92 protein-coding genes and 2 tRNA genes (2 of these 94 cut by a window edge) are annotated in these 115343 nt (G+C 45.2%); 55 read left to right on the top strand and 39 right to left on the bottom strand.

Features of this window, described 5'->3' with window-relative positions; genetic code table 11:
- The 7 genes from zapD to nadC all read right to left on the bottom strand — a co-directional run.
- Nucleotides 1-554 carry the 5' portion of a cell division protein ZapD gene (gene zapD / locus ITG12_RS14055; protein WP_038870479.1) on the bottom strand. Its footprint begins 187 nt before the window's first position, so the window shows 554 of its 741 coding nt (coding positions 1-554); it begins with the start codon at nt 552-554; its stop codon lies off the left edge, out of view.
- A 27-nt stretch (nt 555-581) separates the two neighbouring features.
- Nucleotides 582-1196 (bottom strand): dephospho-CoA kinase, encoded by a 615-nt coding sequence (gene coaE, locus ITG12_RS14060; RefSeq protein WP_038870481.1) that lies wholly within the window; start codon nt 1194-1196, stop codon nt 582-584.
- Nucleotides 1197-2066: an A24 family peptidase gene (locus ITG12_RS14065; protein WP_038870483.1), complete on the bottom strand. Its 870-nt coding sequence runs from the start codon at nt 2064-2066 to the stop codon at nt 1197-1199.
- 71 nt (nt 2067-2137) lie between these two features.
- A complete protein-coding gene (locus ITG12_RS14070) occupies nt 2138-3361 on the bottom strand; it encodes a type II secretion system F family protein (protein WP_038878900.1) in 1224 nt (407 codons plus the stop codon).
- Between the two features lie 31 nt (nt 3362-3392).
- A complete protein-coding gene (pilB, locus tag ITG12_RS14075) occupies nt 3393-5078 on the bottom strand; it encodes a type IV-A pilus assembly ATPase PilB (RefSeq protein WP_038878901.1) in 1686 nt (561 codons plus the stop codon).
- Nucleotides 5078-5482: a prepilin-type N-terminal cleavage/methylation domain-containing protein gene (locus tag ITG12_RS14080; protein WP_038878904.1), complete on the bottom strand. Its 405-nt coding sequence runs from the start codon at nt 5480-5482 to the stop codon at nt 5078-5080. The genes pilB and ITG12_RS14080 overlap by 1 nt, the downstream gene beginning before the upstream one ends.
- A 264-nt stretch (nt 5483-5746) precedes the next feature.
- Nucleotides 5747-6634, bottom strand: a complete 888-nt coding sequence (nadC, locus tag ITG12_RS14085) for a carboxylating nicotinate-nucleotide diphosphorylase (protein ID WP_038878907.1) — start codon at nt 6632-6634, stop codon at nt 5747-5749.
- Nucleotides 6635-6726: 92 nt separating this feature from the next.
- Here nadC and ampD point away from each other — a divergent pair, with 92 nt between their 5' ends.
- From ampD to lpdA, 5 genes are all read left to right on the top strand, one after another.
- A complete protein-coding gene (gene ampD, locus ITG12_RS14090) occupies nt 6727-7278 on the top strand; it encodes a 1,6-anhydro-N-acetylmuramyl-L-alanine amidase AmpD (protein WP_038870491.1) in 552 nt (183 codons plus the stop codon).
- A 403-nt stretch (nt 7279-7681) separates the two neighbouring features.
- Nucleotides 7682-8449: a pyruvate dehydrogenase complex transcriptional repressor PdhR gene (gene pdhR / locus ITG12_RS14095; RefSeq protein ID WP_038870493.1), complete on the top strand. Its 768-nt coding sequence runs from the start codon at nt 7682-7684 to the stop codon at nt 8447-8449.
- 55 nt (nt 8450-8504) lie between these two features.
- A complete protein-coding gene (gene aceE, locus ITG12_RS14100; protein ID WP_038870495.1) occupies nt 8505-11168 on the top strand; it encodes a pyruvate dehydrogenase (acetyl-transferring), homodimeric type in 2664 nt (887 codons plus the stop codon).
- Between the two features lie 30 nt (nt 11169-11198).
- Nucleotides 11199-13112, top strand: coding sequence for a pyruvate dehydrogenase complex dihydrolipoyllysine-residue acetyltransferase (gene aceF / locus ITG12_RS14105; protein WP_038878909.1), 1914 nt, complete (start codon nt 11199-11201; stop codon nt 13110-13112).
- A gap of 243 nt (nt 13113-13355) precedes the next feature.
- The gene (gene lpdA, locus ITG12_RS14110) at nt 13356-14786 is read left to right on the top strand and encodes a dihydrolipoyl dehydrogenase (RefSeq protein WP_038878912.1); all 1431 of its coding nucleotides are present in this window, start codon (nt 13356-13358) and stop codon (nt 14784-14786) included.
- A 291-nt stretch (nt 14787-15077) separates the two neighbouring features.
- Here lpdA and opaR read toward each other — a convergent pair whose 3' ends face one another.
- Entirely contained in the window at nt 15078-15695 is a 618-nt protein-coding gene (opaR, locus tag ITG12_RS14115; protein WP_038870500.1) for a transcriptional regulator OpaR, read from the bottom strand.
- Between the two features lie 320 nt (nt 15696-16015).
- Here opaR and hpt point away from each other — a divergent pair, with 320 nt between their 5' ends.
- The gene (gene hpt / locus ITG12_RS14120; RefSeq protein WP_038870502.1) at nt 16016-16546 is read left to right on the top strand and encodes a hypoxanthine phosphoribosyltransferase; all 531 of its coding nucleotides are present in this window, start codon (nt 16016-16018) and stop codon (nt 16544-16546) included.
- Nucleotides 16547-16633: 87 nt separating this feature from the next.
- Here the strand turns inward: hpt and can are convergent, their stop codons facing one another.
- A complete protein-coding gene (gene can / locus ITG12_RS14125; RefSeq protein WP_038870504.1) occupies nt 16634-17305 on the bottom strand; it encodes a carbonate dehydratase in 672 nt (223 codons plus the stop codon).
- A 281-nt stretch (nt 17306-17586) separates the two neighbouring features.
- Between can and ITG12_RS14130 the strand changes: the two genes are divergently transcribed.
- From ITG12_RS14130 to ITG12_RS14145, 4 genes are all read left to right on the top strand, one after another.
- Nucleotides 17587-19257: a SulP family inorganic anion transporter gene (locus ITG12_RS14130; protein ID WP_038870506.1), complete on the top strand. Its 1671-nt coding sequence runs from the start codon at nt 17587-17589 to the stop codon at nt 19255-19257.
- Nucleotides 19258-19510: 253 nt separating this feature from the next.
- Nucleotides 19511-20428 (top strand): ABC transporter ATP-binding protein, encoded by a 918-nt coding sequence (locus tag ITG12_RS14135; RefSeq protein ID WP_038879226.1) that lies wholly within the window; start codon nt 19511-19513, stop codon nt 20426-20428.
- Nucleotides 20428-21198 carry an ABC transporter permease gene (locus tag ITG12_RS14140; protein ID WP_038870509.1) on the top strand — a complete coding sequence of 257 codons (771 nt, stop codon included), beginning with the start codon at nt 20428-20430 and terminating at the stop codon, nt 21196-21198. Before ITG12_RS14135 ends, ITG12_RS14140 begins: the two co-directional genes overlap by 1 nt.
- A gap of 143 nt (nt 21199-21341) precedes the next feature.
- Nucleotides 21342-22271 carry a Kdo(2)-lipid IV(A) acyltransferase gene (locus ITG12_RS14145; protein ID WP_038878915.1) on the top strand — a complete coding sequence of 310 codons (930 nt, stop codon included), beginning with the start codon at nt 21342-21344 and terminating at the stop codon, nt 22269-22271.
- Nucleotides 22272-22325: 54 nt separating this feature from the next.
- Here ITG12_RS14145 and panC read toward each other — a convergent pair whose 3' ends face one another.
- From panC to sfsA, 7 genes are all read right to left on the bottom strand, one after another.
- Nucleotides 22326-23228, bottom strand: coding sequence for a pantoate--beta-alanine ligase (gene panC, locus ITG12_RS14150; protein WP_248873155.1), 903 nt, complete (start codon nt 23226-23228; stop codon nt 22326-22328).
- An 11-nt stretch (nt 23229-23239) separates the two neighbouring features.
- On the bottom strand, nt 23240-24034 hold the full coding sequence (panB, locus tag ITG12_RS14155) for a 3-methyl-2-oxobutanoate hydroxymethyltransferase (RefSeq protein WP_038878919.1): 795 nt from the start codon (nt 24032-24034) through the stop codon (nt 23240-23242).
- A gap of 24 nt (nt 24035-24058) precedes the next feature.
- On the bottom strand, nt 24059-24544 hold the full coding sequence (gene folK / locus ITG12_RS14160; protein ID WP_038870514.1) for a 2-amino-4-hydroxy-6-hydroxymethyldihydropteridine diphosphokinase: 486 nt from the start codon (nt 24542-24544) through the stop codon (nt 24059-24061).
- The gene (gene pcnB, locus ITG12_RS14165) at nt 24541-25908 is read right to left on the bottom strand and encodes a polynucleotide adenylyltransferase PcnB (protein ID WP_038870516.1); all 1368 of its coding nucleotides are present in this window, start codon (nt 25906-25908) and stop codon (nt 24541-24543) included. Before pcnB ends, folK begins: the two co-directional genes overlap by 4 nt.
- 101 nt (nt 25909-26009) lie before the next feature.
- A complete protein-coding gene (gluQRS, locus tag ITG12_RS14170; RefSeq protein ID WP_038878922.1) occupies nt 26010-26873 on the bottom strand; it encodes a tRNA glutamyl-Q(34) synthetase GluQRS in 864 nt (287 codons plus the stop codon).
- An 88-nt stretch (nt 26874-26961) separates the two neighbouring features.
- On the bottom strand, nt 26962-27408 hold the full coding sequence (gene dksA, locus ITG12_RS14175) for an RNA polymerase-binding protein DksA (protein ID WP_010450149.1): 447 nt from the start codon (nt 27406-27408) through the stop codon (nt 26962-26964).
- Nucleotides 27409-27544: 136 nt separating this feature from the next.
- A complete protein-coding gene (gene sfsA / locus ITG12_RS14180) occupies nt 27545-28261 on the bottom strand; it encodes a DNA/RNA nuclease SfsA (protein ID WP_038870521.1) in 717 nt (238 codons plus the stop codon).
- Between the two features lie 67 nt (nt 28262-28328).
- Between sfsA and hrpB the strand changes: the two genes are divergently transcribed.
- From hrpB to ITG12_RS14230, 10 genes are all read left to right on the top strand, one after another.
- Nucleotides 28329-30797, top strand: a complete 2469-nt coding sequence (gene hrpB, locus ITG12_RS14185) for an ATP-dependent helicase HrpB (RefSeq protein WP_248873156.1) — start codon at nt 28329-28331, stop codon at nt 30795-30797.
- On the top strand, nt 30790-33180 hold the full coding sequence (gene mrcB / locus ITG12_RS14190) for a penicillin-binding protein 1B (RefSeq protein ID WP_038878924.1): 2391 nt from the start codon (nt 30790-30792) through the stop codon (nt 33178-33180). Before hrpB ends, mrcB begins: the two co-directional genes overlap by 8 nt.
- An 87-nt stretch (nt 33181-33267) precedes the next feature.
- On the top strand, nt 33268-35583 hold the full coding sequence (locus tag ITG12_RS14195; RefSeq protein WP_104027196.1) for a patatin-like phospholipase family protein: 2316 nt from the start codon (nt 33268-33270) through the stop codon (nt 35581-35583).
- Between the two features lie 269 nt (nt 35584-35852).
- The gene (acnB, locus tag ITG12_RS14200; protein WP_038870528.1) at nt 35853-38441 is read left to right on the top strand and encodes a bifunctional aconitate hydratase 2/2-methylisocitrate dehydratase; all 2589 of its coding nucleotides are present in this window, start codon (nt 35853-35855) and stop codon (nt 38439-38441) included.
- Between the two features lie 319 nt (nt 38442-38760).
- A complete protein-coding gene (locus ITG12_RS14205) occupies nt 38761-39129 on the top strand; it encodes a YacL family protein (RefSeq protein WP_038865812.1) in 369 nt (122 codons plus the stop codon).
- Between the two features lie 188 nt (nt 39130-39317).
- A complete protein-coding gene (locus ITG12_RS14210; protein ID WP_005439398.1) occupies nt 39318-39656 on the top strand; it encodes a P-II family nitrogen regulator in 339 nt (112 codons plus the stop codon).
- A gap of 25 nt (nt 39657-39681) precedes the next feature.
- Nucleotides 39682-40911 carry an ammonium transporter gene (locus ITG12_RS14215; protein WP_038865815.1) on the top strand — a complete coding sequence of 410 codons (1230 nt, stop codon included), beginning with the start codon at nt 39682-39684 and terminating at the stop codon, nt 40909-40911.
- 151 nt (nt 40912-41062) lie between these two features.
- Nucleotides 41063-42076: a Fe(3+) ABC transporter substrate-binding protein gene (locus ITG12_RS14220; protein ID WP_038878931.1), complete on the top strand. Its 1014-nt coding sequence runs from the start codon at nt 41063-41065 to the stop codon at nt 42074-42076.
- A gap of 99 nt (nt 42077-42175) precedes the next feature.
- Nucleotides 42176-43801, top strand: a complete 1626-nt coding sequence (locus tag ITG12_RS14225) for an iron ABC transporter permease (protein WP_248873157.1) — start codon at nt 42176-42178, stop codon at nt 43799-43801.
- The gene (locus tag ITG12_RS14230; RefSeq protein WP_038878935.1) at nt 43801-44832 is read left to right on the top strand and encodes an ABC transporter ATP-binding protein; all 1032 of its coding nucleotides are present in this window, start codon (nt 43801-43803) and stop codon (nt 44830-44832) included. The genes ITG12_RS14225 and ITG12_RS14230 overlap by 1 nt, the downstream gene beginning before the upstream one ends.
- A gap of 93 nt (nt 44833-44925) precedes the next feature.
- Here the strand turns inward: ITG12_RS14230 and ITG12_RS14235 are convergent, their stop codons facing one another.
- The 14 genes from ITG12_RS14235 to hemL form a co-directional block, all read right to left on the bottom strand.
- Complete coding sequence (locus tag ITG12_RS14235; RefSeq protein WP_038878937.1) at nt 44926-46338, bottom strand: phosphoglucomutase/phosphomannomutase family protein; 1413 nt, start codon at nt 46336-46338, stop codon at nt 44926-44928.
- A 126-nt stretch (nt 46339-46464) separates the two neighbouring features.
- Nucleotides 46465-48873 carry a N,N'-diacetylchitobiose phosphorylase gene (locus ITG12_RS14240; RefSeq protein WP_038878940.1) on the bottom strand — a complete coding sequence of 803 codons (2409 nt, stop codon included), beginning with the start codon at nt 48871-48873 and terminating at the stop codon, nt 46465-46467.
- An 84-nt stretch (nt 48874-48957) separates the two neighbouring features.
- Entirely contained in the window at nt 48958-50877 is a 1920-nt protein-coding gene (locus ITG12_RS14245; protein WP_038878942.1) for a family 20 glycosylhydrolase, read from the bottom strand.
- A gap of 8 nt (nt 50878-50885) precedes the next feature.
- Nucleotides 50886-51776 (bottom strand): N-acetylglucosamine kinase, encoded by an 891-nt coding sequence (locus ITG12_RS14250; protein ID WP_038878943.1) that lies wholly within the window; start codon nt 51774-51776, stop codon nt 50886-50888.
- A 2-nt stretch (nt 51777-51778) separates the two neighbouring features.
- Nucleotides 51779-53518, bottom strand: coding sequence for a glycoside hydrolase family 9 protein (locus ITG12_RS14255; protein WP_038878945.1), 1740 nt, complete (start codon nt 53516-53518; stop codon nt 51779-51781).
- A 72-nt stretch (nt 53519-53590) separates the two neighbouring features.
- Nucleotides 53591-54586: an ABC transporter ATP-binding protein gene (locus tag ITG12_RS14260; protein ID WP_038878947.1), complete on the bottom strand. Its 996-nt coding sequence runs from the start codon at nt 54584-54586 to the stop codon at nt 53591-53593.
- A 49-nt stretch (nt 54587-54635) separates the two neighbouring features.
- Entirely contained in the window at nt 54636-55619 is a 984-nt protein-coding gene (locus ITG12_RS14265; RefSeq protein ID WP_005386550.1) for an ABC transporter ATP-binding protein, read from the bottom strand.
- Nucleotides 55620-55621: 2 nt separating this feature from the next.
- Nucleotides 55622-56647: an ABC transporter permease gene (locus ITG12_RS14270; protein ID WP_038878949.1), complete on the bottom strand. Its 1026-nt coding sequence runs from the start codon at nt 56645-56647 to the stop codon at nt 55622-55624.
- Nucleotides 56648-56649: 2 nt separating this feature from the next.
- Nucleotides 56650-57636, bottom strand: coding sequence for an ABC transporter permease (locus tag ITG12_RS14275; RefSeq protein ID WP_038865841.1), 987 nt, complete (start codon nt 57634-57636; stop codon nt 56650-56652).
- Nucleotides 57637-57806: 170 nt separating this feature from the next.
- Nucleotides 57807-59489, bottom strand: a complete 1683-nt coding sequence (locus ITG12_RS14280) for an ABC transporter substrate-binding protein (RefSeq protein ID WP_038865843.1) — start codon at nt 59487-59489, stop codon at nt 57807-57809.
- 817 nt (nt 59490-60306) lie between these two features.
- Nucleotides 60307-63693 (bottom strand): response regulator, encoded by a 3387-nt coding sequence (locus ITG12_RS14285; protein ID WP_038878951.1) that lies wholly within the window; start codon nt 63691-63693, stop codon nt 60307-60309.
- 229 nt (nt 63694-63922) lie between these two features.
- Nucleotides 63923-64948 (bottom strand): 16S rRNA (guanine(1207)-N(2))-methyltransferase RsmC, encoded by a 1026-nt coding sequence (gene rsmC / locus ITG12_RS14290; protein WP_038878952.1) that lies wholly within the window; start codon nt 64946-64948, stop codon nt 63923-63925.
- A 76-nt stretch (nt 64949-65024) separates the two neighbouring features.
- Nucleotides 65025-66110 (bottom strand): AI-2E family transporter, encoded by a 1086-nt coding sequence (locus tag ITG12_RS14295; protein ID WP_038865847.1) that lies wholly within the window; start codon nt 66108-66110, stop codon nt 65025-65027.
- 359 nt (nt 66111-66469) lie between these two features.
- Nucleotides 66470-67765, bottom strand: a complete 1296-nt coding sequence (hemL, locus tag ITG12_RS14300; RefSeq protein WP_038865849.1) for a glutamate-1-semialdehyde 2,1-aminomutase — start codon at nt 67763-67765, stop codon at nt 66470-66472.
- Between the two features lie 246 nt (nt 67766-68011).
- Here hemL and erpA point away from each other — a divergent pair, with 246 nt between their 5' ends.
- The 3 genes from erpA (at nt 68012) to ITG12_RS14315 (ending at nt 72727) form a co-directional block, all read left to right on the top strand.
- On the top strand, nt 68012-68353 hold the full coding sequence (erpA, locus tag ITG12_RS14305) for an iron-sulfur cluster insertion protein ErpA (RefSeq protein ID WP_005439421.1): 342 nt from the start codon (nt 68012-68014) through the stop codon (nt 68351-68353).
- Between the two features lie 114 nt (nt 68354-68467).
- Nucleotides 68468-69583, top strand: coding sequence for an efflux RND transporter periplasmic adaptor subunit (locus ITG12_RS14310; protein ID WP_038878953.1), 1116 nt, complete (start codon nt 68468-68470; stop codon nt 69581-69583).
- A 9-nt stretch (nt 69584-69592) separates the two neighbouring features.
- Nucleotides 69593-72727: an efflux RND transporter permease subunit gene (locus ITG12_RS14315; protein WP_038878954.1), complete on the top strand. Its 3135-nt coding sequence runs from the start codon at nt 69593-69595 to the stop codon at nt 72725-72727.
- Between the two features lie 42 nt (nt 72728-72769).
- On the opposite strand, the gene ITG12_RS14320 is transcribed toward ITG12_RS14315, so the two are convergent.
- Nucleotides 72770-74059: a peptidoglycan DD-metalloendopeptidase family protein gene (locus ITG12_RS14320; protein WP_042603158.1), complete on the bottom strand. Its 1290-nt coding sequence runs from the start codon at nt 74057-74059 to the stop codon at nt 72770-72772.
- A 130-nt stretch (nt 74060-74189) separates the two neighbouring features.
- Between ITG12_RS14320 and tyrS the strand changes: the two genes are divergently transcribed.
- Nucleotides 74190-75377, top strand: a complete 1188-nt coding sequence (gene tyrS, locus ITG12_RS14325; RefSeq protein WP_038865855.1) for a tyrosine--tRNA ligase — start codon at nt 74190-74192, stop codon at nt 75375-75377.
- A gap of 421 nt (nt 75378-75798) precedes the next feature.
- On the top strand, nt 75799-76644 hold the full coding sequence (locus ITG12_RS14330) for a magnesium transporter (protein ID WP_038878956.1): 846 nt from the start codon (nt 75799-75801) through the stop codon (nt 76642-76644).
- Here the strand turns inward: ITG12_RS14330 and dacB are convergent.
- Together dacB and ITG12_RS14340 are read right to left on the bottom strand one after the other, a co-directional pair.
- Nucleotides 76623-78047 (bottom strand): serine-type D-Ala-D-Ala carboxypeptidase, encoded by a 1425-nt coding sequence (dacB, locus tag ITG12_RS14335; RefSeq protein WP_038878957.1) that lies wholly within the window; start codon nt 78045-78047, stop codon nt 76623-76625. The genes ITG12_RS14330 and dacB overlap by 22 nt on opposite strands.
- A gap of 117 nt (nt 78048-78164) precedes the next feature.
- A complete protein-coding gene (locus tag ITG12_RS14340; RefSeq protein ID WP_038865862.1) occupies nt 78165-79169 on the bottom strand; it encodes a porin in 1005 nt (334 codons plus the stop codon).
- A 535-nt stretch (nt 79170-79704) separates the two neighbouring features.
- Between ITG12_RS14340 and greA the strand changes: the two genes are divergently transcribed.
- Complete coding sequence (greA, locus tag ITG12_RS14345) at nt 79705-80178, top strand: transcription elongation factor GreA (RefSeq protein ID WP_038865864.1); 474 nt, start codon at nt 79705-79707, stop codon at nt 80176-80178.
- Between the two features lie 79 nt (nt 80179-80257).
- Here the strand turns inward: greA and yhbY are convergent, their stop codons facing one another.
- Nucleotides 80258-80554 (bottom strand): ribosome assembly RNA-binding protein YhbY, encoded by a 297-nt coding sequence (yhbY, locus tag ITG12_RS14350; protein WP_005380066.1) that lies wholly within the window; start codon nt 80552-80554, stop codon nt 80258-80260.
- 138 nt (nt 80555-80692) lie between these two features.
- Here yhbY and rlmE point away from each other — a divergent pair, with 138 nt between their 5' ends.
- From rlmE to vmrA, 17 genes are all read left to right on the top strand, one after another.
- A complete protein-coding gene (rlmE, locus tag ITG12_RS14355) occupies nt 80693-81322 on the top strand; it encodes a 23S rRNA (uridine(2552)-2'-O)-methyltransferase RlmE (protein ID WP_038878958.1) in 630 nt (209 codons plus the stop codon).
- A gap of 108 nt (nt 81323-81430) precedes the next feature.
- Complete coding sequence (gene ftsH, locus ITG12_RS14360) at nt 81431-83410, top strand: ATP-dependent zinc metalloprotease FtsH (protein ID WP_038865868.1); 1980 nt, start codon at nt 81431-81433, stop codon at nt 83408-83410.
- 69 nt (nt 83411-83479) lie between these two features.
- Nucleotides 83480-84310: a dihydropteroate synthase gene (gene folP, locus ITG12_RS14365; protein ID WP_038878960.1), complete on the top strand. Its 831-nt coding sequence runs from the start codon at nt 83480-83482 to the stop codon at nt 84308-84310.
- 19 nt (nt 84311-84329) lie between these two features.
- Nucleotides 84330-85670: a phosphoglucosamine mutase gene (glmM, locus tag ITG12_RS14370; protein ID WP_038878962.1), complete on the top strand. Its 1341-nt coding sequence runs from the start codon at nt 84330-84332 to the stop codon at nt 85668-85670.
- Between the two features lie 223 nt (nt 85671-85893).
- Nucleotides 85894-86232, top strand: coding sequence for a preprotein translocase subunit SecG (secG, locus tag ITG12_RS14375; protein ID WP_010649836.1), 339 nt, complete (start codon nt 85894-85896; stop codon nt 86230-86232).
- Between the two features lie 17 nt (nt 86233-86249).
- Nucleotides 86250-86333 (top strand) — tRNA-Leu (locus ITG12_RS14380).
- A gap of 56 nt (nt 86334-86389) precedes the next feature.
- Nucleotides 86390-86466 (top strand) — tRNA-Met (locus ITG12_RS14385).
- Nucleotides 86467-86693: 227 nt separating this feature from the next.
- Entirely contained in the window at nt 86694-87149 is a 456-nt protein-coding gene (gene rimP, locus ITG12_RS14390) for a ribosome maturation factor RimP (RefSeq protein ID WP_038865875.1), read from the top strand.
- Between the two features lie 36 nt (nt 87150-87185).
- Complete coding sequence (gene nusA, locus ITG12_RS14395) at nt 87186-88673, top strand: transcription termination factor NusA (RefSeq protein WP_038865878.1); 1488 nt, start codon at nt 87186-87188, stop codon at nt 88671-88673.
- A 21-nt stretch (nt 88674-88694) separates the two neighbouring features.
- Nucleotides 88695-91379, top strand: coding sequence for a translation initiation factor IF-2 (gene infB / locus ITG12_RS14400; RefSeq protein ID WP_038865880.1), 2685 nt, complete (start codon nt 88695-88697; stop codon nt 91377-91379).
- A gap of 109 nt (nt 91380-91488) precedes the next feature.
- A complete protein-coding gene (rbfA, locus tag ITG12_RS14405; RefSeq protein WP_005449148.1) occupies nt 91489-91896 on the top strand; it encodes a 30S ribosome-binding factor RbfA in 408 nt (135 codons plus the stop codon).
- Nucleotides 91896-92840, top strand: coding sequence for a tRNA pseudouridine(55) synthase TruB (gene truB / locus ITG12_RS14410; protein ID WP_038878964.1), 945 nt, complete (start codon nt 91896-91898; stop codon nt 92838-92840). The genes rbfA and truB overlap by 1 nt, the downstream gene beginning before the upstream one ends.
- A gap of 150 nt (nt 92841-92990) precedes the next feature.
- Nucleotides 92991-93260: a 30S ribosomal protein S15 gene (rpsO, locus tag ITG12_RS14415; RefSeq protein ID WP_005380094.1), complete on the top strand. Its 270-nt coding sequence runs from the start codon at nt 92991-92993 to the stop codon at nt 93258-93260.
- A gap of 319 nt (nt 93261-93579) precedes the next feature.
- Nucleotides 93580-95712 carry a polyribonucleotide nucleotidyltransferase gene (pnp, locus tag ITG12_RS14420; protein WP_038865885.1) on the top strand — a complete coding sequence of 711 codons (2133 nt, stop codon included), beginning with the start codon at nt 93580-93582 and terminating at the stop codon, nt 95710-95712.
- Between the two features lie 184 nt (nt 95713-95896).
- Complete coding sequence (gene nlpI / locus ITG12_RS14425; protein WP_038878965.1) at nt 95897-96820, top strand: lipoprotein NlpI; 924 nt, start codon at nt 95897-95899, stop codon at nt 96818-96820.
- A 97-nt stretch (nt 96821-96917) separates the two neighbouring features.
- A complete protein-coding gene (locus ITG12_RS14430; protein WP_038865889.1) occupies nt 96918-97331 on the top strand; it encodes a MarR family transcriptional regulator in 414 nt (137 codons plus the stop codon).
- Nucleotides 97332-97388: 57 nt separating this feature from the next.
- Nucleotides 97389-98735 (top strand): sodium-coupled multidrug efflux MATE transporter VmrA, encoded by a 1347-nt coding sequence (gene vmrA / locus ITG12_RS14435; RefSeq protein WP_248873158.1) that lies wholly within the window; start codon nt 97389-97391, stop codon nt 98733-98735.
- A gap of 71 nt (nt 98736-98806) precedes the next feature.
- Here the strand turns inward: vmrA and ITG12_RS14440 are convergent, their stop codons facing one another.
- The 3 genes from ITG12_RS14440 to ITG12_RS14450 all read right to left on the bottom strand — a co-directional run bounded on the left by ITG12_RS14440 (nt 98807) and on the right by ITG12_RS14450 (nt 102908).
- On the bottom strand, nt 98807-99685 hold the full coding sequence (locus tag ITG12_RS14440; protein WP_038866052.1) for a U32 family peptidase: 879 nt from the start codon (nt 99683-99685) through the stop codon (nt 98807-98809).
- 20 nt (nt 99686-99705) lie between these two features.
- On the bottom strand, nt 99706-100719 hold the full coding sequence (locus ITG12_RS14445; protein WP_038878968.1) for a peptidase U32 family protein: 1014 nt from the start codon (nt 100717-100719) through the stop codon (nt 99706-99708).
- 149 nt (nt 100720-100868) lie between these two features.
- Nucleotides 100869-102908 carry an EAL domain-containing protein gene (locus ITG12_RS14450; protein WP_038865896.1) on the bottom strand — a complete coding sequence of 680 codons (2040 nt, stop codon included), beginning with the start codon at nt 102906-102908 and terminating at the stop codon, nt 100869-100871.
- A gap of 266 nt (nt 102909-103174) precedes the next feature.
- Between ITG12_RS14450 and ITG12_RS14455 the strand changes: the two genes are divergently transcribed.
- The gene (locus tag ITG12_RS14455; RefSeq protein ID WP_005431915.1) at nt 103175-103702 is read left to right on the top strand and encodes an SCP2 domain-containing protein; all 528 of its coding nucleotides are present in this window, start codon (nt 103175-103177) and stop codon (nt 103700-103702) included.
- The gene (locus ITG12_RS14460) at nt 103686-104189 is read left to right on the top strand and encodes an N-acetyltransferase (RefSeq protein WP_038878970.1); all 504 of its coding nucleotides are present in this window, start codon (nt 103686-103688) and stop codon (nt 104187-104189) included. The genes ITG12_RS14455 and ITG12_RS14460 overlap by 17 nt, the downstream gene beginning before the upstream one ends.
- Nucleotides 104190-104275: 86 nt before the next feature.
- Here the strand turns inward: ITG12_RS14460 and ITG12_RS14465 are convergent, their stop codons facing one another.
- Complete coding sequence (locus tag ITG12_RS14465) at nt 104276-104728, bottom strand: hypothetical protein (RefSeq protein ID WP_038865900.1); 453 nt, start codon at nt 104726-104728, stop codon at nt 104276-104278.
- Nucleotides 104729-104791: 63 nt separating this feature from the next.
- Between ITG12_RS14465 and ITG12_RS14470 the strand changes: the two genes are divergently transcribed.
- The 10 genes from ITG12_RS14470 (at nt 104792) to deoD (ending at nt 115026) form a co-directional block, all read left to right on the top strand.
- Nucleotides 104792-105190 (top strand): DNA polymerase III subunit psi, encoded by a 399-nt coding sequence (locus ITG12_RS14470; protein WP_038878972.1) that lies wholly within the window; start codon nt 104792-104794, stop codon nt 105188-105190.
- A 12-nt stretch (nt 105191-105202) separates the two neighbouring features.
- The gene (gene rimI, locus ITG12_RS14475) at nt 105203-105658 is read left to right on the top strand and encodes a ribosomal protein S18-alanine N-acetyltransferase (protein ID WP_038878974.1); all 456 of its coding nucleotides are present in this window, start codon (nt 105203-105205) and stop codon (nt 105656-105658) included.
- A gap of 303 nt (nt 105659-105961) precedes the next feature.
- The gene (prfC, locus tag ITG12_RS14480) at nt 105962-107551 is read left to right on the top strand and encodes a peptide chain release factor 3 (RefSeq protein ID WP_038865904.1); all 1590 of its coding nucleotides are present in this window, start codon (nt 105962-105964) and stop codon (nt 107549-107551) included.
- A 120-nt stretch (nt 107552-107671) separates the two neighbouring features.
- Nucleotides 107672-107839: a DUF5363 family protein gene (locus tag ITG12_RS14485; RefSeq protein WP_158001440.1), complete on the top strand. Its 168-nt coding sequence runs from the start codon at nt 107672-107674 to the stop codon at nt 107837-107839.
- Complete coding sequence (locus tag ITG12_RS14490; protein ID WP_038878976.1) at nt 107826-108599, top strand: TatD family hydrolase; 774 nt, start codon at nt 107826-107828, stop codon at nt 108597-108599. Before ITG12_RS14485 ends, ITG12_RS14490 begins: the two co-directional genes overlap by 14 nt.
- 204 nt (nt 108600-108803) lie before the next feature.
- Entirely contained in the window at nt 108804-110087 is a 1284-nt protein-coding gene (locus ITG12_RS14495) for a NupC/NupG family nucleoside CNT transporter (RefSeq protein ID WP_038865906.1), read from the top strand.
- Nucleotides 110088-110667: 580 nt separating this feature from the next.
- Complete coding sequence (gene deoC, locus ITG12_RS14500; RefSeq protein ID WP_038865907.1) at nt 110668-111444, top strand: deoxyribose-phosphate aldolase; 777 nt, start codon at nt 110668-110670, stop codon at nt 111442-111444.
- A 99-nt stretch (nt 111445-111543) separates the two neighbouring features.
- Nucleotides 111544-112872, top strand: a complete 1329-nt coding sequence (deoA, locus tag ITG12_RS14505; RefSeq protein ID WP_038865909.1) for a thymidine phosphorylase — start codon at nt 111544-111546, stop codon at nt 112870-112872.
- Between the two features lie 68 nt (nt 112873-112940).
- Nucleotides 112941-114161: a phosphopentomutase gene (locus tag ITG12_RS14510; RefSeq protein ID WP_038878980.1), complete on the top strand. Its 1221-nt coding sequence runs from the start codon at nt 112941-112943 to the stop codon at nt 114159-114161.
- Between the two features lie 145 nt (nt 114162-114306).
- Nucleotides 114307-115026: a purine-nucleoside phosphorylase gene (deoD, locus tag ITG12_RS14515; RefSeq protein WP_038865914.1), complete on the top strand. Its 720-nt coding sequence runs from the start codon at nt 114307-114309 to the stop codon at nt 115024-115026.
- Nucleotides 115027-115116: 90 nt separating this feature from the next.
- On the opposite strand, the gene ITG12_RS14520 is transcribed toward deoD, so the two are convergent.
- A protein-coding gene (locus ITG12_RS14520) for a YtjB family periplasmic protein (protein WP_038878983.1) crosses the window boundary here: on the bottom strand, nt 115117-115343 show its 3' end. The gene runs 379 nt beyond the window's last position; the window shows 227 of its 606 coding nt (coding positions 380-606); the start codon falls outside the window, past its right edge; it ends in the stop codon at nt 115117-115119.

Below are 115343 nucleotides of genomic sequence, written 5' to 3' on the forward strand. Positions count from 1 at the left end.
GCGATTTGTGCTTTGAAGTGGCCTGTTTCGCGAGTCAGTTTTAGCCATAAAGCGAGTGCATCGGACAACGGCTTTAAGCTCTCTTGCCATTGGGCTGCATCGTGCTTTTTGCGTTCGATAGGAAGGTGTAACCAATAATGCAAGGCTGGCAAATCAAAACAGCAAGAACCACCAGGAAGATTAAAGCGCTGGCGAATTGAGCTTAAAAAACGATCTTCTTTCAACGCTTGGCCGAAACGTTCAGCAGTCATCAGTTGGCTATGAACCACATCGATCTCTTTTAGTAGCTCACTTAACGCTTGCTGATCGACGCCTTCAACGTTCAGCCAATTTCGGTAGGCTAAACGTTGTTTCTCAAGATCTTTTGCCAACTCACTTTTCAATTGAATCTGCTCAAAGATTTCAACCATGTCGAAAAGCGCACGGAAGAACAACTGATATTGGTGATTATCGGCAAAACCAGAGGCTAGGTGAGCCTGACGCAGCAAAGACTCAACTCTCAGATAGATGCGAGTTTTCTCATTTAACGGATGTTCAAATTTGTGCGTGGTCATCGACATAAGCCTTGGTGAGTTTCATTCCTATTTTCGCAGATTTTTCTTACACATGGCTAGGTACTTTTCGTGTAAATCTGTGATTTGAAGCAAAAGATCAGGGTCGTTTGGGTTATTTCTCACCACATCATTCGCAATCGCGAGTCTTTGCGCTTGTGTTGCTTGTGAGGCTAAGATCGCACGAGCTTGATCTTCACTTACATTATCACGTTTTACCGTTCTTGCGATTTGAGTTTCCGGTTCAACATCAACCACAAGGACTCGATCACACAGGCTATCAAGCTTGTTTTCGATTAAGAGCGGAACAACCAGTAGCGCATACTCGGACTCCACTTGCTCTAAATCTTCGATCATTTTTTCGCGGATCATCGGATGTAGTAGGGCGTTTAGCCACGCTTTCTCGTCCGGATTAGAGAAAATTTGCTCTCTTAATTTTGCTCTATCAAGTGTCTGATCATCGCGAACAATATCCGCACCAAAGTGTTCAACGATGGCATTAAGTCCGGGAGTTCCCGGCTCAACAACTTCGCGAGCCACGATATCAGCATCGACAATATCAATTTTGAACTGCTGTTTGAATAAGTTTGCAACGGTGGTTTTACCGCTTGCAATGCCGCCTGTTAGGCCAATAACAAAAGCCATTTACACTCCTAGAATCGACGTGAAGTACCAGTTCAGAATCTGGTTACCCCAAATAAGGCTCACCCAACCTGCAATCGCAAGGTAAGGGCCAAAGGGGAACGCTTTTTCGATACCCTGTTTTTGTAAACGCAGTTGTATCAGGCCGAAAATAACGCCCACAACCGACGACAGTAAAATGATCATCGGCAGTGATTGCCAGCCTAACCATGCACCAAGGGCAGCAAGCAGTTTGAAGTCACCATAGCCCATGCCCTCTTTGCCAGTCAGAAGCTTAAATACCCAGTAAACACTCCAAAGACACAAGTAACCAGCCATCGCGCCAATGATGGCGTCTTGCAGGTTAACAGGACTAACGCCAGACAATGCAAGTGCAATACCTGCCCACATTAATGGCAGCGTTAGTTGGTCTGGTAGCAACATAGTATCGAGGTCGATAAACGTGGCGGCAATCAATACAAAGGTAAAGAAAACCAGCGCAACAGTGAAGTAACTAAAACCGAAGTGAAACGCGATAAAACCCGAACCAAAAGCAGTAAGCAATTCGATGAGAGGGTAGCGAGCACTAATCGAGGATTTACAGTTATGGCATTTTCCTTTCAGAAGCAGCCAGCTAATGACAGGAATGTTGTCACGAATGCGGATCGGCGTTCCGCACTGTTGGCAGGAAGAACGAGGGACACTTAAGGTCAGTGTTTCCTTCGGTGCTTCAATTTTGTATTCAGGGAATGATTCAGCGCACTCGCGTCGCCATTCTAGTTCCATGATCTTGGGTAAGCGGTAAATAACCACGTTGAGGAAACTACCCACGATCAAACCAAAAATTGTGGCAAATACAACGAATAGCCATGGGTAGTACTGGAATACTTCCATATCTGTCTCTTGAACGATGAATCAAATAGCAAAGTGCTGTTTTGATGGGATTAATTTGCTAAAGCAACATTCTATCCCAATACGCTCATTAAGTTAAAGATTGGTAAGTACATTGCTGTGACCAATCCGCCAACGACGACCCCAAGAAAAACAATGATCAACGGCTCTAAAATTTTACTCAGATTGTCGACGGTGTTATCCACTTCAAACTCATAGATCGCGGCAATTTTGTTGAGCATATCGTCTAAACGTCCGGATTCTTCACCGATCATTACCATTTGCAGCACCAATTCTGGGAATACGTTGCAATTGCGCATTGCGATGTACATTGGCATACCCGCTGCGGTATCTCGGTAGACCTCTTCGATGGCAAGTTGATAATGCATATTACCGGATGTTTTAGAGGTGGTTTTTAAGCTTGTCAAAATGGGGATACCGGCGGTAAAACTGGTTGCAAGAGTACGGCTGAATTTCGCAATCGCCGCTTTGGATAAGACGGGGCCGAGTATAGGAAATCTTAAGCTCGATCGAGCCAACAATAATCGGAAAGAATCCGAACGTTTAGCCATGATACGGGAGGAAATAAATAAGCTTAATGCACTGAGCCCAATAAAAGGCCCCCAATTTTGTGTCCATGCCGAAAGATTTAAGACCATTTGAGTAAATGCAGGCAGGTCGGCGCCAAAGCCAACAAACATCTTTTCGAACTCAGGTATCACTTTGGTGAGCATGAGGTAGGAGACCCCTAGCGCGACCAAAACTACCATCGCCGGATAGATGAGTGCTTTGATAACTTTTGCTTTCAATTGTTCGCTTTTTTCTCGGTAAGTCGCCAGACGTTCAAATACCTGAGGTAAGTTACCTGACTGCTCACCGGTTGCGATTAAATCAGTATAGAGTGGGTCAAAATGCGTGCTGGCGGTGCGCATGGCTTTGGACATTGGCGTACCTGCTTCTACTGCTCGTGTTACGCTCATCAGTATTGATTTCATCTCAGCTTTTCTATGGTTTTCTGAGACAAGCTTCAGAGCTTGAACGATGGGAACGCCGGTCATTAACATGGTAGCGATTTGACGGGTAAATACCGTAATGTCTTTGCCTTTGACTTGATGACTCAGTTTCGTGATAAAAGAAATACTGCCTTTCTTAAGCTTCTTAATTTTAATGTGTTGAGCATCCAGGCGTTCTCGCACTTCAATTTCTGTCATGGCTAACACTTGTCCGGAGGTTTTCTTCCCTGAGCTGTTCGTGCCTTTCCAGCGGAAACTTTTAAGTTGTGGGGCGTTAGTTTTCATAGAGTCGATGATTGCCTAATAAACGTAAAGATCAGAAGTAGAGAACGCGTTGCAATTCGCTAAAGCTGGTGATGCCTTGTTTGAGTTTTTCTATACCGGACATTTGTAAGGTGTGCATGCCGTTTTTGATAGCAAGTTTTTCTAATTCATGAACGGATGCGCCTTTGATTAGTGCTTCGGAAAGCGTCTCGTCAAAGCGCATCACTTCATAAATGCCGGTTCGACCAGAATAACCTTGGGTACATTCGTTACAGCCATCTGGGTTCGCTTGAAAGATGTTTTCCGTGGAGTGGATGCCAATATGTTGCAGTTGTGCATTCGGCTCTTGAGGTTGTTTGCACTGAGGGCATAGCTTTCTTGCCAAGCGTTGAGCGATGATCAAGCTCAATGATGAAGCAAGGTTAAAGCTCTCAACCCCCATATTGGATAAGCGAATCACGGTTTCAGCGGCAGAGTTGGTGTGCAGAGTAGACAGAACTAAGTGGCCAGTTTGTGAGGCTTTAATAGCGATTTCTGCCGTGTCTAGATCGCGGATCTCACCCACCATGACCACATCAGGATCCTGACGTAAGAAAGAACGAAGTGCTTCAGAAAAACCAAAGCCAATTTTGGGCTGGACTTGCACTTGGTTGATGCCAGGCAGGTTAATTTCAACGGGGTCTTCCGCTGTAGAGATATTGATCTCTGTTTTGTTTAGAAGACTTAAGCCTGTATAGAGCGAGACGGTTTTGCCACTTCCCGTCGGGCCTGTCATTAAAATCATGCCTTGTGGCCGTTTTAGCGCATCCAGATAAAGTTGCTTCTGCTCATCGCTGTAACCCAAGCGGTCAATATTTAGTGAGGCGGAGCTGCTGTCGAGCAAACGCAGTACTATTTTTTCGCCGAATAGCGTTGGTAGTGTCGATACGCGCATATCAATTGCAGTATCTTGGTTTAGCTTAAGCTTGATACGACCATCTTGCGGTAAGCGTCGCTCGGCGATATCGAGTTTGGATAAGATTTTAATACGCGCCGATAAACGGCGACTTAAATGACTCGGTGGTTGTTGGCTTTCAACGAGAATACCATCACAACGTAAGCGCACGCGATACATGTTTTCGTAGGGTTCAAAGTGAATATCCGAAGCGCCTTTACGCACGGCATCCAACAAAATCTGATTAATGTAACGACTGACAGGTGCTTCGTCTTGGCTGAGGTCTTCGATGTTGTCGATTTCATCTGCACCAATATCAACCAGACCTGCCAGTTCATCTTGGTTGATCTCTTTTAATCCGGACTTTTCTTGTCCTAGTGCTCGACCATATAAGCGCCTAATTGCCGCACTGAGTTCACGAAAATCCGCAAGAACAAGCTCAACCTGTAGTCCTGTCGCAAAACGAAAGTCATCTTCAGCCTGAAGATTAGTCGGATCAGCCACCGCCAATATCAAAGTAGAAGAACTGCGATTAAGTGGCAGAGCATTATGGCGAGTGATCAGATCACGTAAGCCCAGCGTTTGGCATAACGAAGCGTATTCGTATTGATTGAGAGAGGTGCAAGAAAGCCCAAAAACAGAGCTTAGGTGCTCCGTCAATTCATGAGATTGGAAAAAACCAGAATTGAGCAAAGCCTCCGGCATTGAAATGCCAGAAGCTTTAGCTTGCTCAAGTAACGATTCTTCTTGGGAGAAGGTTAGTATTCCCGCTTGACGAAGAACCGTTGAGAGGTTGGTTAGCACTATTTACAGCCAGTTACTAAGTCTGCAGCGTCACCTGTAGCATCACAGATCCAACCAGCATTCGCGTCTCTAGTTATTGTAATTTTAGCGCCACTAATGTTTGTTAATGACAACTCAATTTGTCCTGCTTTTGGTGCAAGTGTCCCCAAACTTGTTGAGCCAGAGGATATTCCCAAGTCTCCTAAGTTAGTCGAGGTTGTGATATCCCCATTTTCTTGGTAGTAAAGCTCTGCTGGTGTAATTAAAGACTTCATTGTTGCAACGGCAGATGCGACTTCGCTTTTCTTTACATAATCTTTATATGCAGGGATAGCTACAGCTGACAAAACACCAATAATTGCTACCACAATCATCAATTCAATCAGCGTAAAACCTTGCTGCTTCTTCTGTTTATTCGTTTTCATTTTGTTTCCTTAAGAGAAATTTAGTTAATGCTTATGCATGGAGCAGAAGAGTAAAAAGAGTAGAAACAAGTGGAAACTAGCAAGGGGATGCCTTCCGAGTGAGGTAAAAATCTTTAGGTTGAAGTTGCATATTGCATGCAAGGTTTTGCGAGGGGTGTTATTTTTTTAGTGGATAAAAATAAAGAGCCTTGCGGCCCTCTATTTAGTGAATCAGATTACAACATGCTGACTTTTCGGAAGTTAATATTGTTGTCGGTACTCTATTTACTTAAAGCGCATCGAAAGGTCCATCGCTTTTAGGTGCTTAGTCAAAGCACCCACCGAGATGTAATCTACGCCAGTTTCTGCGTATTCAGCGATGGTTTCTAAGGTTACATTACCTGAGTTTTCTAATGCCGCACGACCTGCGTTGATGTCTACCGCTTCACGCATCATGTCGGTAGTGAAGTTGTCTAGCATGATGATGTCGGCACCTGCTTCAATTGCTTCATTTAGCTCATCCAAGCTTTCGGTTTCTACTTCAACTGGTTTACCAGGGTTCAACTCTTTTGCTGTCGTGATCGCTTGAGTAATACCACCACAAGCAATGATGTGGTTTTCTTTAATTAGGTAAGCATCGAATACACCAATACGATGGTTGAAACCGCCACCACAAGCTACTGCGTATTTAAGCGCGCTACGTAAACCTGGAATCGTTTTACGTGTATCTAATAGACGGCACTCTGTATGAGCAACTTTTTCTGCGTACTCAGCGGTAATGGTCGCGCAACCTGAAAGGGTTTGAATAAAGTTCATTGCGTTGCGCTCGCCAGTGAGCAAATCACGAGCAGGGCCAGTCAATGTACACAGTGTCTGATTTGGTTCTACCTTGTCACCATCTTTGACATGCCATTCGATGGTCACTTTGCTACCCAGTTGTTTGAATACTTCATCTGCCCACGCTTGGCCACAAAACACACCGTGTTCACGAGTGATGATGGTTGCAGTGTTAATCGCGTCAGCTGGGATAAGCGATGCGGTGATGTCTTTATCGACATCCAATGTACCACCTAGATCTTCTTTTAGGGTATCGGCTACAGCGCGAGTGATTTCTAATGGAAGTTGTTGCTTAAGATATTCTAGGCGTTCTTGGCTGTTGTGTGTGTTCTTCATCGCAAATCTAGTCTTGAAAGGGAGATGGCAACGAATGATACTCTCCGGTGTCAATAATTTCAGCAGTTAATTTGCAAAGTAGAGAGGTTGATATGTGCCTAAAAATCGAGAATGGTTGGTTGACGCAAGCGAAGCATGTCCCTTCGCCATTTTTTGATGCTCGTTCAGACAAAGAAGATATCTCTCTGCTGGTGGTGCACAACATCAGCTTGCCTCCGGGTCAATTTGGTGGATGTTATATAGAGGACTTTTTTACCGGTAATCTTGACCCCAATGCCCATCCATTTTTTGAAGTAATTCACAAAATGGGCGTTTCGGCACATTGTTTAATTAAGCGTGATGGCGAGATTGTTCAGTTTGTTTCTTTTTTAGACAGAGCTTGGCATGCCGGACAATCTAGCTTCGCTGGCCGTGAACGTTGTAATGACTATTCAATTGGTATTGAGTTGGAAGGCACCGAGTTTGTTGCGTACACAGAAGAGCAATATCAATCACTTACTGCATTGACCCAATCCGTTATGCATTCCTACCCAAAAATTACCTTGCCGAGAATTACGGGGCATCAGTATATCGCTCCCTTGAGAAAAGCCGATCCTGGGCTAAGCTTTGACTGGGCCAAGTTCAGACAACAAGTACAAAGTTAACTTGTAGCAAAAGTGTAAATTCAAAAAACAGAAATAAATAAGGCATACACTCAGGTATGCCTTTTTTTGATACAAGAAATATGAAGGCTTGTTAAAAGTTAACGACATTTTGGGGCGTTAAAACGGTTCGTGACGAAAAAATGACCCGGTTTTTTTGTCATTTTTGTTTTTGTTGATCAAATTTACTGGCACGAAGACTTCCCATCTGTTTTGTTTATGTAATTGGTCATACCAATTTTATTGCTGTTTTAATGGTCGATTGTTATCAAAGTGTTGGTTGTAAGTCCGTTCTATGATTTAGGTCAACTTTTGGCTGGACAGTCACGTTTTAATTATGTTAATTTCTGCACCAACTTAAAATTGGTATTACCAATTACCTGCAAGAGTAGAAGAACAATAAATTATGGCTTATCAAAGGATTCGTCAGCCAAAACTCTCTGATGTTATTGAACAAGAGTTAGAAAGGTTGATTGTGGAAGGAACACTCTCTCCGGGGCAGCAATTGCCACCAGAGCGCGAACTCGCAAAGCAGTTCGATGTGTCTCGTCCATCTGTCCGTGAAGCCATTCAGCGTTTGGAAGCGAAACGTCTGCTTACTCGTCGTCAAGGCGGTGGCACATTCGTAAGTGAAAACATCTGGAAGAGTTTCTCAGACCCTTTGCTGAATTTGTTATCTACCCACTCAGAGACGCAATTGGACTTGCTTGAATCGCGCCATGCGATGGAAGGCATTTCAGCGTACTTTGCAGCATTACGTGGTACCGATGAAGATTTTGCTCGTATTCAGGCATGCTTGAATCAAATCAGCGAAGAGCAAAAGGGCGGCAACGTTGAAGCAGAAGCGGCAGCAGTAATGCAATTTTTGATTGCATTAACCGAAGCAGCGCATAACGTCGTTCTCCTTCATATTGTTCGTAGCCTTGCGCCTTTGCTTGAGCAGAATGTTCTACAGAATCTAAAGCTCTTACATCGCCGCGATGAAGTGGTCGATAAAGTAAGTAAACACAGAGCTAATATCGTGGATGCGATTGTTTCTGGTCAGCCTGAAAAGGCGCGTGAAATGTCTCACTCACATTTAGCTTATATCGAAGAAACATTGTTGGATTTGACTCGAGAAGAGTCTCGACGAGAGCGTTCTCTGCGTCGAATTCAGCAAGGTAACGATTCTTAATACAAGAACCGCTTACTTAAATAAGTAGATCCAACCAACAGAAGGATAGATCGCCATGTCTGACATGAAGCATGACGTAGATGCACTGGAAACTCAAGATTGGCTACAAGCCCTTGAATCAGTTGTTCGTGAAGAAGGTGTAGAACGTGCACAGTTTCTACTAGAAACCGTTCTAGAAAAAGCACGTCTAGACGGCGTTGATATGCCAACTGGCATCAACACAAACTACATCAACACTATTCCAGCAGCACAAGAACCAGCTTACCCTGGTGATGTAACTCTTGAGCGTCGTATTCGTTCGATTATTCGCTGGAACGCAATCATGATCGTATTGCGTGCTTCTAAGAAAGACCTAGACCTTGGTGGTCACATGGCTTCTTACCAGTCAGCAGCAGCATTCTACGAAGTTTGTTTCAACCACTTCTTCCGTGCTCCAAACGAGACGGACGGTGGCGATCTAGTTTACTACCAAGGCCACATCTCACCGGGCATCTACTCTCGTGCGTTCGTTGAAGGCCGTCTAACTGAAGAGCAGCTAGACAACTTCCGTCAAGAAGTAGACGGTAAAGGTGTACCTTCATACCCACACCCTAAGTTGATGCCTGAGTTCTGGCAATTCCCAACAGTATCTATGGGTCTAGGTCCAATCTCTGCTATTTACCAAGCACGTTTCCTTAAGTACCTGAACGGCCGTGGCCTTAAAGATACTTCTGCTCAACGTGTATACGCTTTCCTAGGCGACGGTGAGATGGATGAGCCAGAATCACGTGGTGCAATTTCTTTCGCTGCGCGTGAGAAGCTAGACAACCTATGTTTCCTAATCAACTGTAACCTTCAGCGTCTAGATGGCCCTGTAATGGGTAACGGTAAGATCATTCAAGAACTTGAAGGTCTATTCAAAGGCGCAGGTTGGAACGTAGTTAAAGTTATCTGGGGTAACAACTGGGATGCACTACTAGCTAAAGATACGACTGGTAAGCTACTACAGCTTATGAACGAAACGATCGATGGCGACTACCAAACATTCAAATCTAAAGATGGCGCATACGTACGTGAGCACTTCTTTGGTAAGTACCCTGAGACTGCTGCACTAGTTGCAGACATGACTGATGACCAAATCTTCGAACTGAAGCGTGGTGGTCACGATTCTTCTAAACTGTTTGCTGCATTCAACAATGCAAAAGAGACAGGTGGTAAGCCAACGGTAATCCTAGCTAAGACTGTTAAAGGTTACGGCATGGGTGAAGCGGCTGAAGGTAAGAACATCGCTCACGGTGTTAAGAAGATGGACATGACTCACGTACAATACCTACGTGATCGTCTAGGTCTACAAGACATCCTTTCTGATGAGAAAGTAGCTGAACTGCCTTACCTAAAACTGGAAGAAGGTTCTGCTGAGTACGAATACCTACATGCTCGTCGTAAAGCACTGAAAGGTTACACGCCACAGCGTCTACCTAAGTTCACACAAGAGTTCAAAGTACCAGAGCTAGAAGAGTTTGCTCCTCTACTTGGTGCTCAGAAGCGTGAAATCTCAACGACTATGGCTTACGTACGTACGTTGAACATCCTGCTTAAAGACAAGAACATCGGTAAGAACATCGTTCCTATCATCTGTGATGAAGCGCGTACGTTCGGTATGGAAGGTCTATTCCGTCAAGTGGGTATCTACAACCCAGACGGTCAAGAATACACACCTGAAGATAAAGGCATCGTTTCTTACTACAAAGAAGCAACGTCAGGTCAAGTTCTTCAAGAAGGTATCAACGAACTAGGTTCAATGGCATCTTGGGTTGCTGCTGCTACTTCTTACAGCACAAACGATCTGCCAATGATCCCGTTCTACATCTACTACTCAATGTTCGGTTTCCAACGTATTGGTGACATGGCATGGCTAGCAGGTGACCAACAAGCTCGTGGCTTCCTACTAGGTGCTACAGCTGGTCGTACAACACTGAACGGTGAAGGTCTACAGCACGAAGATGGTCACTCGCACATTCAAGCGAACACTATCCCGAACTGTATCTCTTACGACCCAACATTCGCTTACGAGCTAGCAGTAATCATGCAAGATGGTATCCGTCGTATGTACGGTCCTGAGCAAGAAAACATTTACTACTACCTAACAGTAATGAATGAAAACTACGCAATGCCAGCAATGCCAGAAGGCGCTGAAGAAGGCATCCGTAAAGGTATTTACAAGCTTGAGTCTCACGAAGGTGCTAAGGGTAAAGTTCAGCTAATGAGCTCTGGTACTATCATGAACGAAGTACGTAAAGCAGCGACTATCCTAAGTGAAGAGTACGGCGTAGCATCTGACGTGTTCTCTGTAACTTCATTCAACGAGCTAACTCGTGATGGTCAAAATGCAGAGCGTTACAACATGCTTCACCCAGAAGCTGAAGCGAAAGTACCTTACATCACTACTGTTCTTGGTAACGAACCAGCAATCGCTGCGACGGATTACATGAAGAACTACGCTGAGCAAGTGCGTGCGTTCATGCCAACTGAGTCATACAAAGTTCTTGGTACTGACGGCTTCGGTCGTTCAGACAGCCGTGAGAACCTACGTCGTCACTTCGAAGTTAACGCGGGCTACGTAGTAGTTGCTGCACTAACTGAACTAGCGAAACGTGGTGATGTTGAGAAGTCTGTTGTTGCTGAAGCAATTGCTAAGTTCAACATCGACACTGAAAAAACAAACCCACTTTACGCTTAATACAGCGCTTAACTAGAAGGTAAATAAGCAATGGCAATCGAAATTAATGTACCTGACATCGGTGCGGATGAGGTTGAAGTTACTGAGATTCTTGTAAGCGTTGGCGACAAGGTTGAAGAAGAACAGTCTCTGATCACTGTTGAAGGCGACAAAGCTTCTATGGAAGTTCCAGCGTCTCAAGCAGGTATTGTAAAAGAAATCAAAGTTGCAGAAGGCGATTCAGTAACAACTGGTTCTCTTATCATGATTTTCGAAGCCGAGGGTGCAGCTGACGCTGCACCTGCTCCTGCGGCAGAAGCGGCTCCAGCAGCAGCTCCAGCTCCAGCAGCAGCGGCAGCAGAACTAAAAGAAGTTCACGTTCCTGATATCGGTGGCGACGAAGTAGAAGTTACTGAGATCATGGTTAAAGTGGGCGATGCAGTAGAAGAAGAGCAATCACTTCTAACTGTAGAAGGCGACAAAGCTTCTATGGAAGTACCAGCACCATTTGCAGGTACGGTTAAAGAGATCAAGATTGCTGAAGGCGATTCAGTAACAACTGGCTCTCTTGTGATGGTATTTGAGGTAGCTGGCTCAGGCGCAGCGGCTCCAGCTCCTGCAGCGGTTGAAGCGCCAGCAGCACCTGCGGCGGCTCCTGCGGTAGCAGCGGACAAAGAAGTTAACGTTCCAGATATCGGCGGTGACGAAGTAGAAGTTACTGAGATCATGGTTAAAGTTGGCGATACAGTAGAAGAAGAGCAATCTCTAATTACTGTAGAAGGCGACAAAGCTTCTATGGAAGTACCTGCACCATTCGCAGGTACAGTTAAAGAGATCAAGATTGCTGAAGGCGATTCAGTAACGACTGGCTCTCTAATCATGACTTTCGTTGTGGCCGGCACCCCGGTTGAAGGCGCAGCACCTGCTCCTGCTCAAGCGGCGGCACCTGTAGCTGCAGCTCCTGCGGCAGCATCTGCTCCAGCAGTAAAAGCTGAAGCTCCTGCAGCAAATGATTTCCAAGAGAACGGTGACTACGCACACGCATCTCCAGTTGTTCGTCGTCTAGCTCGTGAATTTGGCGTTAACCTATCTAAGGTTAAAGGTACTGGTCGTAAGAGCCGTATCCTGAAAGAAGACGTTCAAGCTTACGTTAAAGATGCGCTTAAGCGTCTTGAGTCTGGCGCAGGTGCAGCAGCATCTGGTAAAGGCGACGGCGCTGCACTTGGTCTACTTCCTTGGCCAAAAGTTGACTTCAGCAAGTTCGGCGAAACTGAAGTTCAGAAGCTTTCTAAGATCAAGAAGATCTCTGGTGCAAACCTACACCGTAACTGGGTAATGATCCCTCACGTTACACAGTGGGATAACGCAGACATCACTGAGCTAGAAGCATTCCGTAAAGAACAGAACGCAATCGAAGCGAAGAAAGACACTGGTATGAAGATCACTCCTCTTGTGTTCATCATGAAAGCGGTAGCGAAAGCACTAGAAGCATTCCCAGCGTTTAACTCTTCACTTTCTGAAGATGGCGAAAGCATCATTCTTAAGAAGTACGTGAACGTAGGTATCGCAGTCGATACGCCAAACGGCCTTGTTGTTCCTGTATTTAAAGACGTGAACAAGAAAGGCATCTACGAGCTATCTGAAGAATTGATGGTAGTATCGAAGAAAGCACGTGCTGGTAAGCTAACTGCAGCTGATATGCAAGGCGGTTGTTTCACAATCTCTAGCCTTGGCGGTATCGGCGGTACAGCGTTTACACCAATCGTAAACGCGCCAGAAGTTGGTATCCTAGGTGTATCTAAATCTGAAATGAAGCCAGTGTGGAACGGTAAAGAGTTCGAACCACGTCTACAGCTTCCACTGTCTCTATCATACGACCACCGTGTGATCGATGGTGCGGAAGGTGCACGCTTCATTACTTTCTTAAACGGTGCACTATCAGACATTCGTCGTCTAGTACTGTAATTGAGAAAGTAATAGTTAAGGTGACTTTCGGGTCACCTTAATTCTTTATATAAAAGACTATTTTTAGACGACAATTTCTTCCATCGTTCAGAAACTGAAAGATGAATTGTTGTCTAGCTCACAGGCTAACTTAAAGCTGCTTTCACACTGTTAACATCTCTGTAAAATATTGACCGTTTGAAAGCCTAATAATTTAAGAACATCTACTCAGCCTGTTAGGGATAATGACTACAAGAGGTCACAATGAGCAAAGAAATTAAAGCCCAAGTTGTTGTACTTGGTTCTGGTCCTGCTGGTTACTCAGCTGCATTCCGTTGTGCGGATTTAGGTCTAGAAACAGTACTAGTTGAACGTTACAGCACTCTTGGCGGTGTATGTCTAAACGTTGGTTGTATTCCATCTAAAGCACTTCTTCACGTTTCAAAAGTTATCGAAGAAGCGAAAGCGATGGCTGAGCACGGTGTTGTGTTTGGCGAACCACAAACAGACATCAGCAAAATCCGTATCTGGAAAGAGAAAGTTGTAAACCAACTGACAGGTGGTCTTAGCGGTATGGCTAAGATGCGTAACGTAACGGTTGTTAACGGTTTCGGTAAGTTCACTGGTCCTAACAGCATCCTAGTTGAAGGCGAAGGTGAAGCAACAACAGTTAACTTCGACAACGCAATCATCGCTGCGGGTTCTCGTCCAATCAAACTGCCATTCATCCCTCATGAAGACCCACGTATTTGGGATTCAACGGATGCGCTAGAGCTGAAAGAAGTACCAGAAAAACTGCTTATCATGGGCGGTGGTATCATCGGTCTAGAAATGGGTACGGTTTACCACTCTCTAGGTTCTAAAGTAGATGTAGTAGAGATGTTTGACCAAGTTATCCCAGCGGCGGATAAAGACATCGTTAAAGTCTTCACTAAGCGTATTAAAGACAAGTTCAAGCTAATGCTTGAGACTAAAGTAACCGCAGTTGAAGCGAAAGAAGACGGTATCTACGTTTCAATGGAAGGCAAAAAAGCGCCAGCAGAAGCTGAGCGTTACGATGCAGTTCTTGTGGCTATCGGTCGTGTACCAAACGGTGCACTTATCGATGCTGAAAAAGCAGGTATTGAAGTGGACGAGCGCGGCTTTATCAACGTTGATAAGCAAATGCGTACTAACGTTCCTCACATCCACGCGATCGGTGACGTTGTTGGTCAACCAATGCTTGCTCACAAAGGTGTGCATGAAGGCCACGTAGCCGCAGAAGTTATCTCTGGTAAGAAGCACTACTTCGATCCTAAAGTTATTCCTTCAATCGCTTACACTGAGCCAGAAGTGGCATGGGTTGGTAAGACTGAGAAAGAAGCGAAATCAGAAGGCATCAACTACGAAGTGGCGACATTCCCATGGGCAGCATCAGGTCGTGCAATCGCGTCTGACTGTGCAGACGGTATGACTAAGCTAATCTTCGATAAAGAAACTCACCGCGTAATCGGTGGTGCTATCGTTGGTACTAACGGTGGTGAACTACTTGGTGAAATCGGCCTAGCGATCGAGATGGGTTGTGATGCGGAAGATATCGCACTTACTATCCACGCTCACCCAACTCTACACGAGTCTGTGGGTCTAGCTGCTGAAGTATTTGAAGGTTCAATCACTGACCTGCCAAACAAAAAAGCAGTTAAAAAGAAAAAATAATTTTTCTTGAATGCTGAATGATAAAAACCGCTGATTCGTCAGCGGTTTTTTTGTGCGCGGAGCTTGAGAGGCGAGAACGGGCTGTTCTATGTAACGCTGCGCTTCGAGAGTCGCGAACGCTTCGCTCTAAAAATCGAGAGGTGTTCGTTGGAAGGTTAATCGAAGGCAATTGTATCTAAACCGAGTTGGCAGAGTTTGTTCCCAGAAAGACAAAATATTTCCCGTTTCCCGAAAACGAAAAAAGGCCAATACCTAAGTATCAGCCTTTGCTTTTTTAAGCCTAATTATTTTTTAGTGATGTTCACGGTTGTAGATGCATAGCATATCTAAATATGCGCTTACTAGGTTCGTTAGCTCTGCTTCGCTCTTAGAGCGGTTTGCTTGAACGAAAATAGAGTAACAAATACCGTGGAACAGATTCGCCAAGTGTTCCGGTTCATGTTGGTCACAAACTTCCCCACGTTCAATTGCTTTAATGAACATGTTTTGCACCAACAGTTGGTTAGTGCGGTTAGTTGTCACGAACAATGGCCATACTTCATCACGTGTTGATGCGCTCCATTCGAACCATACTTTTAGCCAGTGGCAATCTTGGCTAACAAGTTCGATCATTGCGTTTGTGATGTTGGCGATGTTTTCACGTGCGTGAAGGTCTAAGTCGATGTTATCCGATAGGAAGTTTGAGAACTGACGTACAACGTGGTTCAGTACTTCATCAACCAAATCTTCACGAGTTGGGAAGTAATTAAATACTGTTGCAACAGAAACTTGTGCAATCTCAGCAATGTCTGCGTGACCACCACGGCCAATGCCGCGACGAGCAAACACTTCAAGAGCGATTTCCATTAGTTGCTGTTTACGTTTTAAAGGGGAAAGCCTAGTGCGAGGTCTCTTAGCTATTGAGTCCATATTCTTTTCCTTGCCATTGAGTTGATATTATTTGGGGGTAACCCCCTAATTGATTATTTTAATAGTTGCTTAAAGCATTGATGAGTGTAATGGTGCATATGTGCAAGGTCAACATCTGATGCCCAATTTATAGACAGTAATGTCATTATTGATGATTCATTCAACTAGATAAATCCGAAAACTAAGACTTTCATCCAAGAATTCAATGGAATGGGATGCGACTTTCCACCTACTGAGTGGGGTGTTACACTACACGCCGCAAGATAAGGTGATCGTTTGCGTACGACCAACCTCAACCCACAAAGAAAATTGAGCACAGTATGAAACATACAATAGAAGTGATGATTTCTGAGCAAGAAGTTCAGGATCGAATTCGTGAATTAGGTAAGCAAATTACAGAACATTACCAAGGCAGTGAAGATCTGGTATTGGTTGGTTTGCTACGTGGTTCATTTGTATTTATGGCTGACTTAGCACGTGCTATCGAACTGACTCACCAAGTCGATTTTATGACCGCTTCTAGCTACGGTAACACGATGGAAAGCTCACGTGATGTACGTATCTTGAAAGACCTTGATGACGACATTAAAGGCAAAGATGTACTGATCGTAGAAGACATCATTGATACAGGTAACACGTTAAACAAAATCAGTGAAATCCTGTCTCTACGTGAACCAAAATCTATCGCTATCTGTACGCTGCTTGATAAGCCATCTCGCCGTGAAGTAGAAGTTCCGGTTGATTGGGCTGGTTTCTCTATTCCAGATGAGTTTGTTGTTGGTGTTGGTATTGATTACGCTCAGAAATATCGTCACCTACCATTTATTGGTAAAGTGGTTCCGCAGGAATAATTTCTGTCGCCAGTTTTAGAATTAAAAAAAACGCCCATCTGAAATGGGCGTTTTTTATTTATCTTGTTGACGATTTATTTGTGACGATTAATCACGACATAACAATTTGTTGTCATCGTTAAGAATGGTCGAGAGCGCTTTTTGGTAAGACGCTTCCACGGTCTCTTTTGAATTTGAACGAATACCTAAGTACTCAAGACGACCATCTTCAATGCCGTACACCACTCCATGAATTTCAACATCCTGACCGCGTTCCCATGCGTTTTGCATGATGGTTGAGTTACCCAAGTTATATACTTGCTCGGCTACGTTGATTTCACCTAGTTTATCGGCGCGATCGTCAAGAGGCATTTGGTCAAGGTAAGCGCGGTGCTTAAAGTAAAGGTCACGGATGTGAAGTAACCAGTTGTTGATAAGGCCGAGTTGAGGGTTATCAATTGCGGCATTCACGCCACCACAACCATAATGACCACAAACGATGATGTGCTTTACTTTGAGTACGTCAACGGCGTATTGCACGACAGAGAGGCAGTTTAGGTCGGTGTGGATGACCTGGTTAGCAACGTTTCGGTGAACAAATAACTCGCCTGAGAAAAGTCCCGTTAGTCGCTCTGCTGGAACGCGACTGTCTGAACAACCAATCCAAAGAAAGTCTGGTTTCTGACCTTCCGCTAGTTTTGCGAAATATTCTGGACGATCAGATTTTATTTCTTCTGACCATTTCGAGTTATTTTCGAATAATTGTTTAATTTCCGGCATCTGACATCTACTTCCCTAAAATTAAAAAAACCAACCACTCCCTAGTGCTTACTAAGCGATCAGCGCTGTAACTATACACAATGTTACAATTTCGATCCCGTTAAATATTCATTCAAGATGACTCATCTGACTAGTTCTTGCTGTGAAAATCATAAAATATGCAGCCATCATTCAGTAAGCAAATAAGCCCAATTTGGTCGTGGCTTTTTTTCGTTTATTTCTTTAGCGAAATATTTGTTAGATTGATGGCATTTTGTCTTTTTAATGCAGGGAGCAAATTCGTGTTCGGTAGTCGCTTTAAGGATATCAACCTCAAAGGGGATCTGTTTGGTGGTGTCACAACGGCCATCATTTCACTTCCTCTCGCATTAGCATTTGGTGTGGCTTCAGGAGCTGGTGCAGAAGCTGGTTTATGGGGCGCGATCATGGTGGGGTTATTTGCTTCACTGTTTGGTGGTTCCAATACACTTATTTCTGAGCCAACCGGTCCCATGACGGTGATCATGACAGCGGTATTAACCAGTATGATGGCCAAATACCCAGAAACGGGCATGGCCATGACCTTTACCGTGGTGATGATGGCGGGCGCGTTCCAAATTGTGCTCGGTACATTAAAGCTTGGTAAATACGTAACGTTAATGCCATACAGTGTTATCTCCGGCTTTATGTCGGGTATTGGTGTTATTCTCATTATCTTGCAGTTGTCGCCTTTACTTGGCCATGCTGCGCCATCTGGCGGTGTGATAGGGACACTATCGGCTCTGCCAGATACGATTTCTAATCTTAAGTTCAGCGAACTGTTTTTAGGTTTGTTGACGTTGGGTATTTTGTTCTTCTTCCCTAAGCAATATCGCAGATACGTGCCAGCGCAGCTGGTGGCTCTTGTGGCGGTAACGTTACTTTCTGTCCTTGTCTTTGATGCCGATGATATTCGCCGAATTGGTGAAATCCCAGCAGGTTTACCTTCTTTGGTGGTGCCACATATCGATCCTGCGATGTTTACCGAAATGGTCATCGATGCATTGGTATTGGGTACGTTAGGTTGTATTGATACCTTATTGACAGCGGTTATTGGTGACTCACTCACGCGTAAAGAGCATGATTCAGACAAGGAACTGCGTGGCCAAGGTTTGGCGAACATGATTTCTGGGCTGTTTGGCGCTCTGCCAGGTGCGGGGGCGACGATGGGAACGGTGACCAACATCCAAGTTGGCGCTCGCTCACCGTTATCCGGTGTGATTCGTGCGCTGATTCTCGCGCTGGTGGTGTTGGTCGCTAGCGGTTTGACTGAACCCATTCCGATGGCTGTATTAGCCGGTATTGCGGTTTATGTTGGCTTTAATATTCTGGATTGGAGCTTTATCCAACGTGCCCATAAGGTGAGCTTTCCGGGGATGGCGGTCATGTATGGCGTCATGCTGCTGACAGTATTTGTCGATTTGATTGTGGCTGTAGGGCTAGGGGTATTTATTTCTAATATCATCATCATTGAACGCTTGAGTCGTGAGCAAGCACGCCAAGTTAAAGCCATCAGTGATGCTGATGAAGACGATGTACCACTGACCGATAGCGAAAGAGGCTTGTTGGACAGAGCTAATGGTAAAGTGTTGTTCTTCTATCTGTCCGGTCCGATGATCTTTAGTGTTTCTAAAGCGATCTCTCGTCAACACTCGAGCATTTCTGACTATGAAGTCATGATCCTCGACTTAACAGATGTCCCTATGATTGATGTGACGGTCGGCTTGGCTTTGGAAAACGCCATTAAAGATGCTTTAGACGCGAACTGTGAAGTGTACTTGTTGTGTCCTAACCAACGTACTCGTGAGCAACTAGAGAAATTCCATGTGATTGATTTAGTGCCGGATGCGAATACATACAAGTTCCGCTATGAAGCGCTCAATGCGGCTATCAGGCATGTTGAAACTGATGAGCATCAAATGCTGACGCTTTAATCAACAGTCTCTTTTAACTAAGCGCTGCTGGGGTTCTGGGAGCGCTTTTTTATTGTTTTTAGATTGAGTGATTAAGAATCATAAAAGATAGGTATTTCTAATTTTATAGAAAGGTTTATTTGTATTCATCGTTATTCAACGATAAACTAATTCAACTTTAGTGCAATACCGATAGTCGGTTATGACGCCGACAGCAGTTTCCCCATTTGGTATTGGCATTCACGATTCATCAACAGATGGCAAGTATTACGCAATGTACGCATTAGAAATTGAACAGCTTCGCAAGACCTATGCGGGCGGATTTGAAGCGTTGAAGGGCATCAGCTTACAAGTAAAGAAAGGTGACTTTTACGCACTTCTTGGGCCGAATGGGGCTGGTAAATCAACCACCATTGGCATTATCTCTTCTTTAGTCAACAAGACATCTGGCACCACCAAGGTGTTTGGGTATGACATTGATACACATCTTGAATTGGCGAAGCAAAACCTAGGTTTGGTTCCTCAAGAATTCAACTTCAACCAATTTGAAACTGTTGAACAGATTGTCATGCAGCAAGCGGGTTATTATGGGGTTTCAAAAGCGCTAGCTAAAGAGCGTGCGGAAAAGTACCTGACCAAACTCGACTTATGGGAGAAACGTAAGGAACGTGCGCGTAACTTGTCTGGTGGTATGAAGCGTCGTTTGATGATTGCGCGAGCTCTAATGCACGAGCCTCAATTGCTGATCCTTGATGAACCAACTGCAGGGGTGGATATTGAACTGCGTCGTTCAATGTGGGACTTCTTAAAGGAGATCAACCAAGAGCAGGGCATTACCATCATATTGACTACGCATTACTTGGAAGAAGCAGAAATGCTGTGTCGTAATATCGGTATCATTAACAAAGGTGAACTGATTGAAAATACGACCATGAAGGCGTTGTTGGGTAAATTGACGGTAGAAACTTTTATCCTAGATATTGAGTTCGACGGTGAAGTGCCAGCACTTCAAGGGGTAAGTAGCCAATCGATGGTCAATGGTTCATTGGAAATCGAATTAGATAAGAGCCAAGGGTTGAACTCGGTGTTTAACCAATTATCTGATCTAGGCGTAAAAGTGCTGTCTATGCGCAACAAAGCGAACCGTTTGGAAGAGCTGTTTGTCAGTATCGTACGTGGAGGTAACCAATAATGTACCAATTGTATTGGACGGCTTTTTGTAGCCTAGTTACAAAAGAAGTGAACCGTTTTACGCGTATTTGGGTGCAAACTTTGGTACCACCTGCGATTACGATGACGTTGTATTTCATTATTTTCGGTAACTTGATTGGCTCTCGCATCGGTGACATGAACGGCTTTAGTTATATGGAATACATTGTTCCGGGTTTGATCATGATGTCGGTGATCACGAACTCATACTCGAATGTGGCTTCCTCTTTCTTTAGTTCCAAATTCCAAAGAAACATCGAGGAATTGTTAGTGGCGCCAGTGCCGAACTACATCATCATTCTCGGCTTTGTGATGGGCGGCGTCGTACGTGGCCTATTAGTCGGAACGATTGTCACGTTTGTTTCGCTCTTCTTTGTTGATTTGCAAGTCGATCACTGGGGCATCATCATTGCGACCGTCTTTATGACGTCAGTGGTATTTTCACTTGGTGGCTTAATTAATGCGGTTTATGCGAAAACGTTTGATGATATCTCGATTATCCCTACGTTCGTTCTGACTCCGCTGACTTATCTTGGCGGTGTGTTTTACTCCATCAGTCTATTACCTGAATTTTGGCAAGGGGTGTCTAAGCTGAATCCAATCGTCTACATGGTGAACGCTTTCCGTTATGGTTTCCTTGGTGTGTCTGATGTGGGTATCGTTACGTCGTTTAGCGTATTGATCGTCTTTGTGGTTGCGCTCTACGCTGTGGCTCACTATCTAGTGACTAAGGGGATTGGGTTAAGAAGTTAACCTTAACAACACATTCAAAGGGCAGCCATGAGAGCTGCCCTTTCTTAATGCACACCAATACATTCCCATACAATTTTTCGACTTTTAACATGCTAGGTTTGATTCATTTGTTGTAAATGCATTTGCTGTAAATGAGTGAAGCCATGAATATTGTCCCCTCTCCATCTTTCTCTTTTAAATTGCTTGTTCCTAAATATTGGTCTGTTTGGTTCGCCTTTGGTCTGTTGGCGCTGATTGTCAATCTGCTTCCATACTCAGCCTTACGTTTGTTAGGTAGGGGCATTGGTTCGCTTGCGATGCTGGCCATGAAGCGCCGTAAAGGCATTGCAAAGCAAAATTTAAAACTCTGCTTTCCCGAATACAGCGCTCAAGAATGCGATGAACTGGTAAAGACAAACTTTAAATACACAGGGATGGCGCTGATCGAGACCGGAATGGCTTGGTTTTGGCCTGAGTGGCGAGTGAAGCGTCTAGCCAAAGTGGTTGGAAAAGAGCGTTTACTGGAACAAGAGAAAAATGGGCGTGGTGTACTGGTGGTTTGCAGTCATCACCTAAATTTGGAAATGACGGCGCGTATTTTTAGTCAATTTGCCAAAGGCTATGGTGTTTATCGACCGAATTCAAACCCTGTTTATGAGTTTGTTCAGCATCGAGGACGCACGCGTTGCGGCCATCAAATGATTGATCGGAAAGACGTTAAATCAATGCTTAAAGTGCTGAAAAACGGTCAGCGACTGTGGTATTTACCTGACCATGATTACGGAGTTAAAAATTCGGTCTTCGCCCCGTTTTTCGCTGTTGAGCAAGCCGCGAGTACTGCAGGATCGAGTGTGCTTATTGATGCGACAAAATGTGCAGTGATGTCAGGGGTTACGGTCAGTGAACATTCTCACTACACGCTCTATATTGGTGAAGATCTCAGTGGACGTTTCGAGCGCCGTAATCCAGTCAAAGCGGCAAGTATCTTAAATCAAGAACTTGAAGGCATGATAAGAAGAGACGTGCCAGCTTGGATGTGGCTGCATAAGCGGTTTAAAACTCGTCCGGAAGGTTTGAGTGGCGTTTATGCGTAAGAGGGATACAAAAAAGGTCGGCTTAGTGCTGACCTTTTTATTTGCGAATTTCGTTTATTCAGCGTTTGCTGAATTCGCTTCGCTAGATTCTTCTTCTTTAGCTTCTACCGCCATATCAACAGTTTGGTTGTCGATGAGGCGTGCTTTACCTAAGAAGGCAGACATCAGGATCACGGCTTGAGTGGTCTCTGTTGTGATTGCTTGAAGTGTGCGAGCATCACGAATGAAGATTTCATCTGGCTGCAAACCGGCAGCGCGTAATTGATCATTCGCATCTTCAATCACTGAAGCGTAATCGTCACGACCACCACGCATCGCGCTACTGATCCAGCGCATAGTACGTGCTAAAACAGGTGCGCGTTGACGCTCATCAATCGTTAGCAGGCCATTGCGAGAGCTCATTGCAAGGCCGTCCATTTCACGAACGGTTGCGACACCTACGATTTCGATGTCCATTGCTAGATCATCAACCATCTTACGAATAACAGCAAGCTGTTGGAAATCTTTCTCACCAAAGCAAGCTACATCAGGTTGAACGATGTTGAATAACTTATTTACGATAGTCGTCACGCCACGGAAATGGCCCGGACGAGAAGCGCCTTCAAGAATCGTAGAAAGCCTAGGCACATCGACAAAAGTCTGTTTATCTAAGCCTTCAGGGTAAATGGTCTCTGGTGTCGGTGTGAATACCAACTCGACGCCTTCGCCGCTTAGCTTGCTAAGATCTTCTTCAAGTGTACGAGGGTAGTTATTTAAATCGTCTGCACGTTCAAACTGCATCGGGTTGACAAAGATGCTTACCACAACGACATCGGCGTACTCGCGTGCTTTACGAACCAGTGTTAGATGGCCTTCGTGTAGGTTGCCCATGGTTGGGACAAACGCAACTTTACGACCTTCACGTTTGAACGTCTTGATCTGTTCACGAATGGCTGAGATTTCTGCAAAAGTGTGCATGCATTTATCCTCTAGGCAATAGTATGAGCGTCGTCTGGGAACACTGCGCTTTCAACGTCTTCCATGTATTTTGCCACAGCTGTACGCATATCGCCTGTTTCAGCAAGGAAGTTTTTTGAGAACTTTGGCATGTAGTTCGCCGAAATTCCGAACATATCGTGCATAACTAGGATTTGACCGTCCGTTACGTTACCTGCACCGATGCCAATTACTGGTACATCAAGTACTTGAGTAATACGAGCTGCCAATTCAGCTGGAACACACTCGAGTAAAACAATTTGAGCGCCGGCTTCTTGCAGTGCTAATGCATCTTTTACCATACGATCGGCTTTTTCTTGATCGCGACCTTGCACTTTGTAACCACCAAAGATGTTTACAGATTGTGGTGTTAGGCCCAAGTGTGCACAGACTGGTACCGCGCGTTCCGTTAGCATTTTTACGGTATCTACTAACCAGTCGCCGCCTTCAATTTTTACCATATTTGCGCCAGCACGCATGAGTACTGCTGCGTTCTCACACGCTTGCTCTGGCGTTGCGTAGCTCATGAATGGCATATCAGCCATCAAAAGACAATTCGGGCTACCAGCGCGTACACAGCGAGTGTGATAAGCAATATCTTCAACAGTAACAGGTAACGTGTCAGTCTTACCTTGCAGAACCATGCCTAGAGAGTCACCTACCAGTAAAACTGGCATTTCTTGGCTTTCGAAAAGTTGGGCAAAGCTTGCATCGTATGCAGTTGAAGTAGCAAATTTACGACCTTCTTGCTTCCACTTAATCAGGTCGTTAATGGTCATTTTTTTCATTGTTTTATCCTCACTAGGAGTTGGCTATGACTGCCAAATATTGAGGCCGTTGCGATCTACTTTTTCAAGTAGTGACGACACCTCGATCCCGTCTGGGAGTTGTAAACTTGGTGCAATTTCCGCAAGAGGGTAGAGTACGAACTCGCGCTCTCTCATTCCATAATGTGGAACTGTCAGTCTTTCGGAATCAATCACCTCATTGCCGTATAACACGATGTCGAGATCCAAGGTTCTTGGTCCCCAACGCTCGTCTTTACGGACACGCCCTTGCTCTTGCTCTATTGCTTGGGTGCAATCGAGCAGTTCAAGTGGCGTCAAATTGGTTTTAATTGCCACAACCGCATTGATGTAATCCGGCTGGTTTTGCGGACCCATTGGTGTGCTGCTGTATAGCGAAGAAGCTTGAATAAACTCTGTTTTAGGCAGGGTCTTCAGTGCTTCAATCGCTAATTTAGCTTGGCTGACGGGATCAGCCAAGTTACTGCCTACCGCAATGTACGCTGTGATCATGAGTTTGGTTTACTCTTTTTCTTGCGATAGGTTTTACGACGTCGTTGGCCTGTTTTTGGTGCTTGGCCATCTAGGTCTGCAGCCATGGCTTGGCGCATTTCTCGGCCAGCATTTTGGAAAGTTTCCCACCACTTAGCAAGCTTCTGAGTGTCGCCGCCTTCAATTTCACCGCGCATTTCAAGAAAATCAAAGCCAGCTCTAAATTTATTGAGCTCCATCAGGCGGAAAGCACGTTTACCATTGCGACGTGGAAGACGTAATTGCAGCTGCCAAATCTCGCGTATGGTCGCGGTATGACGGCGCGGAATGGCGATTGAACGTACTTGGTCATCAAGAATGATGTTGCTTGCTTCCATGATGGCATCGTAATGGCACAGATTACGCTGTTCCATGAGTTTGTCTGCCATTGCACACAGTGGGTACCACAGCATTGCAGCAAACATAAAGGCAGGGTTAATACGCTTACCTTCTTCGATGCGCATATCGGTTGAATCTAACACTAAATCAAGCATTTGCTCAGTGTGAGATTCATAATCTTCAGTGAAGTGCTCTGAAATTGCAGGGAACAACTGTTGGAATAAGTTGTATTCACGCAATAAATGGTAGGTTTCTAGCCCATACCCAGACTGAAGCAGTTTCAGTGATTCCTCGAACAGACGTGCCGATGGAATATCACGTAGTAGTGGTGCCATCTCTTCGATTGGTGCCGCGGTATCTTCTTCGATATCGAAGTCCAATTTCACCGCAAAGCGAACTGCACGCAGCATACGTACTGGGTCTTCGCGGTAACGGGTTTCTGGGTCACCAATCAGGCGAATAAGGCGATCTTCTAGATCTTCAATACCACGCGCATAATCGTGAATTGAGTAGTCTGCGATGTTGTAGTACATCGAGTTAATCGTGAAGTCGCGACGTTCGGCATCTTCATCTACGGTGCCGTATACGTTGTCGCGAAGTAGCATCCCTTCTTTCGATTGCTGGGAGATACTTTTGTTCTGTTGCTCTTGGTGGTGACCACGGAACGTTGCAACTTCGATGATGTCTCGACCAAACATAATGTGTGCGAGACGGAAGCGACGACCGATCAAACGGCAGTTTCTAAATAACTGTTTGATCTGCTCTGGTGTCGCGTTCGTTGCAATATCAAAGTCTTTTGGTTTTTGTCCAAGCAGTAAGTCTCGAACCCCGCCACCTACAAGATAAGCATCGAAACCGGCACCGTTCAGTCGGTATAGCACTTTCAGTGCATTGTCACTGATATGCTTACGCGAGATGTTGTGCTCTTCACGAGTAATTACATTAAGAGCGAGTTCTGGGATCATGGCAGATTCGCTTGGTGTATAGTCGTTTGTATTCATGTGCATCTGGCAATAACTGGGTTTAATCCAATCTTGCTTTGGTTAGTTTCTACGCCTCGAGGGCCAATTTTGCGGCTAATGATAGCCTACGCAGTGCCATTTGAGAATCACGGTGTGATCTCGATCTCTGCTGGAAGCTGTTCTAAGTGCCAATTTTCGCAACCCCAACGCAGTATTTCTTCAAGGTTTGCGCCTTTTACATCGTCAGGTATATCAAAGCCTAAAAATGTCATGGCATGCAGCAGAGCTGGCTTCGGATTGTCGACATCAATAGCCGTCGCATGGTTTTGTTTTGACAGCTTATTACCGTTTGAATCCATCGCTAACGGTAAGTGTAAATAGCTTACTTCTGGTTGCCCAAGTATTTGGTATAAGCTGATTTGACGACCTGTGGGCTCAATTAAATCCGCACCACGAACGACTTCGGTAACCCCTTGGTCGATGTCATCTAATACTACCGCAAGATTATAGGCAAATAATCCATCTCGACGCTTAATAATGAAATCTTCATTTACTAGAGCTTCTGGAATCGTCATGGTGCCTTGTTTCTTATCGAGAAAATCAGCGATAGGTTTGGTCATTTTTAGGCGAATCGCGCCTTCTTTCAAGCCTTTATCTCGACATGTTCCCGGATAATAGCCGCCGTGTTCTTTAATTTGCTTGCGAGTACATTGGCAATAATAAGCGTCGCCATTCTTTAACCAAGCATCGATTTGTGTTTGGTATAAGTGATGACGTTCGCTTTGGTATACGACGTTGCCGTCCCAGTGCAAATGGTAAGCGCGTAGTGCACTTAGAATCTCGTCAGAAGCTCCCGGCATTTCTCTGGGTGGATCAAGGTCTTCGATACGTACCAACCAATCTCCGTGATTGGCTTTCGCTTGAAAGTAGCTGCCGAGCGCAGCTACTAACGATCCAAAATGTAATGGCCCAGAAGGGGATGGTGCGAATCGACCTACATAGCGTGTCATGCGTGTATCTCGAAATTATTCTAATAAAGCTAAGCCAAAACAAAAAGGGAGCCTGAGCTCCCTTTCAATAATCATCATGCTTGGTTGATTAACCTTGCATTTGTTTCTCTTTGATCTCTGCAAGTGTTTTACAGTCGATACAAAGGTCTGCGGTTGGACGCGCTTCAAGGCGACGAACACCAATTTCAACACCACATGATTCACAGAAGCCGAAATCTTCTTCAGTGATTTTATCTAGTGTTTTTTCGATCTTCTTGATCAGGCGACGCTCACGGTCACGGTTACGCAGTTCTAAGCTGAACTCTTCCTCTTGAGAAGCACGGTCAACTGGATCTGGGAAGTTTGCTGCTTCGTCCTGCATATGGTGTACAGTGCGATCGACTTCTTCCCTGAGCTGATTACGCCAAGCTGTTAAGATTTTCGTAAAGTGTTCAACCTGTTCTGGTGACATGTACTCTTCACCAGGCTTTTCCTGATATGGCTCCACACCGGCAATGGCTAGGATGCCTATCGTTTTCTTCTTTGATTCTGGCATACAGCATCTCCTACTTACACCTAGTCAACTGCTTTGCAGTCAATTTAAGGCGGGTATCTATAGCAAAAAGAGGCGGTGCAGGCAATTACTGAATTGCAAACTTATCGTCATTGTGAAGATGACATCATTTTTTCTCTTAATTGATAAATTCAATAGCAGAGATTAGCTTGACTTCAGTATTGCTCAGTTCAGCTTTGTAGCAGAGAACTTCCACTCCAGCGTCTTGTGCTTGTTTTAGTAAAGTTGAATATTTCGCGTCTATATGGTGCGCCGCAGATACTTTTTCAATACCTGAATGTAAAACAGTGAATAAAAGTATGGCTCTACTTCCAGTTTGTGCCATTTCTGTGAGCTCTCGCAGGTGCTTTTGTCCTCGAGTAGTCACGGCATCAGGGAAATAGCCTTGGCCGGATGCGCTTTCTTCATCCAACAGCGTGACGCTTTTCACTTCTATATAACACTTTGATTTGTCACTTGCGCTGAGCAAGATATCAATTCGACTATTTTCATTGCCATATTTCACTTCAGTTTGAAGTTTGTCATACCCACACAGTTCTGAAATGACATTATTTTCAATTGCTTCTACGGCAAGTTGGTTAGCTCGAGCGGTGTTAATACAGATTTTATGGCCCTGTTGTGTTTCACTGAGCTCCCAACTATTGGGATATTTGCGCTTAGGGTTATCAGAAGTGGAGTACCAAACTTTGTTGCCTGGTGTGGCGCAGCCTGTCATTGCACCAGTATTGGCACAGTGGATAGTGCGAACTTCGCCGTTATCCAATTCGATATCGGCAAGAAAGCGTTTGTAGCGTTTGAGCAGAGTCGCTGACTCTAGAGTAGGTTCGAAATGCATTTTGCTTCTTTAGGGGGGACTGTTTTTATGTACAATGTTGCCAACATTACAACACAAGGTATTTCCTTTGTCACAATTGCCGATTGAAGCCGTGATGCCGCAATTACTTGCTGCGGTTAATCATCAACATCAAGTGATCTTAAAAGCTGCGCCGGGTGCCGGTAAGTCGACATTCTTTCCTCTAAAGCTTCTTCAAAGCCAAACCGTCACGGGCAAAATCATCATGCTAGAACCAAGACGTTTAGCGGCTCGTAATATTGCGCGTTATCTAGCACAGCAGTTGGGGGAACAAGTTGGAGATCGAGTTGGTTATCGTGTACGTGGTGAGACGAAGGTAAGTAAAAATACGCAACTTGAAATTGTAACGGAAGGGATCATGACTCGGATGATCCAAAATGACCCAGAGTTAGATGGCATCGACCTGCTGATCTTTGATGAGTTTCATGAGCGAAGTATTCATGCTGATACGGCATTGGCCTTTAGTTTAGAGGTTCAAGAAGCGTTGAGAGACGACCTCAAGCTGGTAGTGATGTCAGCTACGCTTGACCAAGATGCCTTACAAAGCTTGTTGCCAGAGGCTGAATATATTGAGTCTGAAGGGCGAAGTTTTGAGGTGGAAACACGTTATTTACCTCTGGGTACAAATGATCATTTGCCCACATCAATGGCAAGGACGATTGAAAGTCTAATTCAGAAAGAAACAGGGTCGTTGCTCGCTTTTCTGCCCGGCGTTGGGGCAATTAAGCAGGTCGCGGAACGTCTGTCACATCTTCCTAATTCTGTGGAAGTTTGCCCTTTATATGGTCAATTGAGCTTTGCCGAGCAACAAAAAGCCATTGCTCCCGCTTCTGGAGGTAAACGCAAAGTCGTGCTCGCGACTAACATTGCTGAAACTTCTTTGACCATTGAAGGCATTCGATTGGTCGTCGATTCTGGATTAGAACGTGTGGCGCGTTTTGATTTGAAGAATGGACTTACGCGCTTGGAGCAAGTGCGAGTGGCACAATCGTCTGCGATTCAACGTGCTGGTCGTGCAGGGCGTATTGAAGAGGGCATTTGCGTCCGATTGTATTCGGAAAGCCAATTCAAGCAGCAACCGCAAGTTCCCCAACCAGAAATCCTGCACTCAGATTTAGCAAGCTTGGTCATGGAACTATCATTCTGGGGAGCAGGGGATATCGCAGAACTTAAATGGTTGAATATTCCTTCTTCAGCATCGCTTGCTCAGGCTAAACAGCTGTTGATTTCTTTAGGGTTACTTACCGAGCAAGGCCAACTCACTTCTGCAGGTAAAACGGCCCACGCTCTTGGTGTAGAGCCGCGCTCAGCAGCAATGCTGATTCAAGCACAGCAGTGCAGTGAAAAAATGCTAAATACCGCTTTGGCTGCGGTCGCCCTAATTGAAGAGCCCGAGCGCAATGTGACTAACATCGCGCATAGCCTACATCGCTGGGTAAGTGGTACACATGCAAAGAAAGCTATATTGCACAAGCGATCTCAAGCGCTGGCGCACAAACTGGATACAGTATTCAGCCTACCTGATGTTGATGAGCGAGTGCTAGCGTTAGTATTGAGCTTAGCTTTCCCCGATCGCATTGCGCAGCAGCGTGTTAACCAATATGGTCGTTTTACTTTGTCGAACGGGCATGGTGCTGAGTGTCGACCAGAAGAGACACTCGGTGGTTGTGATTACTTAGTTGCGATTGATTTGATGCGCTCGCATTCTAACTCAAGCCAAATTAACCTAGCTTGTGACTTAGATATCAACGCATTACAAGAAACGTTCGAGCACCTTTTCACGACGGCTGAGCTGGTTGATTGGGATGAGAAAAAAGGCCGTTTGATTGCCGAACGCCAAATCAAACTTGGTCAACTGGTGATTAAGCGTGAAGCCTTGCCGAGTCCGGGTAAAGAAAAAATGACACAAGCTTTACTCACTTATGTCCGCCGTCAGGGCTTACAGAGTCTAAACTGGACGTCGGCAGCGGAAAATTTGTTAGAACGTATTCGCTGCGCAGTGGAATGGTTACCTGAGCAAGCTTGGCCAAGTTTTGATGAGACCAGTTTGCTTAATGGCCTAGAAGAGTGGCTAGAGCCGTACATGAGCACGGTTTCATCGGCGAAAAATTTGGCGAAAGTGAACCTAGTGGAAGCGTTGAACGCTCGATTAGGTTGGCCGTTGAATCAACAGATTGATGAGTGGTTGCCAGAAGATTATCGCTTACCAACAGGTTCGAAAAAGCGCATTCGTTACCAATTTGGTCATGAGCCTGTGCTGTCAGTGCGTATGCAAGAAGTGTTTGGAGAGAGCACTTCTCCAACGGTGGCACAAGGTCGCAAGCGATTGGTGTTAGAGTTACTTTCTCCAGCACAACGGCCTCTTCAGGTGACAACGGATTTAGCTGCCTTTTGGGCAGGAAGCTACAAAGAAGTGCAAAAAGAGATGAAAGGCCGATATCCAAAACACGTTTGGCCTGATGATCCTGCCACTCATGTAGCGACAACAAAAACAAAAAGACAATTGAATAATGACTGATACAAAAAAGCCCGGTGCAAAAAGAGCACCAGCGAAGAAAACAACGTCAAGTAAAACGACTGCCACTAAGAAAAGCGGTGCGAAGCGACCGAGAAAACCGCCATCGAAGAAGCCAAGTAATGGCAAGCGGTCTTGGCTTAAAATCATTTGGTCATTCAGTTGGAAGGCGGGTATTGCGTTGGCCGCAGTATTGCTTTTCGTCGGGATTTATTTAGATAGTGTGGTGAAAGATCGTTTCGATGGGCAGTTATTTGATTTGCCAACGGTCGTGTACGCTCGCATTCTCAATTTGAATCCGGGTGAAAACATAACCATCAAAGAAATGCGTAACGAGCTAGATGTTTTGAATTACCGTAAGGTTAGTCAACCGCGTTATCCTGGCGAATACTCTTCCTCTTCCACTCGTATTGAGCTCATCCGTCGTCCTTTTGAATTTGCTGATGGCCCTGAGCCTGATCGTCACGTGATGTTGCATTTCTCAAGCAGCGGCTTAACGCGCATTCAATCTCTCGAATCAAAAGGAGATTTAGGTTACTTGCGTATTGAACCTAAGATGTTGGGTATGCTGGAGAAAGATCAAAACGAACAACGATTGTTCCTACGTCGTGATCAATTCCCTGAAATTCTTGTCGATGCACTTCTTGCGACCGAAGATCGTGATTTCTACCAGCATGATGGAGTCTCTCCTTTGGCGATTGGTCGTGCACTTGTTGCCAACATCAAGGCAGGCCGTACCGTACAAGGTGGCAGTACGCTGACCCAGCAGTTAGCAAAAAACTTATTCTTAACTCGTGATAAAACGTTATGGCGTAAAGTTCGTGAAGCGTATATCGCACTGATTTTGGATTATCGATACAGCAAAGATCGAATTCTTGAGGCTTACCTCAACGAAGTTTATCTCGGTCAAAGTGGCGGGGATGCGATTCATGGCTTTGCTTTGGCATCACGATACTACTTTGGACAACCAATCCAGGAGCTTCGTATCGACCAACTTGCGATGCTGGTGGGTATGGTTAAAGGGCCATCTTACTACAATCCAATTCGTTACCCTGAGCGCACGAAAACACGTCGTGATCTAGTTTTACGCCTCTTGATGCAACAAGACATGCTGACTTCTGAACAGTATGAACAAGCAGTCAATCGTCCGTTAGATACGCAAAGTAAACCTCGTATAGCAAGCCGTCAGCCCGCTTATTTCCAGCAACTGAATATTGAGCTGAAAGAAAAAGTGGGTGATAACTTCAAAGCTGAAACGGGGTTACGTTTGTTTACGTCTCTCGATCCTGTTTCGCAAAGTAAGCTAGAACAAGCGATTGCGAAAAAGGTACCTGAGTTGGCTAAGCGAGCAGGTAAAGAACTTGAAGCTGCAGCAGTTGCGGTTGACCGTCATAGTGGCGAGATTCGTGCCATGGTTGGTGGTAAGCGTGTCGGCTACGAGGGCTTTAACCGAGCATTGAATGCGAGTCGTCCAATTGGTTCGTTAGTGAAGCCTGCAATTTACTTGACGGCATTAGAGCAACCAGAGAAATACAACCTCGCTACCACGCTTCACGATACGCCGTTAAGTTTGAAAGGCAGTAAGGGTAGCGTTTGGTCACCACGTAATTTCGACCGTAAATTCCGTGGTGATGTGCCTCTATACCTAGCGCTAGCGAAATCTCTTAATGTGCCAACCGTTCGTTTGGGGATGGAACTCGGTATTCCTGAGGTTTCTGATACGCTAGAACGTCTCGGCGTTGATAAAAATGAGATCCGCCCAGTGCCTTCTATGTTCTTAGGTTCTTTCTCTCTGACGCCATTTGAAGTCGCACAGATGTACCAGACGGTAACAAACTCGGGTAAACGCGCGAAACTGTCAGCATTGCGTTCGGTTATCGATATGGATGGTAATGTGATTTATCAATCACTGCCTCGTTCAGCTCAGGCTGTTGATCAGCAAGCGGCATGGCTAACTACATACGCAATGAAGCAAGGTGTTGCACAAGGAACTGGCCGTTTCTTACAAAGCCAATTCTCATGGGCGGCGTTAGCAGGTAAAACGGGCACCAGTAATGATAGCCGTGATAGTTGGTTTGTCGGTGTTGATGGCCGGGAAGTGACAACCGTTTGGCTGGGGCGCGATGATAATAAATCTACCAAGTTGACGGGTTCAAGCGGTGCTCTGCGTGTTTACGCCGAATATTTGCAGCAACGTATCCCTGAGCGACTGGAATTGCCATGGCCAAAAGAAGTGACGACATTGGGTTTCCAAAAAGCGGCGAATGGTGCGTTGGAACTGAACTGTCGTAGCGAATATAAGTTGCCAGTGTGGGATAAAACAGGCCAAATAAAACAGCAGTGCGAGAAAAAATCGAACTGGTTGAATAATTTATTTGATTGGTAAGGCTACCAAAAACGCTATCACTGACTTGTTTCATTGGTCGATTCTTAGTAAAAGTAGTTGATCAATATTCAGTAAAGGAAGATGTGAATGTTCAAAAAGATGTCCAATAGCCCGTTAGTGCATGGTTTTGCGCTTTGGGTCTGCTCCTTTTTGATTGCCACACCTTCCTTTGCTAAACATCTCGAAGAGGACGGCTCTCGTCCTAAAATTGCGGTGGTTCTCGCTGGTGGTGGTGCGAAAGGCGCTGCGCATATTGGTGTGCTTAAAGCTCTTGAAGAGATGAACATTCCCGTTGATATCATTACCGGTACAAGCATGGGCGCTTATGTCGGAGGTTTGTACGCGACGGGTATGAGTGCTGATGAAATTGAGAGTTTTATCTACAGCGTGGATTGGAACAGCGGTTACCGAGATCGCGTTGATCGCAGCCAACGTCGCGTTCGCGACAAAGAATACGAAGACCGCTACCAAATAACGACAGATCTTGGTCTGAGGTTTGGTGAGGTGCGTTCCCCAACTGGTGTTGTGCAAGGGCAGAACATGTTGCGCATTCTGCGCGAAACGACGGGCAATCTAGGACGCTTTGACTCTTTTGACCAACTTGCTATCCCTTATCGTTCTGTCGCGACTGACATCGTCGAGCTTGATGAAGTCGTGCTCGATAACGGTTACTTAGTTGATGCGATGATGGCGAGCATGTCGGTACCGGGCGCGCTTCCTCCATACGAGCTCAACGGTCATATGCTGGTGGATGGTGGCGTTGTCAATAACATGCCTGTCGACGTAGCGCGCGCGATGGGAGCGGATATAGTCATTGCGGTCGACATCAGTACAGATTATAAAAACAAAGAAGACTTCACCGGCTTGTTTGCGGTTGCGGATCAGTTGTCGAATTATTTGGTGCGTCGTAGCACTCAAGAGCAAGCGGAAACTCTGAAAGATGATGATGTTTACATTCGTCCAGATGTTGGGCAAATGGAAACCGTAGAATTTGAAAAGATGCCGAGTGCATTTCAAGCTGGCTACGACATCACTAAAAAACTTAAACCCAAGCTTGAATCCTTGAGTGTCTCTAACGCGGAATACCAGAAATATATCGAGCACAAACAAGACGTTCGTAAAGGATTAGAATATGGTGATGAGCGGGTTGTTGATCAAATTGTTATTGTCAATAACACCCACTACAGTGATGTCTTACTGACCAACCGACTCGAGCTTGATACTGGTCGTCCTCTCAAAACGGCTGAAATCGAAAAAGCAGTCGAAAATCTTTATGCCTTAGATCGCTTTGAACTGATTACTTACCATTTCGAAGAGATTGAAGGTGTTAACCTACTTGTCTTTGAAGTGAATGAGAAGTCTTGGGGACCAAACTACCTGAACTTCCGCTTTTTCTTAGAAGATGACTTTAATACTGACAGCCAATATGGCATTGGTATCTCGTCGAACTTTACTAATCTAAATTCACATGGTGCCGAGCTAACGCTGAATGTTGACATGGGTACGGATAAGTTGATTGAAGCCGAGCTTTATTCACCGGTATTGTCGAGTCAGGAGTTGTTTGTTTCGGGTAAATTGAATTACAACAACGAAAACCGAAACTGGCCTTTTAGTGATTTAGAAAACCCAGATATAGGTTCGGTTTACGATTTTCTTCCCGTCTCGTATACCGAGTTCATAACGGAACTTGCTGCGGGTGTACAACCGACGTTATGGCAAGAGTTCCGTGTTGGTGGGCGTTATACCAAAGGGCAAATAGAGGCCTCAACGCTCGCATCTGCCGGGACTTTTGATTACGAGCGTTTGGGGGTGTTTGCTAACTACCGTCTAGATACCTTAGACGACTTTGCTTTTCCCACGCATGGTATGTTGATTGATTTGGATTACCTGGTGTCTCATGACAAGAGCCCTGAGGATTTTCGTCAAACCAATACTAATGGTGATATCGAAGATACTGTGTATGAGATCACGGCACGTTTCAAAGGCGCAGTGACGCACAGTCGTCATACTTTAGTCGGACAGGCGGAATACAGCTTTGTAGAAAGCAAAAACTCCTCGATCCCGTTAGACCCACGTGAACTTGGTGGTTTCTTGAATCTATCTGGTATTCCACGTAATAGCCTGATTGGGCAGAACTTATTCTATACCAGCTTGGTGTATCGTTATAAATGGATGGATAACGACTTCGGGCTGTTTGAAGCGCCAGTGTACCTAGGCGCATCACTTGAACACGGTGGTGTTTGGTCAGATAACGATCTGAAGCTTAATGAAGCGCCACTGTATAATGCCGCATCGATTTTCTTTGGTGTTGATTCACCAGTAGGACCAATCATGTTGGCATACGGTCGTACAGAGCAAGATTTAGATGCTGTGTACCTGATCGTTGGAACATCATTTAAATAACCGGGAAAAGGACAGCAATATCTCCGCATATTTAGCCAAAATAAACAGGACTTTAGTCGTAAGTTGCTATGTTGGTCAAAATGATGAGATTTTAATTTAAGGTTAAATTTGCTATCCTTTCGCCCACAGTTTGGCCTCTGCGGCGCTGTTTCTCAATCAAGAATTGAATGAAAACAAGGGCAATGGAGAGCCAAGTTTCCAAGGATGTTCACTCCTTTACTTTTAAAAACAGTAATAAGAAGGAGGAACCGCAATGAGAGGAAAAAGTCGTGCTTGAAGCCTACCGTAAACACGTCGAAGAGCGTGCTGCCGAAGGAGTTGTTCCTAAACCGCTAGACGCAGAACAAGTTGCTGGACTTGTTGAACTTCTGAAAAATCCCCCGCAAGGTGAAGAAGCCTTTATTCTTGACCTGCTAGAGAACCGTATCCCACCGGGCGTAGACGAAGCGGCTTATGTTAAAGCTGGCTTTTTGACTGCGGTTGCTAAAGGCGAAGTATCGTCTCCACTTGTTAGCCGTGAAAAGGCAGCAGAATTACTAGGTACGATGCAAGGTGGTTATAACATCGCTCCGCTCGTCGAGTTTTTAGATGATGATGTTCTTGCGGCTATCGCAGCAAAAGCACTGTCTCATACCCTGTTAATGTTTGATGCTTTCTATGATGTTGAAGAAAAAGCGAAAGCGGGCAACACGTTCGCTCAACAAGTCCTTCAATCTTGGGCGGAAGCCGAGTGGTTTACAACGAAAGAGAAAGTAGCGGAAAAAATCACGGTTAAAGTCTTTAAGGTAACCGGTGAAACTAACACCGATGACCTGTCTCCAGCTCCAGATGCTTGGTCTCGTCCAGATATTCCAGTACACGCGAAAGCGATGCTTAAGATGGAACGTGATGGCATCAACCCGGATCAACCTGGCAGCGTTGGTCCAATCAACCAAATTGAAGAACTGCAAAAAGACGGTATTCCACTAGCATACGTAGGTGATGTTGTTGGTACGGGTTCTTCGCGTAAATCAGCGACCAACTCAGTATTATGGTTTATGGGCGAAGATATCCCATTTGTACCAAACAAGCGTACTGGTGGTATCTGTCTAGGCGGTAAGATTGCGCCTATCTTCTACAATACGATGGAAGATTCAGGAGCGTTACCAATTGAACTAAACGTACAAGACATGAATATGGGCGATGTGATCGACATTTACCCGTACGAAGGTGTGGTTCGTAAAGAAGGTTCTGAGATCTCAAGCTTTGAACTGAGTAAAGTGCTGCTTGATGAGGTACGTGCTGGTGGTCGTATTCCATTGATCATCGGTCGTGGTCTAACGAGCCGTGCTCGAGTAGCTCTTGGTCTTGAAGAGACAGATTTGTTTGCTAAACCCGTTGATCCAACTGCTTCTGACAAAGGTTATACATTAGCTCAGAAGATGGTCGGTAAAGCATGTGGCGTAGAAGGTGTGCGTGCTGGTCAATATTGTGAGCCTAAGATGACAACGGTAGGTTCTCAGGATACGACAGGCCCTATGACGCGTGATGAGCTAAAAGATCTTGCGTGTCTTGGTTTCTCAGCGGATCTCGTGATGCAGTCATTCTGTCATACGTCAGCATATCCGAAACCAGTCGACGTGAACACGCACCACACACTACCTGATTTCATTATGAACCGTGGCGGTGTATCGCTTCGTCCAGGCGATGGTGTTATCCACTCATGGCTGAACCGTATGCTTCTGCCAGATACTGTTGGTACTGGTGGTGATTCGCATACTCGTTTCCCTCTGGGTATTTCATTCCCAGCAGGTTCTGGTCTAGTGGCATTTGCAGCAGCAACAGGCGTTATGCCTCTTGATATGCCTGAATCAATCTTGGTTCGTTTTAAAGGTGAGATGCAGCCAGGTATCACGCTACGTGATCTTGTACACGCCATTCCTCTATACGGTATCAAGCAAGGCCTGTTAACAGTAGAGAAAGCGGGTAAGATCAACGAATTCTCAGGCCGTGTCCTAGAAATTGAAGGTGTTGAACACCTGTCTGTGGAACAAGCATTTGAACTTTCAGATGCATCGGCAGAGCGCTCAGCAGCGGGTTGTACTGTGAAGCTTTCTCAAGAGTCGATTGATGAATACCTAAACTCGAACATCACTATGCTTAAATGGATGATTTCGGAAGGTTACGGTGACCGTCGTACAATCGAACGTCGTATTACTGCGATGGAAGAGTGGTTAGCAAACCCAGAGTTGATGGAAGCAGATTCAGACGCTGAATACGCACATGTGATTGAAATCGATCTAGCGGAAATCAACGAACCAATTCTTTGTGCACCTAACGATCCAGATGATGCGCGTCTTCTGTCTGACGTTCAGGGTACTCAGATTGATGAAGTATTTATCGGTTCTTGTATGACGAACATTGGTCACTTCCGTGCAGCAGGTAAATTGCTCGACAAGTTTAACGGCCAGCTTGATACTCGTTTATGGGTAGCACCACCAACCAAGATGGACCGTGACCAACTAACTGAAGAAGGTTACTACGGTATTTATGGCCGTGCCGGCGTTCGTATTGAAACGCCAGGGTGCTCGCTATGTATGGGTAACCAGGCTCGTGTTGCGGATAAAGCAACGGTAATGTCGACGTCTACTCGTAACTTCCCGAATCGTCTAGGTACTGGTGCGAACGTTTATCTATCCTCGGCTGAACTTGCTGCGGTTGGTGCGATTCTAGGTAAGATTCCAACTAAGGAAGAATACCTGTCTTACATGGACCAGATTGATGCGACAGCAGCAGACACATACCGCTACTTGAATTTCCACAAGATGGAACAGTACACCAAGAAAGCAGATGATGTGATCTTCCAAGAGCCTGCATAATCTTAGCAAGTTTTGTTAATACTTGAATAAGCGCTCACCGATTGGTGGGCGCTTTTTTTGTGGAACGCTGCGCTTCGAAAAGAGAGAATGCTTCGCTCTAGGAATCGGGAAGTAAGCGCTGGAATATTAAAGATAAACGTGTGAGCTCAAAACACGTTGATAGTCTTTGTCCCTCAAAAGATAAAATGAAACCGTCTCTCGTCTCTCGTCTCTCGTCTCTCGTCTCTCGTCTCTCGTCTCTCGTCTCTCGTCTCTCGCTTCTCCCATCCAATATCTCCCTGTATACTCCGCACCAAATTGATACGAAAAGGCGATCACGATGGAATTTGAATTCATCCGCAACACATTGATGGGCGAATACTATGTCAAATGCAGCATGGGGCATGAGATTGTGGGTCGTTGGTTGCAAGAAGAAATAGGCAAAGACCCAGCAAAAATTGCTCAGGTAGAAGCTTTAATTAATCAGGCATTTTCTTCGCCATCTCAAGAGCATAGATTAACCGGTGCAGAGATCAGTTTGATGATCCACGGTGATGAGGTTCTAGTGCAAGAAAACGCGCTGGGCCATGAGTATGAAGTGGAAATGGAAAGCGAGTTTGATTTCTACGATGCAGAGAGTACAGCCAGCTGTGGTATAGAAGATTTTTGTGCCTTGATAGAGCAATGGAAAGACTTTTTGAACATTTAATGCACAGTTTTGGGTAGTCTAATTAGGATTGCCTTATATTTGTGAAAAGGGTGCACCGATATGGTGCGCCCTTTTTGTTTATAAGTTTGTTAATTTCACTAATTCTATAAAAATCAATGGGATAAAAAGTTGGCACGCCGCTTGGATTAATATGAATGTTTCAGGATGAAAGCTGCGGAGAAGATTCAATGAAAATCATTAATGCCATTATAAAACCTTTTAAGTTAGACGATGTACGCGAAGCATTGGCTGATGTCGGTATTGAAGGGATGACAGTATCAGAGGTTAAAGGTTTTGGTCGTCAGAAAGGCCACACGGAGCTATACCGTGGCGCCGAGTATCAAGTCGACTTTCTACCAAAAGTAAAACTAGAAATCGCTACCCATGCAGACAATGTGGAGCGCGTGGTAGAAGCCATCACTAAAGCGGCGCAAACCGGCAAGATTGGTGACGGTAAGATTTTTGTCTACGACTTAAACCAAGCGGTGCGTATACGTACTGGCGAAATGGACGCAGAAGCACTTTAAGAATTCAAGGGATTGGAGAACTATCATGGAATTAACAACAACGGTAACTGAATTACGTTACGCACTCGACACCTTTTTCTTCCTTATTTCCGGTGCGTTGGTCATGTGGATGGCAGCAGGTTTTGCCATGCTAGAAGCGGGCTTAGTTCGCTCTAAAAACACAACAGAAATTCTAACTAAAAACATCTGTCTTTACGCGATCGCTTGTACCATGTTCCTATTGGTTGGCTACAACATTATGTATGTCGATAACGGTGAAGGCGGTTGGTTACCATCATTTGGTGCACTAATTGGCACACAAGGTGAAGGTGCTGACCACTCTCTAGAGTCGGACTTCTTCTTCCAAGTCGTATTTGTAGCAACAGCAATGTCAGTGGTTTCTGGCGCGGTTGCAGAGCGTATGAAGCTTTGGTCTTTCCTAATTTTCTCAGCGGTACTGACTGCATTTATTTACCCAATGGAAGGTTACTGGACTTGGGGTGGTGGCTTCCTATCAGAAGCAGGCTTTAGTGACTTTGCGGGCTCAGGTATCGTACACATGGCGGGTGCTTCAGCAGCATTAGCTGGCGTACTATTACTGGGTGCACGTAAAGGTAAATACGGTAAAAATGGCGAAATCTACCCAATCCCAGGTTCAAACATGCCTCTTGCTACATTGGGTACGTTTATCCTTTGGTTCGGTTGGTTCGGTTTCAACGGCGGTTCTCAACTTATGGTTTCGGATTTTGAGAACGCGACTGCAGTTGGTCAAATTTTCCTAAACACCAACGCTGCAGCTGCAGCAGGTGCAATTGCCGCACTATTTGTATGTAAAACAACTTGGGGTAAAGCAGACCTAACGATGATTTTGAACGGTGCGTTAGCTGGTCTTGTTGCTATCACGGCTGACCCTCTATCACCATCACCGCTTTATGCTGTGGCGATTGGTGCGGTATCAGGCGCGCTAGTAGTATTCAGCATCATCGGTTTGGATAAGATTAAGATTGATGATCCAGTAGGTGCTATCTCAGTTCACGGTGTGTGTGGTTTCTTCGGCCTAATGGTTGTGCCACTGAGCAACGGTGATGCAACGTTTGGTGCACAGCTTCTAGGTGCGGCAGTTATCTTTGCTTGGGTATTTGGTGCAAGCCTAGTGGTATGGGCAATCCTGAAAGCGACAGTCGGTATCCGCGTATCGGAAGACGAAGAGTTAGAAGGTATGGATATGCACGACTGTGGTGTTGGTGCTTACCCAGAATTCGTGACTGTGAAATAACACTCACAATGTAATAAATAGTTACAAACTTAACATTAAAAAACCTGCTCCAATGAGCAGGTTTTTTTATTGATTAATTGTTTTCTTATTGAACATGCATATAATAACGCAACTGATAAACGTTATCATTAGCATGGTAAAGGATTAAACAATGAAAAAACTGCTAACTCTTTCAGCGATTACTTGCGCTACTCTGGCTCCAACGGCAATGGCTGCTGAAGAAGTGAACGTGTACTCTTACCGTCAACCTTTCCTAGTTGAACCTATGTTCAACGAGTTCACTAAAGAAACTGGCATTAAAGTAAACGTGAAGTTTGCGAAAAAAGGTCTAGCAGAGAAGTTGGCTCAAGAAGGCGAATACAGCCCAGCTGACGTAATCCTTACCACAGATATCAGCCGTCTAGCTGAACTGACAAACAAAGGTCTGGTTCAAAAGGTAGACAGCAAAATCATCGAAGAAAACGTACCAGCACAGTACCAAGACAAAGAAAACGAGTGGTTTGCTCTGACTCTACGTACTCGTAACGTTTACTCTTCACGTGACCGTGTTGGCAAACTAGGTGACGACTTCAACTACGCTGACCTAGCAAAGCCTGAGTTCAAAGGCAAAATCTGTACTCGTAGCGGTAAGCACCCTTACAACGTATCTCTAGTGTCTTCTATGATCGCTCACCACGGTGAAGCTGAGACTAAAGAGTGGCTAGAAGGCGTAAAAGCGAACCTAGCTCGTAAGCCTCAAGGTAACGACCGTGCTCAAGTTAAAGCAATCAAAGAAGGTCTATGTGACGTTTCTCTAGGTAACAGCTACTACCTAGGTAAGATGGTTAACGACAAAGAGCAAAAAGCTTGGGCAGACGCGGTATACATCAACTTCCCTAACCAAGAGACAACAGGTACGCACGTGAACATCTCTGGTATGGCGATGGCGAAGTTCTCTCCAAACAAAGACAACGCTGTGAAGCTTATGGAGTTCCTAACGGGTGACAAAGCGCAGCAAATGTACGCAGAAGTAAACTACGAGTACCCAGTGAAGGAAGGTGTTAAGCGTTCTGAGCTTGTGGAATCTTGGGGTGACTACAAAGCAGATACGATTTCTCTAGATGATATTGCTTCTCACCATGAAGCAGCAATCAAGCTACTAGATGAAGTGAAATTTGACCTTTAATTCCATGTGGGGGTATAACTGTACCCCCATTTAATTAAAGGATATGAGATGTATTTGCAGCTGCATTTGTATTTCATACAGCCTTGCAGTATTTAGGCAATGAAGAATAAACATTCTCTATGGAAAACCAGTAGTGGGGCTATCACCTTGTTACTGGTTTTGCCGATCTTAGCGATCTTCTATACCGCCATTGGCGAAACGGATGACCTGTTCACACACTTGATGTCGACGGTCATGCCTACCTACATCTATAACACCGTAGTTTTGACTGCTGGTGTGATGCTCCTTTCTTTGATTCTCGGTATTCCAAGTGCTTGGTTTATGGCGATGTGTAATCTACCAACCGAGAAATGGTTACAGTGGGCCTTAGTTCTACCACTTGCGATGCCGGGTTATATCATTGGTTACATTTTTACGGACTGGTTCGATTTTGCTGGGCCAATTCAAATCTTCTTACGTGATATAACGGGATGGGGCCCAGGTGAGTATTGGTTCCCTGATATTCGGACCTTAGGTGGTGCGACCTTCGTTCTTTCTCTTGTTCTTTACCCATACGTTTACTTGCTTTGTCGTGCTGCATTTATGGAGCAGAACGTTTCCCTACTGCAGAGTGCTCGCTTGTTAAAATGTTCCCCTTGGGAAAGTTTTTGGCGTATCTCTTTACCGCTTGTAAGACCCTCTATCGCTGTTGGTTTGTCTCTGGTCGCGATGGAAACCATCGGTGACTTCGGAACCGTCAGCTATTTTGCTGTGAACACGCTTACTACGGCGGTTTACGATACTTGGCTTGGGTATTCGAACCTCAATGCAGCCGCGAAAATCTCAGCAATGATGTTGATGATTGTAGTGTTGTTATTGAGTGCAGAGCGCTACAGCCGCCGTAAGCAGAAGCTGTTCCAAAGCCAGTTTAATAGCCATGAAGATTTCCGTTATGAGCTACGAGGTTGGCGAAAGTGGGGCGCATTAATTTGGTGTTGGGGCTTGGTGGCAATCGCGTTTATCTTCCCATTGCTACAGTTAATTGATTACGCCATCACTTACTTTGCACAAAGTTGGACGCCGGAGTTTCGTGAATACGCATGGAACAGTTTGGTGGTGTCAGTCGTGGCTGCAATCATTGGTGTTGCGATTGCGTTGACTGTGAACTTCAGTCAACGCGTAAATGGCGGCCGCTCTAGCTTGGCGTTTATGCGTTTGTCTTCGTTGGGCTATGCCGTCCCTGGTACGGTACTGGCTATCGGTGTGATGGTTGCTGTGTTGTTTATGGATCACCGTGTTAACGATATTGCGAAAGCGATGGAATGGGGTAGACCTGGGCTTATTTTCTCTGGTTCTATGTTTGCGCTGATTTTCGCGATGGTGGTACGTTTCTCGGCTGTTGCAATTGGCAGTGTGGAAAGTAACTTAAATAAGATCTCTCCATCGTTGGATATGGCTTCCCGTACCATGGGCTGTACGCCAAATACCATGCTTTGGCGAGTGCATTTCCCGTTGGTTAAACGTGGTGCCCTAATTGCTGGTTTGTTGGTGTTTATTGAGTCAATGAAAGAGCTCAATGCTGCATTACTATTACGACCATTTAACTTTGAAACCTTAGCGACGTATGTATACAACTTCGCTTCGGATGAGCATTTAGAGCTTGCCGCACTTCCGGCTGTATTACTGGTTCTCGTTGGGTTGATCCCGCTTGTTGTTGTTAACCGTTCACTGGAGCAAAGTCACTGATGAGCTGCGCATTATCGATTAAAAACCTAACTTGTCAGTATGACGACCAGACTGTCCTTGAATCACTTTCTCTCGAAGTTGAGCAAGGTGAGATTGTCTGCCTACTTGGCGCGAGTGGCTGCGGTAAGACAACGCTTTTGAAAGCGATTGCTGGCCTGCTTCCTTTGAGTTCAGGTCAAATGAGTTTGAACTGTCTTACGATTGATGACGGTAAAAACTGGCTACCACCAGAGCAGCGTAATATCGGTATGATCTTCCAAGATTACGCTTTGTTCCCGCACCTGACAGTCGCTGAGAACATTGCTTTTGGTTTGAAGAACGAATCGGCGCAGCAAAAGCTGATGAAAGTCGAAGAGATGCTCAGCTTGATTCACCTTAAAGGTTACGGTGACCGTTATCCTCACCAACTTTCTGGCGGCCAACAGCAACGTGTGGCGATTGCTCGTTCATTGGCTTACAAACCAGACCTTCTGTTGTTGGATGAACCGTTTTCCAATATTGATACCCAAGTTCGTCATGAACTGATCCGTGAGATCCGTAAAATCTTCAAAGAACAGGGGGTTACCGCGATTTTTGTCACCCATAGCCGTGAAGAAGCTTTTGCTTTTGCCGATAAGATGGCAGTGATGAACCATGGTGTGATTGAGCAGTACGGCACGGCATCTGAACTTTACTACCAGCCTTCGAGCAAATTTGTTGCGGACTTCTTAGGTGGTGGTAGCTACCTTGTTGCGAAGAGAATTTCCGACAATGAATATCAAACCCACCTAGGTGTGGTGGAAGCCAATGCTCAGCAGGAAATCCAAGTAGATGATGAGTGTGCATTACTGCTTCGTCCTCAACATGTTCAAATTACTGCGGATGAAGAGAGTGCAATCAAAGTACTTGAACAGCACTTTATGGGGGATCACTGTCGCTACGTGATAGATGTCAATGGTGACCGACTGTTGGCTACTTCAGCTCAGGCGTTGAATGTCGGGGATAGTGTGATAGTAAAAGTTGAAACCCAAGGTGTATTAGCTTTCGCGTAATGTTTACATCTATAAAATAAAAAGGCCCGGCGCTGATGCCGGGCAAGTGTTCTTCACCTATAGGATTGTGCTCAAAGCGAGCACAAGGTTCAGTTATAAAGACAAGAAGTCCTTAAACTGTTGAAGAACACGTTCTGCAGTGTCCTTATCTTGCATTTCTGCAAAAATTCGTAGTAGTGGCTCAGTACCTGAGAAGCGAGCAATAATCCAACCGCCGTTCTTGAAGTACACTTTCGCACCGTCTTCGTAGCTGACTTTCTCGATCTCAAATTCAAACTCAGGCAACTGCTTCTCAACATAAATCTTGTTGAATAGCACTTCTTTTTGCGCAGGTTTGAACTTGCAATCGCCTTCTGCCATGTAGGCATATCCGTATTTGCCGTAGATTTCATCCAGTAACTCAGACAGTTTCTTACCAGTGACTGAAATCATTTCTACTAATAGGCTTGATGCAAATACACCATCTTTGCCTTTAATATGGCCACGAATAGTTAAGCCGCCAGAGCTTTCACCGCCAATTAGTGAGTCGTCAGCTTCCATTTGAGAGCTGATGTGCTTAAAGCCTACAGGTACTTCAAAGCACTTCTCACCGTGGTCTTCCGCAACTTTGTCTAACAAGTGTGTTGTTGCGATATTACGCACTACTGAACCGGTCCAACCTTTGTATTCGAGCAAGTAGTAGTAAAGCAGTAGTAGCACTTCATTCGGGTGAATAAAGTTGCCTTTCTCGTCGATAATACCAAGACGGTCCGCATCACCATCGGTACCAATACCGATGTCATAGCCTTCTTGCTCGACAAGGTGCATCAAGCGGTAAAGGGTTGCTGCACTTGGTGATGGCATTAAGCCGCCAAAGTCAGGGTTCTTACCGTCGTTGATTACGTCTACTTCACAGCGGCCATTAATCAATACGGTTTGCAGCGCATTTTTAGCAACACCAAACATCGGGTCGACCAAAACGCGAAGGTTCGCTTTTTTGATGGCTTCAATGTCGATAAAGTCGATGATCGAATCGACGAACTCGTTCATCGGGTTAATAATATCAATCAGTTTGTCTTGTACTGCCTGATCAAAATCGACGCTTTTCACATCTTGTGCTGTAAGCGTTGCGATTTGAGACTCAATTTTTTCTGTGATGATTTCATCGGCATCACGCCCACCTTCGATGAAGACTTTGATGCCGTTATAATCCGCAGGGTTGTGTGAGGCTGTAATACACGCAGAGTATGCACAGCCCATCTCTTTTGCTTTAAACATCACGATAGGCGTCGGCACGAACTTATCGATAAAGCTAACTACGATGCCATTTGCCGCCAAAACTTCAGCAAACCAGCGACCAGCTTTATCAGAAAGAAAACGGCGGTCATAACCGATAATAAAGCCGCGATCAGCAACGGACTCAGCGTTGGTAATGTTTGCGACTGCTTGAGCAACCAAACGTACATTATCTTTAGTGAACTCCTCACCGATAAATGCACGCCAGCCGCCTGTACCAAATTTGATCATGATTCGATCCTCGATAAGAGCGGCGTCCCACCGCTTCTTAAATCTTTGCTAGCGAACCGATGCACTTATCGAATTCAAGTGCATCGGATAAATCAAAAGGGGAGAAGCTCTCCCCCAAAGAGATGATTAACCTAGAGTAACGATAACTTCGTTTACTGAACCTTCCGCTTGAACTGGTACAGAGGCACCATTTACTGCTTCACCGTTCACAGTAATCGACTTAACGCCTTTGCTTACTGAGTCTGGGTTAACGACTTTGATGTTGTACGTTGCACCTAGCCATTGGCGAGTCACTTCGAAACCTGGCCAGTTCGTTGGGATACATGGATCGATAGTCAGACCATCAAAGCCTGTTCGCACACCAAGGATAAAGTTGGTAACTGCGAAGTATGCCCAGCCAGATGTACCTGTTAACCATGGGTGGTTTGCACGACCGTGGTCTTGGTGGTCACGACCCATGATGAACTGCACGTATGAGTAAGGTTCTGCAATACGTTTTTCGATGATGTCGTTTTGGTTGTATGGGTTAAGTGCATCGTAGAATTTCATTGCACGATCACCACGACCCAGTTTCGCTTCAGCTACCCAAGCCCATGGGTTTGGATGCGAGAAGATTGCACCGTTCTCTTTTACGCCTTGGTAAACACGAGTCACGAAACCGATGTCATCGTTCGGCGTTGCAAATGATGGTGAGTTTAGATGCAGGCCGTACTCAGAGAACAGGTTCTCATCGACTGCGTCCATCGCTTTTTCACCGCGCTCTTGAGAAACCGCACCAGAAAGTACAGCAAGCGTGTTTGACTCGAGGTGCACTCGGCCTTCCGCTTGTTGCGCTGTACCGATCTTGTCACCATTCTTCGTCAGACCACGGATGTACCAACCGCCTTCGTCGTCCCAAAGATGTGTTTCACACGCTTCACGTACGTTTGCCGCCATTTCCGTGTATTTCTCAACATCCGTTTCTTTGCCTAGGTATTTCGCTAGGTCGATAAACTCTTGCAATGCCCAGAAGTGAAGGAACGATACCATTGAAGATTCGCCACCACCGAGGTTCAGACAGTCGTTCCAGTCTGCGCGCAGACCTTTACAGATACCCGTTTGACCGACGTATTCAGCCGAGAAGTCTAGTGCTGCTTTCATATGGTCATAAACGCTTGCATCGCCGCCATCTGCGTAAGGGATCACCTCGTCGAAGAAGCTGTGCTCACCCGTTTCCATCACGTACTTACAGATGGTTGGAACTAGCCATAGGTGATCATCTGAACACGTGTCTTCGATGCCGTGGATCTTGTCTTCATCAGAAGGCGTTGGAACGACGGTTGGAGATTTAGATGGCTTAACATCAGCTTTCTCAGGATCGAACCAGTCTGGATCGAACAGGTGCAGACCGTAACCTGCTTTCACTTGGCCACGAAGTAGGTCAACAAGACGCTTGCGGGTCATTGCTGGGTTGGCGTGAGGAACAGAAATCGCATCTTGCGCTGTATCGCGGTAGCCAAGACCAGTACGACCACCCACTTCGATGAACGAAGCAAAGCGAGACCACACCACACAAGTTTCTGCTTGGTATAGGGTCCAAGCGTTGATCATGGTATCTAGACCTTCGTTTGGTGATTTCACTTGGAATTTATTACAACGCTCATCCCAGTGTGCTTTGATGCCCGCAAATGCATTGTCTACTTCAGCGAGATCTTGGTATTTAGCGCGAAGGCGGTCGCCATTGCCTTTACCGATACCTAGAATGTATGCGAAACGAACTTCTTCACCTGGTTGGATAGTAAATTGCTTGTGTAGAGAGCCACAGTGGTTGTAACACGTTTGTGCGGTGTTAAAACATTTACCTTGTTCTACTGCTAGCGGGTTTGCTTCGTCGCGGTATAGACCTAGGAAGCTGTCACGTTGGCCGTCGTATGAATCTGGGTCAAACGTTGAAGCTAGGTAGTAGAAACCTTCGAAATCGTTGGTGTTATAGTACAAGTCGTATTCAATCACACCTTCATTGTAAGACGTGCCTGCAGAGTACAGAGACATCTGGTGGTTTTGGTTGTCTGATTGAATATGGCTGAACGAAAATTCTACAAACGAGAATGCACTGATTGTGCGCGGCTTGTCTGAAGTGTTCTTGATAACCACATCCCAAACTTCAGCGTCTTCGCCTTTTGGTACGAATAGGGTTTTCGTTGCTGTAATACCGTTGTATTCACATTTGAACTTAGAGTAAGACAAGCCATGGCGAACTTCGTAGTTTGCTTCGTCTAGGCTTTTCGCAACTGGTTGCCAAGAGATTGACCAGTAATCACCTGTCTCATCATCACGTAAGTAAACGTAGTGCCCAGGACGATCGAATGTCGCGTTTGGACGGAATTTAGTAACACGGTTGTATTCTGGAGAGTTATAGAACGAGTAGCCGCCTGCGTTGTGCGAGATAACGGTACAGAACTTCTCAGTACCGAGGTAGTTAGTCCATGGCGCTGGTACGTCAGGGCGAGTGATGACGTATTCGCGATTCTCGTTATCGAAATAGCCGTATTTCATTTGTGTATTTCCTTTTTACAATACTGCGTTTGCAGTCAAATTTAATAATTCTTTAAGCAAGATGTATTGTCATCTAGCTTGGTATTACTTCCACGGTTTACGGTAATTCACTCCCTGCAAATCAAGCAGAGGAAGGTGCCCTTTCAAACGTGATAAATAGTCGGTCCAATCGCGGTGTTGTTTTTCAGTCCAACATGCTTCTGCCATGGCTGTTAAGCGAGGGAAAATCATGTAGTCCATACGCGATGGGTTGTTGATGATTTCGCACCACAAGGCAGTTTGAATGCCCCAAATGCGCTTTCTGATTGGGTCATCAGCAGGGACTTCTGCTAATGGCTCATAGTTGTATGCTTTCTCTAATGGCAATGGGTTTGCCCAGTCAACACCTGGCTCTTCTGGTGCATAGTCTTGGGTCATGTCGAGGTAGGTGGTTTGTGCTGGTTGCAGCACTACATCAAAACCTTGGCGAGCGCAGTTCAATGCAGCTTCTTCGCTTAGCCATGAGTAGATCACTGTATCTTTACTCACTTTGTTGCCGTGTTGGGCTTCTTCCCAACCTACCATTCGTTTGCCTAATTTTCGTAGCTTGTCTTCTGCATGACGTAAGAAGTGCCCTTGTAGCTCTTTGTAATCGGTATAACCCAATTGCTCCATAAGAGCTTGGCAAGAAGGGCTCTTAGACCACACGCCATTAGGAACTTCGTCTGCCCCAATATGGACATAAGGCGCTGGGAATAGAGCTGCTACTTCTTCAAGTACTTTGTCGATAAACTCGTAACTACCCGGCAGAGCAGGGTTGATGACATTATCGTTATAGTGCTGAATGCTGCGATATTCGGTTTTGTCTTCCGCTTCAACAAGTAGGTGTGGCAGAGATTTGATTGCTGCGCGGCAATGCCCAGGAACGTCAATCTCAGGGATGATAGTGATGCCACGCTGTGCTGCAAAAGCCACCACGTCTTTAATTTGCTCTTGAGTGTAGAAACCGCCGTAACGCTGAGTTAAATGGGTGTATTGCGGTTCGATGGTTTCATCGATACCACGCCAAGCGCCAATGTCTGTTAGTTGAGGTAAGGACTTAATCTCGATACGCCAACCTTCATCGTCCGTTAGGTGCCAATGGAAGGTATTGAATTTGTAATGTGCCAACAAATTGATGAGGCGTTTTACTTGTTCTACCGAGTGGAAATGACGAGCGCAGTCCAACATCATGCCACGGTAGCGAAAGCGAGGACTGTCTTTGATAGAGCAGCACACCACTTCCATAGTGTTGGCACTCTCGTCTCGTTTTAGTAGTTGCAATAAGGTCGCACAAGCATGGGTAAAGCCAGACGAAGACCCAGCCTCAATCTTGATCGACTCTTCAGATACTTTAAGTCTGTAAGTACCTTCGTCCAGTGTTGGGTTACTTTTGAATAAGATTTTCCCACTGTTAGAAGAAGACAATTTGAATTGGTGAATGCGTTCAAGCTCTTCCAGCAACCATGCTTTTGCTGAATTCGCTAAATCTGTGTATATCGCGACACCAACTTGCTCATCGAAGCTAAACGACAGGTCACTCACTTCAATATGGTTGGGCTTTGGTAATAAAGGCTGTGCATGCGTTAAGCTTGCTGGAATATCACTGCGTTCGCGATAAGGTGAGGCCAAAACGATAGGAGTAACATCAACTTGTGCGCGTTGTGGATTTCCGTCAACGACAAAGTCAATCATGGCTTCATTAAATCCATCCGAGTAATAACGGAATGGGTTTGAACCAATACTGAATTCACAGTAATAGTGATGGTTGGCAGCCAGTACCATACCTTCCGGTTTAAGTGTGCAAAAGCTACCAATTTGAGTCAGTTGACCATTTGAAACGCTGTCTGGAAGAATATAGCGGTCGAAAGCGAAAGTCAGGCTCCAATTGTTTAGGTCTTGGTCGCTCAAATTGTGAAAGGTGAGCCCAAAACGGCAGTTTTGTTTTTGCTCAGAAAGGACCACTAGATCAACACGATATTCCATGCTCACTCCTACTCAACACTCACGGCGTAAAGGTTATGCTCTGGTTTACCAGCAAACATAATAGCGCCTTCAATCGCATCAAATTGAGGCTCTACCACCCATTGTTGAACGGGCGGTGACAGCCAATGCAGGATGCGTTCAGCAATACTGCCCATTAAGCAAATACGAGTCGCCCCGCGTTTGTTTAACGCAACCAGAAACATCTCAATATCGGCAGCGGTCTGCTTAAGCATTTCAATCGCTAGTGCATCACCTTGTTCTGCATGTTGGAAAATTGCTGGAGAAAATTGACCGTAATCGCGAGGTAGAGCTTGTTTAGACCATGCCACTACGTTGTCGATGTCATTTTCAAAATGAGCCATGACATGCGCTGCTAGAGGTGTTTTTTCACGGATGCCATCTTCTGCTAGCAAGACTTGTTGAATCAGGCGTAATCCCATTACTGCGCCGCCGCCTTGGTCGGAGATCGGGAACTCACGTCCACCAACAACGTGCTGCTCAAGGCCTTTCAGGAAAATACCGCAAGAACCGGTTCCAGCAATCATGATTGCGCCATCTTTACCGCTGTGCGCGCCAATACAAGCACCGTAAGCATCAGTGTTGAGTGTCATACTGGCAAATGGGTGTTCCAAAGCCATGAATGCTTGCCAAGAGGTTTTGTGTTCAGCTCCCGCAAGAGCTAAGCCAACGTGCATAGAGGCAAAGTCTTGCTGAGTTAGGCCGCCTTGCTGCGCTGCTGAAGCTATTGATTCAAGAATGGATGCCATTGCGACTTCCGCTCCCAGCATGATGTTTGCACTGCCGCTTTTCGCTTCACCAATGAAGTTACCTTGCGCGTCTTTGATACGGGCTCGGCATGAAGTGCCGCCGCCGTCAATACCTACAAAATACATCCCCATGGTTATTGCTCCTTAATTTCTTGAGAGTTCGCTAAAGTCGAAATGTGCTGAGCCTGACTCATTACTGCGAGTAGGTACCAAGCGCCATGCGGGATCCATTGTTCTCCCCAACGCCAGTTCTGAAGCATGTCGTCTTTCTGTGCTGGTGGATTAAATGCAATGTCTTCCTCATCTTCGAAACCGCCGGTGATGCCGTTGCACACGCCACCTTTTGCATTGAAGAAACCATATTGAGGAAGGTAGTCCGGATTGTTACGACCATGACCGTCCAACATGCACATGTCGTACGGGTTCAGCCCCACAATCCAGTTGATAGAATCTTGTGCGAGTTTAGAAAGCTGTTGCTTTAGAATTTCTGACTCAATAAATGGTTGTGCCAAATACGCCATGGTTGCCAGTGAACCTAAGCGAGCATTCTCACCTTGCCACCAGTAACCCGATTCATTGTTGTGTGCCACAAAGAACGCATCACGCTTCGCTTCGTCTACGCCTTTTACATATTGGCGTGGGTAACCAAATGGGTTCTTCACTCTATTGGTGATAGAGACTTCAAACTCACAGGCTTGAGTTATGATTTGTTTTGCTACTGAAGCGCGCTCAGAGTCGTCTTCAATCGCCAAGTATTCACATAGTGCGATAACAGGAAGCCCTGCTTCTGCCGCATGGAAGTAAGGGCGGCTGCCATCATGATTGGCAGCCCAAAAATGTTGAATGTGCTCATCACTCATTTGACGAGCAGAAAGACGATTTGCCCATACGCGGCTGTCTTCTAGGTAGCGTGTTTCTTTGGTGGTCTTGAATAGCTCAACGGCTGCAAGCAATGCGCAGTATTCATCGATGATGTTCTCTTCATCATCGTTTAGATATTGGGTGTTGTGCTCTTTTAAGTGCCAGTAGCCGTTTTCTGCTGCATTACGGTATTTTTGTTGGTCGAACTCACCGTGAAACTCCAGACGTGCTGCTGAAGCTAATGCCGCAATGCTAACGCCAGCACCTTGTCGGTAACCGGCTTGGTAGTCATCAAACTTATGACCAAGTTGGGTTTCGTAGGCGCAGATTTCACGTTGAGCTGTGTCTTTACTCCACTTGTCGAACACGGTCATGTAGAAGAAGCCTTTTTCGTTTTGCATACGAACAAGGAAGTCTGCACCGAACAGGGCTTCTTCAATAAGGCGAGTAGAAGTGAATTTAGCCAGTTTGTCGTTGCCTTCAAGCAGAGACAAACCTTTCAATATGTTCCACACCACCATTGGTGTCTGCTGTGGGTTTAGGTAGTTTGCGTATGACAAATGACTCAGATATTTACTGACATCGCCTGAAGCGTCATACCAACCGCCGTGAACATCTGCGGTTTCGTCGGAATTTAGCAGTGGAACTTGACGATCTTGTTGATCAAAAATGCCACCACAACGTTGAGACTTAAAGTAGTGGACCACGTCAGATAGTGTTTGATCGAGAAGAATATGTTCACCAATTTCAAAGTGAGATGAACGCAAATGATCGAAACGAAGGTAGTAGTTACCGGGAGTATTAAATGAAGAAAAGTCTACAAGATAGAAATGACCTTGATGCCAGCTCGCTACTTTGCCTTGCTTTTCCACTGTTAGCGTAGCGACAGTTTGGTGGCTGTCCGCACAAACCAATAAAGCAGTATAAGAAGACAGACGTGGTTGGCTTGTCTGGATGATCGCTTTTTTAGGGCCCAGACGCTCGTAACCAATGTGGTTAGTCAGTAGCAGCATTCAAGTTTCTCCGGGAAACAATAAAATATAAAGGGAAAAAGGGGCCAGGTTTATACCTGACCCTCGTTATGATTAATCTTCAAATAAGTAACAACGAACAAAGTGGTTGTCAGATAGCTGAGTTACAGCAGGCAGTCGCTCACGACATTTGTCTGTGGCATGAACACAGCGTCCTGCGAATGGACAACCAACTGATTCTGGCGTCCAAAGTGGGATTTCGCCTTTGTTGCCTTTCAACTTCTCGTGGATTGACTTTGATGGATCAGGAACGGCAGAAACCAGTAGTTGCGTGTATGGGTGTTGAGGATCGTGAATGATTTCCTCTGTGTCACCCCACTCAACCATGTGGCCGACGTACATAACCGCAAGATCTTCAGCGATGTAACGCGCTGTCGCGATGTCGTGCGTGATGTAAAGAAGAGACATTTGTTTCTCAAATTTCATCTCTTCCATCAGGTTAAGAACACCGGCACGGATTGATACGTCAAGCATTGATGTTGGTTCGTCAGCCAGTACCACTTCTGCTCCAACCGCAATATTACGAGCCAAGTTCACGCGCTGACGTTGACCGCCAGAGAGTTGATGTGGGAACTTTTGCGCCGTTTCTTTTGGTGGAATCAGACCAACTTGTTCTAGTAGGTTGTACACGCGCTCTTCCAACTCTTTTTTGTTGCCCGGTGATACCTTCTTGTGGATCAGAAGTGGGCGAGCAATATGGTGGAAGATGTTGTGTGTAGGGTTTAGCGAGCCAAACGGGTCTTGCCATACCATTTGCACACCTTCACGGTAAGTCATCAAATCGTGACGAGAGGTGATGTCTTGAATATCACGACCTTTGTACTCGATGATGCCATCGGTTGGTGCGTACATTTTAGCAATCATTTTTGCAGTAGTAGACTTACCTGAACCAGACTCACCTACCACTGACAAGCCGCGGCTCTTGTACATTTTGAAAGATACGTCGTTGATTGCACGCATCTTAGATTGTTTGATTGAGTTACTGTTTAAAGGGAAGTCCTTAACGACATTTTTACCTTCAATCAGCAGTTCGCCGAATTGTTTGCTCATAATTCTCTCCAGTGTAATTTTTGTTCTTAGCTAGCGTTATTTTTTGTTGTTAAACCTTAGCTTGAGCAATGGTGTCGCCGTACAAATGACAATTTGAGAGACGACCTGGTTCAATTTGACGTAGTTGCGTTGGTACTCGTGTACATGCTTCATGTACGCGGTCGCAACGAGCTTGGAAGCGGCAACCTTGTGGCACTTCTAGCAAGTTCAGCGGGTTACCCGGAATACCAGTCAATTTGGTCTTTGGACCAGTTAGTGGAGGGAAAGAGCTACCCAAACCTTTGGTGTAAGGGTGGTAAGGACTCTCCAGAATCTGCTTAGAAGGTGCAACTTCAATTAATTCACCTGAGTACATGATGCCGATACGGTCAGAGAACTCGACCATCAAAGACAAATCATGCGTGATGAACAGGATTGAGAAACCAAACTCTTCTTTAAGCGCGTAAATCTTTTGTAGAATTTCACGTTGAACTACTACATCTAGTGCGGTAGTTGGTTCATCCATGATGATCATTTTTGGATTCAGAGCCAAAGCGATTGCGATTACTAGACGCTGACGCATACCACCAGAGAACTGGTGTGGGTAGTCGCTTAAGCGGCTTGGGTGGATATCAACGATTTCCAGCAGACCTTCAGCTCGTGTTTTTGCTTGAGCACGCGTCATATTGGTATGACGCATGATGACGTCGCAGAACTGTTCTTCCATAGTAAGAACAGGGTTCAAAGCGTTCATCGCACTCTGGAATACCATCGACATTTCGCTCCAACGGAACGCTTGCATCCGGTCATCACTGTACTGGAGGATATCTTCGCCATTGAAAATAACCTCACCACCAGTGATAAACGCAGGCGGCTTATGAAGGCGCATTAGCGAGAAGGCAACAGTCGATTTACCACAGCCTGATTCACCAGCTAGGCCGAATACTTCGCCGGGTGCGATGTCAAAGCTGACGTTGTTACAGGCGCGGACATCGCCCGCATCTGTAATGTAGTCTACGCATAGGTTACGGATAGAAATTAGTGGTGCAGTCATGATTATTTATCTCCGCTCCATAGTGCATTTTGTGGTGCCAGTTCAGGCTCACGCTCTTTCTTGTCTTTTGCTGCTAGTTTCTTCCAGCGCTTCATGCCTTTGTGAGAGCGAAGCTGCGGGTTCGCAATTTCATCAACGGCGAAGTTAAGTAGAGCAAGACCTGTAACCAGTAACGTTAGTGCAATACAAGGAGCTAGAACTTCCCACCATGCGCCGATTAACATCGCCGATGAGGTTTGCACGTTGTACAGCATGATGCCCCAACTGATGGTGTTCGCATCGCCCAGACCTAGGAACGAGATTACAGCTTCCGTGTTGATTGCTAGCATTACTGAACCGATGAAGCTTGCACCTACGATTGGGATAAGGTTTGGTAGAATCTCAACGAAGATGATACGAAGAGATGACTCACCAAGAACCTCAGCCGCTTTAACAAATTCTTTTTCACGCAAGGCCATGGTTTGAGCTCGAACCACACGTGCACCCCAAGCCCAGGAGGTACCGGCAATGATTAATGCAATGGTGAGTGGCCCAGCCTCCCCGATAAAGGCGGCAAGTACGAACAGTAATGGCAGTTGTGGGATAACTAGCATGATGTTCATGGCAGCACTTAATACGTCATCAACACGGCCACCAAAGTAACCTGCTGAGATACCGATAACTGTTGCTAGGAAACACACGATAATACCCGCACCGAAACCAACACCTAGAGATACTCGCGCGCCGTATGCCACTTGAGACCAAATGTCACGACCCATGCGAGACGTACCTAGAACGTGGTCCGCTTTTTTCGACATGATAAGCGTACGACGGTCGTCGGCTAGATTTTTAGCAACCCAGCCATCAGGGTTGTTTTGCGCTTGTTTTACAACAAAGCCAGGGTATTCATGTGGGTTACCCGTGCGTTTGTCAGGAGCGTGTTGAGTAATTAAAGGAGCAGCCACTGCAACAAAGATAAACAAAGCGATAATGGCTAAACCAACACGTGCGAACGCGTTACCTAAAATCAGTTTAAATAGTTCTTTCATGATTATTTGCCTCCCTTACGTAGGCGAGGGTCTAGAATCATGTACAGCATGTCAGCCATTAAGTTGAAGCACAGCATGAACATTGTCATGATAATTAGCTGACCTTGAAGTACTTGGTAGTCACGTGCGTGAATTGCGTTTAGAAGCACCGTGCCTAGGCCTGGGTAGTTGAAGATCATCTCGATGATAAGCTGACCACCGATTGCCATACCTAGAGACATTGAAAGTGCTGTAACACTTGGTAGTAGCGCGTTACGTGCAGCGTAGTTAAATACAACACGGTTTTGGCTTAGACCCTTACCTTTTGCCATCGTGATGTAGTCTTCAGCAAGAAGGTTGATCATGTTGTTACGCATATTTACTAGGAAGCCACCAATCTGAACAATCGTTGCACAGAACAATGGAAGAACCGCGTGATAACCAACGTCCTTTATGAATTCCCAACTTGTCCAGTCAGGAATGGTACCCGGTGTGTAAGCGTAACCAGATGGGAACCATTTAAGACCGATTGCAAAAATAAACAGCGCTAGCATCGCGATAACCATTTGCGGGATTGCTTGGATAATCAGCGTTCCAGGCGTTACAAATGCATCGTATTTGCTACCACGTTTCCATGCTGCAAAGATACCCAGTACAGATGCAATAGAGAATGAAAGCACAACTGCCGTACCAGCTAGGAATAGTGACCAACCAAATGCACTGCCTAGTAGAGAGTTAACTGAAAGCGGGTAGAACTGGATAGAAGTACCTAGCTCCCAGCTTAGAATGTTTTTAATGTACGACAGGTATTGAACATAAATTGGACCATCTACGAAACCTAACAGCTCTTTCATTGCTGCGATTCGCTCTGGTGTTACCTGTACTGATGCGTTAGCAAACATCATGGTAACTGGGTCACCAGGCATTGCTCGCGGAATAATGAAGTTTAACGTCGCTGCAACCAAGAGCGCGACAAGATAGAACGACAAACGTCTTAAAAAATAACCCATAACTCACACCTTACTCACCCAGATTTTTTCCCTGTTTCTGGTTTCAGGTCGCTCCTAGCGAAATTTAGAGCGAAAAATCCCCTGACGACGAGCGCCATATGTTGGTTTGGTCACAAGGGGATTTTTATAGGCGGCACACGGGATGTGTGCCGCTAGAAATGAACTTCTACTTATTTAACTGGTTTTAGATCCAATACGTGAAGTAGACGTTCTGGGATACCAGCCCAAATGTTTGGACGGCCCTTAGGATTTTCTTCGTTCCACCAACCAGTGAAGCGAGTTGTGTTGTATTGGTACATGTAAGCACCAGACAATACAGGAATAGTCACTTGGTCTTGAGCGATGATTTGCTGGATACCGTGAGCGATTTCTAGCTGTTCTTGCTTATCAGCTGTTTTGTAGAAGCTGTTAAGTAGGCCATCTAGCTTATCGTTCTTGTAGAAGTGCATCGCGAAACGAGGCATACCGTCGCCAGACTGAAGTGCTGAGTTGTAAGCACTGTTCCAGTAAGTGTATGGGTCTGCACCGTGGAAGTAGTTGGTGTACGCAACATCGTAAGTACCTTCAAGCATAGCTTGGTTGTACACAGAGAAATCTGGTGTACGAGCACGTGCTTTGATACCGACTTCTGCAAGTTGCTCAACAGCAAGCTGTACAGTGTTGTTGAAGTCAGTCCAACCGTTTGGAGATTGGATTAGAAGCTCGAAAGACTTACCTGATGGAGTGTCAACAAAACCATCTTTGTTTACGTCTTTGAAGCCAGCTTTAGCTAGAAGCTTCTTAGCGCCTTCAGCGTTGTATGAGTTGTAAGCTTTGAACTTGTCATGAGTCTTTTCGTCAGACCAAGCTTCGAATGCGTAGCCAAGGCCAGATGCGAAGTCGTTCACAGTACCGCCGCCGTAGAAAGCGATATCAATGATAGTTTGACGGTCAAGAGCCATAGAGAATGCACGACGGAAGTCAACGTTAGTTAGTGCTTCGTTTTTCGCTGCATCTGGGTTCTTGAAGTTTACAACGAATGCCTGTGTACCTGCTGGCGGGTACCAGTAGTGGTGTTTAGGGCTCGCTGCTGCGTAAGTACGGTCGATATCTGGAACGAATGAAGAAGTCCAGTCCATCTCACCGTTTACAACTTTACCTAGGAATTGGTCGTTGTTTGCGATTTGTGGAACACGTAGACAGTCAACGTCTAGGTTCGCTGCATCCCAGTAGTTCGGGTTTTCACACTGGATGTACAGCTGAGGAGTGAAAGTGTCGATCACTGTGAATGGGCCAGAACCTACTGGATTTTCGTTAGTGAATGTTGATGGATCTTTCACTTTGCTCCATACGTGCTTAGGTACAACTGGTACTTTAGCAATTTCGTAAGGAACGTTTGAGTTTGCTTCGCTTAGACGGAACTTAACTTTGTAATCGTTAACTTTTTCTACGCCAGTTACCCAAGAGTTGATACCAGATTGGTCTAGCTCTGGCTTCTCTTTAACTAGGTTGAAAGAGTAAACAACGTCATCAGCGGTAAACGCTTCGCCGTCAGACCATTTTACGCCTTTACGGATATCGAAAGTTACGCTCATTAGGTCGTCAGACATTTGGAAGTTTTCTGCTAGACGGAATACCGGTGTGTTACCGTGCATTTCGTTGAAAACAACTAGAGGCTCGTAAATAAAGTCAGTAGTTGTGTGCAGGTTAGTTGCACCCAAGAAAGGGTTAAAGTTACGAACAAAAGTTGTAAACTCTTTAGGGTGGATAGTCAGTTCACTGCGCTCAGCGGCTGTAGCTACTGATGCAAAACCTGTAGTAGCCGTTGCAATAATTGCTGTTGCTAGTGCTGTTTTTTTAATATTGGCAAGCATAGCTGTTCCTTACTATTTGCTTTCATTTCACTAATGGAATTGAATGTCATCAATTGATAAACACTCTCCAAGGCCCACCTCTTCACTACACTTCAAATTGTGTCGCTCTAAGAGTGGCCTGTAGGCCTTAGGCAGGACTAAGAAAACACCTTATCCATAAAATAATCAAACTCGATTCCCGTTAAAAACGTTAAAAACTAAGCCAACTACGTTACAAACGTCATTTTGTTCGTTTTTAAGTCTCTGTAGGCTAAAAAACAAACGTTGATATGTGTCGCAGTTTATATCCGCACAAATACTGTGTGTTAGTGGTTGCTTACTTCATAGGTCTTTTATTGTATGTTTGTTTTGCATTCTCTTTGCTTTGGCGATCTGGCTCACACACGAAAATTTTGTTAATTAACTAGGTGAAATTTAATCTGCCGTTCTGTTGTGATTGACTTCGCAATCTCCGTTAATTGTTGGTCAATTTTCCCTTTAAAAGTAAAAAACAGCCCATTTCGGCGATGAAATTTGGCGGCTGATTATGCTTTTTTTATGGGGGAAAGGAAGTGTTTTTTCTGCGTATTTGTTCGAAATGACACGATGCTATTTGCCGTCGCTCAACCCAGAAAAAACTTGGTTTAATCGTCTTTTAAAAATGATTCTGATATGTTGCTTCCAAGTCTTATAGGAAGGACTGAGGTGGGAAAGTGGTTCATTATTGAGTGGTGAATGAGGTGAATACATTTGAGCATTGCTGTGGAAGCTAGGGTGGCTGCTTTTACTATCAAAAAAAGCCCTGCGCGAGGCAGGGCTTGAATTAAAATAGGCATGCTTAGCTCGTGAGGAGCCTTTGCAGTTTGTCCCGCTGTGCTTCGATGTAAGCACGTTCTGGGCTTTGTTCTTTACAGTGCTCAAGAATAAACTCTATCGAGTTTAAAACGGTTCTCCAGCGTGGTGTTTTTGGCAGAGTTTCGATGCGCATGTATTTATCAAGTGTTCGAGTCTGTAATGTACTGCGGTCTAGGTAAACACGCCAAAAGCCACTTTGCTCAGCGAAAGCAAACTTGGTTTCTCCTGTAACGGACTCCCAGTATTCTAAAGCATGTGTCATCGCATCAACCAGTACTTCACGCATCAACTCTTGTTTATCTTTCTTATTGCCTAATGCTTTGTCGGCAAGACGAGTAAACTCTCCGCCCAGCTCTTTCAGTTTTTGTAGTTGATCTTTGTCTCCATCGAACGCATAGCATGAAAGAACTTCTACTGCGGTTTCCAGATTATGAATACGTGCTGCGTTTGCTCCACCACCAACGTTAAAGATGTACATAACGTCTAAACCAGAGCCTTCTGGCAGTTTGAGAATGTCTGCTTCAATGTTTTGACGGATATCTTCGATGTAGATATCAATCTTGCCACAGTAGTGTGGTTGCTTGACGGTTAAGAATTTTGGCGCAATGAGTTCATCAGCTGATGAGCGTTTTAACTGTTCTAGGCTGCGTTTGAAGAGTTTACAAGCCGCCTCGTTGGCAAAGCGAATTCGTTGGTCTTCTCGCAAACAGATGATGGCCTCTGGAGCAGATTCAAGTTGCTCTAACAAACGTCCTTGTGTTTCAAGTAAACTGGCTTCGACTTCTGCGCGTTGACGCAGCTCAGATTCAAGCAACTTGTTTTCCATGTGACGCATTTCGGCTTTGCTTGCTGTCAAATGCGCTTGGATTCGAGCGGCTAGTTCTTGTTTATTAAATGGTTTGGACAAGTAATCATTTGCACCAGCCTCGAAGCCTCTTACACGATCTTCTGTCTGGCTTAATGCCGTTAACATGATGATCGGCAGTTCTGCGTGGTCGTAAGTGTTACGTAACTCGCTACATACCTGGTAGCCACTCATGCCTGGCATCATGATATCCAATAGCAACAGCTCTGGTTTCTCTTGTTCAATTAACGCTAGCGTATCAGGGCCATCTGAAATCGTACGCACTCGATAGCCTTCCAATCGTAAGAAGCTCTCTAAAACGCGTAAGTTTACTGGTTCATCATCTGCGACGTAGAGTAGTGGACCATCCGGGTTTTCTGGCAGAGATAAGTCGTCGGTGTTTTCCAAATTTGCTTCAGGGATTTGGAAGTGACCACGAGCCGCCAGAGTTTGTGTTGCTTTTATTTCCTCTTCTGTTGCAAGAGGTAAAGTGAAGCTAAAGGTTGTTCCTACCATTGGTTGACTACTTACATACAGTGAGCCGCCCATCAACTCGATAAGCTGACGGCTAATGGATAGGCCGAGTCCTGCACCCTGACGGTAACGACTTGCATCTTGGCCCGCCTGAATGAGCGGTTCAAAGATGTGCTCCAAATGTTCCGCTGGGATACCTTGGCCAGTATCAACGACTTGGACGCGCACCTGATCGTCCACCACATTTGCGGAGATGACAATTTTACCTTCTGAGGTGTACTTAATTGCGTTACCAATCAAATTGTAAAGCACTTGCTCTATACGTTGTGGATCGGCAGAGACCGCTTTTAAGTCCGCAGGGACTTGGTTAATGATGCGGATTGTTTTGTTACCTAACAGGTGGCCAGAGAGTTCCAGTACCAAACGTGTTGCACTTGCTAAGCTTACCGCTGATTTTTGGATATCCATGCTGCCATAGCGCATCTTATGATAATCCAATAAATCATCAACGAGATTTGCCAAGCGCTGACCACTCTTAATAATGATGTCTAGCTGGTATTTTTGGCTCGCAGGAATCACACCGTTTGCGCCAGATACCAATGTCTCTGCAATCCCCACCATGCCGTGTAGCGGTGTCCGCAATTCGTGAGACGTAGTTGCTAAGAATTCATCTTTGAGTTTGTCTGCTAATTGCAACTCCTCGTTTTGCTTTTGAATCAACTTAATGTTGCTCTCAAGCTCTTCGTTTTGTTGTTTAATCGTTTGAATCTTTTCTCGAATTGAGCGCTGCATACGTTCAAAGCTGATCGCAAGACGCCCGATCTCATCTTTTCGCTGAGTATTAAAGGTCGTCTCATCTAAGTCACCAGCAGACACTTTCTCTGCTGCCCAAGTAAGCTTGAGTAGCGGCGAAGTGATGAAATTAGATAAGTAATGTGAAGCGATAACGACTAATACAATTGCAATCAACATCGCAATCACAAACAGTTTCTCAAGCTGATGGACACGGGCAAACGCTTCTTTTTCAGGAAGCTGTACGACTAGCGCCCAAGTTAGACCACGAGTTTCAATGGGTGCAAACGCCGCGATCATCTCTTCACCTAAGCGGTTGCTGTAAGTGCCTACTTCGGTTTCGCCCGCGAGTGCTTTGTCGATAATTTCTAGGCTGTTTTGGATGTTGTCTTGCTTGGTGTTAATTGTACGAGGTTTGTGATCACTGCCAACCAACAAAGTCTCAATAGAAGAATCACGGTTAATTTCTGCAATTAGCTTTGTAATGCCATTGTTTGGTAGTCGGAACATGGCATAGCTGTGCAGGTAACCTTGCTGAACAATCGGCGCACCTAGCCAGGCGACTTGCTTACCGTTTTCGATCTCAAAGTCAGAAAACACAACAGGTGTGTAATCTTCATTGACTTTACGACGCGCATTAACGTCCTCCGACAGACGTTTGAATGTTCGGCCCAAGGCGCTGTCTTTATAGCTGCCAGTCAGTAAGTTTGTGCCGTAATTGTCATCTTTATTGATTGAATAAGTCACGTTACCGTCAATGTCGACCAACAAGATGTCGTTGAAGTCAGAGCGCTTTAACAGTTCTAGATACGCCCAGTGGTAGCGTTTATGTAATAGGCGATAACGCTCACTACCAACATAGTTAGAGGACTCTGGCAAAATTGAAGTTTTTATCTGGTCGCCACTGCCTTGGATATAACGTTGCTGTGCGTTCTCTCTTGCTTCGTCAATATCATGCCCTAGGCGACTGAATGCATTGACTAAACCATAGAATCGACCACCACTGGCATACGCCAATTCTGAGCGAACAAAGCCCATGACCTCAGTTTCTTGAGCCGCAAAGTAGTCGATGATCTGTTGTTGCTTCGTGTCACGCACAGAAAGTAGGTGTGAGGTACTTTGTTCTTGAAGATCTTTACTGTGTGACTGCAGGAAGAAAATCGCAGTGATCGTCAAAGGCGTGATACTAAGAACCAAAAACGCGGTCATTAGCGTGCTTTGCAGGCGCTTAAATTTCTGCTTTTTGTAGAATTTAAACATGAATAAGATTACAACTCATAAAAGGGCAGCGACCAAATTACTAGGGCTTGCCAAGGTTCTCGTTAAAAACGGATAAGAAGTTAGATTCGATAGAATTAACAAAATTAACGAGTTTTTTTTCTTTGACAAGAAAGTTGATTGCAAAGCGTGGGGAGTGACGCAGTTTTTCGAAGAGTTGAATGAAATTTAAGTAAGAAGTGCGCAGGATTTCACCTGCGCAATAGAGAGGCTAAGGTTTTTTCGCGTAGTAAATCGAGAACTTATTGGTCTTATTTAGCGTCTCGCAATTATTGAATGTTTGCTCAATAATTGGGGGGTATTTCAAGAAGCTGTTTGCAACGATGATCATTTCACCACCTCGTGTCATGTAGTGTGGTGCTTGTCCAAGTAAGGTTTCGGCAGCGTTATAGTTGGTGTCTAAACCACTATGGAATGGTGGGTTACTAATGATAAAACGGTAGTCTTTAGCCGTGTCTGAATAGATATCTGAGGCAAAAACACGACCTGATAACCCGTTCGCTTCGAGTGTTGCTTGGCTTGAAGTGATGGCATACGCGTTGATGTCACACATTTCAATCGCAATTTCTGGATTGGCTTTCGCCATAAATGCGCCTAAAACACCTGCACCACAACCGAAGTCGAGCACTTTACCTGACAGGTTTGGCAACGTTTCTAAAAGTAATTGGCTACCCAAGTCAAACTCACCATGGCTGAATACACCTGGAAGGCTTTTTACTTCAACGGATTGTTCTCCAAGAGTAATGGTATAAGATTTAAACCATTCTGCTTGATCAAACGGCTTTGGCTCGCTCAAGCATGTTCCCCAGTAAAATGAACAACGACGAGCCGTGTCGTACTTCTTCACAGGACCATAGTCTTTAAACATTTTCTCAATGCTTTTCACGCCGGAGCGATTTTCGCCGACGACCACGATCTCAGTGTTGATGCCTAGCTTCGCCATTAACATAGCGAGTAGGTACTCCGCCTCTGGCTTTGCTTTTGGCCAGTAAAGTAACACCATGTCTGCCTGCGTATCGGCATCAAACTCTGAACCAAAATGGCTTTTGATTTTTTCAGAAGTACTGATTTGACGGTAATAGCTGTAGTTTGAAGTGAATACTTCAACAGACTCACAGTGATCCACCAGTTCCAGTGGAAATAAGTCTTCTACTTCACCAGCAACTAAAACGTGTTTTCCGTTAAAATACTCGAGTTGACGCTGAGCTATTTGGCTTGGAGCGATATAAGCAGACATAAATTTGGTTCATCAGAAATAATTAGGGCCAGATTTTCGCATAATCTGGCCCAAGCTTGAAGTGAATAAGCGGTTGTTAGCTATTGTCTTGTTGGTTGAGGAAGTCTTTAAACTCTTCTTCGTAGATATTGAATAGAACCATGGTCACGGCAAAGATCAGTGGACCGTAAATAAGGCCAATTAAACCAAATAGATGCAGACCACCCAGCAGCGAGAAGAAGATCATTAGCGTGTTCATGCCTGCGCTGCCTTGCATTAGCAATGGACGTAATAGGTTATCGATCGAACCAACGACAACGATACTCCACACCGTCAAGAAGATTGCCCAAGTGGTGTCACCAGTCAGGAACAAGTAGGCTGCTGCTGGAATCCAGATCAGTGCGGTACCGACCACTGGAATGAAAGAGGCGAAGCCCATCATGGTGCCCCAGAATAAGCCCGGGAAACCAGCAAGCCACATACCGATACCGCCAGCGAAACCTTGCGCTATTGCGGTTAAGAACGAGCCCATAACTGCAGATTTCGATACTTGCTCAATTTCGGTCAGTATTTTGTCTTCTTGGCTACGAGAGAGCGGCAGAATATGGCGCATCGCCGAGATGATCTTGTCGTGGTCACGCAGTAGGAAGAACAAAACGAACAACATTAGGAAGAAATCCATTAGGAAGTTCGTTGCATCACCGAGGATTTTTGCGCTAATAGCTACAAGGTTTGAACCAAATGATGTGGCGAATTGACCAATCTTCTCTGCGATAGCTTGAGGTTCTATTTTATCGAAAGGTAAGTACTCATTAACCAGTGCTAAACCTTTGACTACCCAAGGGTGTTGGAAGATATCTTGGATTCCACCATTGGTCACCCACTTATAGGTGTTTTGAGAAAAGACGGAACCTTGCTGAACGATAGCAGCAAAGACAAACAACAATGGAATCACAATAATAAAGGTTAGAACCACACAAGAGAGTAGCGAGACCAAGTTTTTATGGTTAGGCATTTTGCTCTCAAACCACTCATGTATTGGGAACATAAGTAGCGAGATGATAAAGGCCATTACGATTGAGTTTACATAGGGCTCAACCAATAAATAGCAGGCAAAAGCAGCGGCGAGTAGTGCAACAACTAACACTCGGTGACTCGACGTGATTTTTACATTGTTCGGCATGGGATTAATCCAACTTACGGATGATGTTACGGCTAGCGCTCTATACCACAGCGTCAAACCTTTATTACTTTGCACCGACGATTCTTTCAAGCTTATGACATAGCCGAATTGGGAAGGTGCAACGGACCTTGTTATAATGACCACAAATCAGGCAGTTATCAATCAAGAGATAGAAAAATGGGTTGTTGTAACGGTGACAAGAAGTGTCAGAGTGAAAAGAAAACTAAGCGTATTCCGTGGTTTGGTATCGTTCTTGGCGTGTTAGCTATCTTAGTGATTTTTAACTGGCAAGCGTAATGCAGGCAATAAAAAAGGACCGTGAAGGTCCTTTTTAGTATTGATGTTCTGGGGAGAAAAGCTTACTTCGCTTCTTCTGCCAGAATTGCAAAACAGCGATCTGCCGCTTCTAATGTTGCATCGATCTCTTTTGAGCCGTGTGCAAGAGAAGTGAAGCTTGCTTCGAATGCCGATGGCGCTAGGTATACGCCGTGTTTTAGCATTAGGTGGAAGAAACGTTTGAAGCGCTCAACATCGCACTTAGTCACGTCTTCGTAGCACGTTACGGTTTCTTGGTCAGTGAAGAAGAAGCCAAACATACCGCCCACTTGGTTTACTACCAATGGCACGCCGTGTTTGTCGGCAAGTTCTTTGAAGCCTTGTGCAAGTTGCTTAGTTTTTGCTGCTAGGCGCTTTTCGTTCCCTTCTTCTTTTAGAAGGTTCAAACATGCAAAGCCTGCTGCCATTGCAACTGGGTTACCAGAAAGCGTGCCTGCTTGGTAAACAGGGCCTGTTGGCGCTACGTATTGCATGACTTCTTTACGACCACCAAAAGCGCCCACTGGCATACCACCACCGATAACCTTACCTAGTGTCGTTAGGTCTGGTTTGATGTTGTAGTGTGCTTGCGCGCCACCAAGAGCAACACGGAAACCTGTCATTACTTCATCAAATATCAGTAGTGCACCTTCTTGGTCACAGATTTCGCGTAGACCTTCATGGAAGCCTTCTACTGGTGGAATACAGTTCATGTTGCCCGCAACTGGCTCAACGATGATACAAGCGATTTCGCCTTTGTTTGCAGCGAACAGTTCACGGACTGAATCTAGATCGTTGAATGTTGCCGTTAACGTATGCTTAGCAAAATCTGCAGGAACGCCAGGAGAGCTTGGTTGGCCTAGAGTTAGTGCGCCAGAGCCCGCTTTTACTAGCAAGCTGTCAGCGTGGCCGTGGTAACAACCTTCAAATTTCATGATCTTGTCACGGCCTGTGAAGCCACGAGCAAGACGGATAGCACTCATGGTAGCTTCTGTGCCAGAGCTCACCATGCGGATTTGTTCCATTGATGGCACGAGCTCAGACACAAGTTCAGCCATTGCGATTTCCATCTCAGTTGGCGCACCAAAACTTAGACCGCGTTGTGCTGCATCGATAACTGCTTGACGGATAACTGCGTGGTTATGACCTAGAATCATAGGACCCCAAGAGCCAACGTAATCAATGTACGCTTTACCATCGGCATCAAAAATCAGGGCACCGTCTGCTCGTTCGATAAATAGCGGAGAACCGCCAACGCCGTTGAATGCACGAACTGGTGAGTTCACACCGCCAGGAATGGTTTGCTGAGCCTTTTGATATAGCTCTGATGATTTGGTCATGGGGTTATCCTCTTTTGATTGCTCGGACCAAGTGGAGCGCATTGTACCTAGCTAATTTCAAGTTAGAAACGTTTTGGGTAATTTATGTGTAGTCTGGCGTTGTAATCTTACATATCAGCATCGGATATAAAGAATCGGCGGTGAATACTTGAACGAGTTGGTCAGGTATTGGATAATCGCTCTAATTAGCATAAATTTGACGTCTTGCTTCAGGCTTGACGCATTACACGAGTGAGAGAGGTCTTCGTGAGCGAAGTAAACGTACCATTGTCTTTTTCTGATGCCGCGGCATCTCGCGTTCAAACGTTGATTGCGGAAGAAGAAAACCCAGCGCTGAAATTACGCGTATACATTACTGGTGGCGGCTGTAGTGGTTTCCAATACGGTTTCACATTTGATGAGAACGTAAATGAAGGCGACACAACAATCGTAAACAGCGGTGTAACACTGGTTGTAGACCCAATGAGCCTGCAATACCTAATCGGTGGCGTGGTTGATTACACAGAAGGTTTAGAAGGAGCTCGCTTCTTCGTCAATAACCCAAATGCGACGACAACTTGTGGTTGTGGTGCATCATTCAGTGTTTAATTAACACGACAACAGGCAGCCAATTGGCTGCCTGAGTTTTACGTAGCAGGAAGTCACGTAAACGCACTCCCAGTTCCAAAGAGAGCTGCGAGCTAAAAATAAAAAGGACTTTGTATGTCTGGATCTTCTTTTGGACGTCGTATTGTAGAGCGTCCATGGCTAGTCTCTCTAACGCTTGTGATCGCTTTAGCTGCTTGGCTCGCAATGGGTCAACTTAAAGCAAAAGACGAAACGGTTTCTCCTTCAAACTCTCAATCTGAAGACACACCTGTTGCTAAGGTGATGTTCAACTCTTTTACCGCCCAACCAACCAGCAAAACCATTGAACTGTACGGTCGCACTGCACCAAATCGACAAGCTCGCCTAGGGGCTGAAGTCGCAGGTAAGATCATCAGTTTGAATGTGCAAAAAGGGCAAAGCGTGAAACAAGGGCAGGTGATTGCCAATATTGATGAACGTGACCTCGATATTCAGCTCAAACGCGCTAAAGCGATGCTGCGTGTTAAAGAAAAAGAGTTTAAAGCCGCAGAGTCTCTGAGAAATCGAGGCTTACAGGGTGAAGTTGCGTTTGCCACAGCACAAGCTGCCTTGGTTGATGCTCGAGCAAGCCTAAGTAACGTTGAAACTGCACTCAAAAACACCAAAGTAAGAGCGCCTTTCGATGGCATTCTTGACCATAGATTCGTTGAAGTTGGTGACTTTGTTGGTGTTGGCGATCCGATTGCTACCGTTATTGACCTTGAAAAGTTAGTCATCGAGGCGGATGTGAGCGAGCGTCACATTCAGTATTTAAAAGAAGGCCAAGTCGCTGACGTTCGCACTATCAACAACGTCCACCACCAAGGCACAATTCTTTATATCGGACGTGTGTCTTCGACTTCAACCAATACGTTCCCCATTGAGATCGAAATTGATAACCGTGAGAGTGCAATGCCTGCGGGGATCAGTGCCGAAGTTGTGTTGTCTTTGAGCGAAGTGTTGGCCGTAAAAGTAACCGCAGCGATGCTCGCGCTCGATGAAGAAGGCAACCTTGGCATCAAGACACTGCGTGATCAGCATGTCAACTTTGTACCTATTCAACTTGTGAAAGCCGAAAAAGATGGCGTTTGGCTGTCTGGATTGGGCGACCAAGTTGATATCATTGTGCTCGGACAAGGTTTTGCGCGTGATGGTGATTTAGTGATGGCGACGAAGGTGGATGATGCCATCGAAGCCGCGAATCAGCAGTAAGGAGGCAATATGTTTGCTTTGATTGATGCTGCGTTATCGCGTGCACGTACCATGCTCACCTTGTTGGTGATGATTTTGATTGCAGGTGTGATCACCTACATCACGATCCCCAAAGAGTCGAGTCCCGACATCACTATCCCAATCATTTATGTTTCTGTTGGGCATCAGGGGATTTCACCAACAGATGCAGAACGCTTATTGGTACGCCCAATAGAGCAAGAGTTGCGTTCGATTGAAGGCGTAAAAGAAATGACCGCTGTGGCTTCAGAAGGTCATGCCTCTGTGACGTTAGAGTTCAGTGTAGGCGTCGATCTTGCTGAAGCAATGGCCGATGTGCGTGATGCTGTCGATCTAGCTAAGCCGAAGTTGCCAGAAGACAGCGATGAACCGACCGTAAATGAAGTCACATTTGCCTCTGAAGAACCAGTACTTACGGTTGTGCTTTACGGGACTGTACCAGAACGTACAACCGTACAAATTGCCCGTGTACTTCGCGATAAATTAGAAAGCTATCGTCAGGTGCTAGAAGTCGATATTGCGGGAGATCGGGAGGACATTGTAGAGATCGTCGTCGATCCATTGCTGATGGAAAGCTACGGTTTGGATCAAGCGGATATCTACAACTTGATCGCGTTAAACAACCGTGTCGTAGCAGCAGGTTTTGTCGATACGGGATATGGTCGTTTCTCAGTTAAAGTCCCTTCTGTTTTTGATTCTTTAAAAGACGTCTTAGAGTTGCCAATTAAAGTTAATGGCAAAGAGGTGATTACCTTTGGAGATGTGGCGACGGTGCGTAGGGCGTTTCGTGATCCTGAGAGTTTTGCTCGCTTAGATGGTAATCCTGCTGTTGTTCTCAACGTCAAAAAGCGCGCGGGTGAAAACATCATTGAGACAGTTGAGTTAGTCAAACAAGTAATGCTCGAGGCACAAAAGCGTTCAGAGTGGCCGAATAACCTACAAGTCAAATACACGTGGGATCAGTCTAATGACGTCAAACTGATGCTCAACGATCTGCAAAACAACATTCTCTCGGCAATCATTCTTGTGGTGATTGTTATCATTGCAATTCTTGGGGTTCGAACGGCGTTGCTTGTTGGGATCTCTATTCCGGGTTCTTTCCTGACGGGGTTATTAGTTCTGTCGGTATTTGGCTTAACGGTCAACATTGTTGTGTTGTTTGCTCTCATCATGGCAGTCGGCATGCTCGTTGATGGGGCAATTGTCGTGACAGAGTTTGCCGATAGGCGGATGCAAGAGGGTATACCACGTAAAGAAGCCTATCGTGATGCTGCAAAACGTATGGCATGGCCGATTACAGCTTCTACGGCCACCACTCTCGCCGCATTTGCTCCATTACTCTTTTGGCCAGATATTACTGGCGAGTTCATGAAGTATTTACCATTAACCTTAATTGCAACCTTGACTGCTTCTCTTGTAATGGCGTTGTTATTTGTGCCGGTTATAGGCGGAATCATCGGTAAGCCTCAAGCTGTTAACCAGAAAAGCCAGCAAGAGATGGTTGACTTGCACAACGGAGAGTTTGAGAAAGCGACGGGCATTACAAAGCTTTACTATCGTACGTTGTCGATTGCGATTAAGCACCCACTTAAAGTGTTACTTAGTGCGATATTGCTTGCGGGTGGAGTCGGTTTTACTTACAGCAAAGCTGGCTTAGGTGCGGAGTTTTTTCCAGAGGTAGATCCTGCATTCTTTACCGTCAAGGTGCGTTCTTACGGTGATTTATCGATCAACGAAAAAGACGTCGTGATGAAAGAGATCGAAAAAGTCATGCTAGGACACGATGAGTTTGAGAGTGTCTATACGCGTACCGGAACGGATTCAAATGATGGTGATGAGATTGGTCAGATTCAGATTACGCCTGTCGATTGGCAATATCGTCGCAAAGTGAAAGACATCATTGAAGAGCTCAAACAGACTACTAATCAATTCTCAGGTGTAGAGTTGGAGTACAAATTCCCCGATGCTGGTCCGCCAGTAGAGCATGATCTCGTCATTGAAATGTCGGCACAAAACTCAAGCATTGATCAGTTAGACAGTGCGGCCAAAATGGTTCGTTACTGGGCTGATCGCAATCCCGCTTTAACTAACTTGAGTGATACCACTAATAAAGAGGGGATTGACTGGCAGATTGATATTCGCAGGGACGATGCTTCTCGCTTTGCCGCTGATGCGACTTTGGTTGGTAATACTGTCCAGTTTGTGACTAACGGTTTGAAGATTGGTGATTATCTGCCCGATGATGCCGATGAAGAAGTCGATATCTTAGTGCGTTATCCGCAAGAGAAGCGGGATATCGGTCGGTTTGACCAATTACGTGTAAAAACGGCGGCCGGCTTAGTGCCGATCACGAACTTTGCGCAGATTAAGCCAGACCACAAGCAAGATACAATTCGACGTGTTGATGGCCGACGCGTAGTGAACATCAAAGCAGACATGGTTGAAGGCTATAACCTTGCTCTTGAATTACCAAAGATAGCTGCAGAAGTAGAGCAGCTGGGCTTGCCTGCTGGTATTGAGTTTAAAATTCGCGGTCAAAACGAGGAGCAAGAAAACTCTTCTGCGTTTTTAAAAAGTGCCTTTATGGTTGCACTAGGTGTGATGGCGTTGATTTTGATTACTCAATTCAACAGCTTCTACCAAGCATTTTTGATTTTAAGTGCTGTGCTGTTCTCTACGGTTGGTGTGTTTGCTGGCTTGCTCATCTTCCAAAAACCGTTCGGCATCATTATGTCGGGTATTGGGGTGATTGCGTTGGCTGGTATTGTTGTAAACAACAACATCGTATTGATCGACACCTATAACCAAATGCGTAAACGTGGTCTAGAAAAGTCAGACGCGATATTACGGACTGGGGTTCAGCGCTTGCGCCCTGTGTTGCTTACCACAGTGACGACCATATTAGGTTTGTTGCCAATGGTGTTAGAAATGAACATCGATTTGGTGAATCAAAAAGTTGAATTTGGCGCACCAAGTACCCAGTGGTGGTCACAATTAGCAACCGCAGTTGCTGGTGGCTTGGCATTTGCGACCGTGCTGACTTTGGTTTTAACGCCTTGCCTGCTAATGCTTGGACGTGAGCATAATATTGATGATTCTCAAACAGAAACAAAAGAGGCAGCCTAGGCTGCCTCTTGGTGATTCAATTTTTACTCGCATCACTCAACATTATTTCATTGCGAGTAACTTACTGTAACGGTCAAGCTTCGCCATGCTGATTTTCGCGTTAGCCATAAAGGTTTGCTTTGCTTTCCCCGTCAAAGATTTCGATTGCGGCAATTTTACCGTCCTTGCGTTCTTGTGTACGCCGTTTACTAAGAACTCATAATGCAGGTGAGGTCCGGTTACTCGTCCAGTACCACCTAGAGTACCAATCGTTTGTCCTTGTTTAACACGTTGACCTGTCTTCACCATACGTTTGGTTAAGTGTAAGTACTTAGTCACATAGGTATTGCTGTGTTTAATGAAGACGTAGTTACCATTGAATTTGTTGTAAGCCGACTTAAGCACTACGCCGTTGCCCGCAGCCCAAATTGGAGTACCAACTGGTGCTGCATAGTCTGTACCACGGTGAGGGCGAACTTTCCCGGTTACTGGGTGAAGGCGACGAGGGTTGAAGTTTGAGGTTACACGGCGGAAATCCAGAGGCGCACGTAAGAAGGCCTTTTTCATTGCTCGACCATTTTCGTCGAAGTACTTACCACTCTTCTCATCTAAAATCGCGGTGAAGGTGTCACCTTGGTTTTTAAAGACTGCGGCGATGATCTTACCACGTCCAATGACTTCGCCCTCGACGACCTCTTCTTGATAAAGTACTCGGAAGGTGTCGTTTTTACGAATATCCAGCGCAAAGTCGATATCCCAACCAAAGATTCCCGCCAGCTCCATGATTTGATTTGCATTCAATCCCGATGAAATACCAGCATTCCAGAAGTTAGATTTAATCGTCGCTTCGGCGTAGTTGTATTGATAGTCGACTTCTTTTTTGTCGACTTCAGAGACGTATTTACTTCCCTGCAACTTGATACGGAAAGTTTCAAAAGCATTCAATGTACGTTTTAGCTGTATAAAATCGTTATTTTCATCAAAACCAAATTGCAATCGGTCTCCGGGACGAAGCCGAGTAAGCTGCGCTTTGATCTCTTTATCTGAAGTGATGAGTTCGTGAAGAAGACGAGGGGAGAGCCCTACACGATTAAACAGGACGGCAGCGCTTTCGCCATTTTTGACTTTGTAGGTTTCCCAACGCAAAACAGAAGGAAGATTAGAAGAGGCGCTGCGCTCGGGAGATTCTACAGAAATTGGTACCGAATAGTGCTCACCAACTTTGAGTCGGCTTTGCTGCGGGTCGAGGTCTTGCGGATCAGGCAAAAAGAATAGTGCAAAGATGATGAGGGCACTAAAAAAGCCGATCAATACTTTGTGCAAGAGTGGGAGTCTGACAAAAATCGAATGCATAAGGTACTTGATTGCTAAATTAAACGTAAAAATTGACAACTACCTAGTCTAACGTGTTTCAAAATGCATCGCTATTCAAGTAAGATGTTCAGCTATTATATTTTTGCCAAATCTGTGGGAGTGAACAAGAATGGCGAGCATTGAAGCTGCATTAGCCGAGATTAAGCGCGGTGTTGAAGAGCTGATTCCAGAAGAAGAGCTGATCGCGAAACTAAAAGAAGGCCGTCCTCTACGTATTAAACTCGGTGCCGATCCAACAGCACCTGACATCCACCTAGGCCATACGGTTATTTTCAATAAGCTTCGCTTGTTCCAAGAGCTAGGTCATGAAGTGACGTTCCTAATCGGTGACTTCACTGCAATGGTTGGCGACCCAACAGGTAAGAACACAACGCGTCCTCCACTTAGCCGTGAAGACGTATTGCGCAATGCAGAGACATACAAAGAGCAAGTATTTAAGATTCTTGATCCGGCTAAGACTAAGATTCAGTTCAACTCTGAGTGGCTATCTGAGCTTGGTGCCGAGGGTATGATTCGTCTAGCGGCAAACCAAACGGTTGCACGTATGCTAGAACGTGACGATTTTAAAAAGCGTTACGCAGGTGGTCAGCCAATCGCTATTCATGAGTTTATGTACCCACTACTGCAAGGTTGGGACTCAGTAGCAATGGAAACAGACGTTGAGCTTGGTGGTACTGACCAGAAGTTCAACCTACTAATGGGTCGTGAACTGCAAAAATCTCACGGTCAAAAACCACAAGTGGTATTAATGATGCCACTGCTTGTTGGTCTAGACGGTGAGAAGAAGATGTCTAAATCTTCTGGTAACTACATTGGTATTAGCGAAGCGCCAAGCGAAATGTTTGGTAAGATCATGTCTATCTCTGACGATCTAATGTGGAGCTACTACGAGCTACTGTCTTTCCGTCCATTGGAAGAAATTGCACAGTTCAAAGCTGATGTGGAAGCAGGTAAGAACCCTCGTGATATCAAAGTACTGCTAGCGAAAGAAATCATTGCTCGTTTCCATAGTGAAGCGGATGCTGATGCGGCAGAGCAAGAATTCGTGAACCGTTTTGCTAAGAACCAAATTCCAGATGAAATGCCTGAGTTTGATTTTGAAGCGGGCACACCAGTAGCAAACCTACTGAAAGAAGCAGGTCTATGTGCTTCAACTTCTGAAGCAATGCGCATGGTTAAACAAGGCGCAGCTAAGATTGAAGGCGAGAAAGTTGCTGATGCGAAGTTTGCGCCAGAATCTGGAACTTACGTATTCCAAGTTGGCAAACGCAAATTTGCACGTATTACTATTAAGTAATCAATAACTGCCCAAAATGAAAGCGCCTACTCGGCGCTTTTTTTGTATTAAAATTTAGTGAAATCGTGTGACATTGACTGTAAAAACAGATGAACTTTGTTACTATACGCGCGCTGCAAAATGAGCAGCTTTATCGGAGATTTACATGAACAATACCGACCATCCTCCCAGTTGCTGGGTGAGTAAGATTAAGGGAGCGAAATAACCTGCTTCGGTATTGGCGATCTCCGCCTTACCTGAGTGGTAAGGCATCTTTTCTATTTTTCCTTCTTGTTATTTCCTTCAACTAATTCTGAACAGACAGTGCAATTGCATTGATGTCTTCACGCATCTTGATTTTGTTATATAGAAAGCAAGTGCGCGAACAACCTTTTGCGTGCGTTGTCGATGGTCGTTACCAATGCCAATCGGGAGATTCGCCATGACGGTAATGAACAACACTTTTATTGAAACAACACCAAACTTCTCAGAGGTTGAAATTGGTGCCGCTCGTAATGCATTTCTGCAATATGAGCAGGAGCAACAGCTACACTTATTGACCGTAATGCCTATCGACGAAGCCGTCGGTATTTTACAGCACTGCTCGGTTGGTTATGTGAACAGCCTAATTGCTCAACTAGAACAAGCAGGGTATGACAAACGAGCGAGACATTATGCGCACCAGCTAGGGCTGCATATGTCAGAGGTTGATACACCGGACGGTTATTTATCGACGAGTGTTATCGAGCATGTGAAGCAGCGTATTGGCTGGATCATTGCCCTTGCATTACTTGGTATTGTCTCTGGACTTATCATCGCTCAATACGAGGACACACTAAGCCAATTGGTTTTGCTGGCTGTATACATGCCTGTGATTGCTGCTGCTGGTGGTAATACAGGAACGCAGGCGGCTACGTTAGTTATCCGAGCTCTTGCAACTGGGGAGCTTAAGAAGCGTCAATGGCTTGCAGTGCTTTGGAAAGAAAGCCGCGTCGCTTTATGTATCGCGTTTACGATTTCTATCGTGATGATTGGCAGAATTATCCTGTTTAGCGGTAATCAATCAACGGGCGGTTTTGAGCTTGAAACCATCGCATTTGCTATTGCAGTCGCTCTGTTTATTCAGGTGACGATTTCGACGACATTAGGTGGGCTACTGCCTATTATTGCTCGAGCATTTAAACTGGACCCTGCCGTTTTGGTGAGCCCAGTTTTAGCATCAATTGTTGATATCTCAGGTATGTGGATTTACTTTACCGTTGTTAACTACTTCTTAGGTATTGCCTGACTGAAGCTGATAATGTCTTGATAGAAGAGTTTTTCAAAACGCGTAATAGGGGCGACGACAGGTTTGTTATCGTCCCTTTTTTCTGGGAAATAATCCGATACAAACTGAACAAACACAGTGTTTGGTTTACCATTCTTATCTAACCCATACCCTGCCATATTGTAAGTCCCGTATAACGAGCCACTCTTTGCTATCAACTGCCCTTTGATCGGTGCTTTACGCATACTTTTTCGGTACTGCAAAGTCCCAGACTCACCTGACTTTGGCATGATGGCGATTAGGTTGAGTTCCTTCTCATGCTGCCAAATGTAACGCAGGATTGCCGCCATAGAGGTCGCTGAGATTCGGTTGTTACGTGATAAGCCAGAGCCATCTTCTAGTCTTGCATTACGAATATCGACTCCAGTATTGGCAAAAATAATTTGCTTGATCGCTTCTGTACCATTAGCGAAGCTTCCCGCCTGGACAAAAAACTTCGCGCCCAATGTTTTGGTCAGTGTATCGGCAATAAGGTTATCAGAGCGTTTAAGCATTTGATCCAACAATTGAGGTAAAGGCTTCGATCTATGTATCGCGAGCAATTTACGCTGCTTTTCTGGAGGCGTGCCGATACGGATATTGCCTTTCAAGCTGATTCCAACTTGTTTAAGCAACTTCTCTAATTTTTTGCTGGTGTAACTTTCTGGGTCTTGTACGGCAAATTTAAGAGGTAACGGTTTGTCCCCTCGGTCAACGAGGCAGCCGTTAAGTTCATAATGGTTGTCGGGCTTGGCAATTAGGTCTAAATCGCAATGACGGCTCTTTTGGACGCTTCTAGACACGGTTTTTACACTAGTGCTGACATTAATTGGTTGATGTTCAGGAACATAAACCCGTGTTGAACCGTTTTTCTTGGTGTAGATGGAAGCTTGAACACAGTTGTCATTTAGAGTGATCGCCGATGCTGGCGCACTATAACAAACCCCTAGAATGTCCCACGGCCAACCGACCGCGCGGTTATATCCAGTAAAGGCACTATTATCAAGCCATAGGTCGCCTTTGATTTGCGTTAAACCGTTTTTCTTTGCGCGAGTCAGTAGATTTTTGAGATCGTCAGTCAACAACGTTGGATCACCAGAAAAATGAATGACGGCGTCCGAGCTAGAGCTTTCTAGGGTAGTGCGAAAAGCAAAGTTGTTTCCCAATTCAAGTTTCGCAGCCAAAGCGGTGACGACTTTTAGCGTGCTAGCTGGCGGGAAATATTGGTCGGTTGGATTAATACCGGTTAGCTCGCTTTGGTCGTTGAGTTTTTCAGCAATCAAGCTGACACGGGAGCCTTCTGGCAAAACCTCTTTATGAGGATAAGCCATAGATGTAAGTGGGGCGAGACTAGAAAAAAGTAATAAAGACCAACGTAAGCGCATAATGACAGTTCGTGAGGTTAGTTATGCAATTGAGTATATACCGAAAAATTGCAGAATTCTGGATATAAAAAATGCCCGCATAGTGCGAGCATTTTATCTTCAAGTCTTAAGACTGAATTAGAAGTCGTAACGTAGGCCTAGAGCTAGCTCGTCTTCTGCGTCAGCTTTAGTCGCTTTGTGGTTAGCGAATTCAGTTGAACCCATTTTATCGCCAGCATCAATTAGGTTGAAGTTGTACGATACGTAACCACGGAAGTTAGGCTTGAAGTAGTAAGACGCGTCGATAGCGAAGTTGTTCGCTGAAGTATCGCCGTTTGTCTCTGCGTTGTTGTACGTAGAAGTGAACACAGTTTGACCTAGAGTGTAAGCACCCGCTAGTTCGTAACCTGTGTAGTCTACAGTGTTTTTGAAGTCAGCTTCTTTTTCGCCGTCAGTGAATACACCAGCGAAGTATAGATCGCTCATAGTGTAAGAAGCAGCAAGCATGTATTCGTTAGCGTCAGCTTGATCTGCGTAACCAGCACCTAGGTCAAGACCAGTGTCACCTAGAGTGTAGATTGCAGATAGAGAGTAGCCATCTTCGCCGTTGTCTTTGTATGCGCCGTTTTCTTCTACACGGTCAGCAAAACGGTAGCTAGCTTTAACTGCTAGGTTTTCGAATTGGCCTTTGTAAGAGAACATGTTGTCTGAACGGTCAGCCGCAGCTAGTTTGTCAGCAGCTGTGTTACCAGCGTAAGCCATGATATCTGTGAAGTCAGTGATAACGCCTAGCGCACCGTCATTCTTACCGTAAGTAACTTCACCGAAAGCACCGCCTAGACCAGCGTATGCGTAACGAGTGTCTAGATTGCTGTTGCCGTCTACGCCGCCTTCTTCAGCTGTAGTGAACTCACCTTCCCAGAAACCAACACCGTATAGGTTGTCGTTGATTGCTTGAGTACCAAGGAAGTTTAGACGGATGCGAGAGTTATCCGCTACGTCGCCATCTTTCATAGATAGACGTGCTTCAGCACGGCCGCCCATTTCTAGAGAAGTGCCGTCTTGGTTGTAAAGTTCAGCTGCGTTAACGCCAGTTGCCATAGCTGCTGCAGATACAGAAAGAGCAATTAGAGTCTTTTTCATCTTATTTGTCCTAGTTAGCTGTCCATAATCATTGTTTTATGGGGGAGAGGTTATCTCTCACAAGCTGTTGTTGTGCGTATAGTTTCACTCGTGAGAATCGCCCACATTCGAAAAAGCTATGACGTAACAGCTTGCCGGACATGTTTTACTGCTAAAGTTTCCTTATGAGTTAGTAAAATGATATAAATCCAACTAATGAACAGTGTTCAATTGTTTGGGTTTTTAGTGTAAGTTGTTGTATTTAAACGGTTAGGTTGAGGCTAACATTGGTCTGACATTGATTTGTTTTTATCTTTTTTGATGTTTTTAGTGTAATGAACAGTGTTGTTTTCCAATAAACTGCGATGATGGTTAAATCTAAAAACAATTCATGACGAGGTATTTCTTTCGCTGTCACGCTGTGAAATCGAATTAGGGTGATTTCATATCGGAGTTTGTTTAAACTAACTGAAACAAATCTTCGAACGCACTACCTAGCCATTTGGTTGGGTGGGCTTTTTTTGTCCAAAGACACCTTTGGCCTTGAGGTTATATAATGGAAAAAGTTCCAATGACAATGCGTGGCGAACAATTGCTACGCACAGAACTCGATCGTCTACTAAAGCTTCGCCCACAGATTTCAGAAGCAATCGCAGAAGCACGCGAACTTGGTGACTTGAAGGAAAATGCAGAATACCACGCGGCTCGAGAAGAGCAGGGTATCTGTGAAGCACAAATCCGTGACATCGAATACAAACTGTCTGTGGCTCAGGTTATCGACGTAACCAAGATGGACAACACAGGCAAAGTGATTTTTGGTTCAACAGTGACTTTGATCGATTGCGATACAGAAGAAGAAAAAACTTACCAAATTGTTGGTGATGACGAAGCTGATATTAAATCGGGTCGAATCTCTGTTAGTTCTCCAATTGCTCGTGGTTTGATTGGTAAGATGGAAGGCGACGAAGTCGTTATTCAAACCCCAGGTGGTGCGAAAGACTTCGAAATCGATAGCGTAGAATACGTGTAATCACTCGATATGTCTTATCGTTAGATGCAAAAAAGGTCGCCATTGGCGACCTTTTCTTCTTCCATAGGGTAAGTTGAGATTACTTACGAGGAATTTCGATTTTACGCTCTTCAGATTGGCGGTATAGCACAAGTACTTTACCAATAGTCTGAACTTTTTCAGCGCCCGTCTCACGTACGATAGCGTCGATGATTAGCTGTTTTGTCTCACGGTCTTCTGATGCAACTTTCACTTTGATCAGTTCGTGATGGTTTAGAGCGATTTCAATTTCTGCTAGCACGGCTTCTGTAAGTCCATTTGCGCCCATTAGCACAACAGGTTTTAAACTGTGAGCCAGGCCTTTAAGGTGCTGCTTTTGTTTGGTGCTTAGGTTCATTACGCGGCCAATTTTCTTTAAAATAAGGGTTGAAAAAAGCTATTTTAACGCCATCTATTGCTGAAGACTATAATTTATTGAGCAATAGGTTGAGCCTATTAGAACAATAGCTCCTATTTACGCCTTGTTGGGATTAAAATGAGTAAACAAAAACATTCGGCTAGTTCTGGTCGTTGGTTGAAAGAACACTTTGATGATAAATACGCTAACGAAGCTCGTAAAAAAGGCTATCGTTCTCGTGCTTACTTCAAAATTGATGAGATCCAAACGAAAGATAAATTGTTGAAACCTGGTATGACTGTCGTCGATTTAGGCGCGGCTCCGGGGGGCTGGTCTCAATATGCTGCTAAGATATTAGGTGACGAAGGACAAATCATTGCGTGTGACTTATTACCAATGGATCCAATCGCTGGTGTAAGCTTCTTACAAGGTGACTTTCGTGACGATGCGGTATTAGAAGCGTTGTTGGAAAGAATCCAACCTTCGATGGTAGACGTAGTAATGTCTGATATGGCGCCTAATATTGCAGGCAACAACTCAGTAGATCAGCCGCGAGCTATGTATTTAGTTGAATTGGCTTTAGATATGTGTCGACAAGTTCTAGCACCTAATGGTAGCTTTGTCGTAAAGGTTTTCCAGGGTGAAGGCTTCGACGAGTACGTTAAAGAAGTCCGAAACATGTTTAAAGCCGTAAAAATCAGAAAACCAGACTCATCGCGAGCTCGCTCACGAGAAGTCTTCGTTGTAGCCACTGGTTACAAAGGTTAACTATTTCGCTCGTTTAGAGCATGGTTAACACTATAGCTACAGCTAATAAACTGTAGTACCCTACCTTTAATTACAATTAGTTATCGAGAGGCTGACACCTTGAGTGACATGGCAAAAAATTTAATTCTGTGGCTTGTTATCGCTGTCGTGTTGATGTCGGTATTCCAGAGCTTTGGCCCTGGAGAGAGCAACGGCAGAACCGTGGACTACACCACGTTTGTACAGGAAGTTGGCCAAGGCCAGATTCAAGAAGCAACTTTTAAAGACGGTGAGATTAGTTTCGTTCGTCGTGGCGGTGGTGCCAAAATGGTCACCTACATGCCAGTGTATGATCAGAAGCTTCTAGATGACCTAATCAACCAAAATGTGAAAGTACAAGGTACGCCTCCTGAAGAGCAGAGCTTACTTGGTACTATCTTTATTTCTTGGTTCCCAATGATCTTACTGATTGGTGTGTGGATTTTCTTCATGCGTCAAATGCAAGGCGGCGGCGGTAAAGGCGCAATGTCCTTCGGTAAGAGTAAAGCTCGTATGATGAGCGAAGAACAAATCAAGACAACTTTTGCTGATGTCGCAGGCTGTGATGAAGCAAAAGAAGATGTTAAAGAACTGGTGGACTATCTGCGTGACCCAAGCCGTTTCCAGAAGTTGGGCGGTAAGATTCCAACGGGTGTTCTAATGGTTGGTCCTCCGGGTACTGGTAAAACGCTATTAGCGAAAGCCATTGCAGGTGAGGCAAAAGTACCATTCTTTACTATCTCAGGTTCTGACTTCGTAGAAATGTTTGTTGGTGTTGGTGCATCTCGTGTGCGTGACATGTTCGAACAAGCAAAGAAAGCCGCACCTTGTATCATCTTTATTGATGAAATCGATGCGGTAGGTCGTCAGCGTGGTGCTGGTGTTGGTGGTGGTCACGATGAACGTGAGCAAACACTTAACCAAATGCTAGTAGAAATGGATGGTTTCGAAGGTAACGAAGGTATCATCGTTATCGCTGCGACTAACCGTCCAGATGTATTGGACCCAGCGTTGCTACGTCCAGGCCGTTTTGACCGTCAAGTTGTGGTTGGTCTACCTGATGTACGTGGTCGTGAACAGATCCTTAAAGTACACATGCGTAAAGTACCTCTTGCTGGCGATGTAGAGCCTTCTCTCATTGCACGTGGTACGCCTGGTTTCTCTGGTGCTGATCTTGCTAACTTGGTCAACGAAGCTGCACTGTTTGCTGCTCGTGGCAACAAACGCAATGTATCTATGGTTGAGTTTGAACTAGCAAAAGACAAAATCATGATGGGTGCAGAGCGCCGTTCAATGGTGATGTCTGAAGAGACGAAAGAGTCTACGGCTTACCACGAAGCTGGTCACGCTATTGTTGGTCGTCTCGTGCCTGAACATGATCCAGTGTATAAAGTATCTATCATTCCACGCGGACGTGCGCTTGGTGTGACAATGTACTTACCAGAGCAAGACCGCGTAAGCATGAACCGTCAACATCTTGAGTCGATGATTTCTAGTTTGTATGGTGGTCGACTGGCTGAAGAGCTTATTTACGGCAAAGAGAAAGTATCAACTGGTGCATCCAACGATATTGAACGTGCAACAGATATTGCTCGTAAGATGGTGACACAGTGGGGCTTCTCTGAAAAATTAGGTCCGCTTCTTTATGCAGAAGACGAAGGTGAAGTATTCCTTGGCCGTAGTGTGACGCAGACTAAACACATGTCTGATGATACAGCGAAGCTTATCGATGACGAAGTCCGTAAGATCATCGACCGCAACTACGATCGTGCGAAGCAAATTTTGGAAGATAACATGGACATCATGCATGCGATGAAAGACGCGCTAATGAAGTATGAAACCATTGATGCTGGCCAAATTGACGACCTGATGGAACGTAAAGAAGATATTCGTGAGCCTGCTGGTTGGGGGGATAAACCTACTAATAAACCAGAAGACGACGATAAGCCTCAAGCGAAGCCTGAAGTAAAAGCGGAAGAGAAGTCTGTTGAGCCTACTAAACCAGTAGAGCAATCAACGACTCAAGAAGCGACTTCAAGCGAAGTGCCAGAAAAGAAAGACTCTGAATAAAGAGTAGTCTTTGATAATAAACCCCGAGTTAAGCTCGGGGTTTTTGTTTATGTTGTAATTATTAAAGCTATGATCATTAAAGCAAATAATAAATCCCTCAACCTATCCCATCCTCACGTGATGGCGATTCTCAATGTCACGCCGGATTCATTCTCTGATGGTGGCAAGTTTAATAATCTTGATTCTGCTTTGATCCAAGCTGAGAAAATGATTAAGGCTGGAGTGAGCATTATTGACATCGGTGGCGAATCAACACGTCCCGGAGCGCCAGACGTTACATTAGAAGAAGAGTTGCAACGTGTTATTCCTGTGATCAAAGCTATCCGTGAAAAGCACGATGTTTGGATTTCTGTTGATACCAGTAAAGCTGAAGTGATGCGTCAAGCGATTGAGGCTGGTGCAGATCTCATTAATGATGTTCGCGCCCTTCAAGAGCCGGGAGCGTTAGAGGTGGCTGCTGCATCAAACTTACCAATCTGTTTGATGCACATGAAAGGGCAACCTCGAACCATGCAAGCCAACCCTCACTATGATGATTTGATGAGTGATGTGGCTGAATTTCTGCATGAACGTATTACCACGTGCGAATCGGTAGGGATCGAAAAGTCACAACTTATTCTTGATCCTGGTTTTGGTTTTGGCAAAACCATAGAACACAATTATCATATGCTTGCTCATCTCGACAAGTTTCATGAGTTTGGTTTACCTATATTGGCTGGGATTTCGCGTAAGTCCATGATTTTTAAATTATTGGATAAGCCAGCGAGCGAGTGTGCTAACGCAAGCGTTGTCTGTGCGACTTTGGCAGCGATGAAAGGTGCACAGATCATTCGAGTTCATGATTTTGAAGAAACCATTGAAGCAATGAAAATTGTCGAGATGACGAAAAATAATATCTAAAAGAATTAAGGAAAGTTTTATGTCTGATAAAAGACGTTACTTTGGTACCGACGGTGTGCGCGGGAAAGTAGGACAATACCCAATTACCCCTGATTTCGTACTTAAGCTTGGCTGGGCTGCTGGTCGTGTACTAGCAAAACAAGGTACTAAGAAAGTGATCATCGGTAAAGATACGCGTATTTCTGGTTATATGCTTGAATCTGCACTGGAAGCCGGCCTTGCTGCTGCGGGGTTAAAAGCGACCTTTACTGGTCCGATGCCAACACCGGCGGTGGCATACCTAACGCAAACCTTCCGCGCGGAAGCGGGGATTGTTATTTCTGCTTCACACAACCCTTATTACGACAACGGTATCAAGTTCTTCTCGTCTGAAGGTACTAAATTACCAGATGATATCGAGCTTGCTATTGAAGCTGAGTTAGATAAAGACATCGAGTGTGTCGAGTCTGCTGAGCTAGGTAAAGCGACACGTCTAAATGATGCTGCTGGTCGTTACATTGAATTTTGTAAGAGCACATTCCCATCGGAGCTTAGCCTAGCAAGTCTTAAGATTGTCGTTGACTGTGCACACGGTGCGACTTACCACATCGCTCCTAACGTATTTAAAGAGTTAGGTGCAGAAGTGATCGCAATGGGTGTAGAGCCAAACGGCACTAACATCAACGCTGAAGTTGGCGCGACTGACGTTCGTGCTTTACAAAAGCGCGTTGTAGAAGAGCAAGCTCATCTCGGCTTGGCGTTCGATGGTGACGGTGACCGTATTATCATGGTTGACCATCTAGGCAACAAGATTGACGGTGACCAAATCGCTTACATCATCGCACGTGATGCTCTGCGTCGTGGTGAGCTAAAAGGTGGTGTCGTTGGTACGCTAATGACAAACCTAGGCATGGAAAATGGTTTGAAACAATTAGGCATTCCATTTGTGCGTGCAGCAGTGGGTGACCGTTATGTCATGGAACAGCTACTTGCTAAAGGCTGGAAAATTGGCGCGGAAAATTCAGGTCACGTTATCTTGCTAGACAAAGTAACTACGGGTGATGCTATCGTGGCTGCACTGCAAGTGATTGCGTCTGTAGTTGGCAGTGATATGTCGTTGCACGATTTGTCGCAAGGTATGACACTTTACCCTCAAGTGCTTGAGAATGTTCGTTTTGCTGGTGATAACAATCCACTTGAAGAGCAAGCCGTACTAGACTCTGTAGCGGCGGTTGAAGCGGAGTTAGGCGATAAGGGCCGTGTGTTGCTTCGTAAGTCAGGCACCGAGCCATTGATCCGTGTTATGGTGGAAGGTGAGGATGCAGATCTTGTTCAAAGCTCTGCGCTTAAGATTGCGGAAGCTGTAAAAGCGAGTTGTTAATCATTGCTTTAATGCCTTTTGCGAGAGAAAAGGGCAACTTTTGCCCTTTTTTTGAGCGCTTAATGCGTTGGTGCTGATTTTTTGCTAATTTTCCCTTGTCAGCGTTACTGGCTTTCGCTAGTATTGCTCCGCCTCCCGTTAGGAGGTCGCTAGCCTTGTTCTAAAATGAAAGTATTATTTTTGAACGGCGCTGGCTCAACAATTTGGAACATAGGTGGAAAAAATGTTTTCAGTTCTACTTGTGATTTACCTGTTGGCGGCGCTTGGTGTGATTGGCCTTGTGTTGATTCAACAAGGTAAAGGCGCAGATATGGGAGCCTCGTTCGGTGCAGGTGCTTCAAACACAGTGTTTGGCGCAAGCGGCTCAGGTAATTTCTTAACCCGAACAACTGCTATTTTAGCAACCGTATTTTTTATCATTAGCTTGCTACTTGGTCGTATGTCTACGCACAAGACTGAGTCACAATGGGTAGACCCAACGTTAGGTCAACCAGTTGTAGAACAAGTTAAAGATGCAGCGAGTGAAGTTCCAGCACCTACTGGTGATGAGATTCCTCAATAAGCTGTAAAAGTTTATGAGCCGAGATGGTGAAATTGGTAGACACGCTAGCATGAGGTGCTAGTGCCTTTGGTGTGAGGGTTCGAGTCCCTCTCTCGGCACCATGAATTTACAAACTTGTAAATCACTTGTTTGAGGGTATAATGCTCAGCAAGTCGGACGCGGGGTGGAGCAGCTTGGTAGCTCGTCGGGCTCATAACCCGAAGGTCGTCGGTTCAAATCCGGCCCCCGCAACCAATCTCTTCTTTCATTGGAAAGAATGATGCGATTGGCAAGTTTGCACAGTGCTAACCACACTGTGAGTTAAGAAAAGCATTTTTGGCTATTCTTAACGTATCAGGGTCCAGCAGCATAAAACCCCGACTTTCGGGGTTTTTTGTTATCTGAGTTTTTATAATCTCTCAGATACTGCTTGGTTTTTTGATTGGGCTCTGAGCCCTTTTTTTGTTTCTGGAGTGGTTAAAATGACTGGTTTAGAAAGACAACTTACTGAAATGCTTGAAGCTCCAGTAGAGGCATCAGGCTACGAGTTGGTTGGATTAGAATTTATTCGTGCGGGTGCGCACTCAACGTTACGTATTTACATCGACCATGAAAATGGCATCAATGTAGATGCCTGTGCAGAAGTTAGCCATCAGGTAAGTGCAGTATTAGACGTTGAAGATCCAATTTCTGTTGCTTACAGCCTAGAAGTTTCTTCTCCAGGCTTAGAAAGACCACTTTTCAAAGCAGCACATTACGAGCAATTTATTGGTCACGAGGTCAGCATCGTATTGAAAATGGCTGTTGCCAACCGCCGCAAGTGGGCAGGTACTATCCACAGCGTTGATGGTGAGACAATAGCGGTTACTGTTGAAGGGCAACAAGAAGAGTTTGCTCTAAGTAACATTTCAAAAGCTAACCTGATCCCTAAATTTTAGTTCCCTAAAAAAGTTTAAGCTTAGAGGCTAAATACAATGAGTAAAGAAATTTTAGCGGTAGCAGAAGCGGTATCGAATGAAAAAGCGGTACCTCGTGAGCGTATCTTTGAAGCTCTTGAGATTGCTCTAGCAACTTCTACTAAGAAAAAGTACGAGATCGAAATCGACGTACGTGTTGCTATTGACCGTAAAACGGGCGAATTCGAAACATTTCGTCGTTGGTTGATCGTAGAAGATGTTGAAAATCCAACAAAAGAAATCTCACTAGAAGCTGCACAGTATGAAGATCCAGAACTTCAACTAGGCGACTTTGTTGAAGATGATATCCCTTCAGTTACTTTTGACCGTATTACGACACAAACGGCTAAGCAAGTTATCGTACAGAAAGTACGTGAAGCTGAGCGTGCACAAATCGTTGAACAGTTCATTGACAACGAAGGTGACCTTATCACTGGCGTTGTTAAGAAAGTAAACCGTGAAACTGTCGTAATGGACCTTGGTAACAACGCTGAAGCGGTAATCCTACGTGATGACCAACTTCCTCGTGAAAACTTCCGTCCAGGTGACCGTGTTCGTGGTCTTCTGTACAAAGTAGCTCCAGAAGCTCGTGGTTTCCAACTGTTCATCACGCGTTCTAAGCCTGAAATGCTGGCAGAACTATTCCGTGTTGAAGTGCCTGAGATCGCTGAAGAGATCATCGAGCTTAAAGGTGCGGCACGTGATCCTGGTTCTCGCGCTAAGATCGCGGTTAAAACAAACGATAAACGCATTGACCCAGTGGGCGCTTGTGTTGGTATGCGTGGTGCACGTGTACAAGCAGTATCTGGCGAACTTGGTGGTGAGCGTATCGATATCGTTCTTTGGGATGATAACCCAGCACAGTTTGTTATCAATGCAATGGCGCCAGCTGACGTAGCATCAATCATTGTTGATGAAGATGCACACTCAATGGACATCGCAGTTGAAGCAGATAACCTAGCTCAAGCTATCGGTCGTGCAGGTCAGAACGTTCGTCTAGCGTCTCAACTAACTGGTTGGGAACTGAATGTAATGACTGTTGCAGATCTTCAGAAAAAACACGCTGAAGAATCTCAAGCATCAATCGAGAACTTCATGAAGTATCTAGACATCGAAGAAGACTTCGCTCAACTGCTTGTTGAAGAAGGTTTCTCAACGCTAGAAGAAATCGCATACGTACCAGTTAACGAACTGCTTGACGTAGACGGTCTTAACGAAGAACTTGTTGAAGAACTACGTAGCCGTGCTAAAGACGCACTAACCACTATCGCACTAGCACAAGAAGAGTCATTTGAAGGTCTTGAGCCGGCTGAAGACCTACTAGGTCTTGAAGGTCTAGAGCGTGAAATGGCGTTCAAACTAGCAGCGAAAGGTGTTGCAACACTAGAAGATCTAGCCGACCAAGGTATCGACGATTTAGAAGGTATTGAAGGCCTGACAGAAGAACGCGCAGGTGAGCTTATCATGGCTGCACGTAACATCTGTTGGTTCGGCGAAGAAGCATAATATCAGCAAGGAGGAAGCGGCATGACACAATTAACAGTTAAAGCTCTGAGTGAAGAGATTGGTACTCCAGTCGACCGCTTAATGGAACAACTTGCTGACGCTGGCATGAACAAAGCGAGTTCTGACCATGTATCGGATGAAGAGAAGCAAAAGCTTCTCTCTCACCTGAAGAAAGAGCACGGCGATACGTCGGGCGAATCTGAACCTACTAGACTGACGCTTCAGCGTAAGACTCGCAGCACACTAAGTGTTGCAGCAGGTGGCGGCAAAAGTAAGGATGTTCAAGTAGAAGTGCGTAAGAAGCGCACGTATGTGAAGCGCAGCACTATCGAAGACGATGCAAAACGTGAGGCTGAGGAAGCAGCAAAGCGTGAAGCTGAAGAGCTTGCGAAGCGTGAGGCAGAAGAACAAGCCAAACGTGAAGCTGCAGAGAAAGCACAGCGCGAAGCCGAAGAGAAAGTGAAACGTGAAGCGGATGCAAAACGTGACGCTGAAGAAAAGGCAAAACGCGCACAAGCTGAAAAGGCTAAGAAAGACATGAATGCAAAAAATGCGGATGTTAATACGCAAGCGAAGAAAGAAGCTGACGAGCTAAAGCGTCGTCAGGAAGAAGAAGCCCAACGTAAAGCTGAGCAAGAAGCAGCTAAGCTTGTTGAAGAAGCTCGTAAACTTGCAGAAGAAAACGAAGCTCGTTGGTCTGAAGAAGAGTCTAAGAAGAAAGAACTTGAAAACTCTGACTACCACGTAACCACTTCTACGTACGCTCGTGAAGCTGAAGATGCAGCTGACCGTAAAGAAGAAGGCGGTGCTCGTCGTAAGAAGAAGAAACCAGCTAGAGAAGAGCAGTCACGTGGTGGTCGTAACCAACGTGGTGGTAAGGGCCGTAACAAAGGCAAACTTGCTAAGCCAACTTCAATGCAACACGGTTTCGATAAGTCTGCTACTGTAGCAAAACAAGACGTAGTAATTGGCGAAACAATCGTTCTTTCTGAACTTGCTAACAAGATGTCGGTTAAAGCGACAGAAGTTATCAAAGTGATGATGAAGATGGGCGCTATGGCGACTATCAACCAAGTGATCGACCAAGAAACAGCACAACTTGTTGCTGAAGAAATGGGTCACAAGGTCGTTCTTCGTAAAGAGAACGAACTGGAAGAAGCAGTACTATCTGATCGCGACACTAACGCAGAAGCAGTACCTCGCGCTCCAGTTGTAACTATCATGGGTCACGTTGACCACGGTAAAACGTCAACACTTGACTACATCCGTCGTACACACGTTGCTTCAGGCGAAGCGGGTGGTATCACACAGCACATCGGTGCTTACCACGTTGAAACTGACAACGGTATGATCACGTTCCTTGATACTCCTGGACACGCAGCGTTTACTGCAATGCGTGCTCGTGGTGCTCAAGCGACAGATATCGTTGTTCTTGTTGTAGCAGCAGACGATGGCGTAATGCCACAAACAGTTGAAGCGATTCAGCACGCGAAAGCGGCTGGTGTTCCTCTGATTGTTGCTGTGAACAAGATCGATAAAGAAGACGCGAACCCAGATAACGTTAAGAATGAGCTAGCTCAATACGACGTAATCCCTGAGGAGTGGGGCGGTGAGAACATGTTTGTTCACATCTCTGCTAAACAGGGTACAAATATCGATGGTCTTCTAGAAGCTATCCTTCTTCAGTCTGAAGTTCTTGAACTTACGGCTGTAGCTGAAGGCATGGCGTCTGGTGTTGTTGTTGAATCTCGCCTAGATAAAGGTCGTGGTCCAGTTGCAACCGTACTTGTTCAATCAGGTACGCTAAACAAAGGCGATATCGTTCTTTGTGGCCAAGAATACGGTCGTGTTCGTGCAATGCGTGACGAACTAGGTCAAGAAATCACTCAAGCTGGTCCATCTATCCCTGTAGAGATCCTAGGTCTTTCAGGCGTACCATCTTCAGGTGATGAAGCAACAGTAGTACGTGACGAGCGTAAAGCACGTGAAGTAGCAAACTACCGTGCTGGTAAGTTCCGTGAAGTGAAACTTGCTCGTCAGCAGAAATCTAAACTAGAGAACATGTTCTCTAACATGACTGCTGGTGAAGTTGCTGAACTAAACGTAGTACTAAAAGCAGACGTACAAGGTTCTGTAGAAGCGATTGCAGACTCACTACTGAAACTGTCTACTGACGAAGTGAAAGTGAACATCGTTGGTTCTGGTGTTGGTGGTATTACTGAAACTGATGCAGTACTTGCAGAAGCTTCTAACGCAATCATCCTTGGCTTTAACGTTCGTGCTGATGCTTCTGCTCGTCGTGCGATTGAAGCAGCAAGCGTTGATCTACGTTACTACTCAATCATTTACCAATTGATTGACGAAGTTAAACAAGCAATGGGCGGTATGCTTGCTCCAGAATTCAAGCAAGAAATCATTGGTCTTGCTGAAGTACGTGACGTATTTAAGTCACCGAAACTGGGTGCAATCGCTGGTTGTATGGTTACTGAAGGTCTGATTAAGCGTAACAACCCAATCCGCGTTCTACGCGACAACGTTGTTATCTACGAAGGTGAGCTAGAATCACTTCGTCGCTTTAAAGATGACGTTCAAGAAGTTAAGAATGGCTACGAGTGTGGTATCGGCGTTAAGAACTACAACGACGTTCGCGTTGGCGACCAGATCGAAGTATTCGAAATCGTTGAAATCAAACGTACTCTAGACTAATTGACTAAAATTACTAAACGTCTGAAAGACAAATAGTAATTGGTTGTTGAATACACCATGGGGGGCTGGCTTGACCATCCCCCCATTCTTTCTATTTAAGAGAATGAATATGTCAAAAGAATTTAGCCGCACGCAGCGCGTATCACAGCAGCTGCAAAAAGAACTTGCGATGATTCTTCAACGTGAAGTTCGTGACTCTCGCCTAGGCATGGTTACGATTTCTGATGTAGAAGTATCACGCGATCTTGCTTACGCAAAAGTATTCGTTACTTTCCTATGTGTGGGTGAGCAAACGCCAGAATCATGCCTAGCAGCACTACGTGAGCACGAAGTGCACATTCGCATGATGCTTGGTAAGCGTATTCGCCTACGTCTAACGCCTGAAATCCGTTTCTACTACGACAACACACTAGTAGAAGGTATGCGTATGTCGAACCTAGTGTCTGAAGTTGTGAGCGAAGATAAACGTAAACAGCAAGATTCAGGTCGCGAAGAAGATCAGGCAGGGGAAGAGTAATGGCTCGTCGTCGTAAAGGTCGTCCAATTAATGGCGTTATCTTGTTGGACAAACCAACAGGTATTTCTTCAAATGATGCACTGCAAAAAGTAAAACGTATTTTCTTTGCTGAAAAAGCAGGTCATACGGGTGCATTGGACCCACTAGCGACGGGCATGTTGCCAATCTGCTTAGGCGAAGCAACTAAGTTCTCTCAGTTCTTGTTGGATTCAGACAAGCGCTACCGCGTAATCGCAAAGTTGGGTGAGCGTACTGATACGTCTGACTCTGATGGCGAAGTGGTAGAGACGCGTCCAGTTGACGTGAACCTTGAGAAGTTAGAAGCGTGCATCGACACGTTCCGTGGTGAATCAGACCAAGTACCTTCAATGTTCTCTGCATTGAAGTACCAAGGTAAACCATTGTATGAGTACGCGCGTAAAGGTATCGAAGTACCACGTGAGTCTCGTAAGATCATGGTATACGAAATTGTGCTTCACCGTTTTGAAGGCGATGAAGTTGAGATGGAAGTACATTGTTCTAAAGGCACGTACATCCGTACTATCGTTGATGATCTTGGTGAAATGCTTGGTTGTGGTGCGCACGTGACGATGCTGCGTCGTACGGGTGTTGCTAAGTACCCATATGAGAAAATGGTGACGTTAGAGCACTTAAACGAACTTCTGGAGCAAGCTCATCGCGATGAAGTTGCGCCAAAAGAGCTGCTTGATCCGTTATTGCTACCAATGGATACTGCGGTTGAAGATTTACCAGAAGTAAACCTCAATGCAGAGCTTACCAATCTTGTTCAGCATGGTATGCCTGTACAGGTGTTCGGCGCACCTGCTGGTACGCCACTTCGCATGACTTCAGGTGAAGAGAAACTTTTCATCGGAGTCGCTGAACTAAACGATGACGGAAAAGTGGCACCAAAGCGTTTAGTGGTTTTCCGTGACGAAGCATAAGCTCACCAATGAATTGAAAATACCGGCGAAATCGCCGGTATTTTTGTATTGCGCGGATAAGGAAACTTCCCTATAATTCGCGCTTCGCGTAGCGGCTGAATCAGAGATTGGCTGCTACAACTTTAAACTTACTCTTATTAGGAGAGAATTATGTCTCTGAATGCAGAAACTAAAGCAGCAATCGTTGCAGAATACGCACAAGGCGAAGGCGACACTGGTTCACCAGAAGTTCAAGTAGCTCTACTTACAGCTTCTATCAACCACCTACAAGGTCACTTCAAAGCACACAAAGGCGATCACCACAGCCGTCGTGGTCTTCTACGTATGGTTTCTCGTCGTCGTAAGCTTCTAGATTACCTAAAAGGTAAAAATCTAGCTCGCTACCAAGACCTAATCAAGCGTCTAGGCCTACGTCGCTAATAAGCGACTGCATAGCAGTTTGTCTAAAAGGGGCTTTATGCCCCTTTTTTGTTGCCCGTTACTTATTTTGGCTGCTATAACTTAGCCAAATCAAACTTATGCCGTTATACTACACGCGGCTAAATCTCGTTTTGAGATTTTCACTAAGCTCATCGTATTACAGTCAACCAAGTCGACCAAAAGGTCGCGACTATTAAAAGTGTACTTCAGTCTGACTCAGTCCATTTTTACTAGTCGCGATTCGTAATACCTTGAGTGTCAATTAACACACTCTGAGGCGCCTTTATTCGTAAAGAACGCTCGGAAACAAGGAATAACAATGTTCGAAAAACCAGTTGTTAAAACGTTCCAGTACGGTAACCACACAGTTACTCTAGAAACTGGCGTTATCGCACGTCAAGCTACGGCTGCAGTAATGGTTACAATGGACGATACAGCAGTATTCGTTTCAGTTGTAGGTAAGAAAGAAGCGGTTGCAGGCCAAGATTTCTTCCCACTAACAGTAAACTACCAAGAGCGTACTTACGCGGCAGGTAAAATCCCTGGTGGTTTCTTCAAGCGTGAAGGCCGTCCTTCTGAAGGCGAAACGCTAACAGCTCGTCTAATTGACCGCCCAATTCGTCCACTATTCCCTGATGCATTCAAAAACGAAGTTCAGGTTATCGCGACAGTAATGTCTGTAAACCCAGACGTTCAGCCAGATATCGTAACAATGATCGGTACTTCTGCTGCGCTTGCTATCTCTGGTATCCCGTTCAACGGTCCTATCGGTGCTGCGCGTGTTGGTCACGTTGATGGCCAACTTGTTCTAAACCCAAGCAACACAGAGCTAGATGCATCTAAGCTAGACCTAGTGGTTGCAGGTACAGAATCTGCGGTACTAATGGTTGAATCAGAAGCAGACAACCTAACTGAAGAAGAAATGCTAGCTGCGGTTGTTTACGGTCACGACCAACAACAAGTTGTTATCAACGCGATTAACGAATTCAAAGCTGAAGTTGCTACTCCGGCTTGGGATTGGGTTGCTCCTGAAGAGAACACTGCGCTTAACAACAAGATTGCTGAGCTAGCAGAAGCGAAACTTGTTGAAGCTTACCAAATCACAGAAAAGATGGCTCGTTACGACCGCATTCACGAAATCGCGGCAGAAGTAAACGAAGTGCTACTTGCTGAAGATCCAGAAGCGAACACTAAAGAAATCCACACTATCTTCCACGATCTAGAGAAGACAGTTGTACGTCGTAGCATCATCGCTGGTAACCCACGTATCGATGGTCGTGAGAAAGACATGGTTCGTGCGCTAGACGTACGTACTGGCGTTCTTCCACGTACCCACGGTAGCGCGCTATTCACTCGTGGTGAAACTCAGGCGATCGTTACAGCGACTCTAGGTACACAACGTGACGCTCAAATCATTGATGAGCTAACTGGTGAGCGTAAAGATCACTTCCTACTACACTACAACTTCCCTCCATACTGTGTAGGTGAAACAGGTTTTGTAGGTTCTCCAAAGCGTCGTGAAATCGGCCACGGTAAACTGGCTAAGCGTGGTATCGCTGCAGTAATGCCATCTGTAGATGAGTTCCCATACACAGTACGTGTTGTATCAGAAATCACAGAATCTAACGGTTCTTCATCAATGGCTTCTGTATGTGGTACTTCTCTTGCTCTTATGGATGCAGGTGTGCCAATCAAGTCTTCTGTTGCGGGTATCGCAATGGGTCTTGTTAAAGAAGGTGACGATTTCGTTGTTCTTTCTGACATCCTTGGTGACGAAGACCACCTAGGCGACATGGACTTTAAAGTAGCAGGTACTCAATCTGGTATCACTGCACTTCAAATGGACATCAAGATAGAAGGTATCACCAAAGAGATCATGCAAATTGCGCTTAACCAAGCTCAAGGTGCACGTAAGCACATCCTATCTGTAATGGATGAAGCAATCTCTGGTGCTCGTGAAGACATCTCTGAATTTGCTCCTCGCATTCATACAATGAAGATCAGCTCAGAGAAGATCAAAGACGTTATCGGTAAAGGTGGTGCAGTTATCCGTGCTCTAACGGAAGAAACTGGTACAACTATCGAAATCGAAGACGACGGTACTATCAAGATTGCAGCAACTGAAGGTGCTGCAGCGAAAGAAGCTATCCGCCGTATCGAAGAGATCACTGCTGAAGTTGAAGTAGGCCGTATCTACACTGGTAAAGTAGCTCGTCTAGCAGACTTTGGTGCATTCGTTACTATCCTTCCAGGTAAAGATGGTCTAGTACATATCTCACAAATCGCTGAGAAGCGTGTTGAGAAAGTGTCTGACTACCTAGCTGAAGGTCAAGAAGTTCAAGTTAAAGTTCTTGAAATCGACCGTCAAGGCCGTGTACGTCTAAGCATGAAAGAAGCAGTAGAGAAGCCAGCAGAAGAGGCGTCTGACGCATCTGAAGCGAAAGGTGAGTAATCTTAGTTTCGACTTTTGGTCTTTTATTAGCTTAAGAGCCTGAAAGCATGCTATAAAAGGGGAGCATTTTCGCTCCCTTTTTTTTTGGTTTGTTTCGAAGTATTTACCCTCAAATGAGGTTAACTATCCTATAGTGCATAAAAGAGAAACAAACCCAGAGCGGTCCAAACAGGAGTACTAATTAGTGAAATGGTTTCAAACCGCAAGTTTATGTGTTGCTATCGCGCTGACCGGTTGTGCTAATACATCTCAACAATCATCGGAGAAATGGATCTATCCACCGATGGCAGTTCCTCTGCAGCCGAGTGTTCAACAAGAGGTTCAGATCGCGCGTCTGTCTCAGCTTTTACAACGCCCTGATCTAAGTGATGAAGTGCGCGCAAAAATGCATTACGAACGTGGTAACTACTACGACAGCGTTGGTCTTCGTGATCTTGCTCGTTTGGACTTCAACCAGTCTCTACAATTAAACCCTGCTCAACCTGATATATTTAACTTACTTGGGGTGTACTTTACCCAGGTAGGTGAATTTGATGCGGCTTATGAAGCCTTTGACTCAACGTTAGAATTAGCACCAGAAAACTCTTACGCAGAACGTAATCGAGCCATTGCGTTGTACTACGGCGGTCGAATTGATCTTGCTTTAGAGGACATGACTAAGCACTACGAAGAGATGCCTAGTGACCCATTCCGTGCATTATGGTTATACATCATAGAAGCAGAGCAAAACCCTGAGCAAGCGAAAGCGAACTTAGAGAAACGCTACCAACGTGATCGCAGCGAAGAGTGGGGATGGGTGCTTGTTGCCATTATGCTTCGTGATGTGTCAGATGATGCCGCACTTAAAGCTATTATGGATGGCACGCGTGAAAATTACCGCCTTGCGGAGCGCCTGACAGAAACCTACTTTTATTTAGGTAAGCGCTATCAACTGGAAGGGGATGTGGCTGATGCAATTGCCTTGTATAAATTGGCGATTTCTTTCAATGTGTATGAGTATGTTGAGCATCGTTACTCTTTCCTAGAGTTGGCTCAAATATACGATAGGCTACAACAAGAACAGCTGGCTAAACTCAAAGCCGAGCAACAAAAAGAAGAAGCAAAATAACAGAAGGCCGCTCACTTAGAGCGGCTTTTTTGTGCTTGAAGATTTTGAACCTCTTCACTAAAATAGTTAGCCTTGCTAACTAAATGGATTGTACTCAATGGCATTAGAAAAAAGCTTGATTGATTTGGAACGTTTTTGTGCAAAAGCGTGGCGTGTTTATGCCAAGGAAGATCCGCTTTCTCATTTGAGCTTTAACGAGTTTGATTATCTACGAGTGATCCAGCTTTACCCAGAGGGCGTTCGAATTACGGACCTTGCTGAGGATCTTCAGGTGACAAAACCTTCCGCTTCTAACATGGTGGTTCGTTTGGAGAAAAAAGGATTAGTACAACGCATTGCTTGTAATGAAGATGCACGTTCAAAGCGTGTTCTTTTAACGGAAGAAGTCATTCAAGAAATGTCGTTAGAGCAAGTGGTTTACAAGGATATTTCTGAGCAACTCGTGCGTAAACTTGATAAACAAGAAGCACAGCAACTGAAAGCGCTACTGGATAAAGCGCTCGGAAACTAAACATACATTTTATTCTTTTATCTATTTAGTTAGCCTTGCTAACTATTGGTGGTAGTCATGCAAAACTCTATATATAAACAGTTTTGGAAATACACAATTCCGACCGTTGCAGCCATGTTGGTCAACGGCTTATATCAAGTCGTAGATGGCATTTTTATCGGTCGTTATGTAGGGGCTGATGGATTAGCCGGGATCAATGTAGCCTGGCCGATCATTGGCTCGATACTTGGTATTGGTATGATGGTGGGCGTAGGTACGGGTGCACTCGCCTCTATCAAACAAGGTGAAAAAGACAGTGAAGGTGCTAAACGTATTCTTTCAACTGGTCTTTTGCTTTTAGTTGCTTTGATGCCTGTCGTAGCAATAACTTTGTTCTTCTTCGCTGATGACTTTATTGGTTGGCAAGGGGCTGAAGGGCGAGTATACGAACTTGGTTTGCAGTACCTGCACATCTTAAGCGTGGCGTGTGTGTTCTCGTTAGGTTCAATCGCAGTGCCGTTTTTGCTGCGTAACGATGATAGCCCGAACTTAGCCACCATCTTGATGGTGATTGGTGCCGTGATCAATATCGTGCTTGATTACTTGTTTATTGCTTGGCTTGGTTGGGAGCTTGAAGGTGCAGCGATTGCGACTGCGTTAGCACAGATGGTGGTCACCATTCTTGGTGTGGGATACTTCTTTACTTCCAGAGCCAACATGCGTTTGTCTTTCAGTGACTTGAAGATGCAGTTTGATGTTATCCCTAAGATTGTCATGATCGGCACATCAAGCTTCTTCATGTACGCATACGGCTCAATGATGGTCGCGCTGCACAACGCGCTGTTTGCTCAGTATGGTAGCGCTCTGCTAATTGGTGCTTACGCCATCTTGGGTTATATCGTTACGGTCTACTACTTGATCGCGGAAGGCATTGCTAATGGTATGCAGCCTTTAGTGAGCTATAACCATGGCGCACGCAACCAAGACAATATTCGTAAGCTGTTGAAGGTCGCAATGGGCACGTCAGTGCTCGGTGGTGTCGCGTTTGTTATTTTGATGAACATCTTCCCGTATGAGTTTGTCTCGGTGTTCAACAATGCCGATCAAAACCTGATTGATGCGACAGTAGTCGGCATTCGCCTCCATATGTTTGCATTGTTCTTGGATGGTTTCTTAGTGGTTGCTGCAGCGTACTACCAATCGGTGAACAAAGGCAGCAAAGCCATGTTTGTGACCATTGGCAACATGGTTATCCAATTACCGTTCTTATTTATTATGCCCAAGCTATTTGGTGTAACTGGTATTTGGATTGCATTCCCACTGTCTAACATTGCTTTGAGCTTAGTGGTGATGAGTATGTTGTGGCGTGATATTAAGAAGTTAATGAATGAGAGTACTGTAGAGCCGAGTGTTCAAGTTTCTTAATCGAAAAACGCAAACGAAAAAGCGAGGTTAACACCTCGCTTTTTTATTGGCTTGAAAACCCTGAGAAGGGCTTAGATGTTCTTCACTTCTAAGCCAGCAAGCTGATGCCAGTAACCGTTACATTGGCGGTCTTGGATCTTGCCTGGGTTAGTGCCTTTCTCGTTTGAACGGAATTGGTCTAGTTCAGAGAAGGTACTGATACCGAGTGGGCTTAGACGAACCACATCAACCAAACCTTCCATGCTCGGGAGATCATTGACCAAGTTGTAGCAGTAACCCGATTGAGTCTGAATGCCATTTAGGTTGAAGACTTCTTGACCTTCTTGGCTGCTGACTTGGATACCTGTTGGGTACTTAATACAGCAGGTCTCGCAGTCGTCTTTGGCTTTGTTTTCTGCACGAGCGGTAAAGCAGCGTGCCGAGTAAGCCAGTGGCAGGTAACCATGGCTGAAAACTTCCACTTCAAACTTATTGCGAATACCTAGTTCGTCACATTGAACCAGCGTGTTGCTGAGCCACTCACGCGATAGCTCTACTGGCATACACCAGCGGGTCATGCCTTGTTTTAGGAACAAGTTAAGCGTGTGGGCGTTGTAAGTGTTAACCGCTGGGCCTACTACGAAAGGCACTTTGTGTTCAGAAGCCAGTTGAACTGCAGATACGTCGTTAGCTTCAATCGCGAAGTCACCGTTGTCGATGTACTTTTTCATGATGTTGACTTCACTTGGCGCTTCTAATAGTGCCATCGTTGAAAGCACCACTTGTTTACCAGATGTAGACAGTTCTTTCGCAATATCAAACCAGTGTGCAGGTTTCATCTCTCGACGTTTTGAACACACGGTTTCACCTAGATAGATGATGTCCGCAGAACTTGATTTTGCTTGCTCATAAAACGCTTCAATATCTTGCTTTGGCCAGAAGTACAACAGCGGACCAAGTGCGTATTTCATTGAGTTATCCATCTTAACCTCTACTGCCATTTACGGTGGTAAGCACCAAGTGTGGTTTGCGTACCTTCCGATACGTTTGCCAACGCTGCATCCCAAGCCGCTTCTACTTGGTAAGCCTCTGGGTTTGCTTGGTAACGATCAATCGCTGCACGCCATGTGCGCGTTACTTGTTCTACGTACGCAGGGCTACGTTGGCGGCCTTCAATTTTTACTGAAGCCACATTTGCCGCAAACAGCTCAGGCATCATAGAAAGGGTGTTTAAACTGGTTGGCTCTTCCAGTGCGTGGTAGCGTTTCTTCTCGCCTTCAATTTCAGCGTCGAAACGACCTTTACACAAGGTTGGGTAGCCCGCGTTTTCACCGGCGCTGTAGCGATCGATCAGGATGTCGTTAAGACGAGATTCCAGACCGTTTTCTGTTTCTTGCCAGCGAACGTATTTCGCTGGAGAACACGCACCCACGGTGTTTGGTGACTCGCCGGTCATGTAAGACGACAAGTAACAACGACCTTCTGACATGATGCACAAACTACCAAAAGCAAAGACTTCCAGCTCGACATCGCTGGTGATGTTGCGAGAAAGCTGTTTTACCTGATGGATAGACAATACGCGAGGCAGTACAACGCGCTTCACGTTGAAGTTTTGTTTGTAGAAATCAACAGCCGCAACGTTGGTCGCTGAGGCTTGCACAGATAAGTGCAATTCTAGTTCAGGGTATTTGCGAGCAGCGTATTCCAGAACCGCAATGTCAGCGACAATCAAAGCATCAACACCAAGAGCCGCTGCGTTATCGACGGCATTTGTCCAGCGATCAAAGCCATTTGGATGGGCAAAGGTGTTGAGCGCAACGTGGATCTTTTTGTTGCGGTCATGAACGTATTGCACCGCTTTTTCTAGCTTCTTGCCGTTAAAGTTAAGACCAGCAAAGTGACGAGCGTTGGTGTCGTCTTTAAAGCCGATATAGACGGCGTCTGCACCGCAATCAATCGCGGTTTTTAGCGCAGGCAAGTTACCCGCAGGACACAAGAGTTCCATATGCTCACAATTTTAGAGAATAAAAAGGTGCCCGCATTTTATGAAGAATTATGAATAGCGAAATTGACCTAAGTTAGGTTTAGCTCAATAAAGTTGAGATTTACCCCTTGAGAGTAAGGGGGAACACTCAGATTTTGTTGCAGTTGAGATCAGTTCTTATGACGGCGGTTTTGCGCAAACAACTCTTCAACTTCGTGTTTAGGTTGAGGACGGTAAAAATGGAAGCCCTGAATCGAGTTACATTGCAGGTTCGAGAGCAGTGTCGCTTGCTGGTGGGTTTCCACACCTTCGGCAACAACCGTCAAATCTAATGATTTACCAAGGTTGATGATGTTCTCAATCACCGTCACCTGTTTCGGTAGTGTATCGATGTCGTTGATAAATGCGCGGTCGATTTTTAGCTCATCGATAGGGAAGCGAGCTAAGTAGGAAAGGGAAGAGTAACCCGTTCCGAAGTCGTCGATAGACAGAGCAAAACCAAGCTTTTTGATCGCGTTAAGCATTTGCAGTGTGTGTTCGCTGTCGCTCATTACTGCACTTTCGGTGAGCTCGAAGGTAATACAACTTGGGTCAAGTTCGGTAGTGCGCAGCAGCTTTTCCATGTAGTCGATCAGTTGTGGGTTACCAAATTGCTCTGGAGAGAGGTTGATCGCCACGCGTCCCGGTAAGATGCCTTGCAGTTTCCAGCGCTTTACGGTGTTAAACACATCGCGCATTACCACACGACCAAGGTGTTCAATCAAGCCTGCACGTTCAGCTACGGGGATAAATGCGCCCGGGCTGATATAACCTTCAACCGGATGCTTCCAACGTACTAACGCTTCTGCACCGTTAATGCTGAAGTCACGGGCGTTAACTTTTGGTTGGTACCATACTTCTAAGCCGTTTTGCTGCAATGCTTTTTGTAGCTCGATCTCCAACCACAAACGCATTCGTGCTTCTTTGTTCATCTGATCGTTAAATTTAATCAGACGGTTACGACCTCGGTCTTTCGCTTCGTACATCGCGGTATCAGCATTTTGTAGCAGAATGCGCGCGTCTTGCCCGTCTTCTGGGTAACGCACACTGCCAATTGAACATGCTAGGCGTTTACTGAAATGATGCAGATCGAAAGGTTGGTTAATCAGAGAAATAATGCGCTCAGATAAAATCTCCGCCATGCGAGTGTTTTCTGGCTCAGGCAGGATGATGCCAAATTCGTCACCGCCTAAGTGACCAATGATAGCTTGATTAGGTAAAGAGCGTTTTAGGCGGGCGGAGACTTCTTGAATTACTTTGTCACCGATGTGGTGGCCAAGTGAGTCATTGATATTCTTAAAGTTATCGATGTCGAGGTAGAAAACCAGTAACGGTGTCTGGCTCTTAATAAGTTGCTCTAATCGTTTAGTAAAGCCAAAGCGATTATACAGCTTGGTCAGTGAATCAATGTGTGCGTCTTCATTGGTGGCAGAAGAGAGTAGTTTTGGCGCATCATCAGCGTCTTGGATCAATATGATTTGGGACTCGCTACCAAGAATTGCCGTAGTATCCGCATGCAATTGGACTTTACGTTCAAATCCACAACGTGCGCTGGTTAAACAAACAAAGGGCTTTTCTGATAACAGCGTGCTGATGCGATGGGTGAAAACCTTTTTGCTGTTTTCATCAATGAACAAGCGAGTAAGCTCTTCACCCAGTAATTCGTGGGGAGAGTTTAACCCTAGTAAGCGAGCTGAAGCAGGGTTTGCAGAGATGATAATGTCATCTTCAACAAGCAATAAACCGTCAGGTAAGAGCTGGGTGAGCTTGGCAAACTTGCTCTCAGATTCTTCTAAAGAGCGAACCAGAATTTGTTTTTCTGATGTATCGACGGCATGAAAAACCACAAAACGGATTTCGTTTTCTTCGTGAATCGGAGAAAGACTGAAGTGCAAACTGGTTTCGAGATCGGTTTCGTCGAGTGTGATTTCTGCTTCGACATGCTCGCCTTTGAAGGCACGCTGATAGTAGGGCGCGAGCTTTTTGTAGAACTGCTCTCCCAATACCTGACTGTCGTTAAGGCCGATGATTTCATCATGACCTAAGCCTGCAATGTCACAATAGCGATCACTTACCATTCGATAATTGTGTTTCTTATCAAGAATGGCAAAAAAGAAAGGGCTATTTGAGGTTAGCGTTGCAAACCAATGTTGTAATTGCTGGGAAGGCATTAAGGTGTTACCGATCTCCAATGAGCCTGATTATTCGTCCGTGTAATAAAAACGCTATTTTGATAACTATAACTTTGAACATACCGTTATTAAAGCGTTTATCCACGACTTAGCGTCAATAATACACGTAAGGTCAAAAAAACGACGCTAAGGTTGGTAAAACTGCCTACTTCTAAAACAAACAGTTTTATTGATACATAACAGGTACTGGTATTACTCTATTGCGTAATATAAACGACCTTATGACAAAGTAACGGATAATTAGCGTGTTAAACAAGATTCGCAGTCAACTAGTAAAGAACGCAGCATCAATTTTGCGATCTCCAGTCCAGTTATTGCCACAAACTGTTCAGAAAAAAGCCTTGTTAGAAGGCCTAAAAATGGTGTTCAAAGAAGCCCTAGAAGATGGCGATTTTGAGTTCCTTGAAGACAAGTGGCTAAAAGTTGCGATTAAAGACTTGAACTTAGCATGGTATATCAGCTACCAAGATGAAAAGTTAGTGGTAGCAGAGAAACCGGTTCAGGAAGATGTGAGTTTTAGTGGTAACCTTAACGACCTAGTACTTATTGCTGGTCGTAAAGAAGACCCTGACACGCTGTTCTTCCAACGTCGCCTTTCTATTGAAGGTGACACCGAGCTTGGCTTGGAAGTGAAAAACCTGATGGACAGTGTCGACTTAGAGCAGTTACCAAAAGCAATGCAGGTTGCACTGAACCAACTGGCTGACTTTGTTCAAAAAGGCGTTCAAGCACCAGCACAAGAAACCGGAGTAGCGAATGCTTATTCGAACTGAAGCCCCTGCGGACATTCTGACCATTGACCGCCTATTGAAACATGCTTTCCCCACTGAGGCGGAAGCCAATCTAGTGATGCGCCTACGTGAAAACGGCAAGCTCACTTTGTCGTTGGTAGCATGTACAGATGAAGGTGAAGTCATTGGTCACGCATTGTTTAGTCCTGTGACGCTAAACGGTGAAGATTTGTCTTGGCAAGGGCTTGCACCACTGGCGGTACATGAAGACTACCGTCGTCAAGGTATTGCGGCTGAAATGATTAAAGAAGGTTTCGATTCTTTACGTGATTTTGGTTACCCAGTCTGTGTGGTATTAGGTGAGCCAGAATACTACGCTCGTCAAGGTTTTGAAGCTGGTGAAGAGATGGGTTTTGACTGTGCATGGGAAGTTCCACAAGGTGCATTCCGTGTCGCTGAATTAGTAGAAGACCAGTGTGATGGTCGTTCAGGTCGTATTGATTACTCACCAGAGTTTTCTGAGTTGTAGTTTGCCGTCTATCTACTCGACTTAGAGAAACAAAGCCCGCATTAAAAAGCGGGCTTTGTTGTCGATGCGCAAAGAGAAAGCGTGGATTAATCTTGCTCTTGGATACGTTTTTTGCCCCAAACCTCGATTTTGGCTTTTTTGCTCATACCTGCGGCATTCAGAGTCATGTTACCCCAGCTTTTGTATTCCATATCCAGACGCTTAAATTTAGCATCTTCAGATCCTGGTAGAGTCCATGCGCGCGTCGACATGCCCTTGGTTAAAGTGCCGACCATGGTCTTGAGTTTTTTTTCACTGCCATCAGTCATGGTCACTTTCATGTTCTTGATGCTCATGGTGCCTTGAGTACACTTGATTTTAATCTTGCTGAATTTACGATTTTTGAAAAGACCATTTGGCTCAACCGTATCAGTTTCCGTTTGGAAGTTTACGGTTTTTTCTGCGATCAGCTCCCAACCATCGTTGCTATCCTTAGCAAAAGTAGTAAAGCTGGTGGTCGCGATGAGCAATGTGATTGCGAATGATTGGAAAAGCTTCATAACACCTCTGACTTTAAATGCGAAATTTTGGTAGGATTGCCTCGTTCAAATAGGTGACAAAAGATGTCAATTAACGAGAAACAATATTTACATGAAATGGGGATCAGCACATGGGAGCTGACTCACCCAGAAAGATTGGAAGGCTATCAGTCGCCATTATTGGATTTGCAAAGTTCTTGTAAACTCCTATTGGTATCGCCAATGTGTCCTGAAAACGAGACAGCTTTGATGTTTGAGCGTGTATTGAAGAGCATTAGACTCTCGCTCGACGATGCGCTGTATTTAGAACCGAGCCGAGTATCTTCTTTAGGCGAGCACGAGTTGGAGTGGGTATGGTTTGCTGGGTGTGAAATAGATGCAAGCGTTAATGCAAAACAACTGACTTCCCCACTACTGAAAGATATTGATGGCAACAACGAACAACGTCGCGCCTTGTGGCAGCAGATCTGTTCGTATTCGTAACGGAGCAAAAGCGTGACGATTCAAATTACGCCGATGGAAGCTAAACACTCAGATCAAGTTTGGCAAATTGAGCAGCAAGCACATTCTCACCCTTGGGCTGAATCACTGGTTCGAGATTTATCGAGTCGAGGTGCTTGTCATCATGTGATGACGGAAGATCATCAAGTATTGGGTTACTTTTATGCGCAGAATATTGTGGGTGAAGTGACCTTACTCAACATCGCGATAGCACCGCACCAACAAGGAAAAGGCTTAGGTCAGAAGCTTTTGGATGCTTTCTTTGAATACTGTGAACAAGCAAAAGCAGAGAGCGCTTGGTTGGAAGTGCGTGAAAGTAACCATCCAGCTATTCATATTTATGAACAAGCGGGCTTTAATGAAGTGGATCGTCGTTACAACTATTACCCTGCTAAAACGGGCAATGGCAAAGAAGATGCCATCATTATGAGTTACTTATTTTTGATTTAGTTTTTAGTCATTACGAATTACCTCATCAACACTTATGCTATAAATGCGTATCTGACTTCGAGGCTATTGAATATGTAATAATAATTTTTTGAATTTTTTACATCTCTTTGTGTGGAGCTAGTTTTCCATTGTTGGCGCTAGGGAATGTGAGCCCTAGGGAAAGAGAGGATGAACCGAGCAAATTGAGTTCATGTCTTTCCAGTTTGCTAGCATAGCGATAATAAGCGAGAATACCGCACAATATCGAATAGTAGATATGCTTGCCCATTTTGTGAGCATGAAAGTAATTTAGAAGATTAACTAATGTCAAATCCCCTTTTTTTAGGCGAAGTTTCTAAGCGTAGAACGTTCGCTATTATTTCTCACCCGGATGCGGGTAAAACCACCATTACTGAAAAAGTACTGTTATTCGGAAACGCAATCCAAAAAGCAGGTACGGTTAAAGGTCGTGGTAACGCACAACACGCAAAATCAGACTGGATGGAAATGGAAAAGGAACGTGGTATCTCGGTAACCACGTCTGTCATGCAGTTTCCTTTCAACGATTGTCTGGTTAACCTACTTGATACTCCTGGACACGAAGACTTCTCGGAAGATACATACCGCACACTTACGGCGGTTGACTCGTGTTTGATGGTTATCGACGCGGCGAAAGGTGTCGAGGATCGTACTCGTAAGCTGATGGAAGTTACTCGTCTGCGCGACACTCCAATCGTAACTTTTATGAACAAACTTGACCGTGACGTTCGTGACCCAATGGAAGTATTGGACGAGGTTGAAAACGAACTTGGCATGATGTGTGCGCCAATTACCTGGCCAATCGGCTGTGGTAAAGAGTTTAAAGGCGTTTACCACATTCACCGTGACGAAACGATTCTGTACGAATCTGGCCACGGTCATGAGATCCAAGAAGTTCGTATCATCAAAGGCCTAGATAACCCTGAGCTTGACGAGAAAGTGGGTGAAAGCTTGGCAGCAAGCGTTCGTGAAGAGCTTGAACTTGTAATGGGCGCTTGCCCTGAGTTTGACCAAGAAGCGTTCCTAACGGGTGAGTTAACGCCAGTTTACTTCGGTACAGCACTAGGTAACTTCGGTGTAGATCATATGCTAGAAGGTCTGACTGAGTGGGCTCCAGCACCGAAGACTCGTCAAGCGGTTGAACGTGACGTTGAAGCGACAGAAGACAAGTTCTCAGGTTTTGTATTCAAAATTCAAGCAAATATGGATCCAAAACACCGCGACCGTATCGCATTTATGCGTATCGTTTCGGGTACTTACACACAAGGCATGAAGATGAACCACGTTCGTCTAGGTAAGCAAGTGAGTATCTCGGATGCGGTTACCTTCATGGCGGGTGACCGCTCTCGTGCAGAACACGCTTACGCGGGTGACATCATTGGTCTTCACAACCACGGTACGATTCAAATTGGTGATACGTTCACTCAAGGTGAAGCGTTGAAGTTCTCAGGTATTCCAAACTTTGCACCGGAACTGTTCCGTCGTATTCGTCTAAAAGATCCATTGAAGCAGAAGCAGCTACTAAAAGGCCTGGTTCAGCTTTCTGAAGAAGGTGCGGTACAGGTATTCCGTCCACTACAAAACAACGATTTGATCGTTGGTGCGGTTGGTGTACTTCAGTTTGACGTGGTTGTGGCTCGCTTGAAGTCAGAATACAACGTTGAGGCAATCTACGAAGGCGTTAACGTGGCAACGGCGCGTTGGGTTGAGTGTGGTGATGCGAAGAAATTGGATGAGTTCCAGCGTAAGAACCAAACTAACCTAGCGTTGGATGGTGGCGATAACCTAACGTATATCGCACCAACCATGGTTAACTTAAACCTAGCGCGTGAACGTTTCCCTGATATCGATTTCCGTGCGACTCGCGAGCACTAATCGAATCTAACTCGCTTTATATTGCGTACTAGATCATAAGCCGCCGTTAGCTATACACTTAGCTAACGGCGGCTTTTTATTTGGCGCAACGCGAATTCTATTAGCTAAAAAGGAAGTGTGATGAACTGGTTTAAGAAAGGGCTCAAACGCTATGACGATTGGTGCAAAGAGATGGGGCTGACGCCTGATCAAAAGCGCAGTTGTGTGCCGTATAAACAAGACCCAGTTCATGAAGACGAGCCTGCTAAAAAAGCAGAGCAAGGGAAAGCAAACAATGAAACTGTTTGATACCCACTGCCATTTTGACTTTGACGTCTTTCAACAGGATTTTGCTCACCAAGTCGACCTTGCTCGTGAGCAAGGGGTAGAGCGTATCTTGATTCCGTCTATCGGGCCGAGTAACTGGGCTCGTATTCAAGAGCTGGCCAATCAATACTCTCATCTTTATTACGCGCTGGGTTTTCATCCCTATTTTCTACAACAAGAGTTTGAGCAGTTTGTTCCTGAGCTCGAATCTCTGCTTTCCTCACGCAACCGACAATGCGTTGCGATAGGGGAGTGTGGTTTAGACTTTGCTATCAAGGTTCCCGCCGAGCTTCAAGAGCAGGCGCTCAAATTACAGTTCAAACTGGCAAAACGATTCGAACTACCCGTTATTTTACACAGCCGAAAAGCACACAATCGTCTCATCCAAATGGTCAAAGCCGCTAAGTTGCCGAAAGGGGGTGTGTTGCATGCTTTCTCTGGCAGTTATCAACAGGCGATGGAGTGGGTTCGATTAGGTTTTCTTATCGGAGTTGGGGGCACAATTACCTACCCAAGAGCGAACAAAACACGCGACGCGATTCAAAGGTTACCACTGCAACATCTTGTACTCGAAACCGATGCTCCAGATATGCCTATACTTGGCTATCAGGGCGAACCGAATCACCCTTCAAAACTCATTTATGTCTTAAATGAGCTGTCTGCGTTGCATATAGAAAACAAGCAATCGATTGCGTCTCAGCTATGGGAAAATAGCAATTCTGCCTTCTCTATATGTGAATAAAATCTAAAGATGGTGTTTAAAAGCGAAAACGTTTTCCTTCTTATTGTGAGATAACTCACAAACGAGAGTGAATCAATGATGAATCTTATAAGAAAGTGTGAGGGTGGCATTACTTTAATTGATTCGGGATGAGTATAATTGCCCCCGCTTTATAGCTCCATTTTGTAACACGCCAATAAATAACTTATAAGGAAGTCATAAACTATGAGCCTGTTTATGAGCCTAGTCGGTATGGTAGTGCTTCTTGCTATTGCATTTGCATTTTCTAATAACCGAAAAGCTATCAACTTTAGAACTGTGGGTGGCGCATTTGCTATCCAATTTATCCTAGGTGCATTTGTTCTTTACGTACCTTGGGGCCGTGATCTACTAAACGGTTTCTCTACTGGTGTATCTAACGTTATCAACTACGGTAACGATGGTTCATCTTTCCTATTCGGTGGTCTTGTTTCTGACAAGATGTTCGAAGTATTCGGCGGCGGCGGTTTCATCTTCGCATTCCGCGTTCTTCCTACACTGATCTTCTTCTCTGCACTGATTTCAGTTCTTTACTACATTGGCGTTATGCAGTGGGTTATCAAGATTCTTGGTGGTGCACTACAGAAAGCGCTTGGCACATCTCGTGCGGAATCAATGTCAGCAGCAGCTAACATTTTCGTAGGTCAAACAGAAGCGCCTCTAGTTGTTCGTCCGTTCGTTCCAAAAATGACTCAATCTGAGCTATTCGCGGTAATGTGTGGTGGTCTAGCGTCTGTTGCTGGTGGTGTACTAGCAGGTTACGCATCTATGGGTGTTCCACTAGAATACCTAGTAGCAGCATCATTCATGGCTGCACCAGGTGGTCTACTGTTCGCTAAGATTCTTCACCCAGAGACTGATAAGCCTCACGAAGATATCGAAGAAGCAATGGACGGTGGCGACGACAAACCAGCTAACGTAATCGACGCAGCAGCGGGCGGTGCGGCTTCTGGTCTACAACTTGCGCTAAACGTAGGTGCAATGCTAATCGCATTCGTTGGTTTGATTGCTCTAGTTAACGGTATGCTAGGTGGCATCGGTGGTTGGTTCGGTATGCCTGAACTAACACTAGAACTTATCCTAGGTTACGCGTTCTCTCCACTAGCATTCCTAATCGGTGTTCCATGGGACGAAGCAGTTGTTGCTGGTTCATTCATCGGTCAGAAACTAGTAATCAACGAATTTGTTGCATACTTGAACTTCACACCTTACCTAGGTGAAGGCGCTCAAGTTGTTGCAGCTACTGGTGAAGTAATGTCTGCTAAGACAACAGCTATCATCTCATTCGCACTATGTGGCTTCGCGAACCTTTCTTCTATCGCGATTCTACTTGGTGGTCTAGGTAGCCTTGCACCAAACCGTCGTTCAGATATCGCTCGCATGGGTATTAAAGCAGTTCTTGCTGGTACGTTGTCTAACCTAATGGCAGCGACTATTGCAGGCTTCTGCCTTAGCCTTGCAGCACTATAATTAGAATCGGTTCTTAATATATAGACGCCGTTTTAAATCATGCCCTGTAGCAAGAGATTGCTGCGGGGCATTTTTCGTTTTTCAGGCCTGAAAATTTTATCGTATGTAGGTCGATGCAATTCGCTTACGCAGTCGATGGAATAGGGGCTGGGAAATTTTGAGATACAAACCGTTTGCGCTCTATTTGGTGCTACAGTTTTGCGGTGAAACTCTATAATGTAGTAATCATGAAATGGTGGTTCTGACAACCACTTAATCACAGAGTGAATATTACATACTCGATGGGCAAATGAATTGCCCTCCAATATCAGTTCCCACAAGCGTTTTATTGTGTGATGTGATATTAAAGACACCGCAATCATAGATTGTTGTGCCATAGGCCAAACTGGTACTGTGCGGTGACAAGGATAGCAATTGGTATATGATTTTTCGCAGTATATGCCGAGTCTTCAGGGAACCAAGTCCGTTCATTAATAGACTGCTTAGCTAAAATCTCACGCTGTCTCTACTTGTTGATTATAGTTAGAGAAGTGATGTGAAGCTGAGTAGTGAATTTTTTGAATATTGATCGGAGATAGAAATGAGCGATTTAAAAGCAGCAGCGCTACGTGCACTGAAACTTATGGACCTTACTACGCTAAATGATGATGACACTGATGCAAAAGTGATCTCGCTATGTCATGACGCGAAAACTGCAGTAGGCAACACAGCTGCAATCTGTATTTACCCTCGCTTTATTCCTATTGCTAAGAAGACACTTCGTGAGCAAGGTACGCCAGAAGTTCGCATTGCGACTGTAACGAACTTCCCACACGGTAACGACGATATCGACATCGCTGTTGCTGAAACAAAAGCGGCGGTTGCTTACGGTGCAGACGAAGTAGACGTAGTTTTCCCATACCGCGCTCTAATGGCGGGTAACGAGAAAGTTGGCTTCGAACTAGTTAAGCAATGTAAAGAAGCTTGTGGTGATATCCTTCTTAAAGTGATCATCGAAACAGGTGAACTAAAAGAAGAAGCGCTAATCAAGAAAGCATCTCAAATCTGTATCGAAGCAGGTGCTGACTTCATTAAAACTTCAACTGGTAAAGTGCCAGTAAACGCAACACCAGAATACGCTCGCATGATGCTTGAAGTTATTCGTGATATGGGTGTTGCAGAATCTGTTGGTTTCAAACCAGCAGGTGGTGTGCGTACTGCTGAAGATGCAGCGGCATACCTAGCAATGGCTGATGAAATCCTTGGTGACAACTGGGTTGATGCTCGTCACTACCGTTTCGGTGCGTCTAGCCTGCTAACAAACCTACTAAATACATTAGAAGTATCGGACCAAGTCGCTGATCCAACAGCGTACTAATTCCAAAAAAAGCGTCTGAACGGTAGCACCAGCTTTGGTGCTACCAAACCTCTTCTATCCTACTTTTACCATGGCTCATTATGAGCTTGGGAGGCACTAATGTATTTACCACAAGAAATCATTCGTAAAAAACGTGACGGCGAAGTTCTAACAGCCGACGAAATCAACTTCTTTATTCAAGGCGTAGCAAACAACAGTGTATCTGAAGGCCAGATCGCCGCTTTTGCTATGACAATCTTCTTCAATGAAATGACGATGCCAGAGCGTATCGCACTAACCTGTGCAATGCGTGATTCAGGTATGGTTATCGATTGGAGCCACATGAATTTTGGTGGTCCAATTGTCGATAAGCACTCTACTGGTGGTGTGGGTGACGTGACTTCTCTAATGCTTGGTCCAATGGTGGCTGCATGCGGTGGTTTCGTACCTATGATCTCTGGTCGTGGTCTTGGCCATACGGGCGGTACGCTGGATAAGCTTGAGTCTATTCCTGGCTACAACATCACACCGACAAACGACGTATTTGGTCAAGTAACCAAAGACGCAGGTGTGGCAATTATCGGTCAAACGGGTGACCTAGCACCAGCGGATAAGCGCGTTTACGCGACCCGCGATATCACAGCGACAGTAGATAATATTTCACTGATCACGGCGTCGATTTTATCGAAGAAGCTTGCTGCAGGTCTTGAATCTCTAGTGATGGACGTAAAAGTAGGTTCTGGCGCATTCATGCCAACTTACGAAGCGTCTGAAGAGCTAGCAAAATCAATCGTAGCAGTAGCAAACGGTGCTGGTACTAAGACAACCGCTATCCTAACGGACATGAACCAAGTATTGGCGTCTTCGGCGGGTAACGCAGTGGAAGTACGCGAAGCGGTTCGTTTCCTAACAGGTGAATACCGTAACCCTCGTCTACTTGAAGTAACCATGGCTTCATGTGCTGAAATGTTAGTACTTGGCAAACTGGCTGAGAACACAGAAGACGCACGTGCGAAATTGATGGAAGCACTAGATAACGGCAAAGCGGCTGAGTGCTTTGGTAAGATGATCGCCGGTCTAGGTGGCCCAGCAGATTTCGTAGAAAACTACGATAATTACCTAGAGAAAGCGGAAATCATCAAACCAGTATACGCAACTGAAACGGGCGTTGTATCTGCGATGGATACTCGTGCAATCGGCATGGCTGTGGTTTCTATGGGCGGTGGTCGTCGTGTAGCAACAGATGAAATCGACTACGCGGTTGGTTTTGATAACTTCATTCGTTTAGGCGAAGTAGCGGACAGTGACAAGCCTTTAGCGGTGATCCATGCTCGCACAGAAGAGCAGTGGGAAGAAGCGGCAAAAGCGCTTCGCAGCGCAATTAAAGTAGGCGGAGAATACACACCAACGCCAGAGGTCTACCGCCAAATCCGTGCAGAAGATCTTTAATCGAACAAGTAATTACACAAGGCCTACTCAATCATAATTAGAAGCCGAGTGGGCCTAAGGAACGAGCAATGAAAAGAGCATTTATTTTAGTACTAGACTCATTCGGTATCGGCGAAACCGCTGATGCGAAGCAATTTGGTGACGTAGGTTCGGACACGCTTGGTCATATTGCTGACCAGTGTGAACAAGGCTTAGCAAACAACGATAAACGTGAAGGCGCGCTTCGTCTTCCAAACCTATCTAAACTGGGTTTGGCAATGGCACATAAAGAGTCAACAGGTCGTTTTGCTCCTGGTCTAGATGCAGACGCAGAGATCATCGGTGCGTACGGTCACGCAGCAGAGCTTTCTTCAGGTAAAGACACGCCGTCTGGTCACTGGGAAATCGCAGGTGTTCCTGTTCTGTTTGATTGGGGTTACTTCACTGACAAAGCGAACAGCTTCCCGAAAGAGCTGACTGACCGCATTCTTGAGCGTGCTGGTCTGGACGGTTTCCTAGGTAACTGCCACGCATCGGGAACTCAAGTTCTTGACGATCTGGGTGAAGAGCACATGAAGACTGGCAAGCCAATCTTCTATACATCAGCTGACTCTGTATTCCAAATCGCATGTCATGAAGAGACATTCGGTCTAGACCGCCTACTAGAGCTTTGCCAAATTGCACGTGAAGAGCTAGAAGATTACAACATCGGTCGTGTTATCGCGCGTCCATTCGTTGGTGCAGGTAAAGGTCAATTCGAGCGTACAGGTAACCGTCGTGACCTTTCTGTTGAGCCACCATCAGCAACGGTTCTACAGAAACTCGTTGAAGAGAAGCAAGGCAAGGTGGTTTCTATCGGTAAGATTGCGGATATCTACGCAAACTGCGGTATCACGAAGAAAGTGAAAGCGACAGGTATCCCTGCCTTGTTCGAAGCAACACTAGAGCAAATCAAAGAAGCGGGTGACAATACGATCGTATTCACTAACTTCGTGGACTTCGATTCAGCTTACGGTCACCGTCGTGATGTAGCAGGTTACGCCGCGGCACTTGAGTACTTCGATGGTCGTATCAACGAAGTGCTGGATATTATGGAAGAAGACGATGTGCTTATCCTCACGGCGGATCACGGCTGTGACCCAACATGGCCAGGTACAGACCACACTCGTGAGCACATCCCAGTGATTGTTTACGGTAAGAAAGTACCAGCAGGTTCACTAGGCCGTCGTGACAGCTTTGCTGATATCGGTCAAACATTGGCAACGTACTTCGGTATTTCCCCAATGGATTACGGTAAGAACTTCCTATAATTATTTAGGTTTTGAAAACTAGGAGCATCATGCTCCTAGTTTTATGTTCGCAGCATGAAAATGTTGCTTGTCGGAAATGAGAATATTCTAGCCAAAACCGCCAACAGCAGCGCGGATCGCTAGAGACAGGTTAAGGAAAAGAAACATGGCAACTCCACATATCAACGCAGAAATGGGTGCTTTCGCAGACGTCGTTCTAATGCCGGGTGACCCACTACGTGCAAAATACATCGCAGAGACTTTCCTTGAAGATGTTGTTCAAGTGTGTGACGTTCGTAATATGTTTGGTTACACAGGCACTTACAAAGGTCGTAAGATCTCAGTAATGGGCCATGGTATGGGTATCCCATCTTGTTCAATCTACGTGACTGAGCTAATCAAAGACTTCGGCGTTAAGAAAGTGATCCGTGTAGGTAGCTGTGGCGCTGTGAACGAAGACATCAAAGTACGTGATGTTGTGATCGGTATGGGCGCATGTACAGACTCTAAAGTGAACCGCATTCGCTTCAAAGGTCATGACTTTGCCGCTATCGCTGACTACAAAATGGTTCGTGCAGCAGAAGAAGCAGCAAAAGCTCGCGGCGTAGACGTGAAAGTAGGTAACCTATTCTCTGCAGAGCTGTTCTACACGCCAGATCCAGAAATGTTCGACGTAATGGACAAGTACGGTATCGTAGGTGTGGAAATGGAAGCGGCAGGTATCTACGGCGTTGCAGCAGAGTATGGCGCGAAAGCTCTGACTATCTGTACTGTTTCTGACCACATCAAGACTGGCGAGCAAACCACATCTGAAGAGCGTCAAAATACGTTTAACGATATGATGCTGATTGCACTTGATTCAGTACTACTAGGCGATGAAGAGTAAGACGAAGGGATAGCGTTCTTTTCGCTTTAAAGCATTACAAAAACAGCCCGCATTGTGCGGGCTGTTTTTTTATCCGAGATCGAATGAGAGCTACTTTGTCAGTAACAGGTTTTCACCTTTTTTACGGCGGATTGGTTGTCTGCGTAAAATCATAATGAACAGCATGCCGCACACAAAGCTCATCAGAACCATCATGTACATGTAGCGATCGCTCTTACGGTAATGGTGATCGGAAATCGCTGTTACACTACCTGTTTCAAAGGTCACGCGAACAAAACCAATCACAGCGCCATCAGCCGATACGGGCTCGACCAATT

The organism is Vibrio sp. ED002, assembly GCF_023277445.1.
Lineage (GTDB): Bacteria > Pseudomonadota > Gammaproteobacteria > Enterobacterales > Vibrionaceae > Vibrio > Vibrio jasicida.

Coding starts and splice junctions, on each gene's coding strand:
- ITG12_RS14495 (WP_038865906.1), top strand. CDS start 108,804: ATGAGCCTGTTTATGAGCCTAGTCGGTATGGTAGTGCTTCTTGCTATT.
- lpdA (WP_038878912.1), top strand. CDS start 13,356: ATGAGCAAAGAAATTAAAGCCCAAGTTGTTGTACTTGGTTCTGGTCCT.
- pnp (WP_038865885.1), top strand. CDS start 93,580: ATGTTCGAAAAACCAGTTGTTAAAACGTTCCAGTACGGTAACCACACA.
- deoA (WP_038865909.1), top strand. CDS start 111,544: ATGTATTTACCACAAGAAATCATTCGTAAAAAACGTGACGGCGAAGTT.
- ITG12_RS14255 (WP_038878945.1), bottom strand. CDS start 53,518: ATGCTGCTACTGACTAACCACATTGGTTACGAGCGTCTGGGCCCTAAA.
- rimP (WP_038865875.1), top strand. CDS start 86,694: ATGACTGGTTTAGAAAGACAACTTACTGAAATGCTTGAAGCTCCAGTA.
- tyrS (WP_038865855.1), top strand. CDS start 74,190: ATGGCGAGCATTGAAGCTGCATTAGCCGAGATTAAGCGCGGTGTTGAA.
- ITG12_RS14270 (WP_038878949.1), bottom strand. CDS start 56,647: ATGAAAGAACTATTTAAACTGATTTTAGGTAACGCGTTCGCACGTGTT.
- ITG12_RS14430 (WP_038865889.1), top strand. CDS start 96,918: ATGGCATTAGAAAAAAGCTTGATTGATTTGGAACGTTTTTGTGCAAAA.
- ITG12_RS14285 (WP_038878951.1), bottom strand. CDS start 63,693: ATGTTTAAATTCTACAAAAAGCAGAAATTTAAGCGCCTGCAAAGCACG.
- ITG12_RS14245 (WP_038878942.1), bottom strand. CDS start 50,877: ATGGAATATCGTGTTGATCTAGTGGTCCTTTCTGAGCAAAAACAAAAC.
- deoD (WP_038865914.1), top strand. CDS start 114,307: ATGGCAACTCCACATATCAACGCAGAAATGGGTGCTTTCGCAGACGTC.
- ITG12_RS14140 (WP_038870509.1), top strand. CDS start 20,428: ATGTACCAATTGTATTGGACGGCTTTTTGTAGCCTAGTTACAAAAGAA.
- ITG12_RS14280 (WP_038865843.1), bottom strand. CDS start 59,489: ATGCTTGCCAATATTAAAAAAACAGCACTAGCAACAGCAATTATTGCA.
- ITG12_RS14510 (WP_038878980.1), top strand. CDS start 112,941: ATGAAAAGAGCATTTATTTTAGTACTAGACTCATTCGGTATCGGCGAA.
- ITG12_RS14465 (WP_038865900.1), bottom strand. CDS start 104,728: ATGAAGCTTTTCCAATCATTCGCAATCACATTGCTCATCGCGACCACC.
- nusA (WP_038865878.1), top strand. CDS start 87,186: ATGAGTAAAGAAATTTTAGCGGTAGCAGAAGCGGTATCGAATGAAAAA.
- vmrA (WP_248873158.1), top strand. CDS start 97,389: ATGCAAAACTCTATATATAAACAGTTTTGGAAATACACAATTCCGACC.
- aceE (WP_038870495.1), top strand. CDS start 8,505: ATGTCTGACATGAAGCATGACGTAGATGCACTGGAAACTCAAGATTGG.
- ITG12_RS14320 (WP_042603158.1), bottom strand. CDS start 74,059: ATGCATTCGATTTTTGTCAGACTCCCACTCTTGCACAAAGTATTGATC.
- ITG12_RS14445 (WP_038878968.1), bottom strand. CDS start 100,719: ATGGAACTCTTGTGTCCTGCGGGTAACTTGCCTGCGCTAAAAACCGCG.
- opaR (WP_038870500.1), bottom strand. CDS start 15,695: ATGGACTCAATAGCTAAGAGACCTCGCACTAGGCTTTCCCCTTTAAAA.
- ITG12_RS14135 (WP_038879226.1), top strand. CDS start 19,511: ATGTACGCATTAGAAATTGAACAGCTTCGCAAGACCTATGCGGGCGGA.
- ITG12_RS14235 (WP_038878937.1), bottom strand. CDS start 46,338: ATGATCAAATTTGGTACAGGCGGCTGGCGTGCATTTATCGGTGAGGAG.
- deoC (WP_038865907.1), top strand. CDS start 110,668: ATGAGCGATTTAAAAGCAGCAGCGCTACGTGCACTGAAACTTATGGAC.
- ITG12_RS14340 (WP_038865862.1), bottom strand. CDS start 79,169: ATGAAAAAGACTCTAATTGCTCTTTCTGTATCTGCAGCAGCTATGGCA.
- ITG12_RS14070 (WP_038878900.1), bottom strand. CDS start 3,361: ATGAAAACTAACGCCCCACAACTTAAAAGTTTCCGCTGGAAAGGCACG.
- ITG12_RS14485 (WP_158001440.1), top strand. CDS start 107,672: ATGAACTGGTTTAAGAAAGGGCTCAAACGCTATGACGATTGGTGCAAA.
- infB (WP_038865880.1), top strand. CDS start 88,695: ATGACACAATTAACAGTTAAAGCTCTGAGTGAAGAGATTGGTACTCCA.
- ITG12_RS14260 (WP_038878947.1), bottom strand. CDS start 54,586: ATGAGCAAACAATTCGGCGAACTGCTGATTGAAGGTAAAAATGTCGTT.
- ITG12_RS14065 (WP_038870483.1), bottom strand. CDS start 2,066: ATGGAAGTATTCCAGTACTACCCATGGCTATTCGTTGTATTTGCCACA.
- ITG12_RS14250 (WP_038878943.1), bottom strand. CDS start 51,776: ATGGGGATGTATTTTGTAGGTATTGACGGCGGCGGCACTTCATGCCGA.
- greA (WP_038865864.1), top strand. CDS start 79,705: ATGGAAAAAGTTCCAATGACAATGCGTGGCGAACAATTGCTACGCACA.
- truB (WP_038878964.1), top strand. CDS start 91,896: ATGGCTCGTCGTCGTAAAGGTCGTCCAATTAATGGCGTTATCTTGTTG.
- rbfA (WP_005449148.1), top strand. CDS start 91,489: ATGTCAAAAGAATTTAGCCGCACGCAGCGCGTATCACAGCAGCTGCAA.
- folP (WP_038878960.1), top strand. CDS start 83,480: ATGATCATTAAAGCAAATAATAAATCCCTCAACCTATCCCATCCTCAC.
- pcnB (WP_038870516.1), bottom strand. CDS start 25,908: ATGCACATGAATACAAACGACTATACACCAAGCGAATCTGCCATGATC.
- ITG12_RS14295 (WP_038865847.1), bottom strand. CDS start 66,110: ATGCCGAACAATGTAAAAATCACGTCGAGTCACCGAGTGTTAGTTGTT.
- ITG12_RS14145 (WP_038878915.1), top strand. CDS start 21,342: ATGAATATTGTCCCCTCTCCATCTTTCTCTTTTAAATTGCTTGTTCCT.
- ITG12_RS14315 (WP_038878954.1), top strand. CDS start 69,593: ATGTTTGCTTTGATTGATGCTGCGTTATCGCGTGCACGTACCATGCTC.
- ITG12_RS14215 (WP_038865815.1), top strand. CDS start 39,682: ATGGAATTAACAACAACGGTAACTGAATTACGTTACGCACTCGACACC.
- mrcB (WP_038878924.1), top strand. CDS start 30,790: ATGACTGATACAAAAAAGCCCGGTGCAAAAAGAGCACCAGCGAAGAAA.
- ITG12_RS14310 (WP_038878953.1), top strand. CDS start 68,468: ATGTCTGGATCTTCTTTTGGACGTCGTATTGTAGAGCGTCCATGGCTA.
- aceF (WP_038878909.1), top strand. CDS start 11,199: ATGGCAATCGAAATTAATGTACCTGACATCGGTGCGGATGAGGTTGAA.
- prfC (WP_038865904.1), top strand. CDS start 105,962: ATGTCAAATCCCCTTTTTTTAGGCGAAGTTTCTAAGCGTAGAACGTTC.
- rpsO (WP_005380094.1), top strand. CDS start 92,991: ATGTCTCTGAATGCAGAAACTAAAGCAGCAATCGTTGCAGAATACGCA.
- folK (WP_038870514.1), bottom strand. CDS start 24,544: ATGATCACAGCGTACATTGCGGTAGGCAGTAACTTGGCTGATCCCGTC.
- ITG12_RS14220 (WP_038878931.1), top strand. CDS start 41,063: ATGAAAAAACTGCTAACTCTTTCAGCGATTACTTGCGCTACTCTGGCT.
- gluQRS (WP_038878922.1), bottom strand. CDS start 26,873: ATGACACGCTATGTAGGTCGATTCGCACCATCCCCTTCTGGGCCATTA.
- dacB (WP_038878957.1), bottom strand. CDS start 78,047: ATGCGCTTACGTTGGTCTTTATTACTTTTTTCTAGTCTCGCCCCACTT.
- rlmE (WP_038878958.1), top strand. CDS start 80,693: ATGAGTAAACAAAAACATTCGGCTAGTTCTGGTCGTTGGTTGAAAGAA.
- ampD (WP_038870491.1), top strand. CDS start 6,727: ATGTGCCTAAAAATCGAGAATGGTTGGTTGACGCAAGCGAAGCATGTC.
- ITG12_RS14080 (WP_038878904.1), bottom strand. CDS start 5,482: ATGAAAACGAATAAACAGAAGAAGCAGCAAGGTTTTACGCTGATTGAA.
- ITG12_RS14195 (WP_104027196.1), top strand. CDS start 33,268: ATGTTCAAAAAGATGTCCAATAGCCCGTTAGTGCATGGTTTTGCGCTT.
- ITG12_RS14330 (WP_038878956.1), top strand. CDS start 75,799: ATGACGGTAATGAACAACACTTTTATTGAAACAACACCAAACTTCTCA.
- ITG12_RS14210 (WP_005439398.1), top strand. CDS start 39,318: ATGAAAATCATTAATGCCATTATAAAACCTTTTAAGTTAGACGATGTA.
- ITG12_RS14450 (WP_038865896.1), bottom strand. CDS start 102,908: ATGCCTTCCCAGCAATTACAACATTGGTTTGCAACGCTAACCTCAAAT.
- ITG12_RS14460 (WP_038878970.1), top strand. CDS start 103,686: ATGCTTATTCGAACTGAAGCCCCTGCGGACATTCTGACCATTGACCGC.
- panB (WP_038878919.1), bottom strand. CDS start 24,034: ATGAAAAAAATGACCATTAACGACCTGATTAAGTGGAAGCAAGAAGGT.
- ITG12_RS14265 (WP_005386550.1), bottom strand. CDS start 55,619: ATGACTGCACCACTAATTTCTATCCGTAACCTATGCGTAGACTACATT.
- ftsH (WP_038865868.1), top strand. CDS start 81,431: ATGGCAAAAAATTTAATTCTGTGGCTTGTTATCGCTGTCGTGTTGATG.
- ITG12_RS14225 (WP_248873157.1), top strand. CDS start 42,176: ATGAAGAATAAACATTCTCTATGGAAAACCAGTAGTGGGGCTATCACC.
- dksA (WP_010450149.1), bottom strand. CDS start 27,408: ATGCCAGAATCAAAGAAGAAAACGATAGGCATCCTAGCCATTGCCGGT.
- ITG12_RS14440 (WP_038866052.1), bottom strand. CDS start 99,685: ATGAAATACGCACTTGGTCCGCTGTTGTACTTCTGGCCAAAGCAAGAT.
- ITG12_RS14205 (WP_038865812.1), top strand. CDS start 38,761: ATGGAATTTGAATTCATCCGCAACACATTGATGGGCGAATACTATGTC.
- ITG12_RS14230 (WP_038878935.1), top strand. CDS start 43,801: ATGAGCTGCGCATTATCGATTAAAAACCTAACTTGTCAGTATGACGAC.
- secG (WP_010649836.1), top strand. CDS start 85,894: ATGTTTTCAGTTCTACTTGTGATTTACCTGTTGGCGGCGCTTGGTGTG.
- coaE (WP_038870481.1), bottom strand. CDS start 1,196: ATGGCTTTTGTTATTGGCCTAACAGGCGGCATTGCAAGCGGTAAAACC.
- sfsA (WP_038870521.1), bottom strand. CDS start 28,261: ATGCATTTCGAACCTACTCTAGAGTCAGCGACTCTGCTCAAACGCTAC.
- pdhR (WP_038870493.1), top strand. CDS start 7,682: ATGGCTTATCAAAGGATTCGTCAGCCAAAACTCTCTGATGTTATTGAA.
- ITG12_RS14240 (WP_038878940.1), bottom strand. CDS start 48,873: ATGAAATACGGCTATTTCGATAACGAGAATCGCGAATACGTCATCACT.
- ITG12_RS14490 (WP_038878976.1), top strand. CDS start 107,826: ATGAAACTGTTTGATACCCACTGCCATTTTGACTTTGACGTCTTTCAA.
- glmM (WP_038878962.1), top strand. CDS start 84,330: ATGTCTGATAAAAGACGTTACTTTGGTACCGACGGTGTGCGCGGGAAA.
- yhbY (WP_005380066.1), bottom strand. CDS start 80,554: ATGAACCTAAGCACCAAACAAAAGCAGCACCTTAAAGGCCTGGCTCAC.
- ITG12_RS14470 (WP_038878972.1), top strand. CDS start 104,792: ATGTCAATTAACGAGAAACAATATTTACATGAAATGGGGATCAGCACA.
- hemL (WP_038865849.1), bottom strand. CDS start 67,765: ATGACCAAATCATCAGAGCTATATCAAAAGGCTCAGCAAACCATTCCT.
- ITG12_RS14275 (WP_038865841.1), bottom strand. CDS start 57,636: ATGGGTTATTTTTTAAGACGTTTGTCGTTCTATCTTGTCGCGCTCTTG.
- hpt (WP_038870502.1), top strand. CDS start 16,016: ATGAAACATACAATAGAAGTGATGATTTCTGAGCAAGAAGTTCAGGAT.
- panC (WP_248873155.1), bottom strand. CDS start 23,228: ATGCACACTTTTGCAGAAATCTCAGCCATTCGTGAACAGATCAAGACG.
- nadC (WP_038878907.1), bottom strand. CDS start 6,634: ATGAAGAACACACACAACAGCCAAGAACGCCTAGAATATCTTAAGCAA.
- rsmC (WP_038878952.1), bottom strand. CDS start 64,948: ATGTCTGCTTATATCGCTCCAAGCCAAATAGCTCAGCGTCAACTCGAG.
- can (WP_038870504.1), bottom strand. CDS start 17,305: ATGCCGGAAATTAAACAATTATTCGAAAATAACTCGAAATGGTCAGAA.